The sequence below is a fragment of the Halorientalis pallida genome, assembly GCF_004118325.1.
In the GTDB taxonomy this organism is placed as follows: Archaea; Halobacteriota; Halobacteria; order Halobacteriales; family Haloarculaceae; genus Halorientalis; species Halorientalis pallida.
The window spans coordinates 442,479-557,821 of sequence record NZ_RDFA01000003.1 but is presented as its reverse complement, the minus strand read 5'-3'; the positions used below and the strand labels follow the sequence as shown (position 1 = coordinate 557,821).

The window sequence follows — 115,343 nt, the reverse complement described above, 5'->3', positions numbered from 1 at the left end:
GTCGCGAGCTACTGGACTCCCGCCGGTCCGGCTCGTCCCGCGTCCGCTCGTCCCGAGCACTCGTCCCGGCCATCCCCCCAGCCGTGCCGTCGCTCCCCCGGTCGTGCGTCTCGGTGGGTTCGTCCGGGGATTCCGATGCGGACCGGGCCGCGGTGTCCGTCTCCGCGCTCGTCTCCGTCGCCGCCCTGGCGGGTTCCGGCTCGTCCGCCGCCGGTTCGTCGGACTCCGTCCCCCCGGCGTCGTCGCCAGCCGTCCCCGCGTCCGCTTCACTCACGTCGTCGTCGGTCGTCTCCTCGCTCGTAGTCTCCGTTCCGGCCGTCCCGGATTCGGTGTCCGGTTCGGCCGTCGTGGCGGCCGCCGCGCCGGCGTCAGGGTCGGGCGTCGTTTCTTCGGACGCGGGCGCGGTCGCTTCCGGAAGCTCGATGACTTCGATGTCGACGGGCCGTACCTCGTAGATTCCGACCTCGCCGTTTGCCTGGTCGAAGGCTTCGTCGTCGGTCAGGAGTTTCTCGCTCGCGCCGACCCAGGCGACGCTCATCGAGCGGCCCTGGTGGTAGACCAGATAGTAGTCGCCGCTGAGGACGTTCTCGGACAGCTCGACGTATCCAGTGAAGTTCCCCTGGGTGAGCGTCCGGTCGACTTCGTCGACGCTCGTCTCCTCGGTGTAGTACTGGGCGCGGACCTCGTCACTGCGGTCCTGCATGACCGAGAGCAGAGGGAGTGCCGGCGAGGGTGCCTCGTAGGCGGTCCCCTCCGCGTCCTCGAAGTCCTCGATGGTGCCGTCGAGGATGCCGATGACCCGCCCTGACGTCATGCAGAGTCGCGTCGGTCCCGCCGCGACGATACCGGAGAAGTCGTCGTCAGCCAGGTCGTGCAGGCCGCGGTACCCGCCGGAGAACGGGCGGGAGTCCCAGTCGTCGACCTGCTCGACCGCGCGTGTCGTCATTACCTCACACAAGTCCCATGCGGTCCTAATACTTTGCGGGGAACACGCGGCCCACCATACTGACTCGCCGCGTCGAAGGTGACCGACGAGACCGGACGGGGTACCGACAGAGAGCGTCCCTCTCGTGTTCGTAAGCTTCAATGCCGCCAAGTGTGGACGGGAGAGCATGGAACTGCGGGTCATCGAGAAGACCGACACGGAACTCTCTATCGAGATCGCGGGCGAGGACCACACCTTCATGAACGTCCTGAAAGGCGCACTCCTCGAGTCCGAGGGCGTCGAGGCCGCCACCTACGACGTGAACCCCGAACAGTCCGGTGGGCAGACCGAGCCGATTCTGACGGTCAAGACCCAGGAAGACGTGGACGCGCTCGACGCGCTCGAAGCGGGTGCCGACCGCGTCATGGAGAAAGCCGACGACTTCCGCTCGGCCTACGAGGCGGCCTAACAGACGATCCGCGTCACGTAGAGGACGCCGTCGGGCCCCGCGTGCAGGTCGACGCCGATCAATTCGTCCGCCGTGTCCTCGAAGGAACTGGTCCGTTCGTAACTCTCCGCCAGCCGCCGCGCTAGTTCACGCTCCGTCGGCGTGTCGCTCGCCTGGTCAAGATCGTAGGAGTACGTGGCGGGCGCGTACCCGTCCGCGCAGTCGTCTCCGAGTCGACTGTCGATCTCCGAGCGGTCGACGGACGGACTGTCACTGTCGCCGTACTCTGCTCGCACCACCTGTTGGTTGAGGTAGGTCGCCGCCGAGGCCAGGTTCTCGTCGGCGGTCAGGTTCGCGAACCCTTCGGCGGACCGACGCGCGTTCAGTTCGTCGACGTACGCCGACTCCACGTCCGCGAACACCAGTCCGTCCGCGGTGGTGGCGTTCCCGGGGACCGGCGGTGTCGGGGAGATCCCCGGAATCTGGACGACACCGAGAAAGCCCAGCGCCAGGTACGCCACCAGTGCGGCCACGCCCAGAAACAGCAAGACGAGTTTGGCATCGAGGACGTCCAGATAGCTCACGTCCGCGGTCGAGGCTCGGCCGGAACTGTCCTCCAGCATCTCGTCGACGATCTCGTCCTCGTCGTAGCTCAGCTCCCGGCGTTCCAGCGTCGCGTTTCCACACCGGTCACAGGGCGGCGTGTGCTTGGGATGATCGTTGCCACACTCCGTGCAGATCCAGGCGTAGGTCTTCGTGGCCTCTTCGTCCTCGGCCTCCGGGGCCATCGGGACGACTGCCTTCTCGAACTCGCTGTGCCCACAGTTGTCACACGGCGGATCGTTTCGCTCGTGTGGCTTCCCACAGTGCTCACACCGCCACTTCATCGGCCGGAGCGAGGGACCCGTGGACGGAAAGGCTGTCGGTCGGGCGACGCGAACGGAGTGAGTCTCCACGAACGAACAGCACAACAGAGCGACGAGCGAAAACGAGTCGCGGCGTCAGAAGAGCGCGGCCGCGGCGTCGAATGCCGTCCCGGAGACGACGCCGAAGGCCGGCAGGAGGAGGAAGGTCACGATGGCGGCACCGACGACGGCCGCGTAGAGGCCGGTCGGGTACGAGGAGACCTCGAAGTCACCGGCGGGATCTTCGATCCACATCGCCTTGACGACCCGGGAATAGTAGAACAGCGACAGTGCGCTGTTGACGATCAGCGCCGCGGCGAGCAGGTACGCGCTCAGCGTGGCGGCGCTGGCCGTCGCCGACAACAGCGCCCACTTCGAGAGCGCGCCGCCCCCGATGGGCAGGCCGGCGAGGCTGAACAGGAAGATCGTCATCGCGAAACAGGCGACCGGTGCCTGCTTCGCCAGGCCGTTGTAGTCCTCGAAGGTCCGACCGACACCCCAGTACTCCACTAGAGCGACGAACAGGAACGCGCCGGTGTTCATGAACCCGTAGACGAACAGGTGGAGCATGCTGGCTCCCAGCGCGTAGCTCTGGTCGGCCGTCCCCGTCAGCACCGCGATGCCGATCAGCGCGTAGCCGGCGTGTCCGATCGAGGAGTACGCCAGCATGCGCTTGACCTTGTCCTGCGTGGCCGCGGCGAAGTTCCCGAGCGTCATCGTGACCAGCGCCAGCACGGTGAACGCGAGCGCCCAGTCGATGGTACCCGCGACCACGTCGAGCGGGAACGCCGTGACGAACACGCGGAAGGCGAGCACGAACCCGGCGGCCTTCGAGGCCGAAGACAGGAACCCGGAGACCGGAGCGGGCGCGCCCTCGTAGGCCTCCGGTGCCCAGAAGTGGAAGGGCACGGAGGCGGTCTTGAACGCGAAGCCGCCCGCGACCATCAGGATGCCCACACCGAGGACGCCGGTGTTGTCGATGCCTGCACCCAGCGCCTCGGCGATGGCAGCCAGCTCCAGGACGCCGGCCGAGGCATACACCAGGCTGATCCCGTAGGCGAGCACCGCGGAGGATACCGCGCCGATCAGGAAGTACTTCAGTCCCGCCTCGACGCTCCCGCGGTCGTTTTTCAGGTACGCGACCAGTCCGTACGACGGCAGGCTCGACAGCTCCAGCGCGACGAACGCAGTGGCGAGACTGTTCGCCGAGGCCATCACCGACATCCCGGTCGCCGCGAGCAAGACGAGTGCGTAGTACTCGGCCTGGTTGGGGCGGCCCGAGAGGTAGTCGTAGCTGGCGACGCAGACGAGCGCGGTCACGCTCGTGAAGATGAACGTGAAGAACAGGCTCATCCCGTCGACGACCAGCTGCCCGCTGAACAGCTCGATCGCGCCGCCGGTCCGGGGCATCCCGGTGCCGGCGACCAAGTACCAGCCCGTGACGACCATCGCCAGGACCGATCCCAGCGTCGCGACGCCAGCGAGCATGCTGGGCGATTCGTCGTTCGGGTCGATGCTGTCGATCAGGAACAGCGCCAGCGCGGTCACTGCGAGTATAATCGCCGGGGCCAGCGCCGCCCAGTCGGGCAACGTGTTCGATGTCTGGAGCGGAATCATCAAGCACCACCTCCCAGGCCCAGTGCCGTCACTTCGAACACTGCGTCCTGGATCATCCGGTAGAACAGGTCAGGCGCGACGCCCAGCGCGATGACGAGCGCCAGCAGAACGAACAGCGGCGCCACGTCCTGGAGCGGGGCACGCCCGATGTCGTAGTCGGTCTCGAGCCGGAAGGGCCCGAACAGCGTCTTCTGCATCGCACGCAGCAGGTAGCCCGCGACGATCACGATGCCGAACATCGCGATGGCGGTGAACAGCGGCGCGGCCGGAATGACCGTCGACTGGAACGCGCCCATGAACACCAGCACCTCGGCCGCGAACCCGCTCATCAGCGGCAGGCCCATGTAGCCGAAGGCGGCGGCCACGAACACGCCCGCGGTGACGGGCATCCGGTCGGCCATCCCGGACATGTCGCCGATCATCCGGGTGTGGGTCTCGTTGTAGATGACGCCGACCGCCATGAACATCAGCCCGGAGATCAGGCCGTGGCTGACCATCTGGAACGTCGCCCCGCCGACGCCGTGGGGCGTGAACGCGATCAGTCCCAGGATGACGTAGCCCATCGACGAGATCGACGAGTAGGCGACGATCCGCTTGAGGTCCTGCTGGGCCAGCGCCAGCAGGGCGCCGTAGATCACCGAGACGACCGCGAAGATGGCGATCAGCGTCGCGTTGGCCCGCGCCACGTCCGCGAGCATCGTGAAGTTGAACCGGAGCAGCGCGTAGGTCCCCATCTTCAGCAGGACACCCGCCAGCAGCACCGACACCGGCGTCGGCGCTTCGACGTGTGCGTCCGGCAGCCACGTGTGGAAGGGGACGACTGGCACCTTGACCGCGAAGCCAAAGAACAGCGCGGCGAAGGCGGCCAGCTTGACCGTACCGGGACCGAAGCCGGCGACACTGCCGAGCTGCCCCGCCTCGAGTGCCTGGGCGATGGCCGGCAAGCCCAGTGTACTGATCGAGTCGCCGAGCCCGAACACCAGCGTGAAGAAGCCGACGAACAGCACGAGGCTGGCGATATTCGTGTAGACGAAGAACTTGATGGCGGCGTACTTCCGGCGCGGCCCGCCCCAGACGCCGATGAGGAAGTACATCGGGACGAGGACGGCCTCCCAGAAGACGAACCACAGCAGGAAGTCGAGCGCCGCGAAGACGCCGATCAGCGCGGCCTGCATGAAGAGTACGAGGCCGTAGAACTGGGATTCCCGTTCCTCGATGGGCGTCCACGCGCTGACGATCGCGAGCGTGGTCAGGAGCGTGGTCAACACGACCAGCGGCATGCTCACGCCGTCGAGACCGACGTGCCAGCTGATCGCGTACGGCCCAAGCGTGATCCAGTTCGCCAGCGTCTCGAAGGCGGGCTGGCCCCCTTCGAGCAGGGCGTTACCGGTGCCGTCGAAGACGCTGTACATCCACAGGCTCACGCCGACGGGCACGAGGCTGAGGACGGCCGCGAACTGGCCAGCGTACTCGTCGGGGACGAGGAAAACCAGTCCCGCCGCCATCAGCGCGAACACGATGAGCAGTTCGACCAGCATTCAGAACCACCCCCCGACGATGCCGAAGACGATCAGCAAGAGCGCGAGCCCGATCGTCAGCAGGGCCGCGTAGTTGCTCACGACGCCGGTCTGGATGCGCCGGACGCGGTCGCCGGAGAACAGACTGACGCTACTGATCCCGTTGACGACGCCGTCGATGATTCCCTGATCGAACGTGTCGGCCGCGCGGGCCAGCGGCAGGGTCACGCCCTGTGCCAGCCACACCTGATACTCGTCCTGGTAGTAGTTGTGCATGAGCAGGGTCCGCAGTCCGCCGAGTTTCTTCGTGTGTGCGACCGGCTCCGGCACCGCGTACAGCCGGTAGGCCAGTCCGACACCGGCCAGCGCCAGTCCCAGCGACAGTGCCGCCGAGATCAACAGCGTCGGAATCTCACCGCCCGCGATGTAGCTCGCCTTGATTCCGGCGACCTCCTTCAGGATCGGCTCGTAGTGTTCGAGCCCGGTCAGGAACTCCGCGTTCAGCACCTCGCCACCGACCAGCCACTTGTGGAGGAAGTCGATCTTCAGCCCGGTCAGTTTCGCCACCGGAACCATGTTGATGAAGCCGATGGTCGCCGCCAGCACGCCGAGCACGCCCAGCGGGAGTTTCACGTTCCAGCGAACGGACTCGGGATCCTCGGCCGTGTCGGACCGGGGCTCACCGTGGAAGGTCAGGAAGACCATACGGAAGGTGTAGAAGCCGGTCAGGAAGACGGCCAGCAGGCCCATCGCCCACGCGACGAGCAGGACCGGACTGCCCAGCCCGTGGATCAGCGCCTCGTACAGCACTTCGTCCTTGGACCAGAAGCCCGCGAACGGGACGATGCCAGCCAGCGCGAGCGACCCGGAGAGGAACGTCCAGTAGGTCACGGGCATCTTCTCTTTCAGGCCGCCCATGTCCCACATGTTCTCGTTGTGGTGCATGGCGATGATGACCGACCCCGCGCCGAGGAACAGGAGCGCCTTGAACACGGCGTGGGTGGTCAGGTGGAAGACCGCGGCGACGTACCCGCCCGAGCCCAGTGCGAGCATCATGTACCCGTACTGGGAGATGGTCGAGTACGCGAGCACCTGCTTGAGTTCCTGCTTGACGACGCCCATCGTCGCGGCGAACAGGGCCGTGAAGCCACCGATCAGCGCGATGATGGCGAGCGTCGTCGGCGTCAACAGGTAGAACCCGTACATGCGCGCGACGAGGTAGACACCGGCCGCGACCATCGTCGCCGCGTGGATCAGCGCGGAGACAGGGGTCGGACCTTCCATCGCGTCGGGCAGCCACGTGTGCAGCGGGAACTGCGCCGACTTGCCCACGACACCACCCAGCACGAGTAGGCCCAGGATGGTGAACCACTGCTGGGCCCCCATGCCGACGGCAGAGAGGAACTCGCCGACCGGGCCGGGCATTTCGCCGGTGATCGCCTGTTCGGCCATGTGCGGGAAGCCCGCCTCCGTAGCGAACAGGCCCGTACCGAAGGTGGCGAAGATGCCGACGACGCCGATCAGGAAGAAGAAGTCACCGAAGCGGGTGACCAGGAACGCCTTCTTCGCGGCGCTGGGCGGCGCGTCCTCGCGGAACCAGAAGCCGATGAGCAGGAACGAACACAGGCCCACCAGCTCGAAGAACATGAACGCCATCAGGATGTTGTCCGCGAAGACGAAGGCGAGCATGCTGAAGCTGAACAGCGAGAGCGAAGCGTAGTACCGGGGGAGCCCGGTCTCGTCCTCGTCGTTCATGTACCCGAGCGAGAAGATGAACACGAGGACCGAGATCAGCGAGACGATCAACAGCATCAGCGAGGAGAGCGGATCGACGAAGACCCCGAGATGCAGGTTGAACGTCCCGATTCCCGTCGCGAACCGCCACAACTCAGCGTGATAGACCGTCTCCGAGCCGAGGAAGCCCGCGACCGTCAGCGCGGTCCAGATCGAGATGAGCAGCGACCCGACCGTCGCGAAGATCCCGGCCAGCGCGCCTTTCTTGGGCATCCACTTTCCGAAGGCCAGCGCGACCACGAACGATACGAGTGGCAACACCGCGATCGCCGGAACGAACTCGAATGCACTCACCATCTTACCACCTCATAGTCGTCGGTTTGGTCACGTCGATGTCCGCGAAGTTACGGTACAACACCAGGATGATACCGATCCCGATGGCGACCTCGGCCGCGGCCAGTGCCATCAGGAACAGCGTAAACACCTGCCCCGTCAGGTTCCCCCACTGGAGGGAGAACGCCACGAGGTTGATGCTGGCCGCGTTGAGCATCAGCTCGACGGACATCAGGAACAGCAGTGCGTTGCGTCGGGTGAGAATCCCGAACAGCCCGATACAGAACATCGCGGCCGACAGCAGCAGGTAGTACTCGGCGGGAACCATCAGCTGTCACCTCGTCCCGTCGAGCGCCCGCCGTCCGTGAGCGTGCCTGCCGTCTCGTCGTCACGCGTCGCGAGCATGACCGCCACGTCCAGCGCCGCGTCCAGTGCGACCGCGATGACGATGAACGACACGAGGAACTCCTCGCTCTCGATCACGGTCTGTCCCATGAGGTCGAACATGGCGTACCCGATGCCCGCCGTGATCGAAACGTCCGGGAACCCGGCCGGCGAGCCGAACGAGGCGCCGACGAACACGACCGCCAGTATGGCGAACAGGCCGAGCGCGGCGACGCCGGCGATCCAGTTGGCGTCGTCGGCCAGCTGTGGCCGCGTCGTCATGTTGTCACCTCGGCCGACTCCGCCGGCTCGTCCCTGCGGGTGAGCATCACGGCGAACGTAATCAAGATCAGTACGCCGCCCACGTACACGAGTATCTGCATCGTCGCGACGAACTCGGCGCGCAACATCACGTAGTGGATTGCGACGCTGAGCAACGCGACGCCCAGCATGAGCGCTGAGTGCCACATGTCCCGTAAGAGGACGACGCCGAGGCTGCTCGCTATCGTGACGAACGCGAACAACCCGAATGCTATAGTTTCTGGCAGTGCCATCTTACTTCACTCTCCTATCGGCGGGCCTTTGAAGATTTCTTTATCAGATTCGCCCGCGCGTCTCCGAAATCGGTTTTTGCACGGAGACGCATCGACTCTCCGGTCGATATGGTATTCGCCAGTCATGTGTGGCAGGTGCTACGTGCAGTTCAGACGGACGATGCCAAAAACTGGACCCGTACGGTGGTCGTCGCTACTGGTAGTCGAGTTCGCCTTCGCCCTCGCCGATCCACGCGCCCCGGTCGGGTTCGCGGGATTCGAGTGGGTCGATGTCCTTGTACCAGGGAACGTTCTTGAGCTGTTCCTTGTTGTAGGCGAGTTCGTCCTTCGTGTCGGCGGTGAACTCGAAGTTCTGGGTCAGCAGGATGGCGTCGACGGGGCAGACCTCCTCACAGAGCCGGCAGTAGATACACTGCCCGATGTGGAGGTTGTACTCCTCGCCGTTGCGCTGCTCGTCGGTGACGATCTGGATCGTGTCGTTCGGGCAGACGTTCTCACACTGCCGACACCAGATACAGCGCTCCTGGCTGAACTTGTGGACCCCGCGGAAGCGGGGGCTCACTTCGGGTGCTTCTTCGGGGTACTCGACGGTGAACGTCTGACCGTCGAGCGCGTGTTTCATCGTCGTCGCCATGGATTTGAGCAGTCCGATCATGGGTTACCTCCGAACGTCGCGTCGGTCATCAGACGACCACCCCGACGATGATCGCCGTCAGAATCAGGTTGGCGAAGGAGAGCACGAGCATCCCCTTCCAGCCGATCTCGATGAGCTGGTCGATACGAACCCGGGGCAGCGCCGACCGCGCCCACTGGGTGAACAGGAACACCGCCCAGATCTTGATCAGGAACCAGACGATCCCGGGCAGGACCGGCCCGGCCGGCCCGCCGAGGAAGATCGTCGCGACGATCGCACCACCGAGGAAGATGTGGATGAACTCCCCGAGGTACATCAGCACGAAGTACACAGAGGAGTACTCCGTCTGGTAGCCGGCGACGATCTCGGTCGGTGCCTCCGGCGTGTCGAACGGGTTCCGGCCGACCTCCGCGAGATTGGCCACAAGGAAGAGCACGAACGCGAAGGGGTTGACGAAGGCGTACCACGACGGGATCGCGATGCCGCCGATAGTCGCCAGCGTCGCCTGCTGTGCGCCGACGATCGTGTTCGCGGCATCGACGTTCCCCAACTGGAGCGTGCCCGCGAAGAGGACTACCGACACACCCGTCAGCACCAGCGGAATCTCGTAGGCCAGGTTCTGCGCGACCGCGCGCAGTCCACCCAGCATCGAGTACTTGTTGTTCGACGCGTAGCCTGCCATCACGAGCCCGACCGAAGCCAGGGAGGCAACGGCGAACACGTACGCCAGGCCCACCTCGGGATCGGCGACCTGAATGCCGTTCCCCATCGGAATGACCGCGAAGCCGAGCAGCGCCGACCCGGCGATCAGCAGCGGCGCGAGGTCCCACGCCGGCCGGTCGACCTTCTCCGGAACGATCAGCTCCTTCGAGAGCAGGCGTACCGCGTCGGCCACGATGACCATCAGACCGAACGGCCCGATCCGGTTGACCGCGATCCGGTCGGTGAAGGCCGCGGTGATCTTCCGCTTCGCCCACGGGCCCGCGATCGCGACGTTCACGAGCATGAACGTGCCGACGATCGCCGAGGCGAGGATCGCCGCGACGAAAAAATGCAGCGGATCGTCCGCGTTCAGGCCGAGCAGTCCGGCGATGGTGTCCGACAGCGTCATCACCGATCCACCTCGCCCATGATGGTGTCGAGGCTACCGAGCGACGCGATCAGGTCCGCGATGTACTCGCCCTCGGCCATCTCCGGCAGCGTCTGCAGGTTGGAGAACGACCCCCCGCGGATCTTGAATCGGGCGGGCTTGTCGGTCCCGTCCGACCGGATGTAGATCCCGAGCTCACCCTTGGCGGCCTCGACGGACTTGTAGACCTCGGTGTCGGGTTCGGGCTTGATCGTCCGGGGGACGTTGGCCTGAATCGTGCGGTCCTCTTCGGGCCAGTCCTCGAGCAGGTCGACACACTGGTTGATGATCTTGGCCGACTCCTCGACCTCCTGGAGTCGCACCAGCAGGCGCGCGTAGTTGTCACAGCCGTCCTCGGTGACGACGTCCCAGTCGAGCTTGTCGTAGTAGCCGTAGGGGTCGTCCCGCCGGACGTCGTAGTCGATACCGGACCCGCGTGCGACCGGCCCCGTCGCGCCGTAGCTCTTGGCAACTTCGGGTTCGAGCCGGCCCGTGTTGACGGTCCGGACCTGCAGGATCTCGTTGCTGGTCAGCAGGTTGTGGTACTCCTCGAGCTTCTCGGGCAGGTCGTCGATGAACGCCCGAATCTTCTCGAAGAACTCCTCGCGAGGCTCTGGCAGGTCCCAGGCCACCCCGCCCAGCCGGAAGTAGTTGAACATCAGCCGCTGGCCAGTCAGATCTTCGAGGATGTTCTGAACCGTCTCCCGGTCCTGCATCCCGTACATGAACGTCGCGGTGAAGTCCCCGACGACGTCCAGCGCGTAGGCGGCGACCGCGAGCATGTGCGAGAGGATCCGCGACAACTCGGCGCTCATCGTCCGGATGACCTGCGCGTACTCCGGCACGTCGATGTCCGCCAGCGTCTCGGCCGTACGGGCGTACGCCCACTCGTTCAGCAGCCCCGCACCGCCCCAGTCCCAGCGGTCGGGGTAGGGCATGATCTGGTGACGGTAGGTGCCCTGCTGGCACATCTGCTCTTCGCAGCGGTGGATGTAGCCGATGTCGGGCTCCACGTCGGCGACCTGTTCGCCGTCCAGCGTCGCCTCCACGTGGAGGACGCCGTGGGTCGCCGGATGGTGGGGCCCGATGTTGAGCAACATCGTGTCGCTGTCGTCGTTGAGCCGCTGATCTTCCTGCAGGGGGTTCCTGTTCTCCCGCAGGGTGACGATCTGGGGCTTGGTCTGGTCGTAGTCCAGCGAGAGGGGGTGCCCCTGCCAGGTATCGGGCAGGAGAATCCGGCGCGGGTCCGGATGCCCCTCGTACTCGATACCCACCAGGTCGTAGGCTTCCCGTTCGTGCCAGTCGGCGGTCCGGAACACCGGTTCCGCCGACTCCGAGACGGGATCGTCCTTGCTGGTGGGGACGACGACGCCGACCTCCTGGGTCCGGTCGTCGTACTTCGTCATGTGGTAGATCGTCTCGTAGCGGTCCTGGTACTCCTGTGCGGTGACGCAGTTCAGGAAGTCGAAACCGGCCTCTTCCTTCAGCGTCGAGAGGGTGTCCTGCACGGCGTCGGGCCGGATCACGAACGCCTCGGCGTTGAGGTGCGTCTCCCGATCCAGCACGGCGTCGCCCAGCAGGGCTTCGAGTTCGTCGTAGTTGACTTCGCCCGCTTTCGTGAGGCCGACGTCACGTGGCCCCGGTTCTTCTAGACTCATGGCGAATCGACCCAGTTGTACCGCATGACCAGATCGTCGTGGTCGATCTGATCGGCGAGTTTCTCGACGAGTTCGTCCCGTTCGAGGTCGCCGAACTGCTCCAGCTCGTACGGCTTGACCGTGACGGGTGCGGACTCGCCGTTCGCGACCCGTTCTTGCAACTTCGCGATCCCGTAGATCAGCGCCTCGGGACGGGGCGGACAGCCCGGAACGTGAATGTCGACCGGGATGACCTCCTCCGCGCCCTTGATGACGTTGTACCCCTCCTGGAACGGCCCGCCGGAGATGGTACACGAGCCCATGCCGACGACGAACTTGGGTTCGGGCATCTGGTCGTAAACCCGCTTCATCCGCGGGGCGAACTTCGAGACGATGGTCCCGGGGACGATGATCACGTCCGCCTGTCGCGGCGAGGCCCGCGGAACGCCGGCCCCGAACCGGTCGAGGTCGTGCTTGACCGAGTACGTGTGCATCATCTCGATGCTGCAGCAGGCGATCCCGAACTGCAGCATGAACATCGACGAGCCCCGAACCCAGTTCATGAACTTGTCGAACTTCGTGAGAATGAACGGGGACGAGCCCAGCGCCTTCCGGAGCGGGGAGTTGAACCGGCTGTCCGCGCCCTCGCCCATCCGGGCGTCCTGTGTCGACTGAGTGTCGGCACCGACCGTATCCGTTAGCTTGTCTTGACTACTCATGTATTACCTGGCATCTTTGCGTTTCTCGGCCCGCGGTGAGCGGACCCACTTGACCGCGCCGTTGCGCCACGCCCACCCGAGACCGACGACGAGAATACCGACGAACACCAGCATCGGCGCGAGCACTCTCGTCAGCCCGACGCCGTTCTCCAGCGCGCTGCGGTAGATGACCGTCCACGGGAAGATCAGGACGGTCTCGATGTCGAAGATGACGAACAGCAGCGCGACCATGTAGTACTGGATGTTGAACCGAATCCGGGTGTCACCGGTCGGAACCTCACCGCTCTCGTAGGTGGAGCGTTTTCCCTGTTCGGGCACGCTGGGCCGGAGAAGCTTCGATATCACCATCATCCCGACTGGGATGAGAAGACCGACCAGCGCCAGCGCCCCGATGGCTATCCATGGATTGCCCATCCGTGTACACCTATCGTTTTACGGGTAAGGAACGGTGCCATATAAGGGTTCATAGATTCCACGCGTCGGAAAACCACGCTTTCGACCGTTGACACGTGTCCGGTGGCTCGCAGACCGCCCTCGATCAGGGTCGCTGGAAGTCCGCCAGCCGATAGTCCTGCTCCGCGGTATCGACCGCCAGCGCGAACGGCCAGTCGTACTTCACGCAACTCGTCGGCCCCGTCTCGTTCCCGGGAATCCGGAGGTCCATGGTGTAACAAGTCTCGCCGGCGACCCTCGCGGTTCCGGTGATCTCCGCTCTCGCCTCGTCCCAGGTCACCTCGAAGCCGTCGCCCACGGCCACGTCACTGCCCTGGATCGTCCACGAGTTGCCCACGCTCAGGTTGTGGCCCGCCGCGAGAACAACCGGCGTCCGCACGTAGAGGAACGGCTCGCCGACGGACCCCTCGCTGATCAACGCGGCGAAGACGTCCGCCTGCGACGCCGTCGCGGCCGACGAATACTGGCCGAAGGTGACGTTCGCGGTAACGTCTTCGTACAGTCCCGGTGTGTCGTCCGCGGTCGACGTGACGGCCCACGACATCGCGGTCGTGCCGTTTCCGAGATCGACCGCGTACCCGTACGCCTCGCTTTCGTTGAACACGTAGTACCGATCCCAGTCGTCCCCGATCCGTTCGTCGGCTTCGACCCCACTCTCGTTTGCACTGCCGCCCCCAGCGCTCGTGACGTTCGCCCCTGTTTCCGTCGGCGTCGCGTTGAGCGTCCCCGTCGGAGTGGGTGTGGCGGCCGGTTCGCGCTCTGCACCGCCGCTACAGCCCGACAGAACGAGCAGCAGCGCCAGTAGTACTGTACCCCCAACCGTCCGCGTCCGCAGCGTCCCCATAGCGACCCCTACTGCAGTCTGGTGTTTAGTTGTATTGAATGATCACCGAGGTGGAAAGAAGCGGCCGGGAACCACTCACGGACGGTCGTAGTCGACCAGCACGAACGAACTCGTCCGGGTAGTCGTCTCCGTCCCGCCGTCGCCGGTGGTCCGCGTCTGGAGTTCGAAGGTTCCGGACAGCGCGAACGGCCAGTCCTCGTTCACGCACCCACTGATCGTCTGGTTCCCGCCCGTGGCTTCGATGTCGTGACACTGGGTCCCCGAAACCTGCGAGGTGCCGGTCACGCGCACGTCGATCTGCCGGGGGGTCTGCTGCTGGAGTCCACCGGTCTCGAACTCGCTGCTCGACACCGTCCAGGAGTTCCCCTCAGAGAGCTCTTGACCCTGCACGAGCAGTTGCGGGATCTGCATCAGCACGAAGGTAAACGCCTGGGCGTTCTGACTGGAGCTATTGAAGATATCTCCCTGCGGGCCCGTGAGCGTCGACGTCTGGGTCTGACCGCCGAAACTGCTCGTGAGTTCGGCCGTTACCTGCCCGTCGCTCACGTCCGTGACCGTCCAGGAGTATTCACTGTTGCTCCCCTGGGCTGCCTCGCTCTCGTACGTGTAGGACTCGCCTTCCTGCCACTGGTAGTTCACCACCGGGATGTCCGCCTCGCCTTCTACGCTGGCCGTCGTTTCGGCACCGGCCGTCATTTCGGGAGCGTCCGTCGGCTCGTCGTCCGTCGGTTCGTCGTCCGGAGCCGCCGTCGTTGCCGGGCCGCCACCGCCCGAACAGCCTGACAGAACCATCGTCACGGCCAACAGTATCGCGACGACGACCTGTCGGTTGCCAATGCTAGGCATACCCGGGCTTTGTCGGAATGGTTGAAAAGTCTATGGGATCAGTCAGTCCGAAGTCACCGGACGCAGTTCGACCGCCCGCGGGCGATCACTCGTCCCGGGTTTCGAACGCTGGCGTCCCGAGTTCGTGCAGATCGCGCGAGACCTCGGCCACGCCGTCCTGCAGTCCCTCGTGGTACTCGACCAGCCGGTCGCGCAGCGCGCCGTGCTGGCGCGCGAGGTACTGGACCGCCGACAGTGCGGCGTTGAACGACTTCCCTGCGTCGACGGCGGTCAACGGTGCACCCTGTGGCATCCCGATCACCGAGTCGACCGACTTCTCCTGGACCGGAACGCCGATCACCGGCAGGGGATAGGCGATCGAGGCGGTCATGTTCGGCAGGTCCGCCGACTTCCCGCCGGCACCCGCGATGACCACGTCCAGCCCGCGGTCTTCCGCCGTCTCCGCGTACGCGTACATCAATCCGGGTGTCCGGTGGGCCGAGACGACGAAGGTCTCGAACGTGAACCGCGCCTCGGGTGGATCCTCGTAGCTCGTCTGCTCCGCGAAGCCCAGTTCCTCGGTCAGGACGTCGTAGGCTCCGGGCCTGCCCGACTCGGAGCCGGCCATCACGTCCAGATCCGAGTCCGAACCCATGACGATCCCGATCTCGGGCGTGTCCTCGGTCGGTCTGTCGCGCCGTGCTTCTTCGCGCAGTTCCTCGATCAGTGTGTCGACGTTGTCGCTCATTCGAAGCTGAGTTGCTCACGTAGTTGTCGTGCCGATGCCAGTAGCTCGTCGGTCCCCTCGCCGTCGGCCGTCAGCGTCACGTGGCCCGTCTTCCGGAGCGGGTACACCTCTCGTTTCCCGTACCAGTGGAGGTGCGCGCGGTCACGCTCGAAGACCGCCTCCTCGCCCGTGAGTCGCGCGTCACGGCTACTCTCGCCGTCACCGAGGATGTTGAACGAGACGGTGGGGTCGCGTCGTTCGGTCGACCCGAGCGGGCGGCCCGTCACGGCCCGGACGTGTTGCTCGAACTGGGAGGTGTGACAGCCCTCGATGGTCCAGTGGCCGGAGTTGTGCGGCCGCGGGGCGATCTCGTTCAGCAGGATCTCCTCGCCCGTGTCGAACAACTCGATGCCGTAGACACCGCGACCCTCCATCTCGGCCAGCACGTCGCGGGCGACCGCGCGGGCGGCGTCGATCCGCTCGTCGGGCGCTCGTGGGGGGGAGACGGATTCACGGAGGATCTCTTCTTCGTGGATCGTCTCGGTGACGGGGAAAGTGTCTGTCTCGCCCGCACCCTGACAGCCCATCACCGCCAGTTCGCGCTCGAAGGGGACGAACGCCTCGATCATCGCCGGGCCGGCGATCTCGTCCATGGCCGACTCCACGTCCTCGCGCGTCTCGACGAGAACGTTGCCGCGTCCGTCGTAGCCGCCCTGTCGCGCCTTGAGCATCGCGGGTGTCCCGAGGTCGTCCAGTGCCCCCTGCAGGTCCTCGGCCGAGTCGACCTGCCGGAACTCCGGTACCGGAATCCCCGCGTCCTGGAGCCGTTCCTTCTGGACGAGTTTGTCCTGGATCGTCCGGAGGGTCTCCGGTGTGGGGTGGACCGGGACGCCGGTCTCCTCGCTGACTGCTTCGAGCAGGTCGGGGTCGGCCAACTCGATCTCGAAGGTGAGGTAGTCGGATCGTTCGGCGAGGGCCCGCAGCGTGTCGGGGTCGTCGAAGTCGCCGACGACCTGGTCGCGGACGACCGGCGCGGCCGGCGCGTCCGGCGTCGGGTCCGAGACGACGAGCTCCACCCCGAGCGGCGCCGCGGCTTCGCCGAGCATCCGGCCGAGCTGGCCACCCCCGACGACGCCGAGGGTCGGGCCTGGCGACGTGAGTGTCATCGACCGGCGCTTCCCCGGGCACGCGCTTAAGGATTGCCAACCCGGGAGCCAGCGGCCGCGATCACTCCGGTGGCGTCGCCGACGCGTTCACCTCGCCGACGTAGTCCGGGTGGACGAGGAAGACGGTCTCGGTCCCGTAGGTCCGGAGTTCGTACGTCGCACTCCAGTACTCCGGGAACTGCGCGCGGGCCTGTGCCTCCTCGTTGGTCCGGTCGTCCTCGTCGCCTTCGTCGTGCGCGCGAACGATGACGATCGGTGGTTCGGACTCGGCTGCGTCGTCGAGTTCGAAGGAACTGTCGGCACAGCTCACGTTCGCCCCGCTCCTGTCGAAGTACCACGGGAGCGGCAGCGCGTTGAACCAGTCTGCGCACGCGGGGGCGAGCGTGATGCCCCGCTCCTCCCTGGGTGCCAGTTCCGAGTCCCGCGGGTAGCCGTCGTAGACGAAGTCGGTCGTGGCGTTGGTCCCGCCGTCGACGAAGAAGTCACCGTACAGCAACACGTCGGTCCCCTCGTTGGCGGCGGCGGCCATCTCCATGCTGTCCAGCGCCGGCCGCACGTCGTCGCCCGGCTGTGCGTACTGGACGAGTGCGTTCTCGCCCTCCTGAGCCTGTGGAGCGAGGTACACGCCGTAGACGCCCATGCCGACGACGAAACTGACGGCGACGATCACCACGACCGCGGCCGCACCCATCCCGACCGGATCGTCCTCGACGAGCGCGTCCCGTCCCCACCGGAGAACGAGTCCCAAACCGACCGCCGCGGGGATCGCCAGCGGCACCACCGCGTGGAGCGCCGCCCACGGGGCCTGGATGTCGGTCACGATGGGATAGCCCAGCACGGAGACGAACCCGCAGTAGAACGAGAAGGCCACGAGGTCACGGGGTCGCTCGCCGGCGTACCGGTCGACGACGAACCCGATCACCGCGAAGACGACGAGCGCGAGCGCACCGTACCCGAGCGTCTCGGCGAGGTCGCCGAGGTAGGGGATGTACGCGTGGTCGCTCATTCCGCCGTCGACCCACAGGCCGTAGAACTCCTTCCACGCGCCGACGGTCGCGCGGTCCACGACGGTGAGGAACATCCCGAGGTCGCCCTGGCCGACGGCGTTGTACAGGCCCACGTCGCCCGGGTCGCCGTCCCGGGGAGCGTAAAAGAAGACGATGATCGCGACGAACTCCAGGGCCGCGAGCAGGATCCAGTGGACCCACTCCCAGACGCCGTAGCCGACACTGAGGACTCGATCCTTGAGAATCGTCGTCCACGCGCGCTCCCCTCCGCGGGCGAGGAACAGCCGGTGGTCCAGCAGGAGGACCAGCGCGCCGATCCAGGTGACCGGGTAGATCAGCGCGTTCTCCTTGGCGGTCAAGGCGAGCGCGACGCCCGCGACGCCCAGGAACAGGTAGCGTGCCTGCCGGAAGTCGATCAGGCGGACGAAGGCGACCACCGCCCCGAACATGAAGAACGCGACGATGGGATCGCCCCGCATGAACCGCGAGTAGTACAGCAGGAGCGGGTTGGCGGTCAGGAAGAGCGCCAGCAGGGCGACCTCGACATCGCGCAGGCGGTGTCGGAGGCCCAGCGCAGCTAGAGGCGTCAGGCCGCCGAGCAGGGCCACGATGGCCCGCATCCAGAAGTCGCTCGCGCCGAACACGCTGAACAGGACGCCGTTGACGTGGTGGTAGAAGGGGCCGTGAATGATCGCGCGATACGCGTAATCGCCGGTGTGGACGTACTGGAGGATCCACCACCCGACGCGTCCCTCGTCCCAGTGGGCGATCCGCTCGCCGAGGAACAGGAAACGAGCGAACAGCGCGAATGCGGCGATGGCTGCGACGACCAGCACGAGGCGGTCGACGCCGAACCACGTGGGGAGGGCGGACTCGGACCGGTGGGCGGCGGATTCAGTCGCGGAATCGTCGTCCTCGACCGTTGCCATTGTCGGTCCAGTCTGTCCGGGGATTTAGAACCCTTCTGGTTGCAAACGAATACTGTGCCCCGGCGGACACGTCTCTCGACCGCCGAACGGTATTTCTTTAGGTCGCGGTTGCTATCGGCACCACATGGTACGGCTCGGACTGGTGGTCGCGGAGTTCAACCGCGACGTCACCGAGGAGATGGAGGCGGCGGCCGAGGCACGCGCCGAGGAACTGGACGTGGAGATCGTCGAGACCGTCCACGTCCCCGGCGCGTACGACTCGCCGCTGGCCGCCGACCGGCTGGCACGCCGGGACGACGTGGACGCTGTGACAGTCGTCGGCGCGATCAAGTCCGGCGACACCGACCACGACCAGGTGATCGGCAACGCCATGGCCCAGGGGCTGACCGACGTGAGCCTCGACCGGGACACGCCCGTGACGCTCGGCGTCACCGGCCCCGGCATGAGCATGGACGAAGCCCGCGCCCGCACCGACTACGGTGCCGCCGCACTGGACGGAGCCGTCGACCTCGTGGAGAAACTATGAACATGGACTTCGCATCCCGCGTACAGCGAGTGGAACCGAGCGCGACCCTTGCCATCAGCAACCTCGCCGCCGAACTCGAAGCCGACGGCGTCGACGTCGTCGATCTCTCGGTCGGCGAACCCGACTTCGATACCCCCCAGAACGTCAAAGACGCCGCCGAGGACGCTCTAGAAGCCGGGGAGACGGGTTACACGCCCTCGAACGGCATCCCCGAACTGAAAGAGGCCATCGCCGCGAAGCTGGCCGACGACGGCCTCGATCACGACACGGACGAGATCATCGTCACCCCCGGCGGCAAGCAGGCCCTCTTCGAGATCTTCATGTCCCTCATCGACGACGGGGACGAAGTCTGCCTGCTCGACCCCGCGTGGGTCTCCTACGAGGCCATGGTCAAGATGGCCGGCGGGAGTCTCGCCCGCGTCGACCTCTCGCCCCACGACTTCCAGCTCGAACCCGCGCTGGACGCTCTCGGCGAGGCCGTCTCGGACGACACCGAGATCCTGGTCGTGAACTCCCCGTCGAACCCGACCGGAGCCGTGTACTCCGACGCCGCCCTCGAAGGCGTCCGGGACCTGGCCGTCGAACACGACATCACCGTGATCTCCGACGAGATCTACAAGGAGATCACCTACGGCGTCGACCAGACCAGCCTCGGTGCCATCGACGGCATGGCCGATCGGACGGTCACGCTCAACGGCTTCTCGAAGGCCTACGCGATGACCGGCTGGCGGCTGGGCTACTTCGCCGGCCCGGAAGAACTGATCGATCAGGCCGGGAAACTCCACAGCCACTCCGTCTCGTGTGCCGTGAACTTCGTCCAGCATGCGGGTGTCGAAGCCCTCGAGAACACGGACGAGGCCGTCGTGGAGATGCGCGACGCCTTCGAGGAACGCCGCGACATGCTCGCGGACCTGTTCGCCGACCACGGCGTCGACGTGCCCGTCGGCGACGGCGCCTTCTACATGATGCTCCCCGTCGACGACGACGACCAGGCCTGGTGTGAGGGTGCCATCGAGGACGCCCACGTCGCCACCGTCCCCGGCAGCGCCTTCGGGACGCCCGGTTACGCGCGGCTGTCCTACGCCGCGAGCAAGGAGCGCCTGCAGGAAGGTGTCGAGCGCCTGGCCGAGCACGGCTACCTGTAATCGCGCTCACTGCTCTCGGCTCCGATCTCTCAGGCTGGATCGTCGCGAAACCGTTCGAAGAGGTGTTCGAAACCGTCCGTAGTCTCGAACACGTCGTAGCCGTCGTCGGCTCCGACGAGGAGTGTCACATCCTCGCTCCCGTTCTCGTCGAGTGCCAGTGCGGCAGCGATGGCGTACGCGTCTCCGATCGCGGGACTGTACGTGGCCTTCAGACCCGACGCGCTCGTCCAGAGACTGTCGATCCCATACTCCGAGACTCCCTGATCCTGCAGTGTGTCGATGTGGGCGTCTGCCCCCTCTGCCGACGCTTTCCGGCTCGCGACGTACCGAAACTCCGCAAGGTTGAGCGTCGTCACGTACCCGTCGATTTCGGCGTCGTAGACTCGATCCAGCCACCGCTCGACCACGTCAGCACCCGGTTCGTCGAAAGCGAACGCCAACAGTGGCTCGGCGTCGAAAACGACCGTCATTCTTCGGGCTGGTCGACCAGCTCTTCGTCCCGCTCTGCCCGGAGGAGATCCGTCGCTGCCCTGTCGTCGGCGGCTTCGGAGACGAGTTCACCCCGTATCTCGGCCGGACGCTGGACCGGGCGAATAACGACCTCGCCGTCCTCGTTCTCGACGAACCGAACTCGTCCCGGCGTGTCGATCTGCAGTTTCTCGCGGAACTCCTTGGGAATCGTCGCCTGCCCCTTGCTGGTGACCGTGACGGTCCGCCCGTTCTCGGCGTCGGACATGTGTAATACTCGAATCTGGTATTACTTCAACTTTAGTAATACTCGAGATTGTAGAGTGTCGGTTGTTCCGGAACCAGATTCAGGTGGTTGCACGTCGAATCGGACGTATGGCCACCGTTCCCGACGAGGCCGAAGACCTGCTCACCAGCGAACCGCTCGTCGCCCACCTCGCGACCTGCCGGGACGGCCGGCCCCACGCCGCGCCGATCTGGTACATCTACCGCAACGGGCTGATCGAAATCGCGACGACCGGCACGAAACTGGAAAACATCCGCTACAACCCCGCCGTTACCCTCTCGATCCAGAAGGACGAGGACGGCGACCCCAAGTGGGGCATGACCGTCCGCGGGACGGCCGACGTCGTCACGTCCGAGAGCGAGCGGATCAATCACCGACTCAACGAGAAGTACGGGGCCGACGAGGACGCCTGGAAAGAGAATACGGGCGTCCGGATCGAGGTGGGGTCGGTCGACTACTGGACGTACTAAGCGTCAATCACAGCGCTCCCGGCAGATCCGGTCGATGATCTTGCCGGTCGAGAGGAGTTCGTCGTCGTGGACTTCCTCGCGACCGGACGCGCGTTCGACCCGGCAGTCGAGGCCGGCCTCCTCGAGCGCGCCGGCGAGTTTCTCCTCGTCGTGGTGCTGGTCGTAACCCAGCGCGATTACGTCCGGGTCGATCTCGCGGATCGGCACGAAGAAGTCTTCGGGGTGGCCGACGTGGGCCTCGGTCACCGCCGCCAGCGCCGCCACCATGTCCCGGCGCTGGCGGTTCGAGAGGACGGGTTGTTCCTTGTGGGTGACGTTCTCCCGGCGGGCGACGATGACGTGGAGTTCGTCGCCCATCCCGGCGGCCTCCTCGAGGTAGTGGACGTGGCCGGGATGCAGGATGTCGAAGGTACCTTGGGCGACGACGGTCGTCATCGCACGCCTCCGTCGAACTCCTCGTCGCGCAACTCGGCGTCGATGTCTGCCTGGGTGAAGTCGAAGAACTCCTCCTCGGGGAGGTCGATGTCGAGCACGTCGAGTTTCCGCGGGTTCCCCTCCTGGTCGAAGGCTTTCCAGTCGGTCTGCCCGTAGGGCGCGCCGACGATGATGTGGACCGTCCCCTTGTTGAACGTCGCGAGGTCGGCGTCGCTCGGGCGGAGGACGCCGTTGGGGTGTGAGTGAACCGACCCGGCCGCGCGCATGTCGTTTGGAATCATGTTCGTCTTGACGGTGGCGCTGACGGGGTTGGACTCGGTGCCTGGGATCACGAGCACGTCGGTGATGACGGTCCCCTCTCGGTCCAGGCCGACTTTCTGGGCGCGTTCGCCCCGGAGCAGCCCCATGTACTCGTTGGGATGTGCGTCCTCGGAGGCTTCCAGCGCGAACTCGAGAGCGTCCTCGGCGATCCCGAGGATTTCGCCCGACCGGAACAGCCGCATACCCTATTCTCGGGCCGGTCGCCTTCTAAGCGTTCCGGAACCTGCGGCGTCGACTCGTCAGCGTTTCCAAAGGTTAAAACACGCGAGCGCCGAACCTCAGTCAAATGTCTCCACAGACTCCCGATGACGGGGCGGAGGTCTCCGCCGACGGGGTTCCTACGGTTTACAACCTCGCTGACGGCTGTTCGCTCGACGACGTGGAACGCGGCCAGTACTACCAGGCGACGGTCAACGGCGTCGTGGCCTACGGCGTGTTCGTCGACCTCACCGACGGGCTCTCCGGACTCGTCCACGAGTCGAACCTGCTGGGCACCTACGACGTGGGCGACGAGTTGCTCGTCGAACTCTCCGAAGTCCGTGAGGACGGCGACGTGAGCTTCGAGGAAGTCGAACTCGCCGATTACGAGACCGAACGGGTCGACGCCGGCGAGTCGGTCGCCGTCGCCGATCTCGAAGACACCGTCGGATCGACGGTCACGCTGGAGGGGGAAGTCGTACAGATCAAACAGACCGGCGGCCCGACCATCTTCCACGTGCGCGACGAGTCCGGTGTCGTCCCCTGTGCCGCCTTCGAGGAAGCCGGCGTGCGTGCCTACCCACAGGTCGAACTCGACGACGTGATCCGGCTCACCGGTCGCGTGGAGATGCGCGAGGCGGCCGTCCAGATCGAGGTCGACAGTCTGGAGCGCTACGAGGGCGAAGCCGCCGAGGACGCCCGGGAACGACTGGCCGACGCGCTCGACGACTACGCCGAGCCCAACGCCGTCGAACCGATGGTCGAGTGGGGGGCCTTCGAGAAACTCCGACCCGACCTCGAACGGGTCGCTCGTCGACTCCGCGAAGCCGTTCTGGAAGGGCGGCCGATCCGGATGCGCCACCACGCCGACGGTGACGGGCTCTGTGCGTCCGTTCCCCTCCAGCTGGCCCTGGAGCGGTTCATCAGCGAGCACCACCACGATCCCGACGCGCCGCGGCACCTGCTCAAGCGCCTCCCGAGCAAAGCGCCCTTCTACGAGATGGAGGACGTGACCCGCGACCTCAACTTCGCGCTGGAGAATCGCACGCGCCACGGGCAGAAGCTCCCGCTCCTGTTGATGCTGGACAACGGGTCGACCGAAGAGGACACGCCGGCCTACCGGAACCTCGCGCACTACGACGTGCCGATCGTCGTCGTCGACCACCACCACCCCGATCCCGACGCCGTCGGCCCGCTGGTCGACGAACACGTCAACCCGTACCTCCACGACGAGGACTACCGGATCACGACCGGCATGATGTCGGTCGAACTCGCGCGGATGATCGACCCGTCGCTCACCGACGAGCTCGGTCACGTGCCCGCGGTGGCCGGCCTCGCGGACCGCTCGCAGGCCGAGGTGATGGACGAGTTCGTCGAACTCGCCGCGGAGAAGGGGTACTCCGAGGCCGACCTCCGGGACGTGGGCGAAGCACTGGACTACGCGACCTTCTGGTTGAAGTACAACGACGGGCGGGAACTCATCAACGACGCGCTGAACGTCGCCTGTGACGACCGGGAACGGCACGAGGAACTCGTCGAGTTCCTCGCCTCCCGGGCCGAACGCGACGTGGACAAACAGCTCGACGCCGCCACGAGCCACGTCGAACACGAGCGTCTGGACAACGACGCCCACCTCTACCGGATCGACGTGGAGAACTACGCCCACCGGTTCACCTACCCCGCGCCGGGGAAGACCACCGGCGAGATCCACGGCCGGAAAGTCGAGGAGACGGGCGATCCCGTCATCACCATCGGCTACGGTCCGGACTTCGCCGTCCTCCGGTCCGACGGCGTCCGGCTTGACATCCCGGAGATGGTCGAGGAACTCGTCGACGAGATCGACGGCGGCGGCGTCTCCGGCGGCGGCCACCTCGTCGTCGGCTCGATCAAGTTCGTCGAGGGCATGCGCGAGGACGTCATCTCGGCGCTGGTCGAGAAGATGGCCGACGCGGAACTCGACGAGGACCTCGCCGCGACGCTGCCCGACGAGTAGTCGGCACCGACGAAGCGTCGGATCTCTGATTGGGCAGGGCTTACTCGTTTTCACGCGCGCTCGCTAATCGACCGAGAGCGGTTTGGTCCGGCTTATCCCGGCTACGCGACCCATAACGAAGCGTGGCCGGACGGAACCGACGGCCATGAGCGACCGCGAGCACGACACCGAGACGGACTTATCAAAAAAAGAGCGACTCATCAACGCCTGGATCGCCGTCGGCCCCGACGGGAAGACGACGGTCGTGAGCGACCTCACGGGATCCTCGCGGGGGTACGCGTCGGATCTCCGGCGGGCCATGGACAGCGACGACGAGGAAGAAGACCTCCCCTTCGAGGAGATCGCCACCGCATACGTCCCCGAACTCGTCGACCAGTATCGCTCCGAACTCGCGGACGACGACATCGACGGCCAGTGGGACTTCGCCGACCGTCTGGAACAGGCTGAGTCCGGTCGCACTGCGGAAGAACCAGCGCCCCCCGAACCGGCGACGGGCAAACCGGTCCCCCGGTCCCGCACCGGACCCGTTGACACGTCACATCAGTCGGAGCCGTCTCCGCCGACCGGTGGCCAGCCACCGGCGGCCGGCCGGGGTGTCCAATCCCAGCCACCCCAGCAGCCTCCCCAGCAGCCACCCCAGCAGCGACCCCAGCAGCCACCGGGACCTCCGGGGTCGGGCGTACCGTCGACACAGCCGAGCACCCCCTCCCAGCCCGGCGGCCAGGGCCGCGCACCGCCGGCACAGCCACCCACTGGGAGCCAGACGGGGACCGGCCAACCGCAACCGGCCCCTGCTCCGTCGGCCCAGCCGGCGGCCGCCGGGTTCCACGACCGACTCGCCGAACTGGACCGGCGACTGCTCACTCAACAACAGCAGGCGACGGCCGAACTGAACTCGTTCCCGCAGGGCTCGCAGGCCCACGCCCTCGCGATCTCGAAGTACAACCTCGTCGTCGACCTGCGCGAGTCGCTCCGGCAACTGGCGACCGTCGTACCTGGGCCCTGATTTCCTATCGCGAATAACGGTTTACGGATCCCGGCTCGATCACGCCGCCCTCCCCGAATTCGAACCGTCGTGCGACCAGTAGGGCCCCCAGCGTGGCCAGCACGACCGCCAACACCAGCCCGGCCGGGAGCCGCCAGTCGCCACCCTGCCAGTCTGCCCGGAACACGCCGATGAAGTAGCCGGCGACGCCCTCGCCCGCGATCAGGATGGCAACCTCGCGGTTCGCGCGCGCAGAGTGGTTGTTCCAGTTGAGCGAGCCGACCAGCACCTGGTCGTCGTCGACGATTACGCCCTTGGCGTGAATCTTTTCGAACCGGCCGTTCGGGTCCGCGAGCCGGGCCGACAGTGACAGGTCTTCGCGGGCCGCCCGCTCGTTCAGCCACTCGACCAGCTCTCGGTTCTCCTCCTCGACGTACCAGGCACCGCTGAGCAGGATCTGCACGTCGACGCCTCGACGTGCCGCCGCGAGGGTCGCCCGCAGGAACGGCTGGCGACGGCTGCCGATCGAGACCTGTTCGATGCGGATGGTCCGGTCCGCGTTCCGGAGCAGGCGGCGGACGCGACGCTCGGCGTTGTCCGGAGCGCGCAGTAACTCGATGCGTTCGGGGTCGAAGCGCCGTGGAGCGACGCGCTTCGGAAACGTCCCGTTCGCCGGCGGCCCGTCCGCCGGCTCGAAGCGTCTCTCCACCCGATACCGACGCCAGGCCCGCGCGTCGAGTCCGCTCGCGTCCGCCCGGAACGTCGCCGCCAGCGCCGTGACGATCCGCTCCGAACCGACGATCACACCCCACCCACGGCTGGCGTGGCCACCGGTGCCGGCTGGCTTCCAGTTCTCGGTGGTGACCAGCGCTCGCCCGTCGACGACGGCGTACTTGGCGTGATGGAAGGCGTACCGCGCGGGGTCGCCCGATAGGACGGTGACCTCCACGCCGCGTTCGGCGAGAGTGTCGAGTGTCCGTGCCGACCGCTGCGTCAGGCCACCGACCGGACTGCCGTCGACGAGGACACGGACTCTGACACCGCGGCGGCTGGCGGCGACCAGTGCCCGCCGGACCCGCACCGACGTGAGCGTGTAGCCCGCCAGCAGGATCCGCTCGTCCGCTCCGGCGAGCGTCTCGGCCGGGACCGCCGCGCCGTCGGGGAAGACGAACGCGCGCGTGGATTCGCCCGTAGCGGCCACGACCGGGAAGTCCGTCGCCCCGATCGGTCGCCAGCGGATACCCTCGCGCCCCGGTGTGGCGACCTCGCCTTCCGGGGCGTCCGCGTACCGGATCGTCTCGACCGGGTCGCCGCCGCGCGCGAGCGTCACGCGGTCGCCGCCGTTCGCGAGCGCCAACCCCTGGTCGAGCGTCAGGATTCGGGCGTCCGTCCGGTCGCGCGTCAGGTTCGGTGCGGTCGTGAGCGCGATTTGGCCCTCGACGGTGCGGTTCGGGAGTGCGACCCGAGCCTCGCCGTCCGTCAGTGTGTAGTTTTCCAGCGGCGTCGGTGCCGTGACGTTCAGGATCACGAACTCGCCGGCATCTCCCTCGGGGACCGGATTGGGGTAGACGGCAGTGAGCGTGACGGACCGCGTATCGTTGCTGAGCTGTACCGGAGCGACGCCGGCCACCCGTTCCGGCCCGTCTGCTAGACCGGCGGCTGGCGTTACGAGGAGGCCGAATCCGGCCGCCAGGAGCGCGAACGCGGCGACGAGGGCTCCGAATCGGGGCACGCTCGCGGGTGGTTCCGGCCTGGATGATAAACCCTCGGCCGCGATATCGATTCACCCACTCGTCGGCGCGACTCCTGCCCGGCGGTTCGGCGAGCGACTTTCGGGTTATCATACTGTAGAATGGGGAGCACGATTCATCTGTCTGCGCCTGTTATTCACTCAACAGTGACGACGCCTAGCGACGGATCTGACGGGTCTGTACGTGTTCTCTACGCGAACGACGACGAGGCGTTCGCGGACCTAGTACGGACGAAACTCGACCTGACTACACACGACGTGGAACTCACGATCGAAAACGGCCTGGAGTCGGCGCTCGATCGACTGGCGCGCGACCCCGTCGACTGTGTGGTCACCGCGTACTCGCTGATCGACGGGAGTGGCATCGACCTCATCGAGCGTGTACGGGAGCGTGATGCCACCGTTCCGACGATTCTGTTCACCGGCCGTGGGAGCGAGCGGATCGCCAGCCAGGCGACGCAGGCCGGTGTCTCGGACTACATCCCCATTCAGTCCGAACAGGACGATTTCGAGATTCTCGGGGCGCGCATCGAAACGCTGGTCGATGCAGCCCGACAGCGACAGCGGGCCGACGCGGTGACCGACCGGTTCCGTCGGACGATCGAACGGACGACGGACGCGATCTACGCCGTCGACTCCGACTGGCGCGTCGAGTATTTGAACAAACGGATGGCGACGCGGATCGGCTGCGATCCCGACGAAGTCGTCGGATCCGTCCTCTGGGAACAGTTCCCGACGATCGTCGGGACGAAGCTCGAAGCGAACTACCGGGAGGCGATGGCCTCGGACGAACCGGTCTCGTTCGAGCAGTACATCGACGAGCCCTTCGACTACTGGGTCGAGGTGCGTGCGTTCCCGGACGAGGACGGACTGACGGTGTTCTCCCGCGAGATAACCGAGGTTCGGGAGCGCCAACTCGAGTTGCAACGACAGGAGACGATTCTCGGGAACGTCCACGACGTGGTGTTCGCCGTCGACGCCGACCTCGATGTCCACTTCGCGAACCCCGTGGCGGCTCGGTTGCTGGGACGGGACAGTCCTACCGACCTCGAAGACAGGTCGCTGGCGACGCTCGCCGACGGTATGGCGACCCCCGAGGCGGTCGAGGAGTTCCGGACGGCGGTGAGTCAGACCCTCTCGCGGGTGGAGTCCGACGGTGGTCGCACGGAACTGTACGATTACGACCTCCGAATCGACCTGGAGACGCAGACCGGGAACCGAACCTTCGACGTGCGGCTCACGCCGTTCGAGACGGCCGACGTTCGACAGGCACTGGTGGTGGCACGCGACGTCACCGACCAGAGCGAGGCTCGAACGCAACTCGAGCGCGAGCGCGACGCACTGGGCGAGATCCAGGGAGTGATGGCCGACAGCGATCTGACGACGGACGCCCGTCTGCAGCGAGTGCTGTCGAGCGCCCGTGACGTCCTGGACCTGGACGTGGGGATCCTCGCCTCGATCGAGGACGACGACTACGAGATTACCGCCGTCTCGGCTCCGGAGACCTCACTCACCGCCGGCGATCAGTTCGACCGCCGCGAGACGTTCTGTGATCTGGTCGCCCAGCGAGAGGAACCGGTGAGCTTCCGGAGCGCCAGCCGTGGCGACGTGGAGACACACCCCGCCTACGAGAAACAGGGAATTGAGTCGTATCTCGGTGCCCCGGTCACCGTCGGGGGGTCCTTCTACGGAACCCTGAATTTCTCGAGTCCGGACGCCCGTGACCGACCGTTCAGCGCATTCGAGCGGACGCTCGTTCGCCTGCTCGCCCAGTGGATCGGTACGGAGCTGAGCCGTCGCCGGAGCAAAGACCGGGCCGAAGCGAGCCGCGACCGGTTGCGACAGATCATCGACATCCTCCCGCAGCTCGTGTTCGTCAAGGACGCCGACGGCGAGTACCTGCTCGCCAACCAGCCGCTGGCGGAGGCGTACGGGACCTCCGTCGACGAACTCGAAGGAGCCACGGACGCCGCCTTCGCCGCCTCGGCCGACGAGGCCGAGCAGTTCCGGACGGACGACCAGGAGGTCGTCGACTCCGAGGAGCCCAAACACATCCCCGAAGAGCCGTTCACGACCGCCGACGGCGAGCGTCGCGTCGTGGAGACGACGAAGATTCCCTACGAACCGGTCGATTCCGACACCGACGCCGTCCTGGGCGTCGCGACCGACATCACCGATCGCAAACGCCGCGAACGGGAGCTGGCGCGATACGAGGCCCTCGTGGAGAGCATGGACTCCGGTGCCGTGGTCGTCGACAGCGACGGACGGCTCGAATACGTCAACGAACGGATCGTCGAACAGGTCGAGGACACCCGGACGGAACTGGAGGGACGCCCCGTGATGCCGTTCGCACGGGAGATCACCGGCGACGCGTCTGACATCGACCAGTTCGAGGCGTCGCTCGACGCCGCGCTCACCAGCGAAGACATTCCTCACGACAGCGTGGAACTCGAAGTCCGGGCGGCGACCGGTGCCCGGACCGTCGAGTACACGTTCTCGTCGTTCCGCCACGACGGCGAGCGGAAGGCGGCCATCGTGACCCGCGACATCACGGACCGGACCGAGCGCGAACGGGAACTCCGGGAGATCAAGGAGCGCCTCGACTTGGCGATCAGGGGCGCCAACCTCGGCGTCTGGGACTGGAACGTCGAGACGGGTGACGTAACGTTCAACGACCAGTGGGCCGAGATGCTGGGCTACGCGCCCGAGGAGGTCGAGAACACCCTCGACGCCTGGGAACAGCGCGTCCACCCCGACGAGCTGCCGGAGATCGAGACGACGCTCCAGCGCCACCTCGACGGCGAGACCGAGTATTACGACACCGAACACCGGATGCGGACGAAAGACGGCGACTGGATGTGGGTTCGCGACGTGGGGAAAGTCGTCGAGCGCGGTGAGGACGGGTCCCCGAAACGCGCCGTCGGCATCCACATCGACGTCGACGAGCGGAAAGCCTCGGAGGCGTCGCTGGAGGAGGAACGCGACATGTTCGCCGAGGGGCCGGCGGTCGTATTCAAGTGGCGCAACGCGGACGGGTGGCCCGTCGAGTACGTCTCGGACAACGTCGCCGAGACGTTCGGCTACACGCACGAACAACTCCAGTCCGGTGCCGTCCCGTACAGCGATATCGTCCACGACGACGACCTCGAACGCGTCGTCACGGAGGTCGAGGCCAACAGCGATGAGACGACCGAGCGGTTCAGTCACGATCCCTACCGGATGGTGACGGCCGACGGCGAGGTCAAGTGGGTCACCGACAACACGAAGATCGTCCGCGAAGACGGCGAGATCACCCACTACCTCGGGTACCTGATCGACATCACCGAGCGAAAGCGAGTCGAGCGCAAACTCCGTGCGCTCCAGCGGGTCGCCGGCGACCTGGCGACCGCTCGCTCCCTCGACGAGATCGGCGAGATCGCCCTGGAAGTGGCCGTCGACGTGCTGAATCTCGACATCACGGGCGTCTGGACCTACGACGATCGAGCGAACGTTCTCGATCCCGTCACCGTGACGGACACCGCACGGTCGGTGGTCGGCGAGCCGCCGACGTTCACGCCCGGCGACAGCCTCGCCTGGGCGGCCTTCGAGGCGGGCGAACTCCGGACGTACGACGACGTGTCGACGATCGAGGCACGCTACAATCCGGACACGGAGATACAGAGCGAGATCATCCTCCCGCTGGGCGATCACGGCCTCATGTCGACCGGTGCGACCGAGCCGCGCGATTTCACCGAGATGGACGTCGATCTGTTCAGGGTCCTCGGCGCGGCAGTCGAAGCGGCGATGGTCCGCGCCGAGCGCGAGCGCGAGTTACGGCGACAGAACGAACGCCTCGACCGCTTCGCCAGCGTCGTGGCCCACGACCTCCGCAACCCCCTGTCGGTCGCGAAGGGGTTCCGGGAAGTCACCGAGGAGACCGGAGACACGAGCCACCTGGAACGGGTTGCGTCGGCACACGACCGCATCGAACACCTGATCGACGACCTCCTGACGCTGGCCAAAGGCGAGTCGACGGTCGAGGAGCCCGAACGGATCGCCGTCGACGCCGTTGCTACGGAGGCGTGGGGCTACGTCGACACCGACCAGGCGTCGCTGACCGTCACGGACCAGGTGCCCACGATCCACGGCGACCCGGGCCGCGTGACCCAACTGTTCGAGAACCTGTTCCGGAACAGCGTCGAACATGGTTCGACGAGCAACCGGAAATCTGGGAGTTCCGGTGACAGCGTCGAACATGGTTCGACGAGCCTTGACTCGCAGACCGACCTGACGATCACCGTGGGCGAACTCCCCGATGGGGACGGGTTCTACGTCGAGGACGACGGAACGGGCATTCCGCCGGAGCAACAGGGCGAGGTGTTCGAACACGGGGTCAGCTACGGCGAGGGCGGCACTGGCTTCGGGCTCTCGATCGTCTCCGACATCGCGAGCGCCCACCGGTGGGAGGTGTCGCTCACCGAAGGGTCGGACGGCGGTGCCCGCTTCGAGTTCGAGACGACCGCGTAGCTGGTCACTCCGTCAGCGCGTCCGCGACCGACTCGATGGGGTGGGGCGGCTCCGCGTCGGCGTCGGGGCGGTCGCCGAGTTGGGTCCGGCAGGACGCGCCGGGGGCGACGACCCGCTCGCCGTCGCTGTCCGCCACCTGCTCGAACAGGATCTCGCCGATGGCGCGGCTCATCGAGTAGTGTTCGGCCTCGTAGCCGAAGGAACCGGCCATGCCACAACAGCCCGAATCGAGCGGGTCGACCCGGTAGCCGGCTCGCCGGAGGACGCCGACGGCGTGGTGGTCCTTGGCCGTCGCCTTCTGGTGGCAGTGGCCGTGGTAGGTCAAGTGGTCGTCGTCGGCCTCGAAGTCGACGGCCTCGTCCAGCCGGTACACGTCGAGGTACTCCAGGACGCCGTAGGTGTTCTCGGCGACGGTCTCGGCGGCCGCCGCGTCGTCGGTGTCGCCCAGCAGGTCCAGGTAGTCCGACTGGTACATCACCGCGTCGGAGGGTTCGACGACGACCACGTCCCAGCCGTCGTCGACCCGTGGGGCGAGGTCGGCGACGTTCGCCCTGGCGGTCTCGCGCGCCTCTCCGAGAAAGCCCTTCGAGAACGCCGCGCGACCGCTGTCGGTCAGGCTCGCGGGCACCTCGACGTGGACGCCCGCCGCTTCTAGCACTTCGACGGCCGCCTTCCCCGCTTCGGGTCTGCTGTAGTTGGTGTACGTATCCGGCAGGAGGAGGACGCGCCGGTCGGCCTCGTCGGCGGGGACGCCGGTCCCGCGCTTGCGGGACCACTTCACGAAGGTCCCCCGGCGGAAGGTCGGGAGCGTGCGCTCGCGGGCGATGCCGACCGTCTTCTCCATGGCCGTCCGCACTCCGGGAACCTTCCGCGCGAGATTCGAGAGCGGGGCCAGGGCACTCCCGACCGCCGACAGCGTGTCGACGTTGGCGAACAGTCGGTCGCGCAGACTCGCCCCTTCGCGCTGGTGGTGTTCGTGCGTGAGTTCGGCCTTCAGCTTCGCCATGTCGACCTCGCTCGGACAGTCGTGGGCACAGCCCTTACAGCCGATACAGAGGTCAAGCACCTCGGTGACGAACTCCTCGGAGAACTGCTCGTCCGCGGGGAGTTCGCCAGCCATCGCCCGACGGAGGCTGTTCGCGCGGCCCCGTGTCGACAGCGACTCCTCCTCGGCGGCCCGGAACGTCGGACACATCACGCCGCCGGTCGTGTCCTGGTGGCCGCGACAGCCGCCACAGCCGTGACAGAGTTCGGCCATCCCCTGGAGGCCGTTCTCGTCGTCCCACTGGAGTTCGGGCTCGAACCCCGCGTCGAACTCGTAGTCGGGATCGAACCGGAGGTGTTCGGTCATCTCGGTGGGCTCGTCGGGTCTGGAGACGACCTGTCCGGGGTTGAACAGCCAGTCGGGATCGAACGCGGTCTTGAGGTCTCGGAAGGTCTCCCAGACGTCGTCGCCGTACAGCTTCCGGTTCCACTGGGTCCGCGCCCGGCCGTCGCCGTGTTCGCCGGAGACCGACCCGCCGTACTCGACGACGAGGTCGGTCACGTCGTCGGCGATGGCTTCCATCCGCGCGACGCCGGCCTCGGTCTTTGTGTTCACCAGCGGTCGGATGTGGAGGACGCCCGGGCCCGCGTGTGCGTAGAAGCTGGCGTACGTGTCGTGGTCGTCCAGGACGGCCCGGAAGTCCGCGACGAACTCCGGCAGGTTCTCGGGTGGGACCGCGGTGTCCTCGACGAACGCGACGTGTTTCGCGTCGCTGGTCCGGCCCAGCAAGATCGGCAGGCCCGACTTCCGGAGCTTCCAGAACTGTTCGCGCTCGCCCTCGTCGTGGGCCTCGTCGGCCGACGCGGCCCGGATCGGCGCGTCCGTCCGGACACCGTCCCCGGTCGCCGCGGCCAGCGTCTCGGTTCCCGGCGCGCGGTCGGCCAGCAGATCCGCCACGCGCTCCCGGCCCTCGGCGTCGTCGGCCGCGTAGAACTCCACGAGCAGGACCGCGCCGGTCCCCGCGGGGACCATCTCGTCGACGAGCGCCCCGAACTCCGCGGTGTCGCGGGATAGACCGAGGAGCACGTCGTCGAGCACTTCGACCGCGGCGGGGTCGTGGTCGAGGATCGGCTCGACGTCTTCCATCGCGTCGAGCAGGTCGTCGTATCGCAGGAGTGCGAGCGCCTTCGTCTCGGGCACCGGTTCCAGCGAGACTTCGGCCTCGGTCACGACCGCGAGGGTGCCCTCGCTCCCCGCGAGCAGACCGGGCATGTCGACCACGCCGTCCTCGCGGGCGCGTTCGATCAGCCAGTCCAGGTTGTAGCCCGAGACGTTGCGCTCGAGATCCGGGTAGGCGTCGGCGATGGTCTCGTCGTCCAGTACGTCCCGAACGGCGGCGTAGATGCGCCCTTCGAGGTCGCCCTCTGGATCGGCCAGTTCGTCCAGTTCGTCGACGGGGACCGACTCGAACGTGGTGACGGTACCGTCGGCCAGCACCACTTCGCAGGCCTCGACGTAGGCGTCGGTCTTGCCGTACTGGAGGGAGTGAGCGCCGGTGGAGTTGTTGCCGATGGCCCCGCCGAGGACCGACTTGTCGCCCCAGGCGGGGTCGGGCGCGAACTTCAGGTTCGCGTCGGCCAGCGCGGCGTTCAGGCGACCCAGCGTGATCCCCGGTTGTGCGCGGGCACGCCGTGCGTTCGCGTCGACGTCCAGGAGGGCGTCCATGTGCTTCGAGACGTCCAGGACGACCGCGCGGTTGACGGTCTGTCCGGCGAGACTCGTCCCCGCGCCCCGCGGGAGGACGGGAATCCCGCGGTCGGCGCAGTACTCGACGACGGCGGCCACGTCGGCCGTCGAGGTCGGGAACACGACGCCGACGGGCGTCGCCGCGTAGACGCTCGCGTCGGTGGCGTACTGCTCCCGGGAGTACTCGTCGAAGCGGACCTCGCCGTCGATCAGCGACCGGAGGTCGGCGACGAGCCCCGGCCGCGCCACGTCGCCGCCCTGGTAGTCGTAGGCCGCCCGGTCGTCGGTGCTGGGGTCGCCCGACGACCCAGTGCTGGCTCCCGACTCGGAACTCATAGACGGAGATAGCGACCGGAGCAGGGAAACAGTTGGCGTTGCGGAACGGGCCGTGCGAACCGAGTCAGGCCGACGTCGACTCGGCGGCCTTCTCGGCTTCGACCTGCACGAGGTAGGCGCGGTCGTCGGCGTAGTCGGCGGCGGCCTGGCGGGCGCGTTCCGTGCCGATGGCGTTCAGCGCCCAGGCGGCGCTGGCTCGCACCTCGTCGGCGTCGTCATCGGCCAGCACGTCGGCCAGCGGGTCGATGGCGCGGGTGTCACCGAGCAGGCCAAGCGCGCGGGCGGCCGTACTCCGGACCTCGGCGTCGTCGTCGACGAGCTGGTCGGCCACGACCTGCGTCGAGCGCTCCTGGCCGATGGCACCGATGGCACGCAGGGTCACCTTCCGGAGCGCCACGTCGCCGCCCTCGACGTACTCCTCGATGGTGTCCAGTGCCCCCTCGGCTCCGATCCGGCCCAGGATCCGGATGGCCTGCTTGTTGCGTTTCTCGGCCATCGCCAGCAGGTCCTCGGTGGCTTCGGGCGGGGCGATCCGCTCCAGGGAATCGAGGACGTTCTCCTCCATGAAGTCCGACTCGAACTTCTCGAGTCCGAGAAGGATCATCTCGACTGCCTCCTCGTCGCCCTCCTTGTAGGCCTTCTCGTGGAGTTTGACGGCGTTCCACTCGGCCGGGAAGTCCTTCCGGTTCTCGGGGTCGAGCGGGTCGTAGAAGCCCACTGCGTCGAGCTGTTCTCGGACCAGCAGGTCGTCCCACTCCTCGGCCTCGTCGAGCGCTGTCTCGAGGCTCTCGGCGGCTTCGAGCAGTGTCTCGATGGTCTCGGCGTCCTCGTCCGGGTCGAGGTCGGTGTCCTCGACGATCTCGCTCACGGTCCGGAGTTCGGCCGCGAGGTCGGCCATCTCGTCGCTGTCGGACTCGAAGGTCTCGACGAGTTGACTGCCAGCGGTGTCGAGGAACTCCTCGACGGCCGGGATGACCTCGAGTTCGCCGTCCTCGGTCCACTCGGTAGTCTCCACGGTGTCGGCGGCGGCCTCGATCGTCTCGGTCACGTCCTCGGCGTAGGGACCGCGCTGGCTCGCTACGTCGTCACGGACCGAGTCGAGGCGATCCTGCAGTTCCGCCGCTTCCTCGTCCTCTTCGTCTTCGTCGTCGGGCGCGAGGGCCGCGACGGCCTCTTCGATGGCGTCGAGGTCCGCGTCGATCTCGTCGAGGTCGGCCTCGGTCTCGGCGTCGTCGAGTGCCTCCTCGACCGAGTCGAGGCGGTCCCCGACCGCGTCCGTGTCGGCCGCGGGCACGTCGGCTCCGCCCTCGGGTGCACTCTCGGCGTCGGTGTCGGCCTCGTTCGCGCCGTCCCCGTCGTCGCCGTTGCTCATATCCGAACACTCGCCTGTCCCCACAAAAGGCGTTTCTATCTCGATTCAGCGAGAGAATCCCGGCCTTCAGGTCGTCATCAGAAGTCTCCGAGTTCTGATTGCCCGTCAGACGCCGCCTGACGACCGGGCGTGAATCGCGTAGGCCCGGTGCCACAGTCCGCGCGGGTCTGCCGGGCCGGATATTCCACTTCCACTCCGGTCGGCCAGCCATTATGTAGCCAGCCCGTCACAGGCTATCTATGGCGAATCAGGTCACGCGCACCTACGTTGCGTCCATTCGCAATCACCAGCAAGTGCGCGACGAGCTTGATTCGCTCGGGTTCGCCGTCCTCAGAAATCAGAGATTTCTGATGGGCTGCACAAAAGTTTCGCTTTTGTGACCGCCTCGAAACTCTGGAACGTCGCCCGATGGACCTGCGATCGTATCTGGCACGAAACCGGGACGATTCCAGACGACAGCATACTCAAAGCCTACCTCAAGAGTCACGAACGCTACGCGGATTTGAACGCACAATCTAGTCAGGCAATCCTCGAAGAATTGGCTGAAGCGTTCGAGTCGTGGTACGCCCACCGCAAGAACGGTAACGAGGACGCGAACCCACCCGGCTACCGCAAGTACGGCGACGACCACCCGCGCTCGACGGTAACGTTCAAACAGGACGGGTTCAACCACGACCCCGACCACGACAGGATTCGACTCTCGAAGGGGGTGAATCTCAAAGCGTCGTGGTCGGATTTCCTTCTCTGTGAGTACGCCGCCGACCCAGACGTGGACGTACAGAACGTCCAGCAGGTCCGGGCGGTCTGGACCGGCGACGAGTGGGAGTTGCACATCGTCTGTCGTGTCGAGACTGGCGACCCGGACCCACCCGGCGATCGGGTAGCGGGCATCGACCTCGGCATCTGCAACTTCGCCGCCGTCGCGGTCGGTGACGAGGCCCTACTGTACCCCGGTGGCGCACTCAAAGCGGACGACTACTACTTCCAGAAAGAGCGGGCAAAGTGCGACGACAGCGAGTCCCGCCAAGCACGACGACTGGACCGGAAGCGCCGAGACAGACGTGACCACTTCTTGCACGCTGTTTCAGCGGATCTGGTGGCCGAGTGTGCCGCCCGCAATGTCGGGACGATTGCTGTGGGCGACCTGTCGGGCATCCGCGAGGAAACCGACTGGAGTGACCACGGCAATCTGGACCTCCACGGGTGGGCGTTCGACCGCTTCATCGAACTGCTGGAGTACAAAGCCGCCGAGCGCGGCATCAGCGTCGAGCGGGTGGACGAACGCGATACCTCGACATCGTGTGCGTCTCGCGGAACCACCGACGACAGCCAGCGCGTCGAACGTGGGCTGTACGTCTGCGAGGCGTGTGGAATGGTCGCCAACGCCGACGTGAATGGGGCAGAAAACATCCGACAGAAGGTACTCCCGAGTCTCGCCTGTGACGGGGGAGATAGGAATAACGGCTGGATGGCACAGCCAGCGGTGCGCCTGTTCGATAAATCCACGGGGCGAGTAGCCCCACAAGAACAGGCGAACCGCGAATCATAATATCTCAACGCCTGGGAAACCGCGCTGTTTACGGCGCGGAGGATGTCATTCGGTATCCGCTCCCGGTGCCGGGTCGGGACCATCGTCGGCCCCTTCCTCGGGCGCGTCGACGAGGTACCGCCGGTAGAACCACGGCCCGATCAGGTAGAGAAAGGCCCCGACGAGCAGCGCCCGGGGGAAGAGCCGACCGAAAGCGGTCGGTGCGACGATGGCCCCCGCCTGGACCGCCCCCATCCCCAGCGCGTGGGACGCGCGCAGTTCCGGGTAGGTGACCGTCGTGATCATCAGGTACGTGAACACGGCCGTCATGGCGAGCAGGGCCGTCGCGCCGCGAGCGCCGGGGACGCCCGCGAGATAGACGACGGACAGAATCGTGGCCGCGAGCGTCGTCTGGACGCCCTCGGTCTCGTCGCTCCCGATGTCGTAGGCGGTGTACATCCCCAGGCGGACGACGCCGGAGCCGACGAACAGCGCCGGGACGACCAGTGCCGTCGCCAGCAGTGCCGGCGGGTCGGACCCCGAGAGGGTGAGCCCCCACTCGGCGCTGGCGACGCTGAAGACGAAGATGGCGGGCGCGACACAGAAGGATGCCACGTCGGCCAGCGAGTCGATGAACTCCCCGACCGGGGTGCTCCCCATCTTGCGGGCCAGGACGCCGTCGAGTCCGTCGGCGACGGCAGCCAGCAGGATCAGGCGCGCCCCCAGGGCCGGACTGGCGGTGGCGGCGACCGCGGCCGCGAAGCCGAGGCCTGCGTTTGCCACCGTCACCAGGTCGGCGAGTCCCAGCCGGCCGACGAACCGCGGCTGCATACCTCCCGGTCGGAGGACCGCCGCCTTAGTCCGTTCGGTACGACCCCGCTACTCGATGGCGTGCATCAACGCGGTCACGAGCAACCCGAATGCCGCGACCGTCCCGAACACGACGAGGACGCCCGCGACCCGGTTGTCACCGTCGGGATCGAACCCGTACCCCAGGACGGTCGCCAGACCCACCAGCGCGACGGCAGCGCCCGCGCCCACGCCGACGCCGGTCAGTCGCGGCAGCTTCGTGCCGAACTCCACCGCGGCGGCCGCGACCGTCGCGAGTCCGACCGCGAGCAGGCCCGCCCCGAACTGCGTTCGCTCCATACCCCCCGTCCGAGCGCCGGGTAGAAAAGTCCGACCACTCCGACTCGTGGCCCGCGACCGTCCGAAACCGCGCGACATATGACGCTCCGGTCCTGAGAGTGGGTATGCGCAGACGGGCCTTCCTCGCGAGCGTCGGGAGTACCGCCGTCGCGGTCTCGGTCGCCGGCTGTTTCGGCTCCAGTGCCGGGAGTGCCAGCGACAGTTACGACATCGGCATGTCGACCTCCGCGTTCCGCCCGGCGGAGTTTTCGGTCGCCCCGGGCACGACAGTGGTGTGGAAGAACACGAGCAAGAGCACGCACTCCGTCACGGCCTACGAGAGCGGCATTCCGGACGAGGCTGACTTCTTCGCCTCCGGCGGGTTCGAGAGCACCCAAGCCGCTCGCGACGGCTGGTTCAAAAACAGCGGTGGCGGCTTCTCCAGCAACGAGACCTACGAGCACACCTTCACCGTCCCCGGCACCTACGAGTACTTCTGCATCCCCCACGAGAAGACCGGGATGGTCGGCACCATCGAAGTCACCGAGAACGCCACCCGCACGCCCGAAGGCGGACCGGTAACGGCCACCGACGGAACGCCGTCCGGGACCGACACCGAGTGATCGGTTCGAGCCCGGTAGCTCCGACCGGCATCGTCACTCCCGGCGCGTAAAAAATCGAAACTCGAGTCGAATTACTCTTCGTCGGCGTCGGCTTCTTCGGCGCCGTCCTCGTCGGCGGTGACCGCGGAGTCGTCCTCGCCCACGTCGACGCTGGTCTCCTCTTCGGCGGCGACCTCTTCGGGGCGGGCTTCGAGGGTCGTCTTCTGGATCTCGACGCGGCGCACCGGGTAGATCTGCTTGGCCTCGTTGTAGATGGCCGAGGAGAGCCGACCTTCGACGACGCTGTCGACGAGGTCGCTGAAGGTGCGGTCGCTCGCACTCTCCCGGACGAGGTCGATCATCGTCCGGCGGATGGCCTTCTCCTGGCTGTGGTCCGCGGACTTCGTCGTGTAGGCGACGGGCTGGACCTGCAGGCGGTAGTCGTCGGTCGTCAGGACCGTGACGAAGGCCTCGATCTTCGAGGAGCCACGACGGACGAGGCTGCGCTTGTAGTCCCGTGTCAGCTCGAAGGTATCGAACTGGGTGTAGGCCGAGTCGCCGGCCACCTCGTTCACCTGGAAGGTGAGCTTCTTGTTGTTCTCGCTGGCGTCGTTTTTCAGATCGCCCAGCGTGGTTTCGATGGTCCGTCCGAGGACCTTCTCCGATTCGTCTGCGGGCGTGTCACCGAGTTCCTCGCGCTCGAACTGCTCGGGCGAGAACACGGTGTACCACTGCTTGCCCTGCTTCTGCCGTGAAACTGATCGTTCGCTCATGATTGTGTCTGTGTGAGTTCGTCCGCAACTGTACAGTTGACCACGTAATCGTCGACCGTCGCGTGTAACCCGCCGGTCGACTCCCGTTCGATCACCGTCCTGACCGTCTCGCCGTCGACCGTCGTCTTCATCTCGTCCGTGTTGTCGGGGGTGAGCGCGGCCGCGACCATCGCGGCCCGCTCGGCGTCGCCGTGGGTCGTCTCGATCACGGCTCTCATAGCGCCTCCCTGAAGGCCATGATGAACTCCGCGGTGTCGGTCTCGAAGGTCGCCCGCGCGCGCCGACCCGTGCCGGCCGCGCGACCGCCCACCGATTCGACTGCCGCGTCCATCGTCGCCCCGAGTTGGCGGTCCTCGACCGAGGCCACGGCGGCCTGCCCGTCCGTCACGAACAGCGCCACCGGCTCCGGCGACCGGAAGTCCCGGAGCAGGCGCGCGGCCGTGGCGACCGGGATCGCCGCTGCGTCCGGCAACCCCTGATCGTCCGCCGCGCCTCTCGCCACGAACAACCCGTCGTACCGGCCGGTCGTCGCGGCCCCGAGCGCGCGGTGTGCACGCTCGCCGTGGGTCCGCCAGGCGTCGAGGGCCGCCTCGCGCGCGTCGTGGCCAAGCGCCAGCGCGACGCCGGTGCCTGGCTGGACGCGTGCGACAGCATCGAGCACGTCGCCGTACCCCTCGACGGTCCCGAAGGGACCACCCTCGTGGGGTCGCAGCGTGTCCTCGACACACTCGGCGGCGCGCGGGGTCGCGTCCCCGGCACCGGCGGCCCGCAGTGCGACCATCGAGGCGAGTCGGCGGCGATCGTCGTCGTCGAGCGCCGTCACGTCCTCGGCCGCGAGCATGAGGTTGCAGTCGGCCAGGGCCGCGCGCACGGACTCCGGGTCGCCCGAGAACGGTGCGTGCAGGCGTGTCCCGTAGGCCAGCCCCTCGGTGAGGTCCGCCGTCGGTGTCGCGACGCCGGGTCGGCGCTCGACGCCCGCCGCCTCGACGAGCGTGGCGCTCGGCGTGGTGTCGGCCACGGTCGCGCCGGCCAGCGCGAGGACGGCGTCGGCACTGCCGAGTTGCTCGGCGGCCTGGAACGCGACCTCGCTGATCGGTTGCGGGCCGGACGGAATCGCCGCGTCCGCGGCTGCGTCGGCCCGGCCGAGCGTGATCGTCGCGTCGGCCTCGGTGGCGCGCTCGGCGGTCGCGGTCGGGGCGACGACGCTGGCCTGGAAGGGCCGGTCGGTCGCCGCGAGCGCCCGGGCGAGGACGCCAGTCGCCGCCAGGGCGTCGCCGTCGGCGGCCGCGACGAGCCGAACGAACTCGGCGTCGCGACAGACCGCGGAGACGTCGCTCGCGGCGGACGCGGACTCGGTGGGACGGTCGGCGGTGGACATCCTACAGGAGTTCCTTGGCGGTGTCGTAGGAGTACGTGAAGTCGGCGTCCAGCTCGTCGCCGCGGTAGTAATCGACCAGGCGGCGGATCTTCGATTCGGTGTTCTGGAGCGCGCGCTTGTTCTGATGGTCGTTGGGGTTGTCGTTCATGTGCTCGCGCAGGCGAACGGCCCGCTCCATCAGGTTGCGCAGGTCTTCGGGTAGATCGGGCTCTGCGTCGTTCTCTTCGAGGATTTCGGTGATCTTCTTGTCCGTGGCGAGGGACACGTCGGGGACCGGGGTCCCCTGGACGCCCTCGTCACGGAGTTTCAGCCCGATCTCGCTCGGGCTCAGCCCCTGTTCTGCCAGTTCGACGACGCGCTCTTCGACGGCGTCGGCGTCGACGTCGCTCCACTCCGGCGGTTCGTCTGCCACGGGCTTGTCCGAGTCGGACGAGCCGCGGCGGCGTGTGTGCATTCGTGCCATTGTTGAATGATTGGAACCGCTACGACCGCTGTCCGGCGTGCCGGCAGGCGGTGCTGGCCTCGAAAGCGAACACCGCGGGCCGGCGGACTGCCGAAACACTACCGCAATCCCAAGCCGCGAAAGTGATCGTAGCGGCGCGTCGGATTTGCGGTCGTGCTGTTCCCACCCCAAACTTCCCGCTCTCCCACTTTACGGTTTCTACTCGCGGCTCCCGACCGACCCGGCTGCCGGCTCCGTCGTCCGACTCGAACCGTGGTGTGGGGGTTTCTTTCGCGTCCATCCGTGAGTACGGCCGGAGCGTTTTTGCTACTCGGTACGCAATCTGTGTGGACATGGCAGCAGGGACGCGGCGGCCGGGCACGCGCGCACAATCCGGTCCGATCGGCTACGTCCTGGTGTTCGCCATCGTCATGGCCGGGATGGTTCTCATCGTGATGATCGGTTCCGGCGCGCTGACGAGTACGCAGTCCCAGTCGGAACTTCAGCGTGCCGAACACTCGATGACACTGTTCGATTCCCGGGCAGCGATGGTCGCACTGGGCGACGCCAACGGACAGACGATCTCGTTCGGTCAGGACGGCGGCACGTTCGAGGTCGACGAAGGGTCCGGGTGGATGCGTATCGTCCACAACAACTACACCGAGGACGACGACGACGAGCGCGAGGTCATCTACAACAGGTCGATGGGCGCGCTCCGCTACGAGAACGGTGACCAGTCGCTCGCGTACCAGGGCGGTGGCGTCTGGAAACGCGCCACGAACGGCGAAGCCCGCATGATCTCCCCGCCGGAGTTTCACTACCGGGGCGCGACGCTGACGCTCCCGATCATCCGCACGCTCGGCGGCGGCAACGCCAAGGGCAGCGTCGACGTGTCGATCGAGCCACAGAAACAGGCAGACCTCGTCTTCCCCGCGCGGTCGACACCGACCGCCGGCGACGAGATCGGCGTCCCCTACAACGGAACCGAGCGCAACTATACCAACCCGATCCGCAACGGGACGGTCAACGTCACGGTCCGCAGCGACTACTACGAGGCCTGGGCGACGTACTTCCGCGAGCGAACGACCGGCGAAGTCACCGTCTGGGACGGCAACCGCACCGTTCGCCTCGAGCTGAAGTCCATCGGCGGTCCGCCCGGCTCCTTTACTATTCCCGAAGAGGGCGAGAGCGTGCCCGCCGACGGAATCGCCGCCGGCCACCCCCTCAAGGAGTTCGAACTCGACATCGTCTACACCAACGGGAACAACGACCACTTCTCGCTCTACGACGAGAAGAACAACCAGGAGTACGAGTTACACGTCCTGCCGACGGGGAACAACTATCACAACAGCTGTCCGACCGCACCGACCTCGGACGTGTACGTCGGGCTGTACTACTACTCCGGTGACGGCTCCGGCGAGTACGAGTACTGGGAGACCACGATCGACCCGAGCGCCCACCCCGACAGCAGGGTCGAGTGGACCTGCACCAGCGACGGCCCGCAACTCTCCATCGACCTGCTGTCGGATTTCGGTGGCATGGACTACGACCAGAACGCGCCGGGCATCAACTGCGGCGGCGGGCCCGGCGCCGGCAACAAGTGGCGCTTCGGCGAGCACATCAAGTGTGACTACACGCACGGCGACGCGACGCTGGAACGACACGACGGGACCGTGAGCTGGGAACCCGACGGGCCGTACTCACCGGGGACTACCGGCACCGCCCGCACGCTCGAAGACGTCGTCAACCACTACACCTCGCTGATGGGCCCGGACATCGACATGACCTCACAGATGGGGCCGGGCAACAGCCGGGCCATCGTGCAGGACGCCTCCTCGGGCCGGCTCAACTACGAGACGGCGAGCGGGGCCGAATACATCACGTACCTCCACGTCACGGAAAACGAGGTCGCGGTCGACTTCGACTAGATCTCGAACTCGAAGTTTATCAGCGTCCGCGTGACCGCCAGTCGCTTGGGATCGTCGATCCGACACTGGACCGTCTCCGGGCGGGTCACTGTACACGTGGCGTCGGCGTCCTCTTCCAGGTAGCGCTTCCAGAGCCGGTAGCGGGGCGACGTGACGTTGACGATCAGGGCGTCGTAGGCGGCCTCCCGCTGCACGAACTCGGCCAGTGGTTCCCGGACGGCCTGCTCGGCCCGGACCCGGATCGTCCCGCCGCTGACGCTCGTGGCGTTGCCCATCTGCTGGGTCTGGATGATCGGGATGATCACCTCGCCGTCCGCGAAGCGAAACGGCGGTTTCTCACTGACGATGCCGCCTTGTGGCGAGTCACGGAAGACGGCACCGGCCTCGTAGACGATGGCCGTGTCGCCGCGACCCTCGTACACGATCGGGACCGCCGAGTAGGAGACGTTGGGGTTCGTCCCGCTCGGATCGACGCCCGTGACGTTGATCTCGACGGGTGCTCGTACCTCGAGCCGTGCGCTGTCGAGCTTGATCTCGGTCGACCGACTCGGTGCCCCTTCCTGGTGGATGTCTGCCATGTTGTCCGCGAGCACGTCGAAGGCCCGCTCGGCGTTGTTCACCTGTTCGGCGTCGCGGGCGTCCTGTAAGATGCCGATACCGGTGACCGAGACGATGCCCACGGTCGCCGCGACCAGCGAGAAGACGATCACGAACCCGATCACGTCGCTGACTGCACGATTCCCGTTCATTGCTGATCGTCCTCCACTGTGAGTCGGTCGCTCGCGGTGTAGTTGACGGCGATCGTCCCTCCGGACACCGACGACGACTCGATGGGTGTCGAGGTCTTCAGCGGGACTTCGACGGTGATCTCGGGACCGGTCGTCCGGACGACGACCTGCGGGTCCGAGCCGCCCTCGATCTTCACCTCGTAACTGCTGCCGGCGACGCGAGGCGGGAGGTCACGGCCGACCCGGACCGACTCGTTGTCGCTCGTCGTCTCGACCAGTCGGTCGGCCATCATCACGTCGGAACTCACCTGCTCGGCCAGGACCGCCAGTTCCGTCTCGATGCTCTGGTCGCGCTGGGTCTCGACGAACGAGCCACCCGCCACCAGCAGCCCCGTGATCAGGATGAGCGCGATCGACAGCCCGAGCACGTAGTTGAGCGTCGTCGAGACGCCCCGCTCGTCAGTCATCGCTCTCACCCGGGCGCACCTGCGCGTCCGTCGCGTACGACAGCGACGTGGACTGGTACTCGACGTGGACCGTCGCCGAGTAGACGGCCGGGACTGCGAACGGTACGTCGGGCGCCGTCCCGTAGTTGTCGTACTCGATGTCCGTGCTGTCGATCACTTCGTCGACCACCAGCGAGTAGGTGCCCTGGAACTGCCGGCCGTTCCGGACTGCGATGGTGTAGGGCGTCGAGATACCCTCGCCGTACTCGAGGGCGGGACAGTCCGTCCCGTTGAACGTGCCCGCGGTCAGTCCGATGGCTGGGTCCTTCCCGGCCGAACAGACCCGGGACGGCCCCGAGGGTGGATCGACCTCGATGGCCGTCGTGGTGCCGGCGCTGTCGTTCTTGAACAGCGTGACCGTCCAGGGCGACCCGTCGGTGACCTGCAACTCCAGTGGGTCGTTGGACTGCAGGGCCAGTTCCGAGGAATCGGTCACGTTGATCCGCGCCGAGCGCGTCGCGTCGACGCCCGTGGCGACCGTCCAGTCGCTGGCCACGTCGGCACTGGCCGGCACCGTCGAGTTGGTGAAGTTCCCCGTGGTCTGGTTCTGACCGATACGGGTCCCCCACGCGACCGAGACCAGCGTCGCGTTGGCACTGATCCCGCGTAACACCTGGAACTGCGCGGCCCGCCGACTCGTCGAGACGACCGCCCGGGAGAGCTCGTCCCGGATCGCCGTCCGCGAGGAGCCGTTCCGGTTGACCGACTCGACGACCGACTCTAGCCCGTCGGCGACGTCGTTGCGATAGCTGATCGCGTCGCCGCCCCCGGCGTCGGCTCCACGCGTAGCGAGGTTCTCCGTGTAGATGACGGAGTTCAACACCAGCGTCAGCGCGACGAACGACGCCGCGAGGACGAACCCCGCGACCAGCAGCACCTGCCCGCGGTCGTCGCCGCTCAGATCCGCCACACGACCACCTCCACGCGGACCACGTCGAACACGGGCCCATCGCCGTTCTTGTCGGCGTAGAAGTTCGAGCTGTTGACCCGCGACCCGCGAGTCATGTTCTCGGTCAGCAAGCGCGTGTCGTTCGCGATGACGACCGTCTTGCCCGCCGATACCGCGTTGTCGGTCGGCTCACCGCGGTAGAGGATCGGCTTGCGCTGGGGCCGCCCGGACTTGTAGTAGGCCACGTAGACGTTGTAGGCGATGCCGCGGTCGCCGAACGTCTGCTGGAGTTTCCGACCCAGATCCGTCGGGAGTTTCCGGGTGTAGAACCCGTTGACCGTCGCCCCGTGGAACCGACTCTCCGTGCTGTTCCAGTACAGCACCGTCTCGCGCAACGAGTCGTTCCGGGCCGCCATCGCCAGCACGCCCGCCGCGCTGGCCTCCTGCTGGTTCTCGATGTGCTGACTCGACGTACTCGCGGACAGCGGCGTCACCGCCGTCATCTGGAGCGCGAAGACGATACTCGAGGTCAACAACAGCCCCGCGACGATGGCCTCGAGCGTGTGGACCTGCCCGCGGTCGCTCACCATAGTTTCACCACCAGCGAGACGCTGGTCCCGTTGACCGACACCGACCGTCGTGCCGTCACCGACGACTGGGTGCCCGTTGCCGAATCGTCGCCGACCGCGAGCGTCTCCACGTCGGCCGTCGTGCAGTCCGTCGTGCCCTGCTCGACCAGCTCCCCGGCCGTCTCGTCCCAGCAGAGCAACTCGTTGGGCGAACCCGACCCGCTCACGTTCCCCCGAACCGTCACGTTGAGGAACGCACTGTCGGTCACGCCGACCTGCTCGTCGAGTTGCTGGTCGCTGAACCGACAGTCCGACGGCGGACTGCCGCCCTCGAAAAACGCCACCGTACAGTCCGTGTCCAGGATGTAGGGTGTGTCCGGGTCGCCGAGCGTGTCCTCCGCGAGTCCGTCGGCGACCCGGTTGACCGCTACGATGTCCTCCTGATCGCCCGTCGTGAACGGCTGGACGGTCCCCGCCACGAACGCGAAGATGGCCACCAGCACGAACACGAACAGCACGACACCGACGGTGAAATCGAGCGTGGTCTGCGCGCGTCTCCGAGTTCGGTGTTCGGTACCACCGCCTGTCGGATCGGCGTCCGAACCTGACACTGGTCGAGACGGCCCCGACTGGCGATTGCTGGCCGCGTTCGTCCCGTCGGACGCGCTTGCGTTCTCCATGCGAATCCCTCGTCTGACTAGGCCGAACAGTCGCCGCTCGGTTCCCGCACGTCGCCCGGCCCGCTGCCGACTGGTACTCTCAACTACCCCTAATCACAGCACCTGGAATATATGGATTGTGGCCGCTGAACGGGCTATTTAACGATTTTGGCCGGTAAAACGCATTGTGAGTTGTCCTTTCCCGCGGGGGAACTCCTTCGATGGGTTTAAGAAAACTGGCCGGATAGCGATGAGTGCGCGGGCTCGTAGATCAGCGGTAGATCATCCCCCTGGCACGGGGAAGGCCCGGGGTTCAAATCCCCGCGAGTCCATAATTTCTGCGCCGCTCAGGGACGCTGGGCGGCGCAAATTGTCGTCGATGCGGGGATTTGAACCCTGGAAGTCGCAGAACCGAGCGCCGCGAGGTGACCGTCTTCCTCTGGTTCAAATCCCCGCGAGTCCACTCGCTTCCTTCCCCCGCTTCGCTCGGTCAGTCGTACGTTCCCTCGCGTGGTCCCACTCACTGCGTTCGCGGGACCCCCGCGAGTCCACTCGCTTCCTTCCCCCGCTTCGCTCGGTCAGTCGTACGTTCCCTCGCGTGGTCCCACTCACTGCGTTCGCGGGACCCCCGCGAGTCCACTCGCTTCCTTCCCCCGCTTCGCTCGGTCGATCGTTCGGTTCTCATCGGTCCATCGTTCTCCAGCCCCGGCTGTAGCCTTCTACTCGATGGGCGACCGGAATACACAACACGTCGCCGTTCGTTGACGGCTGGCATGGGCCTGTTGAAAGACGTGGGGCCGGCGGGGCTGGTGCCGGCGGCCTGGGTCTTCGCCGCCGCAGCGGTGCTGGGCCTGATCACGGCCCGGACCGTCCTGATCGCGATGGTGGTGATGGACGTACTGCTGGTAACCTTTTTCCTGACCACGCTGTCGGAGATGAACGGCCCAGTTCTGGGCGCGTGGCAGCGTGTCCTGGCGGTGGGCGCGGTCGTGAACATCCTCGGGACGGTCGATCTCGTCGTCACGCCGGAGGCCGATCCGCTGAGTGCACTGGCGCTGTACGCCTGGATCGTCCTCCCGGGGGCTGCCTACGTCAGGACCTGGGCGGCGATGAGCGGGCCGACCTACCGACACGTCTACCTGGTGGGTGCGGCGCTCTCGCTGGTCGGACTAGGACTGTTCGCGGCCGGCGGGGCCACACTGCTGGACGACGCGACCGTCGCGGTCGCGGGGCTGGCCGTGGTCGGGGTCGGACAGACGGCCGGTATCGTGACTGCAGCGCTCCAGAACGGCGAGCGGCTGGGATCCTGACCGCGCAGGAATCACAGCGCGAGAACTCCTGGCTCGGTGACGGCTCACTTCTTGTGGGAGCCACTTCCGCTTCGCCGAGTCGCTCTTTGCTCGTGGTGTCCAACGGGACGTATGGTAACAAATCAGGTGAGCCAGTCCGTCGGGCAGCGCTCGCTGCTGGTGCGAGCGGCGTGGTTCCTGCTGATCGGATGGTGGGCGACGGGCATCTGGATGGGTGTCGCGTGGCTATTGAACGTCACGATCGTCGGCATCCCGCTGGGGATCAAGATGATCAACCAGGTGCCCACGGTGGTGTCGCTGAAACGCCGGCCGGGAACCCTGGTCGCCAGCGCCGACGAGATCCGAACTCAGCACCGCGAGCAGCGCAGCCTCCTCGTTCGAGCGGTGTGGTTCCTGCTGATCGGGTGGTGGGCGAGCGGCATCTGGATGGGTGTCGCGTATCTCCTTACCGTCTCGATCGTCGGACTCCCGGTCGCCGTCTGGATGTACGACCGGCTACCTGCGGTGGTCTCGCTGTACCGGTACTGAGGACCGGTCTTCGAGATCCTTCGGAGTGGAACGGATCCGCGTGGCTGGTGAATTGTTGCCACGGTGACTCGATACTTCGAAATTTGAGACCGCGAGCCCGGCTCGTTTATCAAATATCGAAATCCCGTAATCGCCGCGTTTCGCGCCCGTATCGGACACAGCGCGCATAACTGTCGATGGGTTTTTATTCAACTACCGGGAATTAAAGGTGAAATGACAGCCCCAGGGGAAGGGGTGCCATCGGGTGACAGAGCCGTATCGCCGGTTGTCGGGCTGGCGTTGTTGGTCGGCATCGTCGCCCTTGGCGCCCTCGTCGTCGTGGTTCTCGGTGGCAGTCTCGTTCAGGACGTGGACAACCAGAATCAGGTCGAAGTGGCCGAACAGTCGATGCGTGAGGTGTCTTCGCGCATCGACGATCTCGAGAACAACAACCGGATGGCTTTCGAGTTCCCGTCGAATCTCGGCGGGAACGTCCGGACCATCGAGCAGACCACGATCAATCTCTCGGTCGGTGAGAACGCGGACGTCGCGAACGGGGGCGATATCTGTTACACTGGCCCCATCTCTATCGGGACGCTTCAGGCGGAGACCGAAGACGGCGACATCGTCGGCTACGAGGCCGGTGGCGTCTGGCGCAAATCCTCGCGTGGCGGCAGTTCCGTCGTGTCGCCGCCCGCACTCAACTACCGTGAAGGACAGCTGGGGGTCAAACTCACGGACTTCGACGGCAACATGCGGGAGTCCGACCGCCTCGTCGCGGCCGTCAACGAGTCGGGCTCGCAGATCAAAAACGAGTACCTGCAGAAGGCACTGCTGACCGACAAGGACTTCGAGGAGGTCGAGGCGAACCCGGACGTGACGCCGGCGGACATCACGTGTGACCCGCGCGTGCTCTCGAACATGACCGTCTCGATCCAGAACAGTCCGTTCGCGACGGCCTGGCACACCTACGCCGAACGGAACTTCTCGCCGGATCGGACGACCATCGAGACGGCCGACCCGACCGTCGACGCCGGCGACGACGTCAACATCACCTTCGCGATCGGCGAACGAGTCGAACCTACCTACACCGTCGAGGAACCGCCGGGGCTCGTGGCCTACCAGTCGAACACAGAGTCGGAGGACTTCTGGGTCAACGCGACGGTGAACAACACTGGTCGATTGACCGGTGCACAGAACATAACACTCGACTGGTACAGCAAGAGCGGCGGCTCGTGGACGCTCGAAGAATCGAACGTGACCGGCTACGGGAACGTCTCCCTGCTGAACAACCAGAACGTCACCCTCCCGTTCCGGGTCGAACACGACAATCTCACGAGCGGGAGTACGTACAAGTACAGCCTCGATACCGGAGACGAGGTCCGAAACGGGACTGTCAAGGTCGTCTCGGGGCCCGGCGACCTCGCGACGTTCGATGTCTCGATTACGGACGCGCCCGCGAGCATGATGGCGTCCGACACCGAGACGATCGAAGCGGAAATCACGAACACGGGAGCAGTGGAGGCCACGAAGACCGTCGAATTCACGTTCCCGGACGCCTCCGGATCAGATCGGACGGTGCTGGAATCCAGAGAGCTTACGCTCGGGAGTGGCTCGACGCGAACACTCACCTACACCGTGCCGACCTACCTGCAGGGGAACCTGAACGCCACGTTCGCCGTGGTCAACCGTCGCGGCCCGGCCGAGATCGCGTCGACGGACATCCTGATCGGTGACAACGAGTATTTCGCCGTTCAGAGCACGACGCCGCCGAGCGGTGGGACGGTCGTCGTCGGCGACGACTTCGACATCGGTGCGTCGATCAAGAACGAAGGGAATTCGGGTGGACAACAGGACGTCAAACTCTACGTCCGTAACGAGAGCGGGAACCTGGTCACGACCGAGACCAAGACCACGACGATCCCGAGCAGTAACACGAAAACGATCACGTTCGACAATCTCGACGTGGACGAGGGTGGTGTCTACCAGTACGAGGTTACCACCGCGAACGAGTCGTCGACTGGGAGTTTCACCGCCGGCGACAGCGAACAGTCGTACTTCCTCATCCAGGAGATGGGCGCGGTGCCGGCTCCGATCAAACCGGGCGAGACGCTGAACGTCTCCGCGATGCTCGTCAACACGGGTGTGGCAGATGGCCCCGTGACGTACACGTTCTCGTTCGACGGGACGACCATCACGTCCGGGAGTCAGGCGCTCGACGTCGACAACGAGACCGTCGTCCAGGGATCCTACGACGTCCCGTCCAGCACCAGCACCGGCACGTATCCCGTCACGGTGTCGACTCAGAACATGACGTTGACGAAAAACGTCAGAGTCACCACGGACCCGCCCGAGGGCCCCGGTATCGGTGAGGACAACGGGACCGGTATCACCGTCACCCGGAACCTGACGGTCAGCATGCGGGTCGAAGGGACCGCGCTGACCACTGGCATCGAGGACGGGACTGTGCGGGGAGGCGAAGGCGACTACTACGTCGGTCGTGGGCCTATCGAGATGTACGTCGCACTCCAGAACGACTCGAACCCCAACGGCGTCGCTCGGCCCTGGGGGACCCAGGATATGAACACGCCCACGATGCGGACGCTCCAGATCGACGAAGATCCGTCGCTGAACTACACTGCGACGGTGAGTGCGGGGACGGAAGTCTCCGTGTTCGCGAAGTCATACACCTGTAACGAGTTCAGCGATGTCGACCTGAACGCATACGGTGTCCGATACATCCCGTACACGTATTACGGTAACACCTACTACTGGGACGCCGATCGACTCGTCTGTTCGGATTGGGGGGACGAGAATATCGGCATCAGTCAGAGTCAGAACCCGTCGAACCTGGTCATCAAGGAAGACGGTCAGAAGGTGCCCGGGTTCGAGGCCGCGGAGCCGGACCAGCGCAGTGCCGCCGACATCCTGGCGAACTACACGACGCCGAACGGTCGGTTCGACCTGCAGGAGAACCAGCGTGTCCTGATGTACGAACTGTCGAAAGAGGATGCCGACCCGGACAACGCGTTCACCTCCGGTGACCCGGACTTCAACGACGCGGTCGTCCTCTTCCAGGCGCTGAACGCGACCAGCAACGTCTCGACGGGGTCGGGCGAACCGCTCCTCCAGATCAACGATACCGAGGCACCCGCAAAGGTCGCGCCGACCGACACCCCCGACGTGAACGTCACCATCGGGAACATCGGGACGGCACCCGACACGACGAACGTCACGCTCGCCGTCGACGGAACCACCGAAGACACCCTCTCGGGGGTCAACGTCAGCGACGGTCAGAGCAAGACCGTCTCGCTCGAAGCCCCGACGATGGCTCCCGGAGCACACAAGCTGACGATCAATCTGAGCTCGAACAACGAGAGCGTCACCCGGAGCATCTACGTCGGGACGACGTCCCACGACGCGTTCGTGGTCAACGTCGACTCATCGGCGACCGATTCGGTCGTGGAACAGACCGATACCTTCACCGTCGCCGCCGAGGTGACCAACGTCGGCTCGGCCTCCGGCACCCAGGACATCGAGTTCACCGCGACGCGTGAATCCGGCAACGTCGCCGTCGGTGACTCCGACCAGACCCGGGACGACCTCACACTCTCGTCCGGTCAGACGGCGACGGTCCAGATGACGTTCGACCCGGACGACAGCACCCGCGGGAAGATGGAGGTCGCGGTGTCCTCGGCCAACACCACCTCGACCGTCGAAGTCAACGTCGAGGAACCGCGGCTGCTGGTCGATGGGGCCTACGTCGGCGTGACGAAGCTCGAACCCGGGACCCGGACCGATCTGGACGTGGCCCCACAGCGACTCGACGTCGTCGTGAACAACCCCGAGTTGATCGCCGAGTCCGGCTCGCTCTCGGTGAAACTCTGGGAGGGAACCAGCCCGTCCGGATCGGCGGACATCGACAAGAGCGAGTCCGTGCAGGTTCGGGCCGGTGCGGACATCTCCACCGTCGACCTCGGCACGACGCTCGATCCGGGCGTCTACGCCTACGAGATCTCGACCAGCGACGACTCGGCGTCGGGCACGCTGTTCGTCCCCGACAACGCCCGGTCCCAGGCCTCGTTCGACACAGACCTGATCTCCATCGACGCGAACGTCATCCAGCTCGGCAGCTAACGGTCCTCGGCGTCCCGACGCCGACGTTGACCCCGCTGTCGCTTCTCTCTCTGAACGCGCCCCTGTTTCTCGCTGTCGTGTTTCTGTCCTGTCGCACCCACCACTCGCGTTCACCGGGTGCGGTGCCTGCTGGGATGGGACCGGAGAGGAGTGCAAGATGCGCCGCCGAGTCGATCCACGGCTGACAACAGCGGATGGCCCGAAGCACGCGCAGGCGCGACGAAGAGCGGATGCCAGGCACGCGACGAAGCAAGAGCGTGGATCGACTGAGAGCGACACACGGGTCTCCGGCGATCCTCTGTCCAGGCAGTGCCGCGTGGCTCCGCCAGTCACGAGGGTGACGGGGGTCAGTAGATGGTCGACAGTTCGATGACCGTCCGCCGGAGGAAGACGGTTCCACCGTCGTCGCCCGGCTTGTCAACCTTGCAGTAGAACTCCCCGTCACGGCCGCTCTCTTCCCACCCGCTCCGACTGAAGTACTGTTTCCAGGCGTCGGATGCGGCCATCTGGGACACGTCGATCGTGACGTTCCCTGCCTCCGTGGGCTGGAAGTACTGGTTGCTGCTCGGATCCGGGCCCGGGAACAGTTTCTCCGAGCCCTCGTCGACGTGCTGGCCGACCAGCACTACCGAGGTCTGTCCGCCGAGGCTGATGTTCCCGCGCAGCGAGATCAGCGACAGCGTCGCCCGGTCGTCGGTACACTCGAACGTCGGCCGATGACGGAGGAGCTGTCCCTCCCGGCCGAGCCGGAACAACCCGCCGATCTCGTAGACGAACGTCGTCGGGACCCCTTGCGAGTCCAACACGAGGGCTCTCGGACCGAGCGTCCGTTCGTACATCGTGCTCTCGGTCGGCGCCGAATCGTTGACGCGCACGACCAGTCTCGACTCGACCGTCCGGATCGAACTCCCGCCGAGTTCGATCTCGAGCGACCGGCCGGGGATGTCCTCCTCGTGGATCTCCTCGTAGGTCTCGGCGATCCCCTGCATCGTCCGGTCGGCGCTGTTGGCCTTCTCCCCGTCTCTGAGGTCGCCCAGCGCGTCGAACCCGCTGACGTACACGAACCCGATGCCGCTGACGATGATCGCGAACGTCAGCGTGAACGCGACGAGATCGGACACCGCTCGCTGGCGGCGTGTGGTGTCGTCGAACACGTCAGCGCACCTCCGATTCGATGGTGAGACAGTCCTCGTCTGGGAGGTAGGTGACGCTCGTCGGGCCGCCAGAGAGCCCGCGCCCACAGACGGCCGTCTCGTTGTCGATCTCGACGGGGACGGTGAACGTCGTCGAGTTCGTCCAGAGGACGACCCGGTTCTCGCTGTAGACCTGCAACTCGATGTTGTACCCGCCGCCGCCGATCCGGGACGGGAGCGAGACACTCGACCGGACCGCCGACGGGGACCCCGTGGCCGCCATGCGGTCGACCTGCTGGATCTCGCTGACCAACACCTCGTTCACGTCGGTGAGCCCCCGCTCGCTGACGCGCTCCTCCTGCCGGGTCACGAGTTGGCCGGCCCCGATGATCAGGCCGGAGATCAGAATCGCCGTGATCCCCAGCGTCAGCGCGTGGTTGAGGGCGATGGAGGCCGCGCGGGTGTCACTGCGGAAGCTCATGCCCCACCTCCCTCGAGCATCGTCGTGTTGTATCTGACTCCAGGGCGTTCGTAGACGAACTCGAACGCCGGGCGCTGGATCTGTGTCCGCACGTTCGGTGGATTTCCGCTGCCGTCGTCGCCAGGTGTCGGGAACGATCCATCGCTCCCGACCCAGTAGGACCCTTCACCGAAGGTGTCGGGCCCGCCGCCGAAGTTGTTGTCGAACGTAATCAAGTACTCCGGATCGACGCCCTCGGCGAAGTCGAGAGGGACTGTTTTGTCACTTATCGTCTCGTTGATGAGGTCGATAGTTACCGGTCCGTCACCGACGCCGGGGAACCAGCTCTGGGAGTCAGACGACCAGCTCTGGAGCTTCGTTCCCGACTCGTCGTAGACCTCGATGTATCGGGTCCCCTGCACCGACGGGCACGCGGCTCCGTCGGTGTCCCGGGTGAGCCGCATCTGCCAGACGTTCCCGCTGCTGGTGTTCTCGACGGTCACCGTGAAGTTCGTGTCCGGCGGACTGGTATTTCTATCACACGGGAACTGGGTTACAGTGAAGTTGAACGGCCCGACCGTCGACGCCCCGCGCGCTACTTCGTAGGTCTGAAGACTCCCCCAACCGGGATTGCGGAAGTCCTCGTCCGACGACGGTGTCGACGTGAGATTCTGCGTCACCAGTGGCCCACCCCTGGACGCGCTCACGTCCAGACTGACGTTCACGTACGTCGCGCTGTCGGCGAAGGTCATGTTCGACAACCGGTTGCTGTAGATCGAGATGCTCTGCCGCATGGCCGTCTCGAAGCCCGTGAGTCCGGTTTTGCTGCGCACGCGGTCGGCCATCTTCGACAGGTCCTGGCGGACCATCTCGGCGGTGCGCTGGGCCTCGTCCGTCGAGTCGAAGTTGCCTTCGGTCCCGACCGTGTCGGTGAACTTCAGCCCGTTGAGCAGGATCACGGATCCGACGATGACCAGGGCGATGGTCGCCGCGCCGACGAGCAACAACTGGCCGCGCTCGTCGTCGGGGAGCGTCAGGCTCACCATGCGACGATCCGCACCTCCACGATGTTGAACAGGCTGGAGTTCGGCGCCACGTCCGACATGAAATAGGGACGCTGCTCCGACCACTGCTCGACGGTTCTGGGCGTGTTGCTGAACGTGTCACCGCAGGCCGTGCCGCTGGCACCACCGATCCTAACCGGTTCGTCGTCGTAGATCGCGATCGTTCGACTCGCGACCACTGCGGTGTCTGAGGGTGCGATGAGGCTCTGTGGGTCGCCCGTCTCCTGTGAGACCGCCTCGGACGCGACCTCCCCGTCCTCCGTCTGGTACCGGAAGTACACGTTGAAACTGACACTCTGGTTGCTCAGCGACTGGTTTAGCAGTCGCTCGAATTCGGTCGAGTCGTCGTCGAGCGTCGATCCCTCGAAGCTCTCCGTCCCGACCTGGTAACAGCGCACGACCTTGCTCAGGTTCCCGTCGTTGGCCGTCAGCGTGAGCACGTCCTCGGCCCTGGTCTCCAGGGCACTGGTCTGTTCGCTCGTGTCGCTGGCCCACGGGCCGATGTCGACGATCTGTAACCCGAACACCAGCGACGTGAGGACGATGATCGCCGCGAAGACGCCCTCCAGGGTGTACGCCTGCGCTCTGTGTGAGGTATCCTTCGACATTGTGTCACCAGATCCGTACGATCAGCCAGCACGACGGGGTACAGTAGTCGTCCGAGTCGGCGACGTCGCCCCTGTTCTCGGCCGGCTCGTCCGTCATGTTGAGGTCCACGACTCGCTTGCTGGTCGCGGCCGACTGGTTCTCGTAGTCGTCACCGAACTCCAAGCGGTTGCCGTCGGCCACGATCGGGTCCGACAGCTGTTGGGCGTTGAGCTGACTACTGTTGACGATCATCACGTTGACGTTGGGCCGCGCACGTCTGTTCGTCGTGGTGTTGATACTCGCGTTCCGGCGGAACGCGTCGAACTCGGTCTCGTCGGAGAGGCCCATGATGCCGACCGAGGGGTCGGTCGCGTCGTACTCCAGTACGTTCTCCGCCCCCTCGACGCTGTAGTTGTCGACGAGCCACTCGGCGGCCCGGTCCGTCTGTGTGAACTGGGTCCCGTCCACCGGGTCGGCGTACGACGAGTAGAGGCCGGGCACGTACCCGAAGACGAACAACACCGAAATAAGCAGGAACGTGATCCCGATGATGTAGTCCTGATTCGTCTGTCCGCGGTCACCCGACGGTCGACGACCGGTCGACGACTCCTGTCTTGTCCCGAACTCCATGGCTTCGATATCCCCCATGTCGACACTCCGTTACCCCACCGCCATCCAGGTGATCAGCGCGATCGTCGGCAGGATCACGGCGAACTTGACCCCCGAAATCAGATCGACCTCGCGGATGTACCCCGCGATGAACGACGACAGGACGGCCTGGAGCGTCACCGCGTGGAAGAACAACACCGACAGCAGGCCGGTGTCGACGTTCGAGCCGAACTGCCCGCCGCCGGCCGCCGCCGAACTCCCACCGCCGCCACTGCCGACCTGATTCGCCAGGCCGGACATGACGTCGAGGAACTGCGTCTTCAGCAGTGCCATCACGCCCAGCAGCGTCAGGTAGGTCATGATGATGATGACCACCTGCATCCGCGTCCGGGACTTCCGGTCGCGGTCGATGTCGTCCTGGTTCTCCGAGGCCTGTGCGGCCGTCGTCAGCACGTCCTCGATCTGACTCGACGCTTCCTGTGCTTTGCTGATCAGTTTGACGGTCCGCGCGAGCCGCGGGATGTGATACTTGTTGTTGAACTCCCGCAGCGCGTCCTTCAGGTTCGTCCCGTAGTTGACCTTCGCGTACATCGTCTCGAACTCGTCGGACAGTTTGCCCGAGGACGTCTCGGAGACGACGTTCAGCGATTCCAGCAGCGTCATCCCGGTGTCGTTCGCACTGGAGAGTTTCCGGAGGTTCTCCGAGAGTTGGCTCACGACGCCGCGTCGCGCCCGGACGTTCCACTCGTAGAAGATCATCAACGGGACGAAGTTCACGTACAGCGGGACGTAGAACCAGAAGAACGTCGACCCGACCGGGTTCTCGACGAACCCTTCCGGCGACAGCGGCGCGAACCCGTACAGCACGGCCAGCACGACCGCCACGAGCGAGATGGGGATCGTCAGCCCCAGGACGACCGTCGGGTTGTCCCGGAAGAAGATGTGTGGCCGCCGGAGAATCGAACTCAGCTCGTATGATCGCTCGCGGCTCTTGATCTTCTCGAAGACGCCGTGGTCGCCGGTGTACTTCTCGACCAGACCGAGGTTCAGCACGTCGAGCCCCTCGCGGACGACCACGTCGTCGCGGCCCCCTTCGGGCCGGAGGTAGCCGTCACCGATCTCGTCTTGCGTGACCGTCGAGACCAGCACCAGGAAGCCGACCCCGGTCAGCGGGATCAGGCCGTACACCGTCCCGAGAAGCAGGAACTGCTGGGAGTTGCCCATCATCGACATGATGACGAGGATGATGATGAGAAGCAGGGGGAAGAGTGAGAGGGTCATGTACATCTCCCCGAACAGTTCCATCGTCTCCAGCACCATCTCCTGTTCCTGCTTTGCCGTCCGCATGTGTTTCTCCTTCTGGTCCTCGAGGAAGCCGGTCATGTCACCCCCCGAGTCGACGATGGAGAGCATGTCCGTCAGGAACTGCGCCAGTTCGTCGCTGGGCGTCTGCAGCGCCTGGTTCCGGATCGCCGTCCGGTAGTCCGTGTCGAAGTACTCCGTCTCCAGCACGATGGACTGGAACTCCTTGGAAACCTCGCCGTAGGTGTCGTCGGCGCGGGCCATCGCCTGGAGGATCTCCAGTTGGTTCAGGCCCCCGACCGACAGCGCGTACATGAACGAGATCGAGTCGGACAGCAAGACGTTGATCTCGCGTTTGCGCGCCCCCGCACGGAAGTACGGGATCGAGACCATCGAGCCGAAACCGATACCGAAGCCGATCAGTCCGAAGACGATGCCGGTGACGAACACCAGGAACGGGATCTTCAGCTGCAACAGGATCGGCGGGATTTGACTCTCTGAGAGGCCGAGCAACACCGGTGCGTCCGGCAGGAACAGGGCGAAGATGAGATAGCCCAGGAGCGAGCCGACGATCCACAGCGTCAGGCCGGCCAGCGCGCCGACGCCGAGCGCCCGCGAGAGGAACAACTCGACGTTCTGTGGCATCCGGGCCTGGGCCAGTTTGTTCTCGACGCCACTGACGAAGTCGCCTTCGCTGTCGAACAGCGACTCGTAGAGGGGATAGAACGTGTCCCCCAGCGTGCTCGTGCTGCCGACTGTCTGACCGCTCCGCGTGTCGAGGCTCATGCTAGTCCCCTTCCTCTGCTTCCGCGCCGGCTTTGGTCACGAACTGTCCGAAGTCGATCTCGGCGTCGTCGTCGTCTTCTTCCTCGTCGGGGACGACGCCCTCGTCGGTCTCGATCCCCGACAGTGCCTTCACGATCTCGGGCGTCTCCATGCTCTTGTACCGGTCGAACAGCGGCGTGGCGTTGTCGAGGATGTCGCTCGTCTCCTCGCTGATCTCCTCGCCGGCGTCCGGCCGCGGGACCATCTCCTCTTTTTTGGGGTCGATGTTGATCTTGACCGACTCCATCTCACGGAGGTCTTCGAGACTGTTTTCGAGCTGGTCGTGGGCGATCAGCGTCAGGATGGTGTCGGGGTCGTTGATGAACGCCTGGATCGTCGCGGCCACCTGCTGGTAGGTGTTGATGTTGTGGTTGATCAGGTGGGCCAGGACGACCTTCCGCTTGAACAGCTCCTCGTCGAGTTTCTCCTGGTCCCACCCGCGGTCGAACTTGATCTCCTCCAAGGTGTTGGACTGGCCCATCTGGATGAACGTGTCCGTCTCGGCCTGCCACTGGTAGACGTCCCTGACGTTGATCTCGTCGTTCTCCGCGGAGTACTCGTTGATCTCGGTCAGGGTCTTGTTCCGGCGGACCTTGCGTCCGCCCGTCCGGGTCTGGGTCTGGATCGACACCAGATCGAGCGCGGTAAACAGCGTCTTCGAGACGTTGATCGGTTCGGTCGTGAACCGCTTGATGACTTCGCCCACCGAGTCGGCGTGGAACGTGGTGTAGGTGGTGTGACCCGTCGACATGACCTGGAAGAGGGTCCGACCCTCCTCACCACGGATCTCACCCATGACGATGTAGTCGGGACGTTGCCGGAGTGCGGCCTCCAGCAGGTCGAACTCGTCCACGTCGCCCGTGTCGTCCTCACCGAACGAGGGCCGGGTGACGCTCGCGACCCAGTTCCGCTGGGGCAGTTCGACCTCCCTGGTGTCCTCGATGGAGACGATCTTCGCGCTGGAGGGGATAAAGAGCGAGACCGCGTTCAGGCTGGTCGTCTTCCCCGAGGCCGTACCGCCCGCGAAGATGAGGCTCTTGTTGTTCTCGATGCAGAGCCAGAGGAACGCCATCTCGTCGAGGCTGAAGGTGTTCCAGTTGATGAGGTCGATCGGGGTGAACGGGACGTCTTTGAACTGACGGATCGTGTAGTTGGTCCCGTGGTCGGACACCTCCCGACCCAGGGTGAGCTGGGCACGCGAGCCGTCCGGGAGGGTGGCGTCGACCTGGGGCTGACGCTTGGAGATGCCCTTCCCGGATCGCTGGGCGAGCTTGACGACGAAGTCGTCGAGTTCCTCCTCGCCGTGTTCGACGTTGGAGATGATCTGCTCGTAGTCGGTGTGGTAGACGAACACCCGACTGTTGTACCCGTCACAGGAGACGTCCTCCACGTTGATGTCGTGTTTGACCGGATCGATCTTCGCGAAGCCGATGAAGTTTCGCTTCAGGACGTACAGCAGCTTCTCGACCTGATACTCGCTGAGGGTGTCGGGATCCTCGTCGAGGATGGCGGGTTCGGGCCGGGCCTGGATTCCCGAGAGGTCGCCCGACGCCGTGGTCGGCAACTCGACGTCCATCCCCATCATCTGCTTGAACTTGTCCATGGCCCCCAGATCGGGCTCGACCGTAGCGTCGCCACGCAGGAGGTCGTAGCGGTCGAGCAACCGCTGAGCCTCGCGCTGGATGACTTCGGCGCGGTCTTCCTCGCTCCCTTCGACGACCACGTCGTCCTCGGAGTACTTGATCGCCGTCCGAAGCTTGCCGGCGAGGAAATCCTGCAGCTCCTGTTCTATCGGATTGAGGTGTGGCTCGATGACGTAGTATTTCTTCTCGTTTTCCTTCTTCGAGTGGAAGATGATGACGCAGGCGTAGGGCTTGTTCACCCAGTAGCGTTCGATCTCCTCGAAGTGGGACTTCTTCGACAGCGGGACGGCCTTCTCTACGTCGTAGCGGTTGACGACCGTCGTCTTGCCGTCGACGGTCGAGAAGAACATGTCCTCGTCGAGATCCTCGTTGACGTTGACGGTCCGCTCTTCGACCATCTCGTCGAGTTCGGAGGCCAGTCCCTCGCCGAAACTCAGGACGCCCTCCGTCTTCTCGGGGTCGAACCCGAGCGCGTCGGCCGGATCGAACTCCTTTTTCGTCCCGTCGCTGGTCGTCGGCGGCGTCCCGTCGGTGTAGTAGTACTCCTGCTTGTAGTGCTCCCACTTGTAGGTGTCCTTGACGACGGGGGCCTTCGTCGGATCGAGAAACTGCTCGAAGGGCGTGTTCAGGCCCTTCGCGGCGCTCGCGCCCTGAATCAGCTTGTCCTCCGTCTTCCGGGGATCGAACCCGAGAAACTCCGTGCGGTCGAACGGACCACCGGTGTGAAACTCGCGTCGGAAGTCCTCCCAGGTATACTCTCCGACTGTGGCACGTTCGACCCGAGCGAGTACCTTCTCCGCGTCGGCGCTCGTCTCCTCGGCGTCGACGGGATCGGCATCGCCCCCCTCTTTGTCATCGGTTGCCATTGCTCATCACTCTACTGTTACGAGGGAAAAAAGTTTATGTCCACATTACCAGTCGTAACCCGACGTTACCACCGGCGGAGATGCCAACTAACCGACCGCTCGCCCGATCTGTGGCTTTCTTCCAGTTCGCTAACACGCGATTCGCGTCGCCCCGATAAACGGGAAAACACACCCTAAAATTATCAGGAAATGAACTCTTCGATCCGATTCAGCGCCGTCTTGAGGTCCTCCAGACCCGTCGCGTACGACACGCGCAGGTGACCGTCCCCGCCGTCACCGAATACGCCACCAGGGACGACCGCCACTTTCTTCTCGTGGATCAGGTCCTCGGCGAAGGCCCCGCTGTCGTCCGTGGGACACTCCGGGAACGCGTAGAAGGCACCCGAGGCCTCGAAACAGTCGATGCCCATCTCCGCGAAACGCGACAGGACGAAGTTCCGGCGGCGGTCGTACTGGGTACGCATCTCGGCCACGTCGTCGTCGCAGTTCCGCAGGGCGTCTAGCGCCGCGTGCTGGGCGGTCGTCGGCGCCGACAGCATCGTGTACTGGTGGACGCGGTTCATCGCTCCGATGGCCTCGGGCGGCCCCATCGCGTAGCCCAGGCGCAGGCCCGTCATGGCGTAGGCCTTCGAGAACCCGTTGAACACGACGGTCCGCTCGCGCATGCCCGGGAGCGTCGCGATGGACGTGTGCTCGTGTTCGTAGGACAGCGCCGCGTAGATCTCGTCCGCCAGCACGATCAGGTCGTGCTCGCGACAGAAGGCGGCGACCTCCGCGAGTTCGTCGCCGGTCATCGTCGCCCCGGTCGGGTTGTTCGGGTAACAGTAGATCAGTGCGTCGGCCGCCTGCGCGCCGGCGTCTTCCAGCACCTCGCGGGTCAGCTTGAACTCGTCTTCGGCCCGGGTCGGCACGGGCAGTGGCTTCCCGCCCGAGAACTGCACGCCGGGGACGTAGGAGATGTACGTCGGCTGGGCCACCGCCACGGTGTCGCCAGGGTCGACCAGCGCACGCATCGCCAGGTCGATCCCCTCGCTGGCCCCCGTCGTGACGATGATCTCGTCGTCCGGATCGTACTCGAGCCCGTAGTTCTGTGCCTGGTGGCGGGCGATCTCCTCGCGGAGTTCCCGCTTCCCGCGGTTGGCGGTATACGAGGTCTCGCCCCGTTCGAGCGAGGCGATGGCGGCGTCGCGTGCGCTCCAGGGGGCCGAGAAGTCCGGTTCGCCCACGCCCAGCGAGATGAGGTCGTCCATCTCCTCGGCGAGCTCGAAAAAGCGCCGGATGCCCGACGGGGGCACGCCGTCGACGCGGTCTGACACCTCCATGGCTTAGGGGGACACCGAGAGGCGGTCGTCGTCGTGGCCGTCGCCGAACTCGATGCCCCGTTCCTTGTACGACTCCATGACGTAGTGGGTCACCGTCTGGGTGATCTCGGGAACGGGTGCGACCTTCTCGCTGATGAACCGCGAGACCTCGCTCATGGAGTCGCCCTCGACCTCCATGTCGAAGTCGTAGTCGCCGCTCACCAGGCGGAGGCCCTCGACTTCGGGGAACTTCGCCAGTCGCTCGGCGATGTCGGCGTAGCTGGTCTCACGATCCAGCGTGACGTTGAGTTCCACCAGCGCACGCACGCGCTCGTCGTCGAGTTTGCTGTAGTCGATAACCGCCTGGTAGCCTGCGATGACGCCGTCGGCCTCTAACGCTGCGATCACGTCCTCGACGTCGGCTGGGTCGAGGTCGGTCTGACGCGCCATATCCTCGGCGGAGTAGCGCGCGTTCTCCCGGAGCAAGGCCAGTATCTCGGCGCGACTGCTCATACCTAATCCCACCAGAGCGCGGACTAAAGACTTGCTATCCGCCCGGTCGAATCGGGCCGTCCCCTGGCTCACACTGGGGCTCGGCAGCGAACACCGTTCCTAGGTTTAAGCCACGGTCGTCCCTATCGGTGTCTCAGTTACATGCAGAGTGACACGCGGGCCGACAGCGGCTGGGGGTTCGTCGCGGAACACGACTCCATGGCGACGATCATCGACACGCTCCTGGAGCTCGATCCCGAGGAGACCTACACCCGCTCGGAACTGGCCGACGAGACAGGCATCGCCCTGAAGACACTCCACCTGATGGACGACGTGGACGGCGTCGTCGATCTCGGGATGCTCGACAAGCACCACCCCGAAGACGAGGAAGTATACTACACGGTCAACACGGACAGCCCCGTCCTCGACGCTGCCCGCGAATTCGAGCGCGCGGTCGAGGAGAACCGCTAGTCCTCCTCGCGCAACTCCGTCCGCCGGATCTTCCCGGTCGTCGTCTGCGGGAGTTCCGCGACGAACTCGATCTCGCGGGGATACTCGTACTCGGCCAGCCGGTCCCGGACCAGTTCACGAATCTCCGCCCGTAGCGCGTCCGAACCCGCGACGCCCGCCGCGGGTTCGACGTAGGCCTTGATGATCTCCCCGCGGGTCTCGTCGGGGACACCGACGACACCGGCCTGCGCCACGTCGTCGTGTTCGAGGATCGCCTCCTCGACTTCCATCGGGCCGACCCGATACCCGGCGGTGATGATCACGTCGTCCTTCCGCGATTTGAACCAGATGTACCCCTCGGCGTCGCGCTCGGCCAGGTCGCCGGTCACGAACCACTCGCCCACCTGCTTGGCCGCCGTCTTCTCGGGCAGGCCCAGGTACTCGTCGAAGAAGACCGACCGGTCCTGGGGCCGGACGGCGATCTCGCCCGCCTCGCCCCTGGGCATGCGCTCGACTTCGCCCGCCTCGGCGGCCCCGGGATCGACGATCGCCACGTCGTAGCCCGGGAGCGGCTTGCCCATACTCCCCGCCCTGGTCTCGAACCAGCCCGAGGAGTTGGCGACCACGAGGTTGAGTTCGGTCTGACCGTAGTACTCGTTGACTGCCACGCCGTCGAGTGCCTCTTCGGCCCAGTCGAGGATCTCCGGCGTCAGCGGTTCGCCCGCCGCCGCTACGGTCTCCAGCGAGAGGTCGTACTGCCCGGTCGGATTCTCCACGTCCATCAGCAACCGCAACGCAGTCGGCGGCATGAACGAATGGGTCACGTCGAACGCCTCCAGCAACTCGAAGGCCGCCGCGGGGTCGAACGTCTCGGCGGGGTAGGCCACCATCGTCCCGCCGTGGTGCCAGGTAGCGAAGAGGGTCCCACCCAGCGCCGACCCCCACGCCCAGTCCGAGGGCGTCCAGACCGTCGCGTCGGGGCCGAGTCCCCGATCCATGTAGTTGTAGGAGGCAGCGGCCCGACCCAACCAGAGGGCGTGAGAGTGGAGGACGCCCTTCGGCGGGCCCGTCGACCCGCTGGTGTACAGGATGGCGCTCTCGGTGTCCGGCGTCGCGTCGTAGGGATCGACCGACGCGCCGGAGGCCGCCAGGACGGCCTCGAACGCCACGGCGTCGCCCGTCGGCGCCGCGGTCTCGATTTCGATCACGTGGTCCAGCGCCGGGCAGTCCCGACGGGCCTCGTCGACCTCGTCACGGACCGCCGGATCGACGACGACCGCCGTCGCGTCGGCGTCGGCCAACCGGTACTGGAGCGCGTCGGGACCGTAGAGAACCGAGAGCGGCACCGACAGCGCACCGAGTTTCCAGTTGGCCAGGTGCGTGATCGGGTTCTGTGGCTTCTGCGGGACGACGACGCCGACCCGATCTCCGGGGCCGACGCCCAGGTCCGCCAGCCCGGCCGCCAGCCGGTCGGATCGCTCGTCGAGTTCCCGGAACGTGTAGGAACCCCGCTCGCCGGCGGGTGTCAGATACTCCAGGGCCGTGTTGTCGGGATCGTCGTGTTTCCGCAGGAAGTCCACGGCGGGATTGAACCGGTCGGGGAAGTCCCACTGGAACTCCTCGCGCGCGGCCGCGTACGAGTCGAAGTCCGGCATGACGCTCCAGGGCATGCTCGAAGGGTCACCGTCCTCCCGGTTTCACCTTTCGGTTGCTACAGACCTGCCGCCGGTGGTCAGGGGAGCGGGAGGACGGACCCGTCCACGGGCCGGAGTGCGCTCGCCTCCACGTCCACGCCGGGACTGTAGTGGACCAGCGGGTCGGTCTCCGGTGCCTCGAACCCGTTGGCGGTGAACAGGCCGTTCTCCCGGATCTCCAGCGTCGCACTCTGGAGCGGCCACGGCGGGTGTTCGACCGGGCCGGCGTAGACTCGGCCGCCGTCGTCGGCGACGTAGAAGCGGTACCGCTCCGTGAGGAAGTGTTCGAGCGACCCTGGGTCGGGTTCCCCCGGCGTGCCGGTCGGCCGGTAGGTCCCGTCGAAGCCGGCCATCGGGACGCCGGGGTGGGTGCGACCGCTCCGGAACCGGAACCCGTCGGCCGTCTCGGTGACCTGCATCTCCGCCCGGTAGTACGGCAGGCGGAACAGGCGGCGGGCGACGGCGACGCCCAGCCAGTCGTCGGCGTCGAGGTTGAAGAAGTAGATGCCCGGCCCGTCCGGCCCGTCGACGTAGGTCCGGAGGTTCAACTCGGGGAAGGAGAGTCCGAGCGGCGAGCCCCGCGGTCTGATGGACTCCATCCGGAAGCCGACCACGCCGAGATACGCCTCACCGTCGAACGTGTCGGCCGAGAGTTCGTCGGGGAGTTTCGCGTCGACGACGGCCGGTTCCACGCTCCAGTGTGCGAACAGCACGTCGGCCCAGCGCATCTCCAGTAGCGACGGCGCGTTCATGTTCGAAGGAAGGGTCTCTACCTGTTTCGACCTGTCGCCTGCGGGGTTGATCGGAAGGGATTTGTCGTTCGGTTTTCCCTCTCCGAGCATGAGCTATCTCCTCTGGGCGCTGCTGGCCTTGCTGGCGTACAGTCTGGTCGCGCCGCTGGCGAAGGTCGCGACGGGCGAGATACCGAGTACGGTGGTGCTTTTGATCTCGAACGGTATTCTGGTCCTCGTCGCGACCGGCGTCGTCGTCGCCACCGACACCCCCGTCGTCCAGTACCTCTCTCACGACCGGTCGCTGTACGCCTACGCCGCGGGGCTCGCACTCGCGGTCGGCATCCTCGCGTACTACCGGGCGCTTTCGGCCGGCCCGGTCAGCGTCGTCGTTCCGATCTTCGGCCTGTTCATCGTCACGAGTTCCGTCATCGGGATCGTCGCGCTCGACGAGTCCCTGACCGCCCGGACGGGCCTCGGAATCGCGCTGGCGGTCGGGGCTGTGTATCTGACTGCCGTCGAGTGACTCAATTCTTTTGTCGACCAGCCTCCTACCCACGGCCGTCATGGTCGCACTCGACTCCGAAGACGATGCCATCCAGCGGGGCGAACCGGCACCCGACTTCGAGCTGCCCGGCGCGGACGGCGAGACCTACTCGCTGGCGGACTTCGCCGACTGTGAGGCCCTGCTGGTGGTGTTCACCTGCAATCACTGTCCGTACGCGAAAGCGAAGTTCGACGAATTGAACCACCTCGCCGGCGCGTACGACGACCTCGCCGTCGTCGGGATCAACCCCAACGACGCCGCGGAGTACCCCGACGACTCCTTCGAGGCGATGCAGGACCTCGTCGCCGACGGGACGATCCAGTACGACGCCTATCTCCGCGACGAGAGCCAGGCCGTCGCTCGCGCGTACGGCGCGGTCTGTACCCCCGATCCGTTCCTGTTCGAGCGTACCGAGGACGACTTCGAACTAGTGTACCACGGCCGGATCGACGACGCGCTGAACCCCGACGACGAACCGACCGAGATGGAGATGCGCGAGATCGTCGAGCGACTGCTGGCCGGCGAGGAAATCGACGACGAGTTCAGGCCCTCGCGGGGCTGTTCGATCAAGTGGACCGACGACTGAGCGTCACAGCGCCGCCGCTGTCGGGTGGCGAGTCCACGGAGCGGAGAGGAACTACGATCGGTTCGCGGGTGTGACGCGATGGTCACACCGGGACGGTGCGCCGTTCATTCGGTCGTGGCGGCCGTGCCAGTCGGGGTGCTCTCGCCGCCGGACGGGGCGGCGAGCTTGTACACGCCGTAGAGGCCCCAGACCAGCAGGCCGAGCGCGATCAGCGTCGCCCGGATCTCGACCGGGATGGTCGGGGACGCGATCACGTCGCCGGCTTCGTTGGTCACGGGCACCGGACTGGGGTTCCCGACGAACGTCTCGATCAGACCGAGGACGACGGTGCCGACGACGACCAGCGCGCCGCCGACGAGCATCGCCGCCCTGTCAGCCGCGGATATCGTGGGTGTGCCTGTCATATCCTGTCACCTCAGTCACCCGAGCAGGTACTTCAGGCGCGGGTGGTCCTGGACCAGGCCCCAGTTCTCGACGTACTGGTCGAGGCCCATGACCCGCCCCGCGCCGAGGACGATCAGCGTCACGAACAGCAACAGGCCCATCAGGTCACCGTTGACGAACCCGTGGGCGAACCCGGCGTTCCCGAGGTAAAAGAACGTCATCAGGAACGCGCCCCAGAAGGCCGCGAACCTGACGAGCACCCCGAGGAGCAGGGCCAGGCCGATCAGCGTCTCGCCGAGCGGGATGGTGAAGTTCACGAACCACGCGGCGTTGTTGCCGAACCAGACGGTGATCGGTGCCACGACGGTCCCCTGAGTCGCGCCGGTCAACCAGCCGGTCGCCGTGAACGGCTCGGCGCTGGTCCAGAGGTTCGCGTACTTGGTGATCCCTGCGTGGAAGAACCACCAGCCAGTCAGGAGCCGCAGCATGGCGACCCAGTAACCGGCCCACGTGCCCGACAACTCGAGCGAGACGTCCGCGCCGAGAACTGTACGGGTGTCGACGGACGTAGCCATTTTTCTTCACCTCTGCACGTAGAGCTTTTCGCCTGGTATGTAACAAACGATCATGCTATTTTCACCTCGTAAGAATTCACTGTCAGATTGGGTAGTTCGAGCGAATTTCCCAAATTCCGGCCCGAATACGTTCGCATCGTAGCCCACGTCCGACGACCCGGCGGAGCGACTTTAGGTGTCGTCACTGAAGCGTGGAGCATGTCGCTCGAACTCGCCGCGACGTTCGGGACGACCAGTCCGGTCGTCGGCATGGTTCACCTGCCGTCCCTGCCCGGGGCCCCCGGGTACGATCCTGACGGTGGTCGCGAGGCTGTACTGGAGCGTGCCCGTGCCGACGCTCGCGCACTGGCCGACGGCGGTGTCGACGGGCTGATCGTCGAGAACTACGGCGATGCGCCGTTCCACGCCGACGACGTACCGAAACACGTCGTCGCCGAGATGACGCGAGCGGCCACCACGGTCGTCGAGACTGTCGACTGTCCCGTCGGGATCAACGTCCTTCGAAACGACGCGACTGCGGCCCTGTCGGTGGCGGCGGCGGTCGACGCGGCGTTCGTCCGGGTGAACGTCCACACCGGTGCACGCGTGACCGACCAGGGCGTGATCGAAGGACGGGCCGCGGAGACGCTCCGCCTGCGTGAGGGAATCGACACCGACGTGGCCGTGCTGGCCGACGTGGCGGTCAAACACTCCGCGCCGCTCGGGGGTCGGGACCTCGGGGCGGCGGTCGCGGACGCGATCGACCGCGGTCGTGCGGACGGCCTCGTCGTCTCCGGCCCGGCGACCGGGTCGGTGACCGACGCCGACGACCTGCGGACCGTGGTGGCTGCCCGCGACGAGACCGACCCGGACGTGCCGGTGTTCGTGGGGAGCGGCGTCACCGCCGACTCGATAGGGGACCTGCTGTCGGTCGCCGACGGTGCCATCGTCGGGACGGCGCTGAAGGAGGACGGAGAGACGACGAATCCCGTCGACCGGGATCGGGTCCGGGCGCTGGTCGCGGCCACGCCCGACGCGTGAGGCCGCCGATCCCGTCGTCCGAGAATCGGCGGCACGCTTACTTGTGGCACGGACCGATCCGTGGATATGGACGGGAGCTACCCGTACCTCGCCGCCCTCGGGTACCCCGCGATCATCCTCGGCGTCCTCTATCTGGTCGCCCGGGCCCGCAGCGGCCGTGAGGGGCGGGCGACGGACGATGACGCCGAGCGGTGAGGAACGGGACCAGCGTTTTGCCAGCGCCGGCCAAAGGCCAGCCCATGCCCGAGATTCTGCCCGACGCCACCGCCGAGTTCGCTCGCGCTATCGGCCCAGACACCGACGAGATCATCGACGAGATGGACGCCCAGGCCGACGCCGAAGGGTTTCCGACAGTGGGGCCGACGGTCGGGGGGTGGCTCCAGCTACTCGCGCGCATGGTCTCCGCCCGCCGCGTCTTCGAGTTCGGCTCCGGCTTCGGCTACTCGGCGTACTGGTTCGCCCGCGCGCTGCCCGACGACGGTGAAATCGTCCTGACGGAGGTCGACGCGGACGAACTCGACCAGGCTCGCGAGTACATGCGTCGGGGCGGGTTCGACGACCTGACCAGCTACGAACTCGGCGACGCTGTTCGTACCGTCGACGACTACGAAGGCCCATTCGACGCCGTCCTGATCGACAACGAGAAACACCGGTATCGGGAGGCCTTCGAGGCCGTTCGGCCGAAGGTCGCCGAAGGTGGAGTCGTGATCGCGGACAACGCCGTGACGGCCGGTCCCATCGACTTCGAGGCACTGTCGGCGCTGGTGCGGGGCGAGGACCCTGGTGACGTGAACGAGCATACCACCGGTGTCGCGGACTACCTCGACGCGGTCGGCGCGGATCCGGCGTTCGAGACGGCGCTGATTCCCCTGGGCGAGGGGATCGCCGTGAGTCACCGCGTCGCGTGACCCGCGGCGGCGAGGAACAGGCGACAGACGTTACAGCATTTGATACTCGCTGGGTATCAGTTATATACGGCCGCCCGGAAGGTTCGGCTACCTCGGGGTCTCACATGAGCGAGTTGATGATCGACATACGGAAGTTGAGTATTTTTAACAAGATGGCCAAGGAGGGTGGGAACACGGTCGCCAACCACATGAGTCAGATGACCGGGATGAACACGGAGATGGAGATCACGAAGATCAACTTCATCGACATCCCGGATATCAAGACACACGTCGGCGACGACGAGCAGATCGGTATCTACATCGAGATGCAAGAGCCGCCCCACGGGCACGTTCTCTTTCTGTTCAACGCCGATAGCGCGAAGCGCCTGGCCGCCGGGATGCTCGGTGATATGGGCGGGACCGACCCCGACGCGGAAGGGTTCACCGAGATGGAAAAGAGCGCGATCCAGGAGATCGGCAACATCATGACCAGCGGGTTCATCGACGGCTGGGCGAACGTGCTGGAGACGACCATCGACATGTCGACGCCGAACTTCACGTTCGGCCCCGGCAGCGGCACCGTCGACGAGATCATCGGCGACCGCGACAGCGACATGGCGCTCATGTTCGATTCCCGCGTCCACGCACAGGACGCCAACATCAACGTCAAGGTGTACACCTTCCCCCAGCTCGAAGAACTCGTCGGCCTGATGCAGCGCCTGGAAGTCTAATACGTTTTGACGTTTCTCCGTCACATCCGAGGGGAACTATGATATGACATGCGCCGCTGGTTTAGCGCATGCCAGGAGGCACTGACCAGACACTGCGGCCGTTCCTGTGGCGTGCGGAGAACCTCTATGCCGACACCGAGATCGTCTCCCGAACACACGAGGGGATCGAACGCTACACGTACGAGGAGTACAGCGACCGTACGGCACAGTTAGCTCACGCTCTGACCGACGCGGGCATGGGCGAGGGCGACCGTATCGCGACGTTCTGCTGGAACCACCACCGCCACTTCGAGACCTACTTCGGCATCCCGACGCTCGGCGCGCAACTCCACACGATCAATCCGCTCCTCCCCGACGAACACATCCAGTTCATCGTCGAGAACGCCGAGGATCGGGCGATCTTCGTCGACCCGTCGCTGGCCGAGAAGCTGGCCGGCGCGTACGACCCCGAGTCGTTCGAGACCGTCGAGCAGTTCGTGATCATGGGCGATTCCGTCCCGGACCTGCCGTTCGACGCCGTGGACTACGAGTCGTTCATCGACGGCCACGAGACCGAGTACGACTGGCCGGTCGTCGATCAGGACCAGCCCGCCGGGATGTGTTACACCTCCGGCACCACGGGCAAGCCCAAGGGCGTCGAGTACACCCAGCAGATGCTCTGGGGGCACACCATGGCGACGATGACGCCACAGGGGCTGGGCATCGAGGACGACGACGTGGTGATGCCGGTCGTCCCGATGTTCCACGTCAACGCCTGGGGGATGCCGTTCTCGACGACCGCGGCCGGCGCGAAACACGTCTATCCCGGCCCATCGCCCGAGCCCGCGGACATCGCCCAGTTGATCGAGGAAGAGGGCGTCACCATCACCGCCGGCGTTCCCACGGTGTGGCTGGGCCTGCAGGAGTACATCCAGGCCGGCAACGACGTGGACCTGTCGGAACTCGAAACCGTCATTATCGGTGGCTCTGCGGCACCGAAGGCCATGATCGAGTGGTTCGACGAACACGGCGTCTCCGTCACCCACGCCTGGGGCATGACCGAGATGGCACCAATCGGCTCGGTCGCCCACCTCAAGTCCGGGCTGGCCGAGGACCTCTCCTACGAGGAACAGATCGACCGCCGCGCCAAGCAGGGCCTGATCGTCCCCGGCCTGGAGTTCAAAGTCGTCGACGACTCCGGCGACGAGGTGCCCTGGAACGGCGAGGACTTCGGTGAACTCTACGTTCGCGGCCCCTGGGTCACCCAGGAGTACTTCGAGCGGCCCGAGGCCAACGAGAACGACTTCGAGGGCAACTGGCTCAAGACCGGCGACGTGGTGACCGTCGACGAGGACGGCTACATCAAGATCGTCGACCGCGCGAAAGACGTGATCAAATCGGGCGGGGAGTGGATCTCCTCGGTCGAACTCGAAAACGCCATCATGGCCAACGACGGCGTTGCCGAGGCCGCCGTCGTCGGCGTGCCCCACGAGCGCTGGCAGGAACGGCCCGTGGCGTTCATCGTCCCTGTCGAGGGGGCCGACCCCGAGGCCGTGGCCGAGGACCTGCGCCAGGAGATCTCCGAGGACTACCCCAAGTGGTGGCTCCCCGACGACTTCATCCAGATCGACGAGGTGCCCAAGACAGCGACGGGCAAGTTCTCGAAGAAGGACCTCCGCGAGGAGTACGCCGACGAGGAGCTGGTCGAAGGCCAGGTGCCCGAAGAGGCCGCACCCGACGAAGAGTAGCGGAACTGCATCTCCCAGACAGCCCGCTCGCGTGAAGACGACTGTCGAACGGCCCGGGGACCGTTTCGGGTGACGTCCCCCTCTCTTTGCCGTCGATTCTACGTCCGACGGCGAGCAGCGGAACTGCATCTCCCAGACAGCCCGCTCGCGTGAAGACGACTGCCGAACGGCCGGGGACCGTTTCGGGTGACTTCCCCCTCTCTTTGCCGCCGATTCCGCGGGCGACGGCGACCCGCCTCGGGCCGCTTCGGCTCCCGTCTCCGAGAGTAATATCTCCGCACGTCTACATTAAGTATTGGCATGGCGTATCATGCCGTCGTGTCTTCCCGCCACGAGCGGTACGCATCGTATGAGAGAAGACGCGTCCCGGATGGCGGAGGACACGTGGGAGACTCTTCTCACGGCGATTTCGGACCCGTACCGGCGACAACTGCTCGTCGCGCTCCTGGATCACAACCCACAGGACGACGCCGATCTGGACCCGCTGGACGTGATCGCCGAGACCGATCGGGAGAGCACGGTGCTGGAATCGGAACTGATCCACAACCACCTGCCGAAACTCGACGCGATGGGGATCATCCGGTGGAACCGGGATACCGGCGAGATCAGCACCGGCCCGAAGTGGGACGAGGTCGCACCGATCCTCGAACTGATCCACGACCACCGGGAGGAACTGCCGGACGGTTGGCTCTAGTCGAGTAGTTCGTCGAACCGCTCGCCAAGTTTCTCGACGGTCCAGCCCTCGGGGTCGACCATCGAATTCTCGTCTCTCGGGTCGGCCACGAGCGACACCACGTCGCCCTGCGCGCGGACGGTCTTACCGTTGACGCCCTCGGCGGCCTCGCTGACGAGGTAGCCGACGACGGGCGCGACCTTCTCCGGCGGGAAGTCGTCCTCGCCGAAGGGTTCGTGGGGCATGTCCTCGATCATCCGGGTATAGGCGATGGGGAGGAGTGCGTTCGCGCGGGCGTCGAAGCGTGGCAACTCCGCGGAGGCGGTCCGGATCAAACCCAACACGCCGGCTTTGGCGGCCGAGTAGTTGGCCTGCCCGGCGTTGCCCAGCGCGGAGGGGCTGGTGACGCCGACGAAGGCACGCTCGCGCTCTGCGTCCTCGGCGGTCTCGTCCCAGTGGCGCGCGAGGTTCCGGAGCAGGGCGAAGTGGCCCCGCAGGTGCACGTCGATCACCGTGTCCCAGTCGTCGCCGGTCATCTCCGTGAGGTACGCGTCCCGTAGAACGCCCGCGAAGTTGACGGCGGCGTCGACGCGGCCGTACTCGGCCGCCGTATCCGCGATCAGTTCCTCGGTGTACTCCAGATCGGTCACGTCGCCGAAGTGGGCCATGGCGGTCCCGCCGGCGTCGCGGATGGCCGCCACGGTCTCGTCCGCCGGTTCCTCGCTCGCGCCGTCGCCCGAGAGCGAGGTGCCGAGGTCGTTCACGACGACCGTCGCGTCCTCGTCGGCCAGGTGTTTCGCCGTCGCCTCGCCGAGGCCGCGGCCGCCACCAGTCACGATACAGACCGTCCCGTCGAGCGGACCTGTGTCCGTCATTACCGGAGTAGCTGTTCGGCTCCGTGATAGGAATGTCGACAGCGAACGAATCCCGGCGAGACCCGCCGCCAAAATAAACTCGAACACCGTTTACAATGTTCCAATCCGTTTTTGTTCGTGCAGGCCCTGTTAACTCTCGGTCATGGAACTGCTAACGGAAGACGTGGTGCCGGCAGGTGCCCGCGACGTGAAACATGAGGCTCGGGAGTTCGCGGAGGAACACATCGAGCCGGCGGCGGCGGACTACTACGAATCCGGCGAGTATCCCTGGGAGGTGCTGGAGGCCGGAATGGAGGCCGGACTGGTCGCCCAGGACATCAGCGAAGAGTACGGCGGTCGCGGACTCGATCTGGAGGAGATCCTCGCGATGGCCGAGGAGTTCTACCGGGCCGACGCCGGGATCGCCCTGACCCTCCAGCTGGCGAGTTTCGGCGCGGAGATGCTCCAGGAGTACGGCGACGACTGGCAGAAAGAGGAGTTCCTCCGTCCCGTCGCCCAGAACGAACAGCTGACGGGGCTGGCAGTGTCCGAACCCGACACAGGGAGCGACCTCGCCGGGATGGAGACCACCGCCGAAAAGGACGGCGACGAGTGGGTCATCAACGGCGAGAAGTACTGGATCGGCAACGGTGTCGAGGCCGACTGGGTCACGCTGTACGCCCGCACGGGACACGACGAGAACGACCGGTACGGCAACTTCTCCCTGTTCATCGTCCCGACCGATACCGACGGGTACGAGGCCGAACACATCCCCGAGAAGATGGGCTTCCGGGCCTCGAAGCAGGCTCACCTGCACCTGAACGACGTTCGGATCCCCGAGGATCACGTCATCGGGACCGAGGGGACCGGCTTCTACATGCTCGCGGACTTCTTCAACCACGGGCGCGTGGTGGTCGGCGGCCACGGCCTCGGGCTCGCCGCGGCGGCGATCGAGGAGGCCTACGACTTCACCCACGGCCGACAGGCGTTCGGCAGGGACGTGAGCGAGTTCCAGAAGGTCCAGCACATCCTCGCGGACATGCGCACGGAGTTCGAGGCCGCCCGCTCGCTCAACTGGCGGGCCGCCCAGAAGGTCGCCAACAACGACAACTCCGGGTTCTGGGCCGCACAGGCCAAGGTGAAGTCCACCGAGACCGCGACGATGTGTGCCGAACGTGGCATGCAACTCCACGGCGGCCGTTCGGTCCTCACCGAGAACCGCATCTCCCGCGTCTACCGCGACGTGCGCATCCCCGTCATCTACGAGGGGGCCAACGAGATCCAGCGCAACCTGATCTACGGCCAGTGGTAACTGCCCGCGACGGGTAACCTGGGGCGGCGTTACGGTTTCGATCGGAGATACCCGCCGCTCCCGAGGATGACGACACCTGCCAAGACCGCGACGAATCGGAGCAGGTTCCCGGGGTCCGTCAGGGACGGGTTCCCGAAACTGGTCCGGAGCAGATTGTAGCGCCCGGCGTCTCGCGGTCGTTCCGCGGTCCGTTCGTCCGGCTCGTCGTCGGGGGCGTCGGTCGTATTCGCGCTCGCCCTGGCACCGCCCTCGGCGTCACCGCCACCCGTTTCGTCGGCCTCGCCCGGCTCGCTCTCGGGCGGGCGGCGTTCGGGTACCCGCTCGTCGACGACCGGGAAGTCCGGATCGTCGGGTCGCTCGATGGCGACGGTTCGCGGGCCGAACCGCTGCACGGAATCGTCCTCGCGTTCGGTTTCGAGCTCCGCACGGTACTGGAAGTCAGGCGCGCCTTCACCGGTCGGGACCACGTAGCTCCCGTCGTCGCGGAGCGCTCGCTCGTACAGCTCTTTCCCGCGCTCCGAGAGGTTCTCGTAGGCGATCACTTCGACGTCTTCCGATTCGAGCTCACTCGGTTCGGCCGTGATCGCGCCGCCGATCTCGTGGGAGAGGACCGGCTGGACCGGAACCACCCCCGGTGTGATCAGCAGGACGGCACCGACGACGAGGAGCGCCGCCGAGATTCGCGACCGGGAGATCACTGCAGATCACTCCGTTGGAACCGCAGGTAACCGAGTGCGAGTGGGACCACCAGCCACGCCGCGAACACGACGAGCGAGAACTCGTCGGTGAGGTAGACCGGGAGCGTCTCTCGAGCTTCCTCGGGCAGCCGGAACACCTGTCGTTCCATCGCCGCGGGGTAGACGAGATTGGCCGCCTTCTGGTAGGCGATGTACGGACTCACGTAGTCGGCGGCGGCGTAGAGGTGCGGGTTCTCACCCAGCCCGAGGATCGTGTCGTAGACCAGGCGGACGACCTGGGAGAACCGGAAGGTCAGATTGAGGATCACCAGCAGGAAGTACGACCCGACGGCCGCGGCGATGGCCTGACTCCGGCTGGCGGTCGCCGAGGAGAACGCGACCGAGAGCGCGACGAACGCCCAGGCGTACACCAGCGAGACCGCGAACACGCCGACGGCGACGCCGACGGGCAAGACGCCGTACTTCGCGACCGTGATGGCCGTCGCCGCGACGAACATGAACAGTACGATGACGCCGACCACGGCCAGCCTGCTGAGCAGTTTGCCGGCGAACACGTCCCGGCGCGTGTTCGGGAACGCGAGCAGGAACTTGATCCCGCCGCTGGCGCGCTCGCCCGTGATCGACATGTAGCTCGCGACGATGGCGACGATGGGGACCAGCACGCCCACGAGTCCGGCCAGCAGGCCGTAAGCGTCCTGGGCCTCCCTGAGCGGCGGCGCGCCGCGGCCGATGTTCACGTACGCGACCATCGTCGCGAGCATGGTCAGACAGACTGCGACACCCCAGAGCGCGCCGGACCGCCGGACGCTCGTGAGGTCCTTCGAGAGGACGCTGTCGATGCTCACTGTGCCACCTCCGCGGTCGTCTCGCCGCCGCCCTCGCGACCGCCCTCGGTCAACTCGTTGAACAGCGTCTCCAGCGACACTGTCGTCGAGAGGATGTCGACGACGTCGGCCCGTTCGGCGACGTGTGTGACCACGTCGATCTTCCGTCCGGGGTCGACGCAGGTGACCGTCAGCGTGTGGTCCTCGACGGCCACGTCGACCACGCCGTCGAGTGCCTCGACGCCCAGCTCCGTCGGTGGCGTCGCACACTCCAGTTCGATGGCGGCGTGGCCGCCGACGGTGTCGCGGAGGCCGTCGATGCTGTCGACCGCGACCAGTTCGCCCTCGTTCATCACGCCGACCCGATCACAGACGGCCTCGACCTCCGCGAGGTGGTGACTGGAGAAGAACACCGTCGTCCCGTCGGCGGCCACGTCGGCGACGTTCTCCCGCATCGTCCGGACGCCGTTCGGATCGAGCCCGGTCGAGGGTTCGTCGAGGATCAACAGGTCCGGGTCGTCGACCAGCGCCATCGCGAACGCCAGGCGCTGTTGCATCCCCTTGGAGTAGTCGGCGGCCATCCGTCCGGCGTCGTCGGTCAGACTCACCAGATCGAGCAGGGCCGCGGGGTCGTCGTCGGCGTCTTTCGTCCCGATCGCCCAGTCGAGGTACTCGCGGCCCGTGAGCGGGTCGTCGAAGCCGTAGCCCTCGGGGAGGACGCCGACCCGCTCGCGGATCTTCGCCGGGTGTCGCTGGGCGTCCATCCCGAACACTTCGACGCTCCCGCTGGTGGGCCGGATGTAGTCCAGCAGGAGGTTGATCGTCGTCGACTTCCCCGCACCGTTGGGGCCGAGGAAGCCGAACACCTCGCCAGCCTCGATCGTGAGGTCGAGGTCGAGGACGGCGTCCACGTCCCCGAAGGATTTCGTCAATCCGCGTGTCTCGATGGTGGGCACGGTCAGGCCACCCCCGGGCCTCGCCGGGCGGGGTCGTTCACCGTCGCTGTGCCTGGAGGGGCATCGATGGACAGAGGACCATCCATACCGGGCGTCGTGCATCCGAATTGATGGGTTTTGCGGTCCGACACTCAGGCCGCCGGCAGGCGAAGGTCCACGGCCGCGCCGTCGTCGCTCCGGATCGCCACCTCGCCGCCGTAGGACTCCGTGATCGCCCTGACCGTCCAGAGGCCGAGCCCGGTCCCGTGTTCGAGTTGGGTGATGTCCCGTTCCCCGAGGACGACCTCGCGCTCGACGTCGGGGATGCCCGGCCCGTCGTCGGTGACGGTGCAGACGACGACGTCGCCGTCCCGTCGGGCCGTGACCCTGACCCGCGGCTCCGCACCGGCGTACTCGAAGCTGTTCTCGACGAGGTGAGCAAGCGCCGTCTCCAGGTGATCGTCCGCACGGACGGACAGGCCCTCGGGAACGTCGATCTCGACTGTCCCGTCGGCTCCCGCTTCGGCGACGACGCGCTCGGCGAGGTCGTCGAGGGCGACGACGGACTCGGTCCTCGGTGTGTGTTCGACGGCCTCCTGGTACTCTTTGAGCGTGTCGTTGAGGCCGGCGAGGCCCTCGGCGTTCCCCCGGAGACTGCGGGCGATCTCGGCGAGGGCCTCGTCTTCGATCTTTTCGGCGAGCACGTCCGCGAGCCCGATGATCACCTGCGTGTCGTTGCGGAGGTTGTGGCGGGTCAGCCGGTTGAGGACGGCCAGCTTCTCGCGTTCCTTCGCGAGTTCGCCGGCCCGGATGCGGCGCACGTCGTTGACGCCGATCAGGACGTGGGCGACCGCGCTGACGCCGAGGACGACGGCGGCGACGAACGGCGGTAGCGTCGCGCCGGGATACGCCAGCACCAGCAGGAGGACGGTGCCGAGCGCTACCAGGCCCAGCAGGTTCCAGCCGGCGACCCGGAGCGCCCGGTTGCCCGCGAGCTCGCTCCGCGCGAGCCAGGCGCCGCCGGCCACGAGCAGGAGACCGAGGACGACGCCGATGCCCGCGACGAGACTCCCGTACAGGCCCAGGCCGCCGGCCGACAGGGCCGAGACGGTGGGAACGACGATGCCGACGCCTGTCAGGGAGACCGACGCGCCCGCGAGCAGTCGTCTCGGGTTCATCGGTGATCCGGACGCTTCCCGCGTCCTCTGTCGGCTGAGCGGCGGAGAACGGTGACGCTGGTCATGGCCGCGTGTAGCGGTCGGGGCGCAAGAAGAATTCCCCTCGGCTCAGCGGCCGAAACCGATCACTGTTCGAGGACGCCGTAAGTCGAGTCGAGGTGGTCGACGATCCAGTCGACGGTGTCGGGGTCGTACGTCCAGAAGCCGTAGAACCTCCGGGGCTCGCGCTCTTCGGCCAGCAGGGCACACTTGCTCTCGTCGACGCCGTCGCCGTCGAACACGACGAACCACGACTTCTCGATCTCCTCGGCCCGTTCGATGTGGAGGGTGAAGCCCTCGTGATCTGGGGGGTCCTCGTCGGGCGCGGCGTACGCGTGCACGTCGAGGTTCTTCGAGGCGAGTCGTTCGTAGACGGGCAGTTCGCCGCGGAGCGTCGAGAGGTACTGGAAGCCGGCGTGGAGCGATCCTTCGCCGACCCGCCAGGCCCGGTCTTCGATCTCCCGGGAGGCCGCGACCATCTGGTCGATGCTCCAGGAGGTGAACATGGTTTCGTCCATGTAATCGAGCAGCGGCTGGTAGGGGCTCTCCTCGAGACCCAGCGCGACGTTCGCGTCCTCGATCATTCGCTGGAGATCCGTGATGCTCGTGGCCGTCAACACCTCGCCGTCCTCGCTGAGGGTGACGAACTCGCCCGGCCGCCCGCTCGGCGTCGACTCGGACCTGACCGTCACGTTCCGGTCTGTGAACCGTTCCCGAAACGCCGCGACCACGTCCTCGTCCGCGTTGAAGACCGTCAACGTCTTCTCGTGTTCCTCGACACCCGCGATCAGTTCCGAAAGAGACATTCGCTTCGTTCGACCCACGTCCTCGGTGCGTAAATCGTTTGCGAGACTCTGACGCACCACCCCGACCTCTCGGAATCCGGACAGGCGCGCCGATGTCCGAATTTGCCGGTTCCGAGTCCCTGCCCCGACTGTGCGAATCCAGTGCAATTGTCATGATTAATGTGTGGCAACGCGTAGCAAACTCTTTTGTCCCGGCGCGTCGTTTCCCCACTAGGGCGGCCGATTCGGCCACTGATTTATCATGACAGACCTAATGTGGCGCATCGCTGGTGGCTCCGGCGACGGGATCGATTCCACGAGTCAGAACTTCGCCAAGGCGCTGATGCGCGCGGGACTCGACGTATTCACACACCGGCACTACCCTTCGCGGATCCGGGGCGGTCACACCTACGTGGAGGTACGGGCCGACGCCGACCCCGTCCGGTCGCGGGGCGACGGCTTCAACTTCCTGCTGGCGCTGGGCGACAGTTTCGCCCGCAACCCACAGGAAGGGGCCGACACCGTCTACGGGAACGAGGAGATCAAACCGCTCTCGGAGAACCTGGACGACCTCAACGAGGGTGGCGTGATCGTCTACGACGAGGGACTGCTCGACGAAGAGACCATCGAGCGGTCCGACCTCGACCTGCAGGCCCGGGCCGAGGCGAACGACTGGCACGTCTACCCCCTCGACCTGCGTGGTCTCGCCCGCGAGCACGGGCGTGAGGTGATGCGAAACACCGCCGGCGTCGGCGCGACCGCCGCCTTGCTCGACATGGACCTCGACCACATCGAGGACCTGATGGAGGACGCGATGACCGGCGACGTGCTGGAAGCGAACCTCGAGATCCTCGAACGCGCCTACGACTCCGTGCGCGAAGACTACGATATCACCCACGACCTGCGCGTTCCGACCGGCGACCACGACGAACAGCAGGTGCTGATGTCCGGGAGCAACGCCGTCGCCTACGGAGCCATCGACGAGGGCTGTCGGTTCATCTCCGGCTACCCGATGACCCCCTGGACCGACGTGTTCACGATCCTCTCACAACACCTCCCCAAGTTCGGCGGCATCGCCGAACAGGTCGAAGACGAGATCGCCGCGGCCTCGCTGGCCGTCGGTGCCTCTCACGCCGGCGTCAAGGCCATGTCCGGGTCCTCCGGCGGCGGGTTCGCGCTGATGTCCGAACCCCTCGGCCTCGCGGAGATGACCGAGACCCCAGTGGTCCTGATCGAGGCGATGCGGGCCGGTCCGTCGACGGGGATGCCGACCAAACCCGAGCAGGCAGACCTCGAACACATCCTCTACACGAGTCAGGGCGACTCCTGTCGGGTGGTGTTCGCGCCCGCCAACGTCCGGGAGTGCTACCAGCAGACCCGGGCGGCCTTCCGGCTGGCCTACGAGTACCAGCTCCCGGCCATCGTCATCATCGACCAGAAGCTCTCGGGCGAGATGCGCAACGTCGACGAATCGTTCTTCGACCGGGAGCCGAACGCAGATCCGGGCAGCGTCCTCACCGAGGACGAGATCCGCGAGGCGGCCCACCACGAGTCGGGGAAGTTCAAACGCTACCAGCACGACGCCGAGAACGGCGCGAGTCCCCGGTCGATCCCCGGGCAGAAGGACGGCCGGTTCCTCGCGTCGGGCAACGAACACACCCCGGAGGGCCACATCAGCGAGAGCCCGACCAACCGGGTCGCCCAGATGGACCGTCGGATGCGAAAACTGACCTCGATCCGCGAGGAACTGGACGAGGCCGACCGCTCCCACCAGACCCACTACGGCCCCGAGGATGCAGAGTACGGGCTGCTCGTGTGGGGCAGCCAGCAGGACACGGTCTTCGAGGCCGTCGACCAGTTGGCCGATGCCGGGGAATCCGTGAAGGCTCTGGGCGTCAGCGACCTCATGCCCTACCCGGTGCAGGAAGTGGCGGACTTCCTCGAATCGGTCGACTCGTGTCTGGTCGTCGAGATGAACGCCTCGGCGCAGTTCCGGGGGCTGACCCAGAAGGAACTCGGCCGGTTCGGGCCGAAGCTCAACAGCCTCCTGAAGTACAACGGCGAGCCCTTCGAGCCCTACGAGGTCGTCGAGGGCTTCGAGCGCATCGTCTCCCGGGACGCCGCGATCCCGGAGGGAACCAAATTCGTCCCCGCGGCAGGTGACTAATCATGAGTGTATTCAGTGCAATCGGCGAGGACCGCGAGATCGACCGCGACGAGTTCACACCCGGCATCGAACCGCAGGCGACGTGGTGCCCGGGCTGTGGCGACTTCGGCGTCCTGAAGGCGCTGAAACAGGCCATGCCCGAGGTCGGCCGCACCCCCGACGAGACGCTGCTCGTGACGGGCATCGGCTGTTCGGGCAAGCTCTCCTCGTACTTCGAGAGCTACGGCTTCCACAGCATCCACGGCCGCTCGCTCCCGGTGGCCCGGGCCGCCAAGTTGGCCAATCCGGGATTGGAAGTCATCGCGGCCGGCGGTGACGGCGACGGCTACGGCATCGGCGGCAACCACTTCATGCACACTGCCCGGGAGAACCACGACATGACCTACATCGTGTTCAACAACGAGATATTCGGGCTGACGAAGGGTCAGACCTCCCCGACGAGCCCGAAGGGCCACAAGTCCAAGACCCAGCCCCACGGCAGCGCCAAGGACCCCGTGCGGCCGATGTCGCTGTCGCTCGCGTCGGGCTCGTCCTACATCGCCCGCACCGCGGCGGTCAACCCGAACCAGGCCAAGGACATCCTGATCGAGGCCATCGAACACGACGGGTTCGCCCACGTCGACTTCCTCACCCAGTGTCCCACCTGGAACAAGGACGCGAAGCAGTACGTCCCCTACACGGACGTGCAAGATTCGGACGATTTCGACTTCGACGTAACCGACCGGCGCGAGGCCGCCGACGCGATGTACGAGGCCGAGTCCCGCCTCTACGAGGGCGAGGTCCTGACAGGGCGGTTCTACGTCGACAGCGAGCGGCCGTCCTACGGCGCGGAGAAGCGCGCCACAGAGGAGATGCCCGAGGAACCGCTGGCCGAGCGGTACCTGAGCGACGACAGCGAGTGGGAGCGCTCGGCTGATCTGCTCCATCATCACCGCTGAGCCGGCCGCTCGACCGATCCGTTTCGTCCACCCTTTCGGTTCGAAAGACGAAACTGTCGGCCTGTTCGACCCGTTTTCGGGTTCGGAAGATATTTTTTCACGGACGCAAAACCTACGCGTATGGCTGCCGAGTCCACGGAGGAGCGTATCCTGTCCGTCCTCGAAGAGGACGCACAGGCCTCCTACGCAGAGATCGCCGAGCGGGCCGACGTGTCCAAGCCTACGGTGCGCAAATACATCCAACAACTCGAGGACGACGGTGTGATCGTGGGCTATTCAGCGGACGTGGACCCGAAGAAGCTCGCCTCCAAGTCCATCGCGCTGGTGGGGATCGACGTGGAGAGCGAGCGCTACGTCGAGGTGACCCGGGAACTCAAAGAGATCGACGCCATCGACTCCCTCTACACGTCCAGCGGCGACCACACCCTGATGGCGGAGGTCCACGCCTCCGACGGCGACGCGCTGGGCGACGTGATCAACGAGGAGATCGTCGCCCGCGACGGCGTCGCCGCCGCACATCCGTCCTTCCTCCAGGAACGGCTGAAGTGACGCCTCGGACTCCTGCTCGGTAGACACGGCCGGTCCCGCCCTGCTCCGTGGACCCCTCTCCCGAACGAACTTTCTGGACCGCTGACTGTCCTGCCACCATGGAACTGGTCCTCCGCATCGACCTGCTGTGGCTCGTGCTGTTCGGTACCGTCCTGTCCGTGCCGCTACTGCTCGCCGTCGTCGTCCTGAACCGAAAGCGCGGGGTCGACCACCTGGCCGACCGGATCGAGGACATCGAGCGTCGGGTCGAGGACCTGGAGTCGGAGAGCGGGTGAAGTGGGGTGGGCCGGACCGCTGGACCGATACGACACCCCTCCGACGCGACGGAGGGCCCGGCCGACGGGCGACTCCGGAGATATATGGGTTTATGCCCGCTCGTCCGTCATGGAGAGACATGGAAACCCGGCTGGTCGTGGGGTGTGGGTCGGTCGGTTACGACCTCGTCTCGGCGCTCGCGGACAGGCCGGGGACGATATCGGTCCTGGAAGAGCGCGAACGGCGCGTCGAGCGCCTTCGCGAGGAAGGCCTCGCTGCGACCCACGTCGCGTCTCTGGACGCCGCGACGCTGCGTGAACACGCCGACGACGTCGACACGGTCGTCGTCGCGGGTGACGACCCCAGGGAGAACTACCGTCGGGCGACGGTCGCCAGCGAGGCCGTCCCCGAGGCGATGCTCTTCGCCTTCGCTGGCCTCGAACCCGACGAGGCGGTCCTCGAACGACTCCGGGACCTGACGGACACGCTGGTCGATCCGGGGGCCGCGACCGCCGACTTCCTCCGCCGCCGGATCGGTGACGAGGGACTCCAGACCCGGAAGCTCCGCCAGGCGTTCTGGGAGGTCGAGGAACCGCTGGCCATCGTCGCCCACGACAATCCCGACCCGGACGCCATCGCGAGCGCGGTGGCACTCCAGCGAATCGCGGCCGTGCTCGGCGTCGAGTCCGAGGTGTGTTACTACGGCCGCATCTCCCACCAGGAGAACCGGGCGTTCGTCAACCTCCTGGAGTTCGACCTCACCCGGCTGGAACCCGACGCCGACCTGGACCGGTTCGGCGGGTTCGCGCTGGTCGATCACTCCCGCCCGGGTGTCAACGACCAGTTGCCCGAGGACACACCCGTCGACATCGTCATCGACCACCACCCGCCCCGCGCACCGGTCGACGCGCGGTTCGTCGACCTCCGGAGCAACGTCGGCGCGACGAGTTCGCTGCTGGTCCAGTATCTCGACCAGTTCGGCATCGCCCTCGAGGAGGACGTGGCGACCGGCCTGCTCTTCGGCATCCGGATCGACACGAACGACTTCAGCCGGGAAGTCTCGACGGCCGACTTCGAGGCGGCCGCGACGGTCGTCCGGGCCGCGGACATGGGCGCGCTCGACCGGATCGAGTCCCCGTCGATCAGCGGCGACACCTTCGAGACCATCGCGCGCGCCATCGGCAACCGCGACCGCCGCGGTCCCGTCCTGACCAGTTGCGTCGGCGAGTTGAACGACCGGGACGCGCTGGCACAGGCCGCCGACCGCCTGCTCGACCTCGACGGCGTGCAGGCGACCGTCGTCTACGGCATCATCGACGGCGTGATCTACGTCTCGGGTCGCGCCCGCGGGACCGATCTCGACCTCGGGGAGACCCTGCGCTCGGCGTTCGACCAGATCGGAAGCGCCGGCGGCCACGCCGACATGGCCGGCGCACAGATCCCCGTCACCGACACCACGCTCGACCCTGCCAGCGACGGCGACCGCGCCGACGGGACCGCGGGGGCTCCGGCGGACGCGGACACCGAGGGAACGCCCGACGAGAACGCGGCCGAGACCGGCAGGGACGGAACCGCCGACGCGGCCGGTGACGGCACGGATCTCGCCGGCGACCTGGAGGAGTTCGTGGCCGAGCGGTTCTTCGAGGCGCTCCGGGAGCGGCCGCCGGGCGAGCGGACGGGGTTGATGCTGGGCGGGCCGTTCGCGACGAAGGACGCCGGCTGGTGATCGCAGACTCGCTCGCCGAAGGGGTTTTCCCGGCGCGGGGAGATGTCACGGACGATGGATTCCGAGGACGAGAAGCCACGCGTCAAAGACTACATGACCCGTGACGTGGCGACCGTCTCGCCGGACGAAACGGTCGAGGCCGTCGCCCGCCGAATCGCCGACAGCGACGACACTCACAGCGGATTCCCCGTCTGTGACGGCCGTCACGTCGAGGGGTTCGTCAGCGCCCGCGACCTCCTGCTCGCGGAGGATCACGAACCCATCTTCAAGGTCATGACTCAGGACCTGCTGGTCGCCCATCCGGACATGAAGCTCAACGACGCGGGTCGCGTCATCCTCCGGTCGGGGATCCAGCGGCTCCCCGTCGTCGACGACGCGGGCAACCTCGTCGGAATCATCTCCAACGCCGACGTGATCCGCAGTCAGATCGAACGCGCCACGCCCGGCAAGGTCGAGAAACTCCAGCGCACCCTCGAAACGATCCACGGCATCGAGGCCCGCGAGGACCGCCGCGAGGTCCCCCTCGAGAAGCTCACGCCCACCCAGAGCCGGGTCTACGCCGACGAGCTGGAGGGACGGCGCTACGAACTGGAGCGGGGACTCGCCGAACCCCTCGTGGTAATCGACAACGACGGGGAGTTCCTGCTGGCCGACGGCCACCACCGAGTGAAAGCCGCGGACAGTCTCGGCATCGAGGACATGGACGCGTACGTCATCGTCATCGACCAGCGGGTCGAACTCGGAATGGCCGAAACTGCACGGAAGGAGAACCTCGACTCCATCGACGACATCGAGGAAGTCGAGTACGCCCACCACCCGCTCGTGGAGACGACCAAGCGACTGCAGGAAGACGAGGCCTGAGGTCGCTTCGCCCCGTAGTTCTATCACTACTCCCCCGTACTGTGAGCGCGTACTATGGTCACCTACGAGCGTGACGGCCCGGTCGCCGTCGTCTCGATAGATCGTCCGGACGCGAAACACGCAATCGACGCCGAGACGGCCCGCGAACTCCGGGCCGCCTGGGAACGGTTCGACGCGGACGAGGACGCGCTCGTCGGCGTTCTGACTGGCGACGAGGGGACCTTCTCGGCCGGTGCGGACCTCGAAACGATGGATCTGGAGGACGGGCCGGAAGGATGGCTCGGCTTCACGCGGACGACCGTCGACAAACCCACCATCGCAGCCGTCGAGGGCCACTGCATCGCGGGCGGTCTGGAGATGGCACTGTGGTGTGACCTGCGCGTCGCGGGCGAGGGCGCGACGTTCGGCTGTTTCGAGCGCCGCTTCGGCGTGCCCCTGGTCGACGGCGGCACACAGCGCCTCCCCCGCATCGTCGGGCAGGGGCGTGCCCTGGAGATGATTCTGACCGGTCGGCCCGTGGAGGCCGCGGAGGCCCGCGAGTGGGGGCTGGTCAACCGCGTCGTCGACGATGGCGAGGCGCTGGCGGCGGCCCGGGAGATGGCCGAGATCATCGCCGAGTTCCCACAGCAGACCGTCCGCACTGATCGGGCGGCGGTGTACGACGGCGCGGGCCTCCCGCTGGACGAGGGCCTGAAAGTCGAGGCCTGGCACGGGAGCCGGTCGCTGTCGACGGCCCACGAGGGGGCCGAACGCTTCGCCAGCGGCGAGGGACGACACGGCGAGGGGATCGAGGGCGTCGAAGAGCCGTCGGACGACGCGTGAGACGGTGCTCACGGCCCGAACTGGGAAGTATCTATTTGCGAAAATTTAACTCGGACTGGTAGACACGTTCGAACGTGTTCAGCCCTCCATCCACACGCACAGCAGTGGCATCGGTCGCCCTCCTGATCACGCTCTGTCTCGTCGGTGCGGTCGGTCCCGCGTCGGCGGTCGGGGCGAGTTCGGCGGACGCACAGTCCGCGACAGACGGACTCAATCGCACGCTCGACGGCGTGGCGACGCTCGACGCGACGCGCGTCGCGGACGGCGGTCTCGTCCTCGGCGGGGCGACGGACGTCGTCCGCGGAAACGCGTCGCTGACGAAACTCGCGGCCGACGGGTCGACAGCGTGGACGCGCGAGTTCGAGACGGCCAACCGGAGCGGCATCGTCGCGGTCGAAGCAGGGCCGGACGGGTCGCTGTACTTCCTCCAGTTCGAGTACCCGCAGGCCAACCGGAGTGCACCGGCGCGACCCAGCCAGTACTCGCTGTCGCTGGTCCGGGCGACGGCCGACGGCACCGTCACCTGGCGACAGCCGCTCGACGTCTCGCGGTCGGTCGCCGTGAGCGGTGGGCTGGCGGTCACCGATACCGGCCCCGCTCTCGTCTCGCGCTCGCCCGACGGCCAGGGGCTCGAACTGACCGAGTTCGAAGGTGACGGCACCGTCGCGTGGAACCGGACGTACGACGTGCGGGCGTCGCCGCGGTCCCTGACCGCTACCGACGACGGGTTCCTGCTCGTGGGGTCACTCGGGTTCTCCGAGCCGTGGGTGCTCCGAACCGACGAGGATGGGACCGTACAGCTGAATCGCAGTTACGAGACGATCGGCGCGGAACAGGTCGCTGGTGCCGTTCCGGTCGGTGACGGCTTCGTCTTCGGCGGCGCGTACTCGGCGGACTACGGCGACCGCAACCCCTGGGCGGCCAGGGTCGGCGCGGACGGCGTGCCGCGCTGGAGCCGCGTCTACCCCTCGTCCGAGGCGGGCAGGGTTCAGGACGTGTTCGGGGCCGGCGACGGCGTCACGCTCGTCGGGAACAGCGACTTCCAGCAGGACCCGGCCAGCACGTTCGTCGGTGTCGGTACCGACGGGACCGAGCGATACGTCGAACAGGTGGCGGGCGTCACCCAGCCCGTGGTCGTGCCGGGATCGGAGCGGCAGGTCACAGTCGTCGGCTGGAGCGGATACCCCGTCCGGAACGGGACGGTCTCCACCGTCGTCCGGGACGTCACGTTGCCCGAGGGAGCCACCGGCCGTGCGCTCGAACCCGACGCGCGGGTCGTCTCCGGCGAGCGATACTACCGGGGACAGAACCTGCGGGTTCCCGTCCCGAAACAGCTCGGCGAGACGGTCGAACTCGTCCGTGTGCCGGGGGAGTACGACGACTTCGACCCACGCGTCGTTCGACGCATCGACTCCCGGCCGGGTCTGACGGTGGTCGAGTCCGCGACGCTCGAAGCCGGCCAGTACTACGTCCGGACGACCGACGGCGATCCGGTGCTGTACGTCGAGGGCGACGCGTACCGGGTCGACGACCGCGAGGACGCGCTCTTCGAGATCGACCAGCAGTCACTCTCGGTCAGGAACCCGCCGCGGGTTCGTCGAGTCGCGGTCGACGGCGCCGGTGACCGTCCCGTCCCGGCCTTTCGGGACGACCGGGAGGGGGCGTACGTCGACAGACTCGCCGGTGAGACGACCGCCACGGTGACCGTCGAGTCCGAACGGTCGACCTTCGACCTGTGGGTGAGCGGCGACCGGTTCGCCGGCGAGCGTGCCGACGGCGCGACCCTCCGGGCGATGTTCGACTCGAACGACGGGTTCGAGGGCGTCGAAACGGTCGGTGGCACGCCCGCCGTACGGCTCTCGGTGACCGACGAGGAGAACCTGACCATCGACGTCGAGGACGTCGAGGGCGGGCTCTACGACCTCCGGTTCCGCGCGACGGACACGGGTGACGGCGGCGCGGCCGCGGAGACGCGCGTCGTCGTCGGCCCCACCGACCCGCGACCGGTCACGGTGACGCTGAACCGTTCGTCGCTGACCCTGCCCGTCGAGGGCCGAGCGGTCGCCAACGTGACGGTCGCCGGGCTCGACCGGGGTATCGGTGCGATGTCGATGAGCGCCCTCCGAGTGGGTGCGCCGGCGATCGACCTCTCGGTCGACCTGCCGCTGAACGGTAGCTCCGCGCAGTCGAGTGCGGGCTGGTCGGACTCCTACGCCGACGCGGACGCACAGGTGTTCGGCGCTGACACCGCGAACGGCACCGTCACGGTCGGCACGCTCGCGGCGACGGCACAGACCGACGTGATCGACCCGGACGGGCCGGCGACCAACACCGTCCGGTTCCAGGTCGACTGGATCGTCGACGCGTCCGGCCGACCATACACGATCCCCGGCGGAACGAATCTGTCGGTCACCGTCGAGAACGTCGAGGCGGCGACCGGCGGCGAGGAGACACAGGGCGGTGTGGTTCGATCCGGCGGCTCCGCGAGCGGATCGGTGACGGTGCGGGACGGCCGGAGCGACTGACCGCCCGCCAGGCCCGGAGTGGCCCCATGACTCCGGCCGAACCGTTAAGCCGGCCCCGTGTGTAATTGACTGGCATGTACGACGAGGACGACCTCGCGGCCATCCGGGAGGACCGCGAGGAGTGGGAGCGCGAGACCCGCGATCCAGTGCTCGAACGCCACGGCGAGCGCCAGGACCGGTTCGCCACCGTCTCGAACCACGAGGTCGACCGGCTGTACACGCCCGCGGACGTGGCCGACCTCGACTACGGTGCCGACCTGGGGTTCCCCGGGGAAGAACCGTACACGCGCGGCGTTTACCCCACGATGTACCGGGGCCGGACCTGGACGATGCGGCAGTTCGCCGGCTTCGGCACCGCCGAGGAGACCAACGAGCGGTTTCACTACCTGATCGACGAGGGGCAGACCGGGCTCTCGGTGGCGTTCGACATGCCGAGCCTGATGGGACTGGACAGCGACGACCGGATGAGCCAGGGCGAGGTCGGCAAGGAGGGCGTCGCCGTCGACACGCTCCGGGACATGGAGATCCTCTTCGAGGGGATCGACCTCGGGGAGGTCTCGACCTCCTTCACCATCAACCCGAGCGCCCCGGTGATCTACGCGATGTACCTGGCGCTGGCGGATCGGCAGGGCGTCCCCCGCGAGGAGATCCGGGGGACTCTCCAGAACGACATGCTCAAGGAGTTCATCGCCCAGAAGGAGTGGGTCGTGCCTCCGGCGGCCTCGCTGGACGTGGTGACCGACGTGATCGAGTTCGCCGTCGAGGAGACGCCCAAGTTCAAGCCCGTCTCCGTGTCGGGCTACCACATCCGCGAGGCCGGATCGACTGCCGTCCAGGAACTGGCCTTCACCCTCGCGGACGGGTTCGCTTACGTCGAGGACTGTCTGGACCGCGGGCTCGACGTGGACGCCTTCGGCCCCCAGCTCTCCTTTTTCTTCAATTCGCACAACTCCATCTTCGAGGAGGTGGCGAAGTTCCGGGCGGGCCGGCGGGTCTACGCTCGGCTGATGGACGAGTGGTACGACGCGGAGAGCAACGCCGCGAAACGGATGAAGTTCCACACCCAGACCGCGGGCCAGTCCCTGACGGCCCAGCAACCGCTCAACAACATCGTCCGTGTGACGATCCAGGCGCTGGCGGGCGTGCTGGGTGGGACCCAGAGCCTCCACACCAACAGTTTCGACGAGGCACTGGCCCTGCCCAGCGAGGAGGCGGTCCGGGTGGCCCTGCGAACCCAGCAGATCATCGCCGAGGAGTCCGGCGCGGCCGACATCGTGGACCCGATGGGCGGGAGCTACGCCATCGAGGCACTGACCGACGAGGTCGAGGCCGAGACGATGGCCTACCTCGAAGAGATCAGGGAGATGGGCGACGGATCGGTCCGCGACGGCGTGTTGACGGGCATCGAGGACGGCTACTTCCACCGCGAGATTCAGGACGCGGCCTACGAGTACCAGGAGCGGGTCGACGAGGGCGAGGAGGTCGTCGTCGGTGTCAACCGGTACACCATCGACGAGGACACGTCGCCGGACCTGTTGCGGGTCGACGAGACGACCGGCGAGCGCCAGCGCGAGCGCCTGGCGGAGGTGAAAGCCCAGCGTGACGACGGGGCCGTCGACGACGCGCTGGCCGAGGTGCGTCGGGCCATCGAGAACGACGAGAACGTCGTGCCCGCGATCGTCGACGCGGTGAAGGCCTACGCGACGATGGGCGAAATCATGGGCGTCTTCGAGGACCACTACGGCTCCTACCAGGAGACCGTCGGACTGGCCTGAGCCGGGGGCTCAGGTCGTGAACCGTCCCGTACTTTGAAGCTGTCTCCGCCCCTCGGAAAGAGCGTGACCGACCGAACGATGCGCTCTGCGCCGTCTGCGGGCGGCGTCCGTCGCGCCAGCACCCGGATTGCGGTTCAGGGATGACGGCGCGACTCACCACGCGGGTCGTCGCCGACGACGAAGACGTCCACGGCGACGTCCTGCGCGCCCTCGAAACCGTCTACGACGACGTGACCGTCGCCGATGGGAAGGGAACGACGCCGGACTGTGTCGTCGCCGTCGCGCCACTCCCGGACCCGGACTGGGCGTCGCTCGTCGACCGCGAGGACGTGCCCCTGGTCGTCCTCACGGGGCCGGCCGACGCGCCCAGCGTCCGCCCCCGCGCGACCGAAGCCGACGCGACCGACGTCGTGGTCGCCGACACGGACCGCTTCGTCGCGCTGGCCAACCGCGTGCGTGGTGTCGTCCAGGGCCGACGGAGACACGACGACTCGCCGGTTCCCGACGTCCCCGCCGACGGGCGGTATCTGCGTGACCTCTACGACGTGGCGACAGACGAGACACTCTCCTTCCAGGACAAGGCCGACCGCATCCTCGGCATCGGTCTGGACAGGCTGGGTGTCGAGAACGCGCACCTCTCGACCATCGACCGCGACCCCGAACGGTACGAGGTAGTCGCCAGCGTCGGCGAGCTACCCATCGAACCTGGCGAGTTGATGGAGCTCCCGACGACGTTCTGCCGGCGAACGATCGAGTCCGAGGACGTGCTGGCGTTCAACCGCGCCGCCGAACAGGGCTGGCTCGGCGACCCGGCCTACGAGGCCAACGACATCGAGTGTTACCTCGGGTCCCGCATCACCGTCGGCGGCTCGCTGTACGGCACTGTCTGTTTCATGGACCGGTCGCCACACGGCCCCTTCAGCGAGGCCGAGCAGGCGTTCGTCAGCCTCGTCGCCCGCTGGCTGAGCCACGAACTCGAACGGTCGCGCCGCGGGGCGGCCCTGGAAGCGCTCCACGACGGCACCGCCGACCTGATGCGTGCGACGACGGCCGATTCGGTCTGTGACACGGCCGCCGCGGTCGCCGTGGCCGCACTCGACGCGCCCCGGTCGCGCGTCTGGCTCGCGGACGACGGCGCTGGAACGACGCTGCGTGCGGCCGCCAGTCACGGGTGCCCGACCGATCCCGACCCGCTCGACCGGGCCGAGGGGGAGGGAACACCCCTCTGGGAAGCTCTCGACGGCGGCGAAGTGTGCCAGTACGACGACACCGACGGCCTCGACGGGACCGGATTCGCCGAAGCCACACGGAGTCTGCTCGTGGTCCCGCTCGACACCGAGGGCGTGCTGGTCGCCGGGTCCGGGACGGCCGCGGCCTTCGACGAGATCGACCGGTCGATGGCCGGGATGTTCGGTTCGAACGTCGTGGCCGCGCTCGAACGGACCGACTGGATCGACCAGCTCCGGACCGCACGCGAGCGGTTCAGCCGGATGTTCGAGTCGGCCAGCGACGGCCTGCTCCTGGTCGATCCCGGTGCCGACGCCATCGTCGACTGCAACGACCGGGTGTGTGAACTGCTGGGCTACGACCGGGCGACCCTGCGGACCATCGCGCCGTCGACGGTCTGTCGCGACGACATCGAGGACTTCCGGCGACTGGTCGCCTCTGCACTGGACGGCGGCCGCGCACGGGCCGAGGAACTCCTCCTCCGACACCACGACGGCGGCCGGATTCCCGTCGAGGTGTCGGCCGCCAGACTCGAACTCGACGGCACCGACCACGTCCTCGCGAGCGTTCGCGACGTTCGCGACCGGAAACACCGCGAGCAGGCGCTGAGCGTCTTCAACCGTGTCCTCCGGCACAACATCCGCAACGACATGAACGTCATCATCGGCCGGGCCTCCATGCTCGAAGACGCGATGGCGCCGGGCGACCAGCAGGCCCACCTCGCGCGCATCCTGGACACGGCCCGCAGCCTGACGGAACTGGGTGAGAAGGCCCGGACGTTCGGCCAACTCGACGAACGGGACCCCGAGGCCGACAGCGTCGAGATCGGCCCGTTGATCGACCGGGTCTGTGAGTCGCTGTCGGAGGAGTACCCCGACGCGGCCATCACCGTGCGGGGTGACGCCGACGCCGTGGCCGCCGTCGAGCCGACGCTCGACGTGGCCGTCCGGGAACTCCTGGAGAACGCGATCAAACACGCGAGTACCGACGCACCGACCGTCGAGGTCGACATCGCGAGCGACGGCGACGGGATGACGGTCCGCATCGCCGACGACGGGCCGGGCTTCCCCGAACAGGACCGCGCTGTCCTGGAGGGTGGCTCCGAGACGCCGCTGGACCACGGGAGCGGCCTCGGCCTGTGGCTGGCCAACTGGGTCGTCACCGCGGCCGGTGGCTCGATCACGGTCCCCGACGCCGGCCCGGACGGCTCGGTCGTGGCGATGTCTCTGCCCGCCAGTCCCGACACGACCGCCGAGCGATGAGCCCCCAACGATCGTTCCCACGACGCGGGACCGTCGAAAACTACTATTAGGTTTTCCCCCGTTTTGCGAGGCGCGATGGAAAAACCACTGCTGGTCACGGACTTTCTGGACCGGGCGCGACGCCACTACGGCGACGAGGAGGCCGTCGTCGCGACGACCGGGGAGCGGTACAGCTACGACGAACTGGGCGCTCGTGCCGACGGTTTCTCGGCGTTCCTGCAGGACCGGGGCATCGAGAAGGGCGACCGTGTGGCGGTTCTGGATCCGAACACGCACTACCACCTCGAAGCCGCCTTCGGGAGCATGCAGGTCGGCGCGGTCCACACGCCGCTGAACTACCGTCTGGTCCCCGACGACTTCGAGTACATCCTGAGCGACGCCGAGGTCGACGCCATCTACGCCGACCACGAGTACGCGGACCGTATCGAGGCGGTCCGGGACGACGTGCCGACCGAAACCTTCGTGACGAACGACACCGACGCGGTCGAGGGCGACTGGGAGTCCTTCGACGACGTGATCGACGCCGCCGGCACCGACTACGACCGGCCGGAGATGGCCGAAGACGACGACATCACGATCAACTACACCTCCGGGACGACCGGCGACCCGAAAGGCGTCGTCCGGACTCACCGGACCGAGACGATCCACGCCTACCTCGTCTCCGTCCACCAGGAGATTCGTGACGACGACGTGTACCTCTGGACCCTGCCGATGTTCCACGTCAACGGCTGGGGCCACATCTACGCCGTCACCGGGATGGGTGCGACACACGTCTGCACCCGCGGCGTCGACGCCGGGTGGATCTTCGAGACCGTCGCCGCGGAGGACGTCTCGTACATGTGCGGCGCCCCGACGGTGCTGAACATGCTGAGTGACTACTACGAGAGCGAGGACGGCGACGTCGAGACGACGGGCGACAGTCCCATCCGCATCGCCACGGCCGGGAGCGCGCCGCCGGAGGCCACCATCCGCACGGTCGAAGACGAGTTCGGCTGGCATCTGAAACACGTCTACGGCGCGACCGAGACCGGCCCGCTCATCACCACCTCCGACGCCCGTCGGCTGTACGACGCCGACGCCGACTCGCGGTTCGAGATCAAAAAACGCCAGGGCCTGGGCTACCTCGGGACGGACGTGCGCGTCGTCGACGAAGATGGCGAGGACGTCCCGTGGGACGACGAGACGATCGGCGAAGTCGTCGTCCAGGGTAACCAGGTGATGGACCGCTACTGGAACAAGCCCGAGGCCACCGAAGAGGCGTTCACCGACCGGATCGAGGGCTACTATCACACCGGCGACCTCGCGGTGATCGACGCCAACGGGATGCTCTCGATTCAGGACCGGAAGAAAGATATCATCATCTCGGGTGGGGAGAACATCTCCAGCATCGAACTCGAAGACACGCTCTACGACCACGACGCGGTGAGTCAGGTGGCGGTCATCCCCGCTCCCAGCGAGCAGTGGGGCGAGACGCCGAAGGCCTTCGTCGTTCCGAGCAACGAAGACCCCGAGAACCCGCCGGTCTCGACGGACGAGCTCAAGACGTTCTGCGAGTCACAGCTGGCCGGCTACAAGGTCGTCCGTCGGTTCGAGTTCGTCACGGAACTCCCGACGACGGCCACCGGGAAGATCCAGAAGTACGAACTCCGCGAACAGGAGTGGGACGACGAGGACAGTATGGTCGGGCAGGGTTGAGCTACGCGTCGGCGTACTCGTTGGAGACGTAGATCACCAGCCCGAGCAGGATCCCGAGGCCGACCCCGACGGTGATCATGCCGTAGAGGGCGGTGCCGAGGGCGGTTGGCGGCAACTGGATGAACCCGAACAGCTCCGGGTCGAGGTCTTCGGGCCGGGCGTTCCCGAGGATGAAGCCCATCACCCCGGCGATGGTGACGACGGCAGCGTAGATGAACAGGACGACGCGAGTACCCGGACGACCGGTCGGGGAACGGGTGACCGTGTCTGTCATTGGCCGAGATTAGAGACGAAGGTAATTAGCCGTTTCACTTCTTACTGGAGGTAATGTCCGAAAAAGACCTGCTCTTTCTCGTGCTGGCGGGGATCGCACTGTTGATGTTCGTCACTGGCTTCGTGCTGGTCGTGAGCTGACGGCGCCCGGCGTGCCGCGGCGACTCGAAAGAAAGGGAGTGTCGGCCGATTACTCGACGATGACCGCGGCGTGCATCCCGTTTCCGCTGTGGGGATTACAGTAGTAGGTGTAGTTGCCGGTCTCCTCGAACGTGTGTGAGAACGTCGCCCCGGCGCTGGACTGGAGATTGCTCTCGAACGCGTCGTCGGTCGAGACGACGTTGTGCGAACCGCCGTTGCCCGTCCAGACCCACGTCACTTCGGTTCCGGCAGAGACGACCACTGCCACTGGGTCGAACCCGTAGCCGAGGTCGCCGACACCGACGCTGACTTCGACGGAATCCTGTCCGGTCATGTCCGCCGCGTTGCCCTCGTACCCGTTCGCGCCGTTGTCGCTCAGATAGGAGTCGACCTCGCCGGGGACGCTGGCAGTCTCGCCACCGCCGTCGCCCGTGGTGGTGTCGTCGCCACCGTCGTCGCCGTCGCCGTCGCCGTCGCCACCGCCGCCGCCACCGCTACAGCCCGCGAGCGCGCCAGCAACTGTCATCGCTCCGATTCCACGCACGAACGTACGTCTCTCCATCTCAATGGTCACCTCGTTATCGCTCTGGGTTGGACACGGGTAAATAGACGGATCCGTTCCCACGGGCTGAAAACACTCAGTAGCTGTTTGTGAACGTCTTCCCTTCGCTCACGTATGTCACCGAGACTGGAACATGGTGCCCGCAGTATCGTGGGTCGTGATCGGTCGCCGACGGACGAGGTGGACCGATGATCTCGGTCAGCAAACTCCTCTGTGACCTGGACGCGGAGGGAGACGGCCTGCGGTACGACGCCGCCGACGAGTCCGACCGCGAGCAGATCCGCGAGCGGAAACAGCGCCGGCCGGTCGTCGTCTGGAACACCACCAAACAGTGCAACCTCTACTGTGAGCACTGCTACGCCGCCGCCGACACCGAGTGTGCCTCGGGTGAGCTCTCGACGGCCGAGGGGAAACGCCTGCTCGACGACCTGGCCGACTACGGCGTTCCCGTCGTCCTCTTCTCCGGTGGGGAACCCCTCGTCCGCGAGGATCTCGAAGAACTCGTCGCCTACGCCGCCGACGCCGGGATCCGTCCGGTCCTCTCGACCAACGGGACCCTGATCACCGAAGAGCGCGCCCAGGACCTGAAGGAAGCAGGCCTCAAGTACGCCGGCGTCTCCGTCGACGGCCTCCCCGAGCGCAACGACGCCTTCCGCGGGGAGGAGGGCGCGTTCGACGCCGCGCTCCGGGGTATCGAGGCGTGTCAGTCGGCGGGCCTCAAGACCGGCCTCCGTTACACGATCACGAAACACAACGCCGACGACCTCGAAGACGTGGTGAGCCTGCTCCACGACGCCGGCCTCGACCGGTTCTGTTTCTACCACCTCGACTACGGCGGCCGCGGAAACGAGATCCAGGACGTGGATCTGACGCCCGAGGAACGCCGCGAAGCCGTCCGGACCGTCTGCGACATGACTCGCGAGTACCACGCCCGCGGCGAGGAGATCGAGACCCTGCTCGTGGGCAACTACGCCGACGCCGGCTACCTCGTCGAGTACGCCCGCGAGCACCTGAGCGAGGCCGCCGCCGAGCGCATCTACCGCTACCTGGAAGTCAACGGCGGCGACCCGACCGGCGAGCGCGTCGCCGACGTTGACTACCAGGGCAACGTCCACCTCACCCAGTTCTGGCAGGGCTACTCCTTGGGCAACGTCCGGGACCGCCCCTTCGGCGCGATCTGGGAGGACGAGTCGAATCCGCTCCTGCAGAAACTCCGCAACCGCGAAGCTCATCTCAAAGGCAAGTGCGCCGACTGTGCCTACCAGTCGGTCTGTCGCGGAGGCTCCCGGCTCCGCGCCCTGTCGGTCCACGACGACCCCTTCGCCCCCGACCCGCAGTGTTACCTCCACGACGACGAGATCGAGGGATCCAGCCCGGGCTTCGACACCGGGCCGGAACCCGCGGACTGATCACCCCGGAACCTCAGTCGCTCGGCTCCGCCTCGACCGGCGGCGCGTCCACCGATCCGGCCAGGTTCGTCCCGCTCAGGTGTGTGTCCCCGAATCCACTCGGGTACTTCAGCCCGTAGCCGACGGCGCGGTCGACACCGATGTGAGCCGTCCACACCAGTGCGACGGAGACGGCCAGCGGCGCGGCCCACCAGACGCCGGCGGCCCCGAGTACGAGCGGCCCGACGTACGTGTGTGCGGCGTTGTAGAGTCGGCTCCCGCTCGCCGGGCCGGCGAGGTACCCGACCATCGCGAGGTCGGGGGCGAGCGCCAGCAGGAGAAACAACCAGAGCGGGCCGCCCAGCAAGAAATACGCCGCCGTGGCGACGCCGAAGATCGCCAGCCCTTCCGCTCTGAGTATCGGTCGCGGGTTCATGTGATACTAACGCTCGCCGAGGAGATATAGGTATCTGTCACGACTGACGGCCGAGGACGCGGAGCCGAGGCGCGTTCACTCCCTCCGTCGCCAGGCGGTGAGTGACAGGATCGCGACCAGCGCGACCAGCGTGGCGAGGAGTCCGAACCCGGGGCCGTCCGCGGTGGTCGTCTCCGTCGCCGTCACGTCGTCGGCCGGTTCCTCGGCCCCACCGGTCGGCGGCGTCACCGGTTCCGGCGACACGGTGGGTGGCGCGGTCGTCGCCGGCGGTTCGGGCCCGTCCGTCGTCACCGGCCGCGTCGTCGATTCCGTCCCGGGACCCTCGTCGTCGGCCCCTCCGTCGCCGGTGGACGTGACGGTCGATGGGCCGTCGACGTCGATGTCGACCGGGCCGTCGATGCCGCTGGGGCCGGTTCCGAGACCGTCACTGCCGTCGCTCTCGGAGCCGCCGTCACCGCCCCCGCTCCCGGACCCGGTGCGCTCGTCGTCGGTAGCACTGCCGTCACCGTCGGCTCCGTCTGCGGTGTCGGCCGCGGCCACCACGATCCGGTAGTCGCCAGCGTGGAGCGTCACCGAGAGGGTGCCGCGGGTACCGGTCGTGTCCAGTGCCGTCGAGGACCCGTCGGCCACGGCGTAGGCGGTCGCGTTGCCGGCAACGCCGGGGAGACGGACCGTCGCGTTGCCGGTGCCCTGGACGCTGGCGTCGTACCCGGCGACCGGGGTGCCGGTGACCGACGCCTGCCCGGTCCCGGCCGCATCGAGGTGGACGCCAGTGACCGTCCGGTCGGCCGCGACGAGGCTGGCGTTCGCGACCGACGTGTCCAGCGCCAGCACCGACAGGCCAGTCTCGACCGAGCCGCCGGTCTCGGCGCTGACGTTGACCGTGCCGGTGAACCGCGTGGCGCTGTCCGCGGGCAGGTCGACGGTCGCGGGCAGATCGACGGTGAGGGTCGCGGTGACCGTCCCGCCCGCTGGCACGCGTTCGACGCCGTCCAGAGTCACCGCGTCGGACAGCAGTCGCGCACCGGCACCGTTCGTCAGGTTCCCCACGGACACCGTCGGGTTCGCGATGGCTCGCTGGCCGCCGACCTCGGCGATGTCGAGCGTCGCCGTCCGCTCGGTGCCGGGCGTGGCCGACACGTCGACTGCCGACGGGATCACGCCCATCATCGCCGGGCGCTCGGGCGTCTCGATGGCGAGGACTTCGACCGGGACGGGGCCCTCACGGTCCCGTGCGTCGGCACGCGCCGTGACCGAGAGCTCCAGCCCGCTCGCGTTCTCGATCCGGACGCGGTCGACGACGCCGCCGTCGTCCCCGTACCGGGAGTCGGGAATCGCCACTGTGGTCCCGTTGGTCGTCCGGCCCGCGCCGTCGGTCACCGAGAGTCCGGTTTCGGTGTCGGGTGGCCCGATCAGCACGAGCGTCAGGCTCTCGGTATCTTCGCCGGTCGTCAGACTGGCCGCGACGGAGCCCTGTGAACCGAGTTCGGTGTCGACCAGCGTCCGGACGCGCGGCTTCTGTTCGTCGAAGGTCTCGTGACGCATCGCCCGGCCGGGCGCGGAATCGGCGGTCGTGTAGACGGCGTCGGGCGTCCGCACTCGTTCGAGCGTGCCACCCGTCGCGGCCAGTCCCGCACTGGCGGCGACGTCCGGGCCGCTGGCGGGCTGGCTCGGCGGGCCGTCGTCACCGTCGATATCGCTGAAGTCGTAACCCAGCCGTTTGTCCGGGTCGAGCGTGCAGGGCTCGCCGTAGGGCCCCTCGTCGGCGCTGGTCTTGTAGTTCGCACAGTCGGTAGTGGACATGTTGACGAAGGTCCAGTCGGTCTCGTGGTCGACCTGCTTGCCCTCCATGACGAGCATGGTGTGGACGAAGTGGACCCGGAGGGGATCGGTCTCGGGTTCGCCGATGGTGACCGTCGCGTCCCGGCGAACCCGATTCCCGGGCTGGATCGCCAGCGCGTCCTCGCTGGGCTCCGGAATGGTCGTCGCCTCACCGTAGAGGCCACGCGACCCCTCGCCCTGCTCGGAGTGGTAGGAGCTGGCCACGACGACGCGCGTCGGGACGGCTTCCTCGCCGGTGTTCTCGATCGTGACCGGGTAGTCGTCCACGTAGCGCGTCCGGGTGTTCGTATAGCCCGTGTCCTCCGGACGGTTCGCCTTGACGACGTTGACGCCGTACGCGTTCTCCTCGAACTCCGGACTGGTGACGATCTCGCCGGCGACGTTCCCGACCGAGGGGTCCTGATACTCGGTTTCGAGCCAGTCCGCGACGTCCCGATTGATCATCCCGACGTTCTCGATGTCGTGGAGCGCGTACAACTGCGTCCGGACGTTCCGTTTCACCGTCTCGTACCGGGCGAGTTCGGTCTGGATGCCGAACAGCACTTCCCCACCGCTCCCGACGGCCTCGACGCCGGAGCCGACCGCCACGCCGAGCGCGTTCCCGTGAGCCGCGCTGCCGGTGGAGACGACGCTCCCGACTTTCCCGACGAACGCCGAGAGCTTCTTGGCGTCGTTCGCGCCGTCGAACTCCTCGTAGGCACGCCTGTGTGACTCCCGCGCACCGCCGGTCTTGTTGATCGCGTACACCGCCCCGTTCGGTGTCACCACCAGGCCCTCGGCGACCCACTCGCCGGCGATCGCACGCTTCTGTGTCTGCAGGACGTCCTCGACGGCCACTGGATCCAGTGCCCCGGGCGGCCGATCGCGAGTCGTCCCCTCCCCGGTCCGGACACCGGTGTTGCTGTCGTAGGTGTTCTCGACCGTACTCCGTGCGCCCTCGACGAAGGTGATCTCTTCGTAGGCACCCGACGCCCGGCCCGCTCTGTCGCCGGTGTACTCGAAGTCCTTCATCCAGTCTGTGTCGCCGAGCGTGTCCGCGTACGCGGCGAACCGGTCGGCGTCGTCACTCTCGACGGCCGCGAACGCCCACTCGCCGTACAGTTTCTTGATATTGTTGCGTGTGGACCTGGTGAGCGCGGTCTGGATCAGGGTCTCCGCGATGGCCTTCTTGGCCGCCCGTTTGGGGTTGTTACCCTCGGTCGATGCCTCGACGGCCGACTCCATTCCCGACCGGACCGACCCGATGACGTCTTTCGTCGTCACCAGATCCTTCTGCGCCAGTGCCCTGCCCGTGTCCGTGTACGCGCCGGCACCGAGACTGATGATGTCGCCGATATGGTACGTCGACTGGTCCCTGATCGCGGCGAACTCGTCGGTCAGGTGGTCCAGGCTGGTGTCGTTCGTGTGCGTGACAGCCACGTCCTCGACGGCACTGCCGGAGACCTCGAGACACTCGGCCCGGACGTTGCGTGGGCTGTAATCCGGCGGGGCGACCAGCAGACAGTACTCGCCCGCAGTCAGGCCGGTCAGTCGGACCAGTCCCTCGGGACCGGTCGTGTAGAACCGTCCGTCCGGTCCCCCGGGGAGTTTCGACGAGGGCTGCTGTGTGAACGCGGTGAGACCACGGACCGTCCGGATCCGTCCGGTCCGCTCCGCGTAGTACTCGCGACCGTCGTAGTCGTCGAGGATGCTGGCCGTCGTGGGTGGCGTGTCGGCGGTCCCGAAGTCGCGGTGTTCGTACAGGTACACGTCGGCACCCGCGAACGGCCGGTCCTCGGACCCGTCGTTCACGTCGACGGAGATGCCGATAGCGTCCTCGCTTGCGCGTTCGCCTAGCGGGTTCCGGCAGGTCACGTTCCCCGTACAGCCCTCGATGGGACCCGCGCCGCGTGGGGTTCCCCACCAGTTCCGGCGGGCGTTGCCCCGCGGACTCGCGCCCGTCGCGTCGATGGTCGAACTCACCAGGAAGTTCGTCCGGTGGACCGCCCACTGTCCGGTGGTCCCGGTCGCGATCAGATCGTTGCTCGTCAGGTCCGTCGTCCCCCGGACCGTCCAGTTGCCGTCGGCGTCACCGGCGTCGATCCCGTCGTCGTCGTTGAACTCGACGGTCGCGTCGTCGACTTCCCAGTCGCCGGTACTCCGGGGTGCGACCACGCCGTCACCGTTCTCGCTGACGTTCGTGTCGGCGATGCGCCAGTCGCCACTCGTCTCGCTCGCCTCGATCCCCTCGCCATCGTGGAACAGGACCCGACTCCTGGAGACGACCCAGTCGCTCGTCGCGTCGGTCGCCAGGATGCCGACGGTGTTCCCGTCGACCGTGGTCTCTCTGACCGACCAGAAGCCGTCTGTCCCGGCGGCGTCGATGCCGGCGTCCGCGTTGTCCCGGACGACTGCGTCTCCGATAGCCCAGCTGCCGGCCGCCTGAGTCAGCGAGAGCCCGTCGCCGCCGTTTCCGGTCACCCTCACTCCCTCGATAGTGGCGACCCCGCCCAGTCGAGCGGCGGCGACGCCGCGGCCACCGTTGTCGGTCACGCGCGTGTCCGTGATGATCCAGTCGTCGGGCGTCTGTGTGCTTCCCGGCGGGACGGCCGTCTCATCGCCGGTCACGTCTCGCAAGAGGATCCCGGGACCGGCGTTGCCGGTGATCCGACTCCCGGTCACTCCGAGCCGGCCGCTCGATTTCGACGCCCTGACGCCGGGACCGTCGGTGTCGGCGACGGTGACGTCCCGCAACCGGCCGAACCCGGCCGTCTCGCGCACGTCGATTCCCTCGTCGAACGCCCGGACGGTTACGTTCCGGACGGTCCAGTCGCCGCCGGTCCCGGTGGCCTCGATACCCGCTCCGGCACCACCGGTCGCCACCGTGTCACGGAGCGTCCAGTCGCCGCTCGTCTCGGACGCGACCAGCGCCGTGCCGCCAGTGACCTCGAAGCCACTGACCGTCGGCCCGGCCGCGCTCCCCCGTGGGATCCGGAACGCCGCACCGCTCCCACCGGTGACGGTCGGTCGTCCCTCGCCGACGACCGTCACGTCCCCGTCGACGGTGACGCCGCCGTCGTAGGTCCCCTCCCTGACGAGGACCTGCTCGCCCTCGGAGGCGTTCGCGACGGCGGGCTGGATCGACTCGTAAGCCGCGTCGCCGTCGTCGTCGACTATCAACTGGTCCTCGGACGAGGACACGTCGACCGTCCGCGTGAACCGTCCCTGGATGCCCTGCACGTAGGTGACGGTCAACTCGACGGTGTAGTTGCCGGCCGACTCGTAGGTGTGGCTCGTCGAGACTCCCCTCCCGGTCGTCCCGTCGCCGAACTGCCAGTCGTAGTCCTGGATCTCCTCACTGGCAGTCAGGTTCCCGGCGTCGAACGTGACCCTCTCCCCCACGGTCGCGTTCGCGGGTTCGATCGTGAAGTTCTCGCTCTCGTCGGTATCGACGCGTTCGAGGCCGAGTTCGTACCCGCCCAACCGGAGTTCGAGGGACGTGACTTCGACCGTGAAGGTGCCGGACGTGTCCAGTTCCGTCCGGAAGGACCGATCCTCCGCGTAGAGGCTCTCGGTCGCCACGAGCGCGCCGGACTCGTTGCGCAGGCGAACCGCCGCTGGGCCCCCGTTGGTCGGTTCGACCGTGATCTCGACGGTGTCACCCGCCGTCCCATCGAACGCGACCGGTTCGTACGGGCGGCCCTCAACCGTCGGATCGGTTCGTTCCACGACTCCGGTCCGTTCCCGTCCGTACTCCAGCGACCGGAGGTCGAGCGGCAGTTCGCCGGTCTTCTCCAGGCCGAGGGTGTAGTCGATGGGTGCGTCCTCGTCCGAAGCTTCGTCACCACTGTCGGTCGTCTCGAACCCGCTGATCTCGATCTCGTAGGTCCCGTCCACGGGCGTCACGAACGCACCCTCCCGGGGCGCGAGCGGTTCGCCCTCCGGACCGAAGACTGTCAGGTACGCGGCCGCATTCGCGCTCTCGACGTCGAGCGACACCGCGACGCGGTCACCAGCAGACGCCTCGAAGGTGACGGTCTCGACGCGGACGAACCCGTCCTCCGAGTCCTCTGCGTCGAGTCGTGCCTGCTCGGTCTCCCCGTACGCGATCGACCCGAGGTCACCGCTACCATCGTCCGCGGCCGTCACCTCGACGGTTCGTGTGGTGGTGTTCGCCGCCCCCTGGTCGTCGGTGACGGTCAACTCGACGACGTACGTGCCGGGATCGGCGTACGCGTGATCGACCTGTGCCCCGGCGGCGGTGGTCCCGTCGCCGAACTGCCAGTCGTAGCCGGTTATCGTCCCGTCGTCGGTCGGGCCGCTGGCGTCGAACGTGACCGTCTCGCCCACGGTGACGTTCGTCGCCGACGCGGTGAACGACGCGCTCGGTGGGGTCGGACACGGGTCGGTGTCGACGCCGTCCGGTGCGGTGACGCCCTCGGGCACCTCGACACACTCCGTGTCGTCGCCGTCGGTCCCGTCCCCTGTTCCCGTGTCCACCGAGTCACAGATCGACGCGATGTGGTCGAGGTCGACGACCGTGTCGTTCGGGACGCTCCCGTTCGCCACCGCAGTCTCGACGTCCCGACAGTCGGCACTGGCGTTCGTCGTCTCGACATCGATGGTGTTCGAGAACGTCTCGCTGGCGCCGCCGTCGCCGGTCACCGTCACCTCGAAGTCGTAGGTCCCGGTGTCGTCGTACGTGTACGTCGCCTCCGGACCGCGCGCCGTCGTCCCGTCGTGGAACGTCCACTCGAAACTGGCAGGCTCACCCTCGAACGTTCCCTCGGCACCGAACAGGCCGCGGGTCCCGATCGCCAGGGCGTAGTAACTCACGTCGTACGTGGTGTTCGCGGTGTCGTTCCCGGCGTCGTCTGAACCACCTGGACCGGTGGGCCCCCCAGATCCGCCCGATCCGTCGGGGTCGGTCGTGTTCCCCGGGTCGGTCGTGTCGGCCTCGCCGACCGTGACGGTCACCGTCGCCGAGTCGGTCCGGTCGTCGTCGTCCCGCACGATCACTTCGGCGACGTAGGTGCCGGGGTCGCCGTACGCGTGACTGACCTGTGGTCCGCTCGCAGTCGCCCCGTCGCCGAACGTCCAGCCGTAGTTCTCGATGGTACCGTCGTCGGTCGAGCCGCTGGCGTCGAAATCGACCGGCTCGCCGACGGTGACGTTCGTCGCCGAGGCAGTGAGAGACGCGCTCGGGGCCTCTCCGGTCGGACAGGGGCTCGTGTCGACGCCGTCCGGAGCGGTGACGCCGTCGGGCGCTTCGATGCAGTCGGTCGTCCCGTTTCCGGTGTCGGTGCCGTTCCTGGCCCCGTCGGTTCCGTCGGTGGTGTTCTCGGCCGGATCGACGAAAACCGTCCCGATCAGCGTGTCCGTCAGCCCGTCGTCGTCGGTCACGGTCACGCTGGCCCCGTAGGTGCCGGGTTCGTCGTAGGCGTAGGTCACCGTCTCGCCCGTCGCGGTCGATCCGTCGCCGAACTCCCACTCGTAACTCACGATGGAACCGTCGTCACTCGACCCCGACGCGTCGAACCTGATGGTCTCGCCGACCGTCACCGCCGTCCGCGAGGCCAAATAGTCAGCCGTCGGCGGGTCCGAGGGGAGTCCCGTCTCGTCTTGCTCCGTGTCGTTCGTCGTTCCGTCGGTGCCGCCCCCGCTCGTCTGGTTACCACCGCCCCCGCCGCCACCCTCGAGGCGTTCGTCGTCGGCCGCGGCCGTCGCCGGGGCTGTGCCCGTCCCGACGCCGAGGATCCCGACCACCGGTGCCGTGACCAGCGACAGCAATACCGTGAGAAAGACCAGTCGTCCGACCAGCCCACGGACCGTCACCCGGGCGTGCGTGGCGTCCGATCTGTACGTCTGTCCACCCGCTGGCCCCATCCCACCGGGACCCTGACCCCATGGACGACCCATGCCTCTAGTTTCGGCTTTTTCTGACGACTACTGTAGTATAAAACTACTGAACGGACGACTGAAACAGAACTATTCGTCTTGGGTATATCTTGGCCTCGATAGAATAGATATCGTCCCTCACAGTCGTCTCTGCCCGAGTAACGCCGATCGCCGAACCCGTCAGTGGACGATAAAAAACGGCGCCCGGGGAGTGATCGGTCGGCCGACACCTGATCGCCCCGGGGGTGAAACTCGTCGTCGCTCTCGATGGCTTTTTGCCCCGCTGTCTGACGTGATCGCACGGAGCCGCCGGTCCCGGGACCGCGGACCGAGTGGTGTGACGCGACCGGAGCGCGATCGGCTCTCGACGCCACCCCTCTCCGCGATGTGTGCCTCGAACTGTGTGGATTCAGGGCGGACTCGCGCCGGGGTCCTCGACGGCGCGGGCCCATCGGTCGATCCAGTCCCGGAGGCCACTGTCCGGGACCGACAGCGAACGCGTGTTCTCGGGGAGCTCGGGATACCCGCCGACGGCGTCCGGATTCGGAATCCAGTACTCGTACGGCGAATCGAGGCGGTCGTTGCCCGCCCGCTCCTCGATCTCTTCGACGATCCGACGGTCGTCGGCCGTCCGGTCGGCTGGGCGAGCGCCCGCGTTGGCGAGGTTGTGCCCTTCGACGTCGCCCGACGACAGCACGTCGAGGCCATCGGGCCACAGCGGCCGCGAATCCAGCACGTCGGAGTCGGTGAACGAAGCGTCCGAATCTAGCGGCGGATCCGCCACTACGTTATCCTCGAGGTACGCGCTCCCGCCCTCGAGGACGTAGTCGCCGGATGCGACCGTCCCGAGGTAGGTGTTCCCGACGAAACTCGTCTCAGCCGAGTCGTCCGCGATGGCCCCCTCGTCGAAGTAGTACACGAGATTGTTCGCCACGACCGACCGCGTCCCGCTTTTCAGCCGGGGCATCCGGCTCCGACATTTCGCCCAGACGTTCCCGGCCAGCGTCACGTCGTCGGCGCCGTCGCCGACCAGCGTCCCGTAGTTGTGGTCGCTCCCGTCCCCGTATGGATCGTACAGCCCCTCGTAGACGAGGTTGTTCGTGTACGTGATGCCGGACGTGTCGTAACCCACGGAGAGACACTCGTCGGTCCCCCAGGAGGCGGTGACGTGGTCGACGACGTTGTTTCGCGTGTCGTCGGCGGTGTTCAGCGAGTCGTTGCCCTGGATGTTCCCGTCGGACCCGGGACCGATTCGCGAACGGACGTGCTGGACGACACAGTCGTTCGCGTCGACCTGTACCATCCCGTTGACGAACGTGATTCCGGGCGAGGGTGCCGTCTGTCCTGCGACCCAGCACCGGTCCTCCGTGATCGCCAGCGTCTCGCCGCCGAGGTCGATGGTCCCGCTGGTCTCGAACACGACGAGCCGCGAGCCGGAGGCCTGAAACGCCGCTTCGACGGCCCCCCGCGTCGGCTCCTGGACGCGATGGACGGTCACGTCGTCGTCGAACCAGTCCGTCGAGGCGAACCCGGCGTCGGGCGTGAACTGCGAGACCGGTTCGACACTGCCGCCGTCGTCGTTTTCACCGTCCTCCTCGACGGGCTCGAACCGCCACTGCTGGTTCGCACTGCCCTTCGCAGGCCACTGGATCACGTTCGCGCCGTCGCCGGTTCTCGCGCCGGTCACGTCCATCACTTTGCCGGAGTGGACGGCCCGAAGCAGGTAGGCCCCGTCACCGGTCGGCTCGATCCGCCAGCGTTTGTTGTCCTGATCCGACCACGGCCACTGCCGCACGTCCGCCCCGTCCTTGGTTGCGGCGTTCGCCACCGCGGCGACCTGCCCGGAGTGACTGGCGGTCAGTCGATACTCACCGTCGCCGAGGTGTTCGACCTCCCAGTGCTGATTCGGATTGCCGAGGTCCTCCCACTGGTGGAGCGTCGCTCCGTTCTCCTGTGAGACACCAGCTACGTCGAGTACCTTCCCGGAATTGACGTTGACCAGGCGGTAGGTCCCGGGTGTGACAGTCTCGCCGGCACCCGTATCGCCACTCCCCTCGTCGGTCCCGTCACTCGTCGTGACGCTCCCCGGAACGGCCACGTCACCGATGTCGCGGTTCTCGGTCGGTTCCAGGCCCGACAGGGAATCGAACGTCGTCGAACAGAGCGTCCCGCGGTCGTGACTGGTCACTGCGAGTCCCACGTACGTGTCCTCGCTCATGTCCAGGTGGTCGGTGGTGAGCCGGGCGATCCGGGTCCAGTCGCTCCCGTCGGTCGATCCGTAGCCAGTGATGGTGTCGCCCTCGCGGACCAGTCCAAGCCACGAGGCGTCCATCGCTCCGATCCCCACGTCGTCCGAGGTAGTACTGTCGGTCTCGTCGCCGTCGTCGCTCCGCCACTGGACCGAGGTCTCGTTCCCCGGTGTGTACCGTAGCATCGCGTTCTCGGCGTCGGCCGCCAGTCGCTGTCGCACCATCAGGCCGGCTTTCGCCCACGGGTCCGTGTCGTCCATCGACTCGACGTGGACGGAGATATCGAAGTCGCCAGTCAGTGGTGTGTAGTAGAAGTGGAACGCGTCTTCGGTGTCCCAGATGTCCGCACCGCCGCCCTCGACGGTGATCGTTCGTGTCGCGGCCGACACCTGTCCGCTCAGCGCCCCCGCACCGGTTCCCCCAACTGCGAGCGCACGGAGAACCGTGCGCCTCGTGTCGGTCAATTCCATCCTCGATTCGAGTTGGTGGCCGAACATGTATAACGACTGTCTCGAATCAGGGCGGGTTTTAACCGTCTGGATAGAATCGAGAGCCGATTTCGGCAGTCGATACGGCGACGACGTTCGGCGTGACGGCGGCTCAATCTCCGAACTGCTGTTGAACGAGTCGGCGCTCGGCTCGTCGGAGACGTTCGGAGAGCGACGAGCGAGCGATGCCGAGTTCGTCGGCCACCTCACCGTGTGTCGCTCCCTTCGGTTCGTCGAAGTAGCCCATCTCGTAGGCCGTGGCCAGCGCCTCGAACTGCGCGTCCGTCAACCGGCCCAGGTCGTCGTCGCCCGCTCGACGGAGACCATCGACTGCCACGTCGATGCCGTTCTCTCGGAGGTAACTCCAGACACCAGTGATAACGTCCCGGCCAGTGACGCGAGCAGTGAGTTCGAGACAGTGTGGTCTGACGTAGCCCTCGGTGAGGACCCCTCTCTCGAGGAGGTCGTCGGGTGGCGCGCTCACGTTCGGGCGCAGCGACACGCGGTAGAGCCGGAGCGCCCCGGCGTCGTTCAGGACGAGCACCTCCTCGACGTGTGCCAGTGACTCGAAGGCGTCCGTGACACGGTCGAGGTCCTCTCCGTCTGCCCAGAGGTACCAGTCGACCAGTTCGCCCGAACTGTTCAACTGTTCGATCTCGAAGGTGACGTTGGCGTGTGCCGCCGCGACCGCCGTGATGTCGATCGGATCGCCGCTAACACGGAAATCGACGACGAGACTCACCGCTCGTTCCCCCTGGATCTCGGATTTGCCCCTGCTGAACTCGATCGGAGATCAACCACGTAGACGTGCCCCCAGTTTGCTACGGCAAACTGTTCGACTATCGTTAAAAGTTGTTGAATTCGTTCCGGACGTCGACGCTACCCTTCGCTGGCCAGTGCCTGGAGCAGTGCCAGCGCCAGGCCCTTGTCAAGCGGGTCGTTGGCGTTCCCGCAGTGGGGTGACTGGACGCAGGCCGGACAACCGTCGGCGCAGTCACACGAGGCGACCATCCGGCGGGTCGTCGTCACGAGCGACCCGATGTCGGCGTAGGCGCGCTCGGTCAGGCCGACGCCGCCGGGGTAGCCGTCGTAGATAAAAATCGTCGACTGGTCCGTGTGAGGGTGCAACGGCGTCGACAGGCCGCCGACGTCCCGGCGGTCACAGAGCAACTCGGCGGGCATCATCGCGATCATCGCGTGTTCGGCGGCGTGGATACCGCCTCCGAACGCCTCGTCTGTGTTCGCGACCTCGCTTTGCTCGCCGGCTCGTTCGCGCATCGCCCGCTCGACCGGATCGGGGACGGTGAAGTAGAAGGCACGCGTCTCCAGGGTCGTCTCCGGCAGGTCGAGCGCGAACCGCCCCAGGGGCTCGCCGCTGGAGCCGTCCCGGCGCTCGTAGCCAGTGATCTGTTTTCGCATCGTCACGTCGGCCAGCCGCAGGGTACTGTCCTCGCGTCCAGGCATCGGCCGCTCCGCGTGATCGTCCTCGACGGTGATCGTCTTGTCGTGGAGGACCTTCGTGTAGTAGTCGGCGTGGGTCTGTGAGAGTTCGGCGACCCCCAGATCGAGGTCCAGGTCGACCACCTCGTAGGTCCGCCCCTGGTGGTGGTAGATCGCACCGGGGTGCGCGTCCCGCAGGGCGTCGCCGAAGGGAAGCTTCGCGACGGTCTCCCCGCTCGCGCGGTCCCGCAACTGGACCTGCTGGTCGTCGATGGTCCGAATGTTCATCTCGTGCTGTGGGCTGCCCCCGCCGTCGTAGAGCCAGCGAATGCCGGCGTCGGTCTCCCGCCGATCGAGGTCTCCCGTGTCGGTCAACTCGGCCACCACGTTCGGAAAGCCCTCGCCGAAGTGGCTGTCGTCCGCCGGCGTCAGCCAGGTTTCGCGGGCGGCCGACAGGACGTGCCCGGGCACGAGCTGTCGGTTCCCCGGGTTCGAGATGGCTCGTTCCGGCTCGGACTGGAAGAACTCCGCTGGATTCCGCATGAAGTACTGATCCAGCTGGTCCTCGCCGCCGACGAGGACGACGAGACTGGCGTCGGTACCGCGGCCAGCCCGCCCGGCCTGCTGGAAGGCCTGCATCCGCGTCCCCGGGTAGCCGTCGAGCACGACGGCGTCGAGGCCGCCGATGTCCACGCCGAGTTCGAGCGCGTTCGTGCTCCAGACGCCGCGAACCTCCCCCGAGGAGAGACCCTGCTCGACCGACCGGCGGCGCTCGCTGGTCAACGCGGCCTGGTACGCCGTCACCGTCTCGGCGGCATCGCGGTCGCCCCGCCGGCGCAACTCGTCGGCGCTCTCGGTGGCGTAGCGCTCGGCGGTCTGACGGGACCGGGTGAAGACGACGGTCTGGAAGCCGCGGCTCACGAGGTCGACGAACAGCCGTTTCGTCTCGGTGTGGCTGGACTTCCGGCGGCCGCTCCCCCATCCGTCATCGTCGTACTCGGGGGGATTCCAGAACAGCCAGTGGGTCGGCCCAGTCGCGCTCTCGTCCTCGGTGAGCGCCGCGAACGAGGACTCGGATCGGCCCGTCACGGTCGCCGCGTGTTCGACCGGGTTGCCGATGGTCGCCGAACAGCAGACGTACTGCGGTGCCGCGTCGAACCGCTCACAGACGCGGTTGAGGCGGCGCATGACGAGACCGACCTGACTGCCGAACACGCCACGGTACTCGTGAACCTCGTCGACGACGACGGTCTCCAGGCGTTCGAAGAACCACTCCCAGAGCCGGTGGCTGTGGGGCAGGATGCCGTAGTGGAGCATGTCCGGCGTCGTCAGCAGGACCGTCGGCTGGCGCTCGCGGATCGCCGCTTTCTCGGATTTGGACTGCCGGCCGGTGTACTGGGCGACGGTGACGCGACTGCCGAAGCCGAGGCCGTGTGCGAGGTTCTGGAGGGCGTCGGTCTGGTCGTTGATGAGCGCGACCTGTGGAGCGATATAGAGGGTACAGCCGGTGTGATCGAGGGCGCGTTCGAAGGCCGGGACGGTGTAGGTCAGACTCTTGCCGCTTGCGGTGTCGGTCGCGAGCACCACGTCGTCGCCCTCGCGGACGCGCTCGACCGCGGCGGCCTGGTGGCCGTACAGTCGCTCGATCCCCTGTTTATCCAGCGCAGTGGTCAGCCGGTCCGGGAGGTCCAGATCCGCGAAGGACGCGGCGTGGCCGGGGACCGTCTCGTGGTGTGTGATCTGCCCGTCGTAGTAGGGGCGGTCGCGGAGCCAGCCGATCGTCTCGTCCACGCCCCGGCTTACGGGGCGACGGTGCTAACTGTTTCGTCGGCCGCCGGGGTCCGGGACCGCAGTCGAGCCTCAGGAGTCGATCCGCTTGAGGTCGTTGTCGCCGGAGTTGCCGCCGCCGAATTTGTCGCTGTTGAGCGAGAGGTGGATCGCGAACAGGATCGGCGAGAGGACGCCCAGCACGATGGCGACACCGATGGCCAGGAGGCTGTCGGTCAAGACGAGTTTGCCGCCGCCGTGTTCCCCGCCGCCGTGTTCGCCGCCGCCCAGTTCCACGTCGCCGACGACGACCACGCCCTGCATGATCCCCACGTGGGGCTCACACAGGTACTTCACCACGCCCTCTTCCTCGAAGGTCTGCTCGAAGGTCGTGCCGGTCTCGCTGGCCGGTTCGCCGCTGTCGAAGTCGCGGTTCTCGCCGACGACGTTGTGCCGGCCACCCTGCCACTCCCAGGTGACGGTCGTCCCGGGATCGACCCGGACGGCCGGCGGATCGAACACGAGGTTCTCGCCGCCGACGCCGACAGTGATCGAATCCTGCCCGGTCATGTCGACGACTTCGCCGTCGTAGTTGCTCGTATCCGACAGCCACCCGTCGAACGTCGGCCCGCTGGACTCCATCTCGGTCCCTTCCTGTGCCGTCGCCGTACCGGTCGCACCGACTGCGACGCCCGCGGCCGCCGCGCCCGTGGCCGCCGTCCGCAGAAAGCCGCGGCGACTGGCCGTCGACCCGTCGGATTCACTCGAACGTTCTGTCTCCATACTCGTCGGTTTTTCACCATCCTGTATAAGCCCGACTAAACGTGACGGGGGTTGGGAACCCGTTTCACACTACCCGACCGACCCCGGCACAGCGGCCCTCAGCGGATGATCGTGACGGGGCAGTGGGCCCGTCTGAGGACCGTCTCGGCGACGCTGCCGAGCAAAATCCGGGAGACGCCCGAGCGGCCGTGGCTCCCCATCACGACGTGATCGATCGGTTCGGTGTCGGCGAACTCGACGATGCTCCGGGCCGGTTTGCCGAGCGTCGTCTCCGTCTCCAGGGTAACGCCATACTCGTCGGCGCTCGCCCGTGCGTCCTCGAACAACTGCTCGGCGTTCGCTTCCTCGCTCTCGTACCAGTCCTCCCAGTAGCCCGGGAGCGATGCCTCCATCGGCGCGCCGTAGCCCGCCTCGACGAAATCCAGGACGTGCAGGACGGTGATCGTCGCGGCGTCCCCGTACTCCTCGAGGGCGAACTCCAGGGCCCGTTCGGACAGCGGCGAGGCATCGAGCGGCACCAGCACGTGGTCGGTCATACCCGACCCTTGGCGCTGGCCCTGATTAATATCCGGCGAGATTCCAGCGGTCCGGGAATCGCCGCCCGTGTACGCGCCGTGCACGAGCGCGGGAGAACGCGACGCTTTACTCCGTCCAGTCGCTACGTTCGCACAATGGACAGACGACAGTACATCCGGACGGCTCTCGGTGCGACGGCCGGAACGGTGGCTCTCGCCGGCTGTCTCGGCGGTGACGGGACCGGTTCCTCCGACGAGTATCCGAACACGAAACTATCAAAACAGGAGATGGAGTTCGACCCGGAGGACGTCCGGTTTCCGGCGTGGGGACAGCGGATCCCGTCCGCGACGCTCCCGGACGCGCTGGGCGGGGGTGAGACGTCGACGCGGGGGTTCGACAAGCCGCTCGCGCTGACGTTTATCTTCAGCAACTGTATGACGGCCTGTCCGCTGTTGACGCAGGCGCTCGTCTCGGCACAGGGCAAAGCCCTCCAGGAGGGGTGGGGCGACGCCGTCGAGTTCGCCGAGATCACCTTCGACCCGGTGCGGGACACGCCCGAGCGCCTCCGAACCTACGCCGAGGAACGGAACGTTGCACTCGACGCCGGCAACTGGACGTTCCTCCGCCCCGAGACGGAAGCGCGGGCGAAGGCCGTCGTGCAGGAGCAGTTCGGCGTCTACTTCGAGAAGACCGATCCCGACTCGTCGGGCACGGACGCGGGAACGGCGGCGACCGAGTCCGGGACCACGTCACCGGTGCCGTCGACGGCGACGCCGACCGAGACGGGGACGAGGACCGGAACGCCAGCGGCCGACGGCGACGGGTACATGTTCACTCACCGTTCGTTGATCCTGCTGGTCAACGGCGAGGGCTACGTCGAACGGTTCTGGAACGGAGACGAGGCGACCTCGACGGCCGCCGCGGAGCTCCCCGACGCCATGAATCGCCTCAGAAAGGCCTGAGTGCGGTTCCGACTGTAGATCACCGCGCGTACAGCGAGTAGACGATGACGCCGAAGCCAAGCGCTGTGAGCCCGCTCTCCGCGATGATGGCGTACTCCCTGGGGAGCGACAGGCCGAGATCGAAGACGCCGGCCAGGAGGCTCCCGAGAGTCACGAGCGCGAACCCGAACGCGAGTAATCCGAGCGGGTTCGCGCCGGTTCGGCGGTAGGCCTTGTACGAGAAGTACGTGATCATCGCGCCCAGGAGGAGCGTGATCGTCTTGAGCGCGGTGATGACCGTCGGCAGATGGACGAGTGGATATGGGTCGATCACGTTTCTTTGCGCACCTCCGACCAGAGATCCCGTAGTCGTTCGTCCGCGGTCCGTGCGGCCCGGCTGATCCCGACCTCGAACGCCCGGTCGTCGTCGAGGCCCACGACGACCTCGTCGAAGTCCACCTCGTACTGGCTGGCGTGTTGCCCGTCGGGGCGAATCTCCATGCCCTCGCGCAACAGCGAGGCTTCGGTCAGCAGGTCCAGCTTCCGGTAGGTGGTCGAGAGAGGGACGTCACAGACCTCGGAGATCTCTTCGGCTGTCATGGGTTCGTCGAGGTTCCGGACGATGGCTCGACACTTCGGGTCGTCCAGCGCGTCGAGCACGTCCTGTAGATCCGGTTGGTCCTCGTCCGCGAACGGGTCTCGGACCATGTGTCCGCAACTGGACGGCCGACGCTTATAACCGCTCCGACACACGAACGCCGACAGCGGCCGTGCATCCGGGTTTGACCGCCCGCTCGACGGAACATGTCCGACTACGAGCAGGTGCCGGCTG

Annotated in this window: 101 protein-coding genes, 1 tRNA gene and 1 pseudogene (1 of these 103 only partly in view); 37 read left to right on the top strand and 66 right to left on the bottom strand. The window is 66.6% G+C overall.

From position 1 onward, the window contains the following. Window positions 1-946, bottom strand: the beginning of a protein-coding gene (locus EAF64_RS11475) for a DUF7527 domain-containing protein (protein ID WP_129069115.1). 1,523 nt of this gene lie to the left of the window's left edge; only the first 946 of its 2,469 coding nucleotides appear in the window; its start codon is at window positions 944-946; the stop codon falls past the left edge of the window. Between the two features lie 166 nt (window positions 947-1,112). Between EAF64_RS11475 and EAF64_RS11470 the strand changes: the two genes are divergently transcribed. Beyond that, entirely contained in the window at window positions 1,113-1,394 is a 282-nt protein-coding gene (locus tag EAF64_RS11470; RefSeq protein WP_129069114.1) for a DNA-directed RNA polymerase subunit L, read from the top strand. Here the strand turns inward: EAF64_RS11470 and EAF64_RS11465 are convergent. From EAF64_RS11465 to EAF64_RS11385, 17 genes are all read right to left on the bottom strand, one after another. Further along, window positions 1,391-2,260 carry a hypothetical protein gene (locus EAF64_RS11465; protein WP_129069113.1) on the bottom strand — a complete coding sequence of 290 codons (870 nt, stop codon included), beginning with the start codon at window positions 2,258-2,260 and terminating at the stop codon, window positions 1,391-1,393. The two genes, EAF64_RS11470 and EAF64_RS11465, sit on opposite strands and share 4 nt — an antisense overlap. Window positions 2,261-2,374: 114 nt before the next feature. Beyond that, complete coding sequence (locus tag EAF64_RS11460) at window positions 2,375-3,895, bottom strand: NADH-quinone oxidoreductase subunit N (RefSeq protein ID WP_129069112.1); 1,521 nt, start codon at window positions 3,893-3,895, stop codon at window positions 2,375-2,377. Further along, window positions 3,895-5,433 carry a complex I subunit 4 family protein gene (locus tag EAF64_RS11455; RefSeq protein WP_129069111.1) on the bottom strand — a complete coding sequence of 513 codons (1,539 nt, stop codon included), beginning with the start codon at window positions 5,431-5,433 and terminating at the stop codon, window positions 3,895-3,897. The genes EAF64_RS11460 and EAF64_RS11455 overlap by 1 nt, the downstream gene beginning before the upstream one ends. Next, the gene (nuoL, locus tag EAF64_RS11450) at window positions 5,434-7,503 is read right to left on the bottom strand and encodes an NADH-quinone oxidoreductase subunit L (protein WP_394345753.1); all 2,070 of its coding nucleotides are present in this window, start codon (window positions 7,501-7,503) and stop codon (window positions 5,434-5,436) included. A gap of 1 nt (window position 7,504) precedes the next feature. Next, entirely contained in the window at window positions 7,505-7,807 is a 303-nt protein-coding gene (gene nuoK, locus EAF64_RS11445) for an NADH-quinone oxidoreductase subunit NuoK (protein WP_129069110.1), read from the bottom strand. Then, window positions 7,807-8,145 (bottom strand): proton-conducting membrane transporter, encoded by a 339-nt coding sequence (locus tag EAF64_RS11440; protein ID WP_129069109.1) that lies wholly within the window; start codon window positions 8,143-8,145, stop codon window positions 7,807-7,809. The genes nuoK and EAF64_RS11440 overlap by 1 nt, the downstream gene beginning before the upstream one ends. Next, entirely contained in the window at window positions 8,142-8,417 is a 276-nt protein-coding gene (locus tag EAF64_RS11435; protein WP_129069108.1) for an NADH-quinone oxidoreductase subunit J, read from the bottom strand. Before EAF64_RS11435 ends, EAF64_RS11440 begins: the two co-directional genes overlap by 4 nt. A 193-nt stretch (window positions 8,418-8,610) precedes the next feature. Beyond that, a complete protein-coding gene (locus EAF64_RS11430; protein ID WP_129069107.1) occupies window positions 8,611-9,072 on the bottom strand; it encodes a NuoI/complex I 23 kDa subunit family protein in 462 nt (153 codons plus the stop codon). A gap of 28 nt (window positions 9,073-9,100) precedes the next feature. Continuing rightward, window positions 9,101-10,162 (bottom strand): complex I subunit 1/NuoH family protein, encoded by a 1,062-nt coding sequence (locus tag EAF64_RS11425; protein ID WP_129069106.1) that lies wholly within the window; start codon window positions 10,160-10,162, stop codon window positions 9,101-9,103. Further along, a complete protein-coding gene (locus EAF64_RS11420) occupies window positions 10,162-11,838 on the bottom strand; it encodes an NADH-quinone oxidoreductase subunit D (RefSeq protein ID WP_129069105.1) in 1,677 nt (558 codons plus the stop codon). The genes EAF64_RS11425 and EAF64_RS11420 overlap by 1 nt, the downstream gene beginning before the upstream one ends. Beyond that, window positions 11,835-12,536 (bottom strand): NADH-quinone oxidoreductase subunit B, encoded by a 702-nt coding sequence (locus EAF64_RS11415; RefSeq protein ID WP_129069104.1) that lies wholly within the window; start codon window positions 12,534-12,536, stop codon window positions 11,835-11,837. The genes EAF64_RS11420 and EAF64_RS11415 overlap by 4 nt, the downstream gene beginning before the upstream one ends. A 3-nt stretch (window positions 12,537-12,539) precedes the next feature. Continuing rightward, on the bottom strand, window positions 12,540-12,950 hold the full coding sequence (locus tag EAF64_RS11410) for an NADH-quinone oxidoreductase subunit A (protein WP_129069103.1): 411 nt from the start codon (window positions 12,948-12,950) through the stop codon (window positions 12,540-12,542). Between the two features lie 124 nt (window positions 12,951-13,074). Next, window positions 13,075-13,833 (bottom strand): hypothetical protein, encoded by a 759-nt coding sequence (locus EAF64_RS11405; RefSeq protein ID WP_129069102.1) that lies wholly within the window; start codon window positions 13,831-13,833, stop codon window positions 13,075-13,077. A 75-nt stretch (window positions 13,834-13,908) separates the two neighbouring features. Next, the gene (locus EAF64_RS11400; RefSeq protein ID WP_129069101.1) at window positions 13,909-14,679 is read right to left on the bottom strand and encodes a hypothetical protein; all 771 of its coding nucleotides are present in this window, start codon (window positions 14,677-14,679) and stop codon (window positions 13,909-13,911) included. A gap of 85 nt (window positions 14,680-14,764) precedes the next feature. Next, window positions 14,765-15,406 carry an AIR carboxylase family protein gene (locus EAF64_RS11395; RefSeq protein WP_129069100.1) on the bottom strand — a complete coding sequence of 214 codons (642 nt, stop codon included), beginning with the start codon at window positions 15,404-15,406 and terminating at the stop codon, window positions 14,765-14,767. After that, the gene (locus EAF64_RS11390; RefSeq protein WP_129069099.1) at window positions 15,403-16,551 is read right to left on the bottom strand and encodes a 5-(carboxyamino)imidazole ribonucleotide synthase; all 1,149 of its coding nucleotides are present in this window, start codon (window positions 16,549-16,551) and stop codon (window positions 15,403-15,405) included. Before EAF64_RS11390 ends, EAF64_RS11395 begins: the two co-directional genes overlap by 4 nt. A gap of 61 nt (window positions 16,552-16,612) precedes the next feature. Beyond that, window positions 16,613-18,487 carry a flippase activity-associated protein Agl23 gene (locus tag EAF64_RS11385; RefSeq protein ID WP_129069098.1) on the bottom strand — a complete coding sequence of 625 codons (1,875 nt, stop codon included), beginning with the start codon at window positions 18,485-18,487 and terminating at the stop codon, window positions 16,613-16,615. Window positions 18,488-18,611: 124 nt separating this feature from the next. Here EAF64_RS11385 and ribH point away from each other — a divergent pair, with 124 nt between their 5' ends. After that, on the top strand, window positions 18,612-19,013 hold the full coding sequence (gene ribH, locus EAF64_RS11380) for a 6,7-dimethyl-8-ribityllumazine synthase (protein ID WP_129069097.1): 402 nt from the start codon (window positions 18,612-18,614) through the stop codon (window positions 19,011-19,013). Then, window positions 19,010-20,158: a pyridoxal phosphate-dependent aminotransferase gene (locus EAF64_RS11375; protein ID WP_129069096.1), complete on the top strand. Its 1,149-nt coding sequence runs from the start codon at window positions 19,010-19,012 to the stop codon at window positions 20,156-20,158. The genes ribH and EAF64_RS11375 overlap by 4 nt, the downstream gene beginning before the upstream one ends. A 29-nt stretch (window positions 20,159-20,187) precedes the next feature. On the opposite strand, the gene EAF64_RS11370 is transcribed toward EAF64_RS11375, so the two are convergent. Together EAF64_RS11370 and EAF64_RS11365 are read right to left on the bottom strand one after the other, a co-directional pair. After that, window positions 20,188-20,628 carry a PIN domain-containing protein gene (locus EAF64_RS11370; protein ID WP_129069095.1) on the bottom strand — a complete coding sequence of 147 codons (441 nt, stop codon included), beginning with the start codon at window positions 20,626-20,628 and terminating at the stop codon, window positions 20,188-20,190. Beyond that, window positions 20,625-20,894: an AbrB/MazE/SpoVT family DNA-binding domain-containing protein gene (locus EAF64_RS11365; RefSeq protein ID WP_129069094.1), complete on the bottom strand. Its 270-nt coding sequence runs from the start codon at window positions 20,892-20,894 to the stop codon at window positions 20,625-20,627. Before EAF64_RS11365 ends, EAF64_RS11370 begins: the two co-directional genes overlap by 4 nt. A 107-nt stretch (window positions 20,895-21,001) precedes the next feature. Here EAF64_RS11365 and EAF64_RS11360 point away from each other — a divergent pair, with 107 nt between their 5' ends. Then, a complete protein-coding gene (locus EAF64_RS11360; protein WP_129069093.1) occupies window positions 21,002-21,382 on the top strand; it encodes a pyridoxamine 5'-phosphate oxidase family protein in 381 nt (126 codons plus the stop codon). Window positions 21,383-21,385: 3 nt separating this feature from the next. Here EAF64_RS11360 and EAF64_RS11355 read toward each other — a convergent pair whose 3' ends face one another. Both EAF64_RS11355 and EAF64_RS11350 read right to left on the bottom strand, forming a co-directional pair. Then, window positions 21,386-21,817, bottom strand: a complete 432-nt coding sequence (locus EAF64_RS11355; protein WP_129069092.1) for an adenylyltransferase/cytidyltransferase family protein — start codon at window positions 21,815-21,817, stop codon at window positions 21,386-21,388. Further along, complete coding sequence (locus tag EAF64_RS11350) at window positions 21,814-22,320, bottom strand: Mov34/MPN/PAD-1 family protein (protein WP_129069091.1); 507 nt, start codon at window positions 22,318-22,320, stop codon at window positions 21,814-21,816. The genes EAF64_RS11355 and EAF64_RS11350 overlap by 4 nt, the downstream gene beginning before the upstream one ends. A gap of 104 nt (window positions 22,321-22,424) precedes the next feature. Here EAF64_RS11350 and EAF64_RS11345 point away from each other — a divergent pair, with 104 nt between their 5' ends. Together EAF64_RS11345 and EAF64_RS11340 are read left to right on the top strand one after the other, a co-directional pair. Beyond that, window positions 22,425-24,329 (top strand): DHH family phosphoesterase, encoded by a 1,905-nt coding sequence (locus EAF64_RS11345; protein ID WP_129069090.1) that lies wholly within the window; start codon window positions 22,425-22,427, stop codon window positions 24,327-24,329. 145 nt (window positions 24,330-24,474) lie between these two features. Further along, a complete protein-coding gene (locus tag EAF64_RS11340) occupies window positions 24,475-25,335 on the top strand; it encodes a hypothetical protein (protein WP_129069089.1) in 861 nt (286 codons plus the stop codon). Between the two features lie 4 nt (window positions 25,336-25,339). Here EAF64_RS11340 and EAF64_RS11335 read toward each other — a convergent pair whose 3' ends face one another. After that, the gene (locus EAF64_RS11335; RefSeq protein ID WP_227738949.1) at window positions 25,340-27,046 is read right to left on the bottom strand and encodes a phospholipase D-like domain-containing protein; all 1,707 of its coding nucleotides are present in this window, start codon (window positions 27,044-27,046) and stop codon (window positions 25,340-25,342) included. Window positions 27,047-27,211: 165 nt separating this feature from the next. Between EAF64_RS11335 and EAF64_RS11330 the strand changes: the two genes are divergently transcribed. Further along, window positions 27,212-31,570: a PAS domain S-box protein gene (locus EAF64_RS11330; protein WP_193767651.1), complete on the top strand. Its 4,359-nt coding sequence runs from the start codon at window positions 27,212-27,214 to the stop codon at window positions 31,568-31,570. A gap of 4 nt (window positions 31,571-31,574) precedes the next feature. Here the strand turns inward: EAF64_RS11330 and EAF64_RS11325 are convergent, their stop codons facing one another. Next, a complete protein-coding gene (locus tag EAF64_RS11325; RefSeq protein ID WP_129069087.1) occupies window positions 31,575-34,637 on the bottom strand; it encodes an FAD-binding and (Fe-S)-binding domain-containing protein in 3,063 nt (1,020 codons plus the stop codon). Between the two features lie 64 nt (window positions 34,638-34,701). After that, window positions 34,702-36,009 carry a HEAT repeat domain-containing protein gene (locus tag EAF64_RS11320; protein WP_129069086.1) on the bottom strand — a complete coding sequence of 436 codons (1,308 nt, stop codon included), beginning with the start codon at window positions 36,007-36,009 and terminating at the stop codon, window positions 34,702-34,704. A 239-nt stretch (window positions 36,010-36,248) separates the two neighbouring features. Between EAF64_RS11320 and EAF64_RS11315 the strand changes: the two are divergent. Next, window positions 36,249-37,558, top strand: a pseudogene (locus EAF64_RS11315) (RNA-guided endonuclease InsQ/TnpB family protein). A gap of 45 nt (window positions 37,559-37,603) precedes the next feature. Here EAF64_RS11315 and EAF64_RS11310 read toward each other — a convergent pair. Beyond that, entirely contained in the window at window positions 37,604-38,368 is a 765-nt protein-coding gene (locus EAF64_RS11310) for a protein sorting system archaetidylserine synthase (RefSeq protein ID WP_129069085.1), read from the bottom strand. 48 nt (window positions 38,369-38,416) lie between these two features. Further along, window positions 38,417-38,686 (bottom strand): hypothetical protein, encoded by a 270-nt coding sequence (locus tag EAF64_RS11305; protein WP_129069084.1) that lies wholly within the window; start codon window positions 38,684-38,686, stop codon window positions 38,417-38,419. Window positions 38,687-38,790: 104 nt separating this feature from the next. Between EAF64_RS11305 and EAF64_RS11300 the strand changes: the two genes are divergently transcribed. Continuing rightward, window positions 38,791-39,288, top strand: a complete 498-nt coding sequence (locus EAF64_RS11300; protein ID WP_129069083.1) for a plastocyanin/azurin family copper-binding protein — start codon at window positions 38,791-38,793, stop codon at window positions 39,286-39,288. A gap of 71 nt (window positions 39,289-39,359) precedes the next feature. Here EAF64_RS11300 and EAF64_RS11295 read toward each other — a convergent pair whose 3' ends face one another. Genes EAF64_RS11295 through EAF64_RS11280 form a run of 4 tightly spaced genes read right to left on the bottom strand, consistent with a single transcriptional unit; the run spans window position 39,360 to window position 41,881 of the window. Then, window positions 39,360-40,040, bottom strand: a complete 681-nt coding sequence (locus tag EAF64_RS11295; RefSeq protein ID WP_129069082.1) for a 30S ribosomal protein S3ae — start codon at window positions 40,038-40,040, stop codon at window positions 39,360-39,362. Continuing rightward, a complete protein-coding gene (locus tag EAF64_RS11290; protein WP_129069081.1) occupies window positions 40,037-40,258 on the bottom strand; it encodes a KEOPS complex subunit Pcc1 in 222 nt (73 codons plus the stop codon). Before EAF64_RS11290 ends, EAF64_RS11295 begins: the two co-directional genes overlap by 4 nt. Beyond that, window positions 40,255-41,418, bottom strand: coding sequence for a hypothetical protein (locus tag EAF64_RS11285; protein WP_129069080.1), 1,164 nt, complete (start codon window positions 41,416-41,418; stop codon window positions 40,255-40,257). Before EAF64_RS11285 ends, EAF64_RS11290 begins: the two co-directional genes overlap by 4 nt. 1 nt (window position 41,419) lies before the next feature. After that, the gene (locus tag EAF64_RS11280; RefSeq protein WP_129069079.1) at window positions 41,420-41,881 is read right to left on the bottom strand and encodes a 30S ribosomal protein S15; all 462 of its coding nucleotides are present in this window, start codon (window positions 41,879-41,881) and stop codon (window positions 41,420-41,422) included. Window positions 41,882-42,213: 332 nt separating this feature from the next. Here EAF64_RS11280 and EAF64_RS11275 point away from each other — a divergent pair, with 332 nt between their 5' ends. Beyond that, window positions 42,214-43,788 (top strand): DUF7289 family protein, encoded by a 1,575-nt coding sequence (locus EAF64_RS11275; RefSeq protein ID WP_129069078.1) that lies wholly within the window; start codon window positions 42,214-42,216, stop codon window positions 43,786-43,788. On the opposite strand, the gene EAF64_RS11270 is transcribed toward EAF64_RS11275, so the two are convergent. From EAF64_RS11270 to EAF64_RS11250, 5 genes are read right to left on the bottom strand one after another with little or no spacing between them, the layout of a single operon-like run. Then, window positions 43,785-44,537 (bottom strand): DUF7289 family protein, encoded by a 753-nt coding sequence (locus EAF64_RS11270; protein ID WP_129069077.1) that lies wholly within the window; start codon window positions 44,535-44,537, stop codon window positions 43,785-43,787. The genes EAF64_RS11275 and EAF64_RS11270 overlap by 4 nt on opposite strands. After that, window positions 44,534-44,983, bottom strand: a complete 450-nt coding sequence (locus EAF64_RS11265; protein WP_129069076.1) for a DUF7266 family protein — start codon at window positions 44,981-44,983, stop codon at window positions 44,534-44,536. The genes EAF64_RS11270 and EAF64_RS11265 overlap by 4 nt, the downstream gene beginning before the upstream one ends. After that, window positions 44,976-45,932, bottom strand: a complete 957-nt coding sequence (locus tag EAF64_RS11260) for a DUF7261 family protein (RefSeq protein WP_129069075.1) — start codon at window positions 45,930-45,932, stop codon at window positions 44,976-44,978. Before EAF64_RS11260 ends, EAF64_RS11265 begins: the two co-directional genes overlap by 8 nt. Then, on the bottom strand, window positions 45,920-46,501 hold the full coding sequence (locus tag EAF64_RS11255; protein ID WP_129069074.1) for a DUF7288 family protein: 582 nt from the start codon (window positions 46,499-46,501) through the stop codon (window positions 45,920-45,922). The genes EAF64_RS11260 and EAF64_RS11255 overlap by 13 nt, the downstream gene beginning before the upstream one ends. Further along, entirely contained in the window at window positions 46,495-47,160 is a 666-nt protein-coding gene (locus EAF64_RS11250) for a DUF7287 family protein (protein WP_129069073.1), read from the bottom strand. The genes EAF64_RS11255 and EAF64_RS11250 overlap by 7 nt, the downstream gene beginning before the upstream one ends. A gap of 239 nt (window positions 47,161-47,399) precedes the next feature. On the opposite strand from EAF64_RS11250, the gene EAF64_RS11245 reads away from it, so the two are divergent. The 4 genes from EAF64_RS11245 to EAF64_RS11230 all read left to right on the top strand — a co-directional run bounded on the left by EAF64_RS11245 (window position 47,400) and on the right by EAF64_RS11230 (window position 53,093). Then, a tRNA-Ala gene (locus tag EAF64_RS11245) sits at window positions 47,400-47,471 on the top strand. 441 nt (window positions 47,472-47,912) lie between these two features. Then, window positions 47,913-48,449: a hypothetical protein gene (locus EAF64_RS11240; RefSeq protein WP_129069072.1), complete on the top strand. Its 537-nt coding sequence runs from the start codon at window positions 47,913-47,915 to the stop codon at window positions 48,447-48,449. A 111-nt stretch (window positions 48,450-48,560) separates the two neighbouring features. After that, window positions 48,561-48,977 carry a YccF domain-containing protein gene (locus tag EAF64_RS11235; protein WP_129069071.1) on the top strand — a complete coding sequence of 139 codons (417 nt, stop codon included), beginning with the start codon at window positions 48,561-48,563 and terminating at the stop codon, window positions 48,975-48,977. A 213-nt stretch (window positions 48,978-49,190) separates the two neighbouring features. Beyond that, entirely contained in the window at window positions 49,191-53,093 is a 3,903-nt protein-coding gene (locus EAF64_RS11230) for a DUF7289 family protein (protein ID WP_129069070.1), read from the top strand. Between the two features lie 347 nt (window positions 53,094-53,440). On the opposite strand, the gene EAF64_RS11225 is transcribed toward EAF64_RS11230, so the two are convergent. The 9 genes from EAF64_RS11225 to EAF64_RS11185 form a co-directional block, all read right to left on the bottom strand. Then, window positions 53,441-54,247: a DUF7289 family protein gene (locus tag EAF64_RS11225; protein ID WP_129069069.1), complete on the bottom strand. Its 807-nt coding sequence runs from the start codon at window positions 54,245-54,247 to the stop codon at window positions 53,441-53,443. Window position 54,248: 1 nt separating this feature from the next. Next, window positions 54,249-54,707, bottom strand: a complete 459-nt coding sequence (locus EAF64_RS11220; RefSeq protein WP_129069068.1) for a DUF7266 family protein — start codon at window positions 54,705-54,707, stop codon at window positions 54,249-54,251. Then, window positions 54,704-55,732 (bottom strand): DUF7261 family protein, encoded by a 1,029-nt coding sequence (locus tag EAF64_RS11215; RefSeq protein WP_129069067.1) that lies wholly within the window; start codon window positions 55,730-55,732, stop codon window positions 54,704-54,706. The genes EAF64_RS11220 and EAF64_RS11215 overlap by 4 nt, the downstream gene beginning before the upstream one ends. Continuing rightward, entirely contained in the window at window positions 55,726-56,358 is a 633-nt protein-coding gene (locus EAF64_RS11210) for a DUF7288 family protein (RefSeq protein ID WP_129069066.1), read from the bottom strand. The genes EAF64_RS11215 and EAF64_RS11210 overlap by 7 nt, the downstream gene beginning before the upstream one ends. A 4-nt stretch (window positions 56,359-56,362) precedes the next feature. Further along, window positions 56,363-56,986, bottom strand: coding sequence for a DUF7287 family protein (locus EAF64_RS11205; RefSeq protein ID WP_129069065.1), 624 nt, complete (start codon window positions 56,984-56,986; stop codon window positions 56,363-56,365). 12 nt (window positions 56,987-56,998) lie between these two features. Next, window positions 56,999-59,035: a type II secretion system F family protein gene (locus tag EAF64_RS11200; protein ID WP_129069064.1), complete on the bottom strand. Its 2,037-nt coding sequence runs from the start codon at window positions 59,033-59,035 to the stop codon at window positions 56,999-57,001. A gap of 1 nt (window position 59,036) precedes the next feature. Beyond that, complete coding sequence (locus EAF64_RS11195; RefSeq protein WP_129069063.1) at window positions 59,037-61,583, bottom strand: type II/IV secretion system ATPase subunit; 2,547 nt, start codon at window positions 61,581-61,583, stop codon at window positions 59,037-59,039. Window positions 61,584-61,765: 182 nt separating this feature from the next. Further along, window positions 61,766-62,905 (bottom strand): pyridoxal phosphate-dependent aminotransferase, encoded by a 1,140-nt coding sequence (locus EAF64_RS11190; RefSeq protein ID WP_129069062.1) that lies wholly within the window; start codon window positions 62,903-62,905, stop codon window positions 61,766-61,768. A 3-nt stretch (window positions 62,906-62,908) separates the two neighbouring features. After that, complete coding sequence (locus EAF64_RS11185; protein WP_129069061.1) at window positions 62,909-63,397, bottom strand: Lrp/AsnC family transcriptional regulator; 489 nt, start codon at window positions 63,395-63,397, stop codon at window positions 62,909-62,911. A gap of 141 nt (window positions 63,398-63,538) precedes the next feature. On the opposite strand from EAF64_RS11185, the gene EAF64_RS11180 reads away from it, so the two are divergent. Then, a complete protein-coding gene (locus EAF64_RS11180) occupies window positions 63,539-63,847 on the top strand; it encodes a hypothetical protein (protein WP_129069060.1) in 309 nt (102 codons plus the stop codon). On the opposite strand, the gene EAF64_RS11175 is transcribed toward EAF64_RS11180, so the two are convergent. Both EAF64_RS11175 and EAF64_RS11170 read right to left on the bottom strand, forming a co-directional pair. Beyond that, complete coding sequence (locus EAF64_RS11175) at window positions 63,844-65,496, bottom strand: acyl-CoA synthetase (protein ID WP_129069059.1); 1,653 nt, start codon at window positions 65,494-65,496, stop codon at window positions 63,844-63,846. The genes EAF64_RS11180 and EAF64_RS11175 overlap by 4 nt on opposite strands. A 62-nt stretch (window positions 65,497-65,558) precedes the next feature. Next, a complete protein-coding gene (locus EAF64_RS11170) occupies window positions 65,559-66,272 on the bottom strand; it encodes a YqjF family protein (protein ID WP_129069058.1) in 714 nt (237 codons plus the stop codon). Window positions 66,273-66,360: 88 nt separating this feature from the next. Here EAF64_RS11170 and EAF64_RS11165 point away from each other — a divergent pair, with 88 nt between their 5' ends. Beyond that, window positions 66,361-66,777 carry an EamA family transporter gene (locus tag EAF64_RS11165; RefSeq protein ID WP_129069057.1) on the top strand — a complete coding sequence of 139 codons (417 nt, stop codon included), beginning with the start codon at window positions 66,361-66,363 and terminating at the stop codon, window positions 66,775-66,777. Between the two features lie 40 nt (window positions 66,778-66,817). Continuing rightward, window positions 66,818-67,384, top strand: a complete 567-nt coding sequence (locus tag EAF64_RS11160) for a thioredoxin family protein (RefSeq protein WP_129069056.1) — start codon at window positions 66,818-66,820, stop codon at window positions 67,382-67,384. Window positions 67,385-67,488: 104 nt separating this feature from the next. Here the strand turns inward: EAF64_RS11160 and EAF64_RS11155 are convergent, their stop codons facing one another. Both EAF64_RS11155 and EAF64_RS11150 read right to left on the bottom strand, forming a co-directional pair. Further along, entirely contained in the window at window positions 67,489-67,788 is a 300-nt protein-coding gene (locus tag EAF64_RS11155) for a hypothetical protein (RefSeq protein WP_227738948.1), read from the bottom strand. Window positions 67,789-67,803: 15 nt separating this feature from the next. Further along, a complete protein-coding gene (locus EAF64_RS11150) occupies window positions 67,804-68,343 on the bottom strand; it encodes a DoxX family membrane protein (protein ID WP_129069055.1) in 540 nt (179 codons plus the stop codon). A 198-nt stretch (window positions 68,344-68,541) separates the two neighbouring features. Between EAF64_RS11150 and EAF64_RS11145 the strand changes: the two genes are divergently transcribed. The 6 genes from EAF64_RS11145 (at window position 68,542) to EAF64_RS11125 (ending at window position 73,402) form a co-directional block, all read left to right on the top strand. After that, window positions 68,542-69,363, top strand: coding sequence for a BtpA/SgcQ family protein (locus tag EAF64_RS11145; RefSeq protein WP_129069054.1), 822 nt, complete (start codon window positions 68,542-68,544; stop codon window positions 69,361-69,363). A 66-nt stretch (window positions 69,364-69,429) separates the two neighbouring features. Then, on the top strand, window positions 69,430-69,558 hold the full coding sequence (locus EAF64_RS21630) for a hypothetical protein (protein ID WP_267899434.1): 129 nt from the start codon (window positions 69,430-69,432) through the stop codon (window positions 69,556-69,558). Between the two features lie 44 nt (window positions 69,559-69,602). Next, window positions 69,603-70,271 (top strand): O-methyltransferase, encoded by a 669-nt coding sequence (locus EAF64_RS11140; RefSeq protein ID WP_129069053.1) that lies wholly within the window; start codon window positions 69,603-69,605, stop codon window positions 70,269-70,271. 116 nt (window positions 70,272-70,387) lie between these two features. Beyond that, window positions 70,388-70,981 (top strand): chemotaxis protein CheC, encoded by a 594-nt coding sequence (locus EAF64_RS11135; protein WP_129069153.1) that lies wholly within the window; start codon window positions 70,388-70,390, stop codon window positions 70,979-70,981. 68 nt (window positions 70,982-71,049) lie between these two features. Then, the gene (locus EAF64_RS11130; RefSeq protein ID WP_129069052.1) at window positions 71,050-72,708 is read left to right on the top strand and encodes a long-chain fatty acid--CoA ligase; all 1,659 of its coding nucleotides are present in this window, start codon (window positions 71,050-71,052) and stop codon (window positions 72,706-72,708) included. A gap of 349 nt (window positions 72,709-73,057) precedes the next feature. Then, complete coding sequence (locus EAF64_RS11125) at window positions 73,058-73,402, top strand: DUF7344 domain-containing protein (protein WP_227738947.1); 345 nt, start codon at window positions 73,058-73,060, stop codon at window positions 73,400-73,402. On the opposite strand, the gene EAF64_RS11120 is transcribed toward EAF64_RS11125, so the two are convergent. After that, on the bottom strand, window positions 73,399-74,256 hold the full coding sequence (locus EAF64_RS11120) for an SDR family NAD(P)-dependent oxidoreductase (protein ID WP_129069051.1): 858 nt from the start codon (window positions 74,254-74,256) through the stop codon (window positions 73,399-73,401). The two genes, EAF64_RS11125 and EAF64_RS11120, sit on opposite strands and share 4 nt — an antisense overlap. A 142-nt stretch (window positions 74,257-74,398) precedes the next feature. Between EAF64_RS11120 and EAF64_RS11115 the strand changes: the two genes are divergently transcribed. After that, window positions 74,399-75,547 carry an acyl-CoA dehydrogenase family protein gene (locus EAF64_RS11115; RefSeq protein WP_129069050.1) on the top strand — a complete coding sequence of 383 codons (1,149 nt, stop codon included), beginning with the start codon at window positions 74,399-74,401 and terminating at the stop codon, window positions 75,545-75,547. Between the two features lie 29 nt (window positions 75,548-75,576). On the opposite strand, the gene EAF64_RS11110 is transcribed toward EAF64_RS11115, so the two are convergent. The 5 genes from EAF64_RS11110 to EAF64_RS11090 form a co-directional block, all read right to left on the bottom strand. Then, window positions 75,577-76,245, bottom strand: a complete 669-nt coding sequence (locus tag EAF64_RS11110; RefSeq protein WP_129069049.1) for a hypothetical protein — start codon at window positions 76,243-76,245, stop codon at window positions 75,577-75,579. Then, entirely contained in the window at window positions 76,242-77,090 is an 849-nt protein-coding gene (locus EAF64_RS11105) for an ABC transporter permease subunit (protein ID WP_129069048.1), read from the bottom strand. Before EAF64_RS11105 ends, EAF64_RS11110 begins: the two co-directional genes overlap by 4 nt. Then, window positions 77,087-78,025, bottom strand: a complete 939-nt coding sequence (locus EAF64_RS11100) for an ABC transporter ATP-binding protein (RefSeq protein ID WP_129069047.1) — start codon at window positions 78,023-78,025, stop codon at window positions 77,087-77,089. Before EAF64_RS11100 ends, EAF64_RS11105 begins: the two co-directional genes overlap by 4 nt. Before the next feature lie 131 nt (window positions 78,026-78,156). After that, on the bottom strand, window positions 78,157-79,182 hold the full coding sequence (locus tag EAF64_RS11095; RefSeq protein ID WP_129069046.1) for a sensor histidine kinase: 1,026 nt from the start codon (window positions 79,180-79,182) through the stop codon (window positions 78,157-78,159). A 125-nt stretch (window positions 79,183-79,307) separates the two neighbouring features. Beyond that, window positions 79,308-80,027 carry a DICT sensory domain-containing protein gene (locus EAF64_RS11090; protein ID WP_129069045.1) on the bottom strand — a complete coding sequence of 240 codons (720 nt, stop codon included), beginning with the start codon at window positions 80,025-80,027 and terminating at the stop codon, window positions 79,308-79,310. Between the two features lie 241 nt (window positions 80,028-80,268). Between EAF64_RS11090 and EAF64_RS11085 the strand changes: the two genes are divergently transcribed. From EAF64_RS11085 to EAF64_RS11040, 11 genes are all read left to right on the top strand, one after another. Further along, entirely contained in the window at window positions 80,269-82,173 is a 1,905-nt protein-coding gene (locus EAF64_RS11085; RefSeq protein WP_129069044.1) for a 2-oxoacid:acceptor oxidoreductase subunit alpha, read from the top strand. 2 nt (window positions 82,174-82,175) lie between these two features. Next, entirely contained in the window at window positions 82,176-83,111 is a 936-nt protein-coding gene (locus EAF64_RS11080) for a thiamine pyrophosphate-dependent enzyme (protein WP_129069043.1), read from the top strand. A gap of 120 nt (window positions 83,112-83,231) precedes the next feature. Beyond that, window positions 83,232-83,660, top strand: a complete 429-nt coding sequence (lrpA1, locus tag EAF64_RS11075; protein ID WP_129069042.1) for an HTH-type transcriptional regulator LrpA1 — start codon at window positions 83,232-83,234, stop codon at window positions 83,658-83,660. Window positions 83,661-83,758: 98 nt separating this feature from the next. Continuing rightward, window positions 83,759-83,935 (top strand): hypothetical protein, encoded by a 177-nt coding sequence (locus tag EAF64_RS20980; protein WP_193767650.1) that lies wholly within the window; start codon window positions 83,759-83,761, stop codon window positions 83,933-83,935. A 119-nt stretch (window positions 83,936-84,054) separates the two neighbouring features. Then, window positions 84,055-85,641 (top strand): DHH family phosphoesterase, encoded by a 1,587-nt coding sequence (locus EAF64_RS11070; protein ID WP_129069041.1) that lies wholly within the window; start codon window positions 84,055-84,057, stop codon window positions 85,639-85,641. 54 nt (window positions 85,642-85,695) lie between these two features. Then, a complete protein-coding gene (locus EAF64_RS11065) occupies window positions 85,696-86,502 on the top strand; it encodes a CBS pair associated ParBc domain-containing protein (protein ID WP_129069040.1) in 807 nt (268 codons plus the stop codon). Window positions 86,503-86,556: 54 nt separating this feature from the next. Then, window positions 86,557-87,324 (top strand): crotonase/enoyl-CoA hydratase family protein, encoded by a 768-nt coding sequence (locus tag EAF64_RS11060; RefSeq protein WP_129069039.1) that lies wholly within the window; start codon window positions 86,557-86,559, stop codon window positions 87,322-87,324. Between the two features lie 104 nt (window positions 87,325-87,428). Then, window positions 87,429-89,849, top strand: a complete 2,421-nt coding sequence (locus tag EAF64_RS11055) for a hypothetical protein (RefSeq protein WP_129069038.1) — start codon at window positions 87,429-87,431, stop codon at window positions 89,847-89,849. 74 nt (window positions 89,850-89,923) lie between these two features. Continuing rightward, on the top strand, window positions 89,924-91,624 hold the full coding sequence (locus EAF64_RS11050) for an acyl-CoA mutase large subunit family protein (RefSeq protein WP_129069037.1): 1,701 nt from the start codon (window positions 89,924-89,926) through the stop codon (window positions 91,622-91,624). Window positions 91,625-91,764: 140 nt separating this feature from the next. Next, entirely contained in the window at window positions 91,765-94,113 is a 2,349-nt protein-coding gene (locus EAF64_RS11045; protein ID WP_129069036.1) for an ATP-binding protein, read from the top strand. A 75-nt stretch (window positions 94,114-94,188) separates the two neighbouring features. After that, window positions 94,189-95,808, top strand: a complete 1,620-nt coding sequence (locus EAF64_RS11040; protein WP_129069035.1) for a long-chain-fatty-acid--CoA ligase — start codon at window positions 94,189-94,191, stop codon at window positions 95,806-95,808. Window position 95,809: 1 nt separating this feature from the next. On the opposite strand, the gene EAF64_RS11035 is transcribed toward EAF64_RS11040, so the two are convergent. Next, on the bottom strand, window positions 95,810-96,082 hold the full coding sequence (locus EAF64_RS11035) for a DUF7520 family protein (protein WP_129069034.1): 273 nt from the start codon (window positions 96,080-96,082) through the stop codon (window positions 95,810-95,812). Between the two features lie 189 nt (window positions 96,083-96,271). Next, complete coding sequence (locus EAF64_RS11030) at window positions 96,272-96,748, bottom strand: halocyanin domain-containing protein (protein ID WP_227738946.1); 477 nt, start codon at window positions 96,746-96,748, stop codon at window positions 96,272-96,274. Window positions 96,749-96,972: 224 nt separating this feature from the next. Between EAF64_RS11030 and EAF64_RS11025 the strand changes: the two genes are divergently transcribed. Further along, complete coding sequence (locus EAF64_RS11025; RefSeq protein WP_129069032.1) at window positions 96,973-98,193, top strand: TIGR04347 family pseudo-SAM/SPASM protein; 1,221 nt, start codon at window positions 96,973-96,975, stop codon at window positions 98,191-98,193. 13 nt (window positions 98,194-98,206) lie between these two features. Here the strand turns inward: EAF64_RS11025 and EAF64_RS11020 are convergent, their stop codons facing one another. From EAF64_RS11020 to EAF64_RS10990, 7 genes are all read right to left on the bottom strand, one after another. Beyond that, entirely contained in the window at window positions 98,207-98,608 is a 402-nt protein-coding gene (locus tag EAF64_RS11020; RefSeq protein ID WP_129069031.1) for a DUF4260 domain-containing protein, read from the bottom strand. Window positions 98,609-98,683: 75 nt separating this feature from the next. Then, a complete protein-coding gene (locus tag EAF64_RS11015; RefSeq protein ID WP_129069030.1) occupies window positions 98,684-106,348 on the bottom strand; it encodes a PKD domain-containing protein in 7,665 nt (2,554 codons plus the stop codon). Between the two features lie 388 nt (window positions 106,349-106,736). Then, entirely contained in the window at window positions 106,737-109,046 is a 2,310-nt protein-coding gene (locus EAF64_RS11010; RefSeq protein WP_227738945.1) for an RICIN domain-containing protein, read from the bottom strand. Between the two features lie 130 nt (window positions 109,047-109,176). Next, the gene (locus tag EAF64_RS11005; RefSeq protein WP_129069028.1) at window positions 109,177-109,806 is read right to left on the bottom strand and encodes a helix-turn-helix domain-containing protein; all 630 of its coding nucleotides are present in this window, start codon (window positions 109,804-109,806) and stop codon (window positions 109,177-109,179) included. A gap of 137 nt (window positions 109,807-109,943) precedes the next feature. Next, complete coding sequence (locus tag EAF64_RS11000) at window positions 109,944-112,295, bottom strand: DEAD/DEAH box helicase (RefSeq protein ID WP_129069027.1); 2,352 nt, start codon at window positions 112,293-112,295, stop codon at window positions 109,944-109,946. Between the two features lie 69 nt (window positions 112,296-112,364). Beyond that, window positions 112,365-113,054, bottom strand: coding sequence for a halocyanin domain-containing protein (locus EAF64_RS10995; RefSeq protein WP_129069026.1), 690 nt, complete (start codon window positions 113,052-113,054; stop codon window positions 112,365-112,367). Window positions 113,055-113,152: 98 nt separating this feature from the next. After that, window positions 113,153-113,590, bottom strand: coding sequence for a universal stress protein (locus EAF64_RS10990; RefSeq protein ID WP_129069025.1), 438 nt, complete (start codon window positions 113,588-113,590; stop codon window positions 113,153-113,155). A 135-nt stretch (window positions 113,591-113,725) separates the two neighbouring features. Here EAF64_RS10990 and EAF64_RS10985 point away from each other — a divergent pair, with 135 nt between their 5' ends. Continuing rightward, entirely contained in the window at window positions 113,726-114,532 is an 807-nt protein-coding gene (locus tag EAF64_RS10985; protein WP_129069024.1) for an SCO family protein, read from the top strand. A 19-nt stretch (window positions 114,533-114,551) separates the two neighbouring features. On the opposite strand, the gene EAF64_RS10980 is transcribed toward EAF64_RS10985, so the two are convergent. Together EAF64_RS10980 and EAF64_RS10975 are read right to left on the bottom strand one after the other, a co-directional pair. Continuing rightward, window positions 114,552-114,845 (bottom strand): DUF7521 family protein, encoded by a 294-nt coding sequence (locus EAF64_RS10980; RefSeq protein WP_227738944.1) that lies wholly within the window; start codon window positions 114,843-114,845, stop codon window positions 114,552-114,554. Beyond that, window positions 114,842-115,219: a winged helix-turn-helix domain-containing protein gene (locus EAF64_RS10975; protein WP_129069023.1), complete on the bottom strand. Its 378-nt coding sequence runs from the start codon at window positions 115,217-115,219 to the stop codon at window positions 114,842-114,844. The genes EAF64_RS10980 and EAF64_RS10975 overlap by 4 nt, the downstream gene beginning before the upstream one ends. Window positions 115,220-115,343 lie beyond the last annotated feature (124 nt).

Coding starts and splice junctions, on each gene's coding strand:
- EAF64_RS11470 (WP_129069114.1), top strand. CDS start 1,113: ATGGAACTGCGGGTCATCGAGAAGACCGACACGGAACTCTCTATCGAG.
- EAF64_RS11465 (WP_129069113.1), bottom strand. CDS start 2,260: ATGAAGTGGCGGTGTGAGCACTGTGGGAAGCCACACGAGCGAAACGAT.
- EAF64_RS11460 (WP_129069112.1), bottom strand. CDS start 3,895: ATGATTCCGCTCCAGACATCGAACACGTTGCCCGACTGGGCGGCGCTG.
- EAF64_RS11455 (WP_129069111.1), bottom strand. CDS start 5,433: ATGCTGGTCGAACTGCTCATCGTGTTCGCGCTGATGGCGGCGGGACTG.
- nuoL (WP_394345753.1), bottom strand. CDS start 7,503: ATGGTGAGTGCATTCGAGTTCGTTCCGGCGATCGCGGTGTTGCCACTC.
- nuoK (WP_129069110.1), bottom strand. CDS start 7,807: ATGGTTCCCGCCGAGTACTACCTGCTGCTGTCGGCCGCGATGTTCTGT.
- EAF64_RS11440 (WP_129069109.1), bottom strand. CDS start 8,145: ATGACGACGCGGCCACAGCTGGCCGACGACGCCAACTGGATCGCCGGC.
- EAF64_RS11435 (WP_129069108.1), bottom strand. CDS start 8,417: ATGGCACTGCCAGAAACTATAGCATTCGGGTTGTTCGCGTTCGTCACG.
- EAF64_RS11430 (WP_129069107.1), bottom strand. CDS start 9,072: ATGATCGGACTGCTCAAATCCATGGCGACGACGATGAAACACGCGCTC.
- EAF64_RS11425 (WP_129069106.1), bottom strand. CDS start 10,162: ATGACGCTGTCGGACACCATCGCCGGACTGCTCGGCCTGAACGCGGAC.
- EAF64_RS11420 (WP_129069105.1), bottom strand. CDS start 11,838: ATGAGTCTAGAAGAACCGGGGCCACGTGACGTCGGCCTCACGAAAGCG.
- EAF64_RS11415 (WP_129069104.1), bottom strand. CDS start 12,536: ATGAGTAGTCAAGACAAGCTAACGGATACGGTCGGTGCCGACACTCAG.
- EAF64_RS11410 (WP_129069103.1), bottom strand. CDS start 12,950: ATGGGCAATCCATGGATAGCCATCGGGGCGCTGGCGCTGGTCGGTCTT.
- EAF64_RS11405 (WP_129069102.1), bottom strand. CDS start 13,833: ATGGGGACGCTGCGGACGCGGACGGTTGGGGGTACAGTACTACTGGCG.
- EAF64_RS11400 (WP_129069101.1), bottom strand. CDS start 14,679: ATGCCTAGCATTGGCAACCGACAGGTCGTCGTCGCGATACTGTTGGCC.
- EAF64_RS11395 (WP_129069100.1), bottom strand. CDS start 15,406: ATGAGCGACAACGTCGACACACTGATCGAGGAACTGCGCGAAGAAGCA.
- EAF64_RS11390 (WP_129069099.1), bottom strand. CDS start 16,551: ATGACACTCACGTCGCCAGGCCCGACCCTCGGCGTCGTCGGGGGTGGC.
- EAF64_RS11385 (WP_129069098.1), bottom strand. CDS start 18,487: ATGGCAACGGTCGAGGACGACGATTCCGCGACTGAATCCGCCGCCCAC.
- ribH (WP_129069097.1), top strand. CDS start 18,612: ATGGTACGGCTCGGACTGGTGGTCGCGGAGTTCAACCGCGACGTCACC.
- EAF64_RS11375 (WP_129069096.1), top strand. CDS start 19,010: ATGAACATGGACTTCGCATCCCGCGTACAGCGAGTGGAACCGAGCGCG.
- EAF64_RS11370 (WP_129069095.1), bottom strand. CDS start 20,628: ATGACGGTCGTTTTCGACGCCGAGCCACTGTTGGCGTTCGCTTTCGAC.
- EAF64_RS11365 (WP_129069094.1), bottom strand. CDS start 20,894: ATGTCCGACGCCGAGAACGGGCGGACCGTCACGGTCACCAGCAAGGGG.
- EAF64_RS11360 (WP_129069093.1), top strand. CDS start 21,002: ATGGCCACCGTTCCCGACGAGGCCGAAGACCTGCTCACCAGCGAACCG.
- EAF64_RS11355 (WP_129069092.1), bottom strand. CDS start 21,817: ATGACGACCGTCGTCGCCCAAGGTACCTTCGACATCCTGCATCCCGGC.
- EAF64_RS11350 (WP_129069091.1), bottom strand. CDS start 22,320: ATGCGGCTGTTCCGGTCGGGCGAAATCCTCGGGATCGCCGAGGACGCT.
- EAF64_RS11345 (WP_129069090.1), top strand. CDS start 22,425: ATGTCTCCACAGACTCCCGATGACGGGGCGGAGGTCTCCGCCGACGGG.
- EAF64_RS11340 (WP_129069089.1), top strand. CDS start 24,475: ATGAGCGACCGCGAGCACGACACCGAGACGGACTTATCAAAAAAAGAG.
- EAF64_RS11325 (WP_129069087.1), bottom strand. CDS start 34,637: ATGAGTTCCGAGTCGGGAGCCAGCACTGGGTCGTCGGGCGACCCCAGC.
- EAF64_RS11320 (WP_129069086.1), bottom strand. CDS start 36,009: ATGAGCAACGGCGACGACGGGGACGGCGCGAACGAGGCCGACACCGAC.
- EAF64_RS11310 (WP_129069085.1), bottom strand. CDS start 38,368: ATGCAGCCGCGGTTCGTCGGCCGGCTGGGACTCGCCGACCTGGTGACG.
- EAF64_RS11305 (WP_129069084.1), bottom strand. CDS start 38,686: ATGGAGCGAACGCAGTTCGGGGCGGGCCTGCTCGCGGTCGGACTCGCG.
- EAF64_RS11300 (WP_129069083.1), top strand. CDS start 38,791: ATGCGCAGACGGGCCTTCCTCGCGAGCGTCGGGAGTACCGCCGTCGCG.
- EAF64_RS11295 (WP_129069082.1), bottom strand. CDS start 40,040: ATGAGCGAACGATCAGTTTCACGGCAGAAGCAGGGCAAGCAGTGGTAC.
- EAF64_RS11290 (WP_129069081.1), bottom strand. CDS start 40,258: ATGAGAGCCGTGATCGAGACGACCCACGGCGACGCCGAGCGGGCCGCG.
- EAF64_RS11285 (WP_129069080.1), bottom strand. CDS start 41,418: ATGTCCACCGCCGACCGTCCCACCGAGTCCGCGTCCGCCGCGAGCGAC.
- EAF64_RS11280 (WP_129069079.1), bottom strand. CDS start 41,881: ATGGCACGAATGCACACACGCCGCCGCGGCTCGTCCGACTCGGACAAG.
- EAF64_RS11275 (WP_129069078.1), top strand. CDS start 42,214: ATGGCAGCAGGGACGCGGCGGCCGGGCACGCGCGCACAATCCGGTCCG.
- EAF64_RS11270 (WP_129069077.1), bottom strand. CDS start 44,537: ATGAACGGGAATCGTGCAGTCAGCGACGTGATCGGGTTCGTGATCGTC.
- EAF64_RS11265 (WP_129069076.1), bottom strand. CDS start 44,983: ATGACTGACGAGCGGGGCGTCTCGACGACGCTCAACTACGTGCTCGGG.
- EAF64_RS11255 (WP_129069074.1), bottom strand. CDS start 46,501: ATGGTGAGCGACCGCGGGCAGGTCCACACGCTCGAGGCCATCGTCGCG.
- EAF64_RS11250 (WP_129069073.1), bottom strand. CDS start 47,160: ATGGAGAACGCAAGCGCGTCCGACGGGACGAACGCGGCCAGCAATCGC.
- EAF64_RS11240 (WP_129069072.1), top strand. CDS start 47,913: ATGGGCCTGTTGAAAGACGTGGGGCCGGCGGGGCTGGTGCCGGCGGCC.
- EAF64_RS11235 (WP_129069071.1), top strand. CDS start 48,561: ATGGTAACAAATCAGGTGAGCCAGTCCGTCGGGCAGCGCTCGCTGCTG.
- EAF64_RS11230 (WP_129069070.1), top strand. CDS start 49,191: ATGACAGCCCCAGGGGAAGGGGTGCCATCGGGTGACAGAGCCGTATCG.
- EAF64_RS11220 (WP_129069068.1), bottom strand. CDS start 54,707: ATGAGCTTCCGCAGTGACACCCGCGCGGCCTCCATCGCCCTCAACCAC.
- EAF64_RS11215 (WP_129069067.1), bottom strand. CDS start 55,732: ATGGTGAGCCTGACGCTCCCCGACGACGAGCGCGGCCAGTTGTTGCTC.
- EAF64_RS11210 (WP_129069066.1), bottom strand. CDS start 56,358: ATGTCGAAGGATACCTCACACAGAGCGCAGGCGTACACCCTGGAGGGC.
- EAF64_RS11205 (WP_129069065.1), bottom strand. CDS start 56,986: ATGGGGGATATCGAAGCCATGGAGTTCGGGACAAGACAGGAGTCGTCG.
- EAF64_RS11200 (WP_129069064.1), bottom strand. CDS start 59,035: ATGAGCCTCGACACGCGGAGCGGTCAGACAGTCGGCAGCACGAGCACG.
- EAF64_RS11195 (WP_129069063.1), bottom strand. CDS start 61,583: ATGGCAACCGATGACAAAGAGGGGGGCGATGCCGATCCCGTCGACGCC.
- EAF64_RS11190 (WP_129069062.1), bottom strand. CDS start 62,905: ATGGAGGTGTCAGACCGCGTCGACGGCGTGCCCCCGTCGGGCATCCGG.
- EAF64_RS11185 (WP_129069061.1), bottom strand. CDS start 63,397: ATGAGCAGTCGCGCCGAGATACTGGCCTTGCTCCGGGAGAACGCGCGC.
- EAF64_RS11180 (WP_129069060.1), top strand. CDS start 63,539: ATGCAGAGTGACACGCGGGCCGACAGCGGCTGGGGGTTCGTCGCGGAA.
- EAF64_RS11175 (WP_129069059.1), bottom strand. CDS start 65,496: ATGCCCTGGAGCGTCATGCCGGACTTCGACTCGTACGCGGCCGCGCGC.
- EAF64_RS11170 (WP_129069058.1), bottom strand. CDS start 66,272: ATGAACGCGCCGTCGCTACTGGAGATGCGCTGGGCCGACGTGCTGTTC.
- EAF64_RS11165 (WP_129069057.1), top strand. CDS start 66,361: ATGAGCTATCTCCTCTGGGCGCTGCTGGCCTTGCTGGCGTACAGTCTG.
- EAF64_RS11160 (WP_129069056.1), top strand. CDS start 66,818: ATGGTCGCACTCGACTCCGAAGACGATGCCATCCAGCGGGGCGAACCG.
- EAF64_RS11155 (WP_227738948.1), bottom strand. CDS start 67,788: ATGACAGGCACACCCACGATATCCGCGGCTGACAGGGCGGCGATGCTC.
- EAF64_RS11150 (WP_129069055.1), bottom strand. CDS start 68,343: ATGGCTACGTCCGTCGACACCCGTACAGTTCTCGGCGCGGACGTCTCG.
- EAF64_RS11145 (WP_129069054.1), top strand. CDS start 68,542: ATGTCGCTCGAACTCGCCGCGACGTTCGGGACGACCAGTCCGGTCGTC.
- EAF64_RS21630 (WP_267899434.1), top strand. CDS start 69,430: ATGGACGGGAGCTACCCGTACCTCGCCGCCCTCGGGTACCCCGCGATC.
- EAF64_RS11140 (WP_129069053.1), top strand. CDS start 69,603: ATGCCCGAGATTCTGCCCGACGCCACCGCCGAGTTCGCTCGCGCTATC.
- EAF64_RS11135 (WP_129069153.1), top strand. CDS start 70,388: ATGATCGACATACGGAAGTTGAGTATTTTTAACAAGATGGCCAAGGAG.
- EAF64_RS11130 (WP_129069052.1), top strand. CDS start 71,050: ATGCCAGGAGGCACTGACCAGACACTGCGGCCGTTCCTGTGGCGTGCG.
- EAF64_RS11125 (WP_227738947.1), top strand. CDS start 73,058: ATGAGAGAAGACGCGTCCCGGATGGCGGAGGACACGTGGGAGACTCTT.
- EAF64_RS11120 (WP_129069051.1), bottom strand. CDS start 74,256: ATGACGGACACAGGTCCGCTCGACGGGACGGTCTGTATCGTGACTGGT.
- EAF64_RS11115 (WP_129069050.1), top strand. CDS start 74,399: ATGGAACTGCTAACGGAAGACGTGGTGCCGGCAGGTGCCCGCGACGTG.
- EAF64_RS11095 (WP_129069046.1), bottom strand. CDS start 79,182: ATGAACCCGAGACGACTGCTCGCGGGCGCGTCGGTCTCCCTGACAGGC.
- EAF64_RS11090 (WP_129069045.1), bottom strand. CDS start 80,027: ATGTCTCTTTCGGAACTGATCGCGGGTGTCGAGGAACACGAGAAGACG.
- EAF64_RS11085 (WP_129069044.1), top strand. CDS start 80,269: ATGACAGACCTAATGTGGCGCATCGCTGGTGGCTCCGGCGACGGGATC.
- EAF64_RS11080 (WP_129069043.1), top strand. CDS start 82,176: ATGAGTGTATTCAGTGCAATCGGCGAGGACCGCGAGATCGACCGCGAC.
- lrpA1 (WP_129069042.1), top strand. CDS start 83,232: ATGGCTGCCGAGTCCACGGAGGAGCGTATCCTGTCCGTCCTCGAAGAG.
- EAF64_RS20980 (WP_193767650.1), top strand. CDS start 83,759: ATGGAACTGGTCCTCCGCATCGACCTGCTGTGGCTCGTGCTGTTCGGT.
- EAF64_RS11070 (WP_129069041.1), top strand. CDS start 84,055: ATGGAAACCCGGCTGGTCGTGGGGTGTGGGTCGGTCGGTTACGACCTC.
- EAF64_RS11065 (WP_129069040.1), top strand. CDS start 85,696: ATGGATTCCGAGGACGAGAAGCCACGCGTCAAAGACTACATGACCCGT.
- EAF64_RS11060 (WP_129069039.1), top strand. CDS start 86,557: ATGGTCACCTACGAGCGTGACGGCCCGGTCGCCGTCGTCTCGATAGAT.
- EAF64_RS11050 (WP_129069037.1), top strand. CDS start 89,924: ATGTACGACGAGGACGACCTCGCGGCCATCCGGGAGGACCGCGAGGAG.
- EAF64_RS11045 (WP_129069036.1), top strand. CDS start 91,765: ATGACGGCGCGACTCACCACGCGGGTCGTCGCCGACGACGAAGACGTC.
- EAF64_RS11040 (WP_129069035.1), top strand. CDS start 94,189: ATGGAAAAACCACTGCTGGTCACGGACTTTCTGGACCGGGCGCGACGC.
- EAF64_RS11035 (WP_129069034.1), bottom strand. CDS start 96,082: ATGACAGACACGGTCACCCGTTCCCCGACCGGTCGTCCGGGTACTCGC.
- EAF64_RS11030 (WP_227738946.1), bottom strand. CDS start 96,748: ATGACAGTTGCTGGCGCGCTCGCGGGCTGTAGCGGTGGCGGCGGCGGT.
- EAF64_RS11025 (WP_129069032.1), top strand. CDS start 96,973: ATGATCTCGGTCAGCAAACTCCTCTGTGACCTGGACGCGGAGGGAGAC.
- EAF64_RS11020 (WP_129069031.1), bottom strand. CDS start 98,608: ATGAACCCGCGACCGATACTCAGAGCGGAAGGGCTGGCGATCTTCGGC.
- EAF64_RS11015 (WP_129069030.1), bottom strand. CDS start 106,348: ATGGGTCGTCCATGGGGTCAGGGTCCCGGTGGGATGGGGCCAGCGGGT.
- EAF64_RS11010 (WP_227738945.1), bottom strand. CDS start 109,046: ATGGAATTGACCGACACGAGGCGCACGGTTCTCCGTGCGCTCGCAGTT.
- EAF64_RS10995 (WP_129069026.1), bottom strand. CDS start 113,054: ATGGAGACAGAACGTTCGAGTGAATCCGACGGGTCGACGGCCAGTCGC.
- EAF64_RS10990 (WP_129069025.1), bottom strand. CDS start 113,590: ATGACCGACCACGTGCTGGTGCCGCTCGATGCCTCGCCGCTGTCCGAA.
- EAF64_RS10985 (WP_129069024.1), top strand. CDS start 113,726: ATGGACAGACGACAGTACATCCGGACGGCTCTCGGTGCGACGGCCGGA.
- EAF64_RS10975 (WP_129069023.1), bottom strand. CDS start 115,219: ATGGTCCGAGACCCGTTCGCGGACGAGGACCAACCGGATCTACAGGAC.